Raw genomic sequence first — 110,854 nt, 5'->3', positions numbered from 1 at the left:
GCAGATGGGCCGCGTCGATGCGAAAGGACATTCGATGATCGCCTGCCAGCGCCGCTCTTTGATTGCCGTCACGGCTGGATTTGCGCTTGTGGCCTTGTCGATCGTCCCGCCCACCGCGACACGAGCCCAGCAGGTCGATCCGGTGCCTGAACCCGATGCCGTGGTCCCAGCGCTCCCTGCTCCCCCCGTGGTCGACGGCGCAGAACCCAAGACAGGTGTCGCGACGATGCCGCGGACGCCCGGCCCGTCGCCCTATAAGGGGCCGGAATCGGTCGCGGATCTGGCTGAAAAGCTGCTCGACGCGGTGGTGAACATCTCAACGTCGCAGAATGTCGATATGCCCGGCCGGGGCGTGCCGAAGCTTGAGGCGCCCGAGGGCTCGCCGCTGCAGGACTTCTTCGACGATCTCTTGAAGAAGGAAGACGGCGTTGGCGAGCGTCGCCTGCAATCGCTCGGTTCCGGCTTCGTTATCGATCCGAGCGGCATCGTCATCACCAACAACCACGTGATTGCCGACGCCGACAAGATCACTGTCAATTTTCCCGACGGCACGCAACTTGAGGCCGAACTGCTCGGGACCGATCCGAAGACCGATCTCGCGGTCTTGACGGTCCAGCCGGAGGCCCCGCTTACCGCAGTCCAGTTCGGCGACTCGGAAAGTCTGCGGATCGGCGACTGGGTGATGGCGATCGGCAACCCGTTCGGCCTTGGCGGCTCGGTTTCGGTCGGCATCGTCTCGGCCCGTGGCCGCAATATCAATGCTGGCCCGTACGACAATTTCATCCAGACGGACGCGGCTATCAATCGCGGCAATTCCGGCGGTCCTCTGTTCGACATGCACGGCAATGTCGTCGGCATCAACACCGCCATCATCTCGCCCACCGGTGGCTCGATCGGTATCGGCTTCTCCATTCCCTCCAAGCTCGCGGTCAATGTCATCGACCAGCTGCGGGAGTTCGGCGAGACGCGGCGCGGCTGGCTCGGAATCCGCCTGCAGGCGGTGACGGATGACATCGCGGACGGTCTCGGCATCGGCAAGGCGAGGGGCGCGGTGGTGATGGGGATCGTCCCGGGCGGCCCCTCGGACAATGGTTTGCTGAAAGTCGGCGACGTCATCGTCAGCTTCGACGGTCGCGAGATCGATACGTCCCGCGATCTGCCGCGGGTCGTCGCCGAGACGCCGGTCGGCAAAACGGTGCCGGTCGAGATTCTCCGCAAGGCCGACGCCGCCGATCCCGCCCAGCCTATGTCTGTCGAGGTCACCCTCGGCCGGCTGGAGGACGGCGAGAAGCTGATGGAAAAGGCCGACGAGTCATCGGGGAGTTCGACTGGGCCTCGCGGCGACAAGAACTCTGGCATGGCGAGCGTCGAAATACTCGGCATGACGCTTTCCGATCTGGATGGCCCGTTGCGCGAGCAATTTAGCCTTGCCGATGACGCAGAAGGCGTTGTGATCACCGTGGTCAAGCCGAATTCAAGCGCTGCGGAAAAGGGTATCGAAGCGGGCGCGACGATACGGGAAGTCGCTCAGGAAGAGGTGTCCAGCGCCAAGGAGGTCGAGAGCATGATCGCCAAGCTGAAAGAGGAAGGCCGTAAAAACGCCCTCTTGCTCCTGGCTTCGGCCAATGGCGATCTGCGCTTCGTGGTGGTGCCGATCGACTGAGGCGGTGCCGTGATCTATTGCCGAAACAAGTCCCGCCGGTAGCCCTGAGCGAACAGCAACGCCGTCAAATCGCCATGGTCGACGCGGTGGGGCGCACGCGCGGCGACCGCGGGCTTGGCGTGGAGCGCGATGCCGGTGCCGGCGCGCGCGATCATCCCGAGGTCGTTGGCCCCGTCGCCGACCGCGATCGCCTGCTCCGTCCCCACACCGCGTCCTGCGGCGATCGCTTCCAACGCCGTTACCTTCGCAAGCGCGCCAAGAATCGGCTCTTCGACGTGGCCGGTGAGCTGGCCCGCCTCGGCACACAGGCGGTTGGCGCGGTTTTCATGAAAGCCGAGGCGCGCGGCGATCGGCCCGGTGAAGACCGTAAAGCCGCCGGAAACAAGCGCTGTGTAGGCGCCGTTGGCCCGCATGGTCGCGACCAGCGTTGCGCCGCCGGGCGCGAGCGTGATGCGCTCGGCGATGACCTTGGCCACGACCGCCTCGGGCAAGCCGGCAAGCAGGGAGACGCGCTCCCTGAGGGCCGGTTCGAATTCGATCTCCCCGTTCATCGCCCGGGCAGTGATCGCGGCGACGCGATCCTTGATTCCGATCTCGGCGGCGAGTTCATCGATACATTCCTCGCCGATCATCGTCGAATCCATGTCGGCGATCAAAATCCGCTTGCGCCGCCCGGCGCGCTGCTGCACCACGCAGTCGAAACCGCCGGCCTCGGCAATTTGTGCGACGGCGCGCCGCTGCTCAGGCGCCGGTGCGACCTCGAAGGAGATGTCGGCCGCGAAATCGGGGTCGAGCCAGTCGGCTGCCTCAGGTCGAGCGCCGAGTTCGCGGCCGATGTCGGCAAGCGCGCGACCCGGCAGGCCGGCCCCGGTCGGTGCGGCGATGAGCGTTGCGACGAACATGATATGGCGACCCGAGATGGTGGAAAAACAGGCGATCCTGATAGCTGGGCCGACCGCCAGCGGCAAGTCGTGCCTGGCGCTCGAACTCGCCGAGCGACATGATGGGGTCATCGTCAATGCCGACTCGATGCAGGTCTACTCTCATCTCCAAATTCTGACGGCGCGACCGGCGCCGGCCGAGATCGAGCGGGTTCCGCATCGCCTTTACGGCCATGTGCCACCCCATAAGACCTACTCCGCGGGAAGGTATAGGGGCGAAGTGGCCGCCATTCTCGCGGATATCCGCGCAGCCGGGAAAGCGCCGATATTTTGTGGCGGAACCGGTCTTTATTTCAAGGCGTTGCTGGGGTCACTGGATGTCATGCCAGAGGTCTCGCCCGAGCTTCGCGAGACATGGCGACGGCGGCTGGCGGAAGAGGGCGCGCCGGCGTTGCATAGACTTCTTTCGCGGCGGGACCCTGTCGCGGCCGGCCGCATACAGCCGGCGGATGGACAGCGAATCGTGCGGGCGCTGGAGGTGGGCGAGGCGGGCGGAATGCCGCTCTCGGCGCTTCAATCAGGACGAGGCGAGGGGCTGCTCGACGGCGGCAAGTGCGTGAAAATCGTCCTTGCGCCGGAGCGAAGTCGACTGCGCGAGATGATCGCGCGACGGTTCGATGCGATGGTCGCCGCCGGCGCGCTCGACGAGGTCGCGGCGTTCCGCGCGTTTCCCGGAGCGCTGGCGGCGTCGGCGGGCAAAGCGATCGGTGTCGCCGAACTCGGTGCGGTGCTCGACGGCGGCATGTCTCTCGACGAGGCAACGGCTCGTGCGGTGACGCGCTCACGGCAATACGCAAAGCGCCAGGAAACCTGGTTTCGTCACCAGTTCGGTGCCGACTGGGCGCGGTTGGAGACGCCGGACGCCAAGCTGATCCCGAGCATTTGATCGACGGGGTTAAGCTGATGGTCAAGCTATTCAGCTAGTGATTCGCGGGAGAAAAAAAGCGGACCTTTCTTCTGCATGAAAATCAGCAAGTCGGAATTGTCGGTCGCAGTGTTTCTCTGCACGATTGGCGCTGCGGTAGCCGGCACCTATACGGTGCACAGTGTTGTTGCACCAGCGTTGGCGGAAGCCGGATTGCGCGAGCATCAGCAGATCGAAGCCATTCTTTTCGCAGCGACGTTTTCATCGCTGATCGTCGCGCTGCTGGCCGGCCTGTTCTGGATTCTGCCGATGGTCCGTCAGCAGGCCCGTGAGCAAGGCAAGCTGCATTCGCTGGCGAGACTGTTGCGGAAACGCTCGCAGGATTTCGAGCGGGCCGCGCTGACCGATCCGTTGACGGGGATGAACAACAGGCGCTTCTTCGACGAATCGCTGCGGCAATATCTGCTGGAGTTCGACCGAATCGGACGTCCGCTGGGGCTGATGCTGATTGATCTCGATCACTTCAAGGCGATCAACGATACCCACGGGCATGACGTCGGCGACCTGGTTCTGAAATCCGTGGCAGCCTGCCTGTTCGAGTGCACACGCTATCACGACATTGTCGCCAGGGTGGGCGGCGAAGAGTTCGCGGTCGTTGCCCCGAACATGGACGCGGTGGAGTTTCGACGATTTGCCAATCGGATCCGGGAGGCGATTTCGACATTGGCCATCGATGTCGGCAATGTGAGCTTGCGCATAACCACTTCGGTCGGCATGACCGTCTCGAAGCCGGGCGATGAGAACGCCGCGTTCCTCAAACGCGCCGACATCGCGCTTTACCGCGCCAAACAATCCGGCCGTAATCGGGTTTATGCCCATTCCGACGGCGTAATTGCGCCAGATCGGGAACTGAAGCGGGCCGTCTAGCGTATCGTCCTAGTGTAACAAGGCGAGGCTGATGGCAAACACCCGGGAATTGACTCACGATCACCGCGACTGGCTTCGGCACGCCGCAAGGGCCGGCTACGCGGCACGCGGTGCGGTGTTTTTGATCATCGGCTACTTCGCGTTTCGCGCCGCCTTCGCCTCCGGCGAGGCGATGGACAGCAAGGACGCGGTCGGACAGATTGCCGGCTCGGCGTTCGGGACCATTCTGCTTAGCGTGCTGGTCCTTGCACTGTCTTGCTTTGCCGCCTGGCGGATCATTCAGGTCGTCTTCGATGTCGACCACCATGGTACCGATACGAAAGGGCTGTTCGTGCGGGTTGGCCTGATCTTCAGTGCTTTGGCCTACGGGGCGCTTGCCTTCTATGCGGCCAGCCTGCTGATCGGCATGGCAAGGGGCGGTGGCGGAAACGGGTTTGTCGCCAAGGCCTATGAGGCGGGCTACGGCGTCTGGCTTACCTACCTGATCGCCGCCGGCATGGCCGCGGCGGGCGCCGCCCACGTCTTCAAGGGTGCCAAAGCCGGATTTGAAAAATACATGGATATTCCCGAGGGTGTCCGCAGCTGGTTGACCCCGGTCTGCCAGTTCGGGTTGATTGCCCGCGGTGTCACGTTCTTCATCCTGGCCGGTTTGCTGTTCACCGGTGCTGCCTCCTATGCCAGCGGCGATACGCCGGGCCTGGACACGGCGCTGTCGGCGATCGAAGGCTGGTCGTTCGGGTGGGCGTTGCTCTCGCTGACCGGGCTCGGCCTCATGGCCTTCGGCATCTACGCGTTGGCCGAGGCGTTGTATCGGCGCATCAATATCGAGGCGGTCGTTTGAGGCCGTCGATCGGCGCGGCGTGTCGAGATCACGATACCTAAGCTTGCGAGAGTGCGCGGCTCCTTGTGCAGCCGCGCACAATTGCGTTGACGGACCGTCCCGATGGGCTTAGCTTTATCGGCGATGAACACGAACAGCATTCTCGTAGTACGAAGGCGCACACGCGCGGCGGTCTGACGATCGCCCGGCGATAGCCACGTGTGCGCATCCAAAGGGCCCCAGCGGCCCTTTTTTATTGCGCCGATTTCCCACAAATATCCGGACAGGGAAACGGTGCCAGACGAATCCGGCAGGCAGCAGACGGAAGATCACGACGATGGAAGCGACAGCGGAAACGCGGGAAATGACGGGCGCCGAAATGGTTGTCCAGGCGCTCAAGGACAATGGCGTCACGGATATCTTCGGCTATCCCGGTGGCGCGGTACTCCCGATCTATGACGAAATCTTCCAGCAGGAGGAGGTTCGCCACATCCTGGTGCGGCACGAGCAGGGTGCTGGCCATGCGGCGGAAGGCTATGCCCGGTCGACCGGCCGCCCGGGGGTCATGCTGGTGACATCGGGCCCCGGGGCGACCAACGCGGTGACGGCCCTGCAGGACGCGCTGATGGATTCGATCCCGCTGGTGTGCATCACCGGCCAGGTGCCGACGACGTTGATTGGTTCCGACGCGTTTCAGGAATGCGATACGGTCGGGATCACGCGGCCCTGCACCAAGCACAACTGGCTGGTGAAGGACGTCAATGACCTGTCGCGGGTGCTGCACGAGGCGTTTCATGTCGCCACCACGGGCCGGCCCGGCCCGGTGGTCGTCGACGTGCCGAAGGATGTCCAGTTCGCCACCGGCATCTACTCGCCGCCGCCGCCGATCCGTCAGCACGAGAGCTACCGGCCGAAGCTTGACGGCGACCGCGACCGGATCGAGGCAGCGGTGGCGATGCTGGCCGCCGCCAAACGCCCGGTGATCTATTCGGGTGGCGGCGTCATCAATTCCGGACCGGAGGCGACGCGGCTGCTGCGGGAATTCGTCGCGAGCACCGGTTTTCCGATCACATCGACGCTGATGGGGCTCGGTGCGTATCCTGCATCCGGAAAGAACTGGCTGGGCATGCTCGGCATGCACGGCACCTACGAGGCGAATCTCGCCATGCACGGCTGCGACGTGATGCTGTGCATCGGCGCGCGCTTCGACGATCGCATTACCGGGCGTCTCGATGCGTTCTCGCCGCATTCGAAGAAGATCCACATCGACATCGACCCTTCGTCGATCAACAAGAACGTCCATGTCGACCTGCCCATCATCGGCGATGTCGGCCATGTGCTGAAGGATATGGTCGAGCTCTGGAAGGCGCGCGGTGCGGCGAACGAACCGGCGGCGCTGGCGAACTGGTGGGACCAGATCGAGACATGGCGGGCGCACGACTGCCTTGCCTACAAGCCGAGCAACGACGTCATCATGCCGCAATATGCCGTGCAGCGGCTTTACGCGGCGACCAAGCACCGCGAGACTTACGTGTCGACCGAGGTCGGCCAGCATCAGATGTGGGCGGCGCAGTTCTATGGGTTCGAGGCGCCGAACCATTGGCTCACCTCCGGCGGACTCGGAACGATGGGCTACGGCCTGCCGGCGGCGATCGGCGCGCAGATCGCCCATCCGGATGCCTTGTCGGTCTGCATCGCGGGCGATGCCTCTGTGCTGATGAACATGCAGGAGATGTCGACGGCCGTTCAGCATGGCGCCAACGTCAAGATCTTCATCCTCAACAACCAATATATGGGCATGGTCCGCCAGTGGCAGCAGCTCCTGCACGGCAACCGCCTGTCGCACTCCTACACCGAGGCGCTGCCCGACTTCGTCAAGCTCGCGGAAGCCTATGGCGGCCACGGCATCCGCTGCGAGAAGCCGGGCGATCTCGACGATGCGATCGAGGAGATGCTGGCGGTCGACAGTCCGGTGCTGTTCGATTGCCGCGTGGCCAATCTCGCCAATTGCTTTCCGATGATCCCGTCGGGCAAGGCGCATAACGAGATCCTGCTGCCGGACGAGGCGAGCGACGAGGCGGTGGCGAGCGCCATCGACGCCAAGGGCAAGGCGCTGGTGTAGACGCACCAGCGCTACGCCCGGGGGATTGTCTCGACGGCCTTCGCGCCTTGACGCGTTCGTACCGCCGCGGCCGACGCTTTTCTTTTTCGCGCGCGCCTCTATGGTGCCGCCACCTCCAGAGTCCCGAGTTCGACCATGAACAGACCCGTCCAGCCACCCGCTTCGGCCTATTTCATCACTCCCGAAAAGGAGGCGAACGAGGCGCGCACGCTGGCGATCATCGTCGACAACGAACCGGGGGTCCTGGCACGCGTGATCGGACTGTTCTCCGGCCGTGGCTATAACATCGAAAGCCTGACGGTCTCGGAAACCGAGCACGAAAAGCATCTGTCGCGCATCACGGTCGTCACGCGCGGCGCCCCGCATGTGATCGAGCAGTTGAAAAGCCAGCTCGACCGGATCGTGCCGGTGCATCGCGTCGTCGACCTCACCCGCGCGGCGGGGGAGGACGGCGAAACCGCGCCGATCGAGCGCGAACTGGCGATCGTCAAGGTCGCCGGCAAGGGCGAGGGCCGCGTCGAGGCGCTGCGGCTGGCCGACGTCTTCCGCGCCAAGGTCATCGACTCCTCGATCGAGCATTTCGTCTTCGAGATCACCGGCCGGCCGTCGAAGATCGACAAGTTCGTCGCGATCATGGAACCGCTCGGCCTCGTCGAAGTCTGCCGGACGGGTGTCGCGGCGCTGTCGCGCGGCAAGGCGGGGATGTAGGCGGGCGCCGCGGGCCAGACGGCGAGGGCCGATAGCCGGGACGCTGGAGTCGATTGCTTGCAATCGAGCGGTCGAATTGATAGGTCAACAATACTGACCTAAATCTACCGTGCTTCGAGCTGAATTCCATGAACCCCGACGTCTTTTTCGCGCTGCTGGCCTTTGCCTTCGTGGCCTCCATCACGCCGGGGCCGAACAATCTGATGCTGCTGGCGTCGGGCGTGAATTTCGGCTTTTGGCGGACCTTCCCGCACATGTGCGGCATTGCCGGCGGCTTCTGCCTGTTGCTGCTGGCGGTGGGGTTCGGGCTCGGCGCGTTGCTGGCAGCTTATCCGCCTCTCCATATCGCACTGAAGCTCGCGGGCGGTGTCTACCTCCTGTTTCTGGCCTGGAAGATCGCGACGACCCGCCAGATGAGCAAGGGGAAGGGCGGCGAGCGGCCGATGACCTTCGTCGAGGCGGCGGCGTTCCAGTGGGTTAATCCCAAGGCCTGGGTGATGGCGATCACCGCGATGGCGATCTACACCGATCCCGCGCGGCCTTTCCTCTCGGTCGTTCTCGTTGCCGCGGCCTTCACCTTGGTCAACTGGCCGAGCGTGTCGACCTGGGCGGGATTCGGGGTGGTGCTCAAGCGCTTCCTCGCCGATCCGGTGCGGCTGAAATGGTTCAACATCGCAATGGGCATTTTGCTGGCGCTGACGCTGGTGCCGATGCTCAGGTGATCCTTGCATGTTGCGACGCGAGGGCGGTGGAATTAGGCTGCGCTGATGAGCCATTCGCATGACGATCACGCCCATCATCATGGGCACGCCCACGACAATGATCTTGATCCGATGACGGCGCGTGTGAAAGCGCTGGAAACGATCCTGACCCGCAAGGGGCTGGTCGATCGCGGCGCGATCGACGCGATCATCGAAACCTACGAGACCAAGGTAGGGCCGCGCAACGGCGCGCGGGTGGTGGCGAAAGCCTGGTCCGATCCGGCGTTCGCGGCGTGGCTGCGCGAGGACGCGACGGCCGCGATTGCCTCGCTCGGCTTTACCGGCCGCCAGGGCGAACACATGCGCGCGGTGTTCAACACCCCGGCAACGCACAACCTTGTCGTCTGCACGCTCTGCTCCTGCTATCCGTGGGCGGTGCTGGGGCTGCCGCCGGTCTGGTACAAGTCGCCACCCTATCGCTCCCGCGCCGTCATCGATCCTCGTGGAGTGCTTGAGGAATTCGGCGTGAGTCTCTCGCCGGACGTCAAAATCCGGGTGTGGGATTCGACCGCCGAAATGCGCTATCTCGTCGTGCCGATGCGGCCGGCCGGGACGGAGGGACTCGACGAGAGCCAATTGGCCGATCTGGTCACGCGCGACTCGATGATCGGGACCGGGCTCGCGCTGGCGCCGGAATCGATCAGCGGTGCGGGCCAATGAACGGACCGCAGGATCTCGGCGGCCAGATGGGGTTCGGCCCGATCGCGCCGGAGACGAACGAGCCGCTGTTTCACGCCGATTGGGAAAAGCGCGCGCTCGGGCTAACCGTCGCGGCGGGAACGCTCGGCGCCTGGACGATCGATGAAAGCCGCCATGCGCGCGAAAGCCTGCATCCGGCGGACTACTACGGCTCGAGCTATTACGAGATCTGGACCAAGGCCCTCGAGAGTCTGCTGCAGCGCCACGGTTTCATCACGCGGGAAGAACTCGATCGTGGCGTACCGCTCGCCGAGGCGCCAAAGCCGAAGCGCGTGATCTCCGGCGCCGACATGCCGGCGGTGCTGGCCCAGGGCGCACCGGTCGAGCGGCCCGCGGCTACACCGGCCAGATTTGCCATGGGTGACAAGGTGCGCACCATCGAGATGCATCCCACGGGCCACACGCGGCTGCCGCGCTATACCCGTGGCCGCGTCGGGCGGGTCGAGATCGTCCACGGCGTCCATGTGTTTCCGGACACCAACGCGCACGGCAAGGGGGAGGCGCCGCAATGGCTCTATACTATCGCCTTCGACGGACCGGCGCTGTGGGGCAGGGACGGCGATCCCGGGCTGACCGTTTCGATCGATGCCTTCGAAAGCTATCTGGAACCGGTGCCGCACGATGGCGAATGAGGCTCCCGAGCGTTTCGCCGAGCCTTGGCAGGCCGAACTTCTCGGCCTGCAGGTCGCGCTCGTGGAGGCCGGCGTTTTCACCGCCGCCGAATGGGCCGAAGCACTCGGACGGACGCTGCACGCGCCGGACGCGGCCGAAGACGGGTCCGATTACTATCCGCGCTTTCTCGGTGCGCTCGAGGGCCTGCTGGCCGAAAAAGCGCTAACGGGCACGGCAGAGGTCGATGCGCTGACCGCCGCCTGGCGGCGCGCCGCGCAGGCGACCGCGCATGGCCAGCCGATCGTGCTGGCGAACGATCCTCAAACGGATGGCGTCGACAAGTAGCGGCAGGAGGCCTGCGCTGGGCGGTGGACCAAATTCGCCAGACGAGATTTATCGTTGCCGTTCCGCCCCGAATCCTGCCATTTGCCCCCATGAAGCTCTCACCCCAGCAGGACGACGCGCTCAAAGCCGTCGCGCAATGGTTGGAAGACGGCGACCAGCCGATCTTCCGCCTGTTCGGCTATGCCGGCACCGGCAAGACGACGCTGGCACGCCATTTCGCTGAAGGCATCGACGGGTCGGTGCAGTTCGCCGCCTTTACCGGCAAGGCCGCGCAGGTGCTGCGCTCGAAGGGTGCCAAAAGCGCCCGCACGCTGCATTCGCTGATCTACCGGCCGCGGGGCGAGGAAACCGTCGCCGATGAGGCAAGCGGGACGTCGCGGGTTTCGCCGACCTTTTCGCTCAACCGCCAGAGCCCGGTCGCCAAGGCCAAGCTGGTCATCGTCGACGAATGCTCGATGGTCGACGAGGCGCTCGGACGCGATCTGATGTCCTTCGGCACGCCGATCCTGGTGCTGGGCGATCCGGGCCAGCTTCCGCCGGTCTCGGGCGGCGGATTCTTTACCGAGGCCGAGCCTGATTTCCTGCTGTCGGAAATTCATCGCCAGGCGCGCGACAATCCGATCATCGAGCTGGCGCTGCATGTCCGCGAGGGCAAGGAGCTGATGCATGGCGACTGGGGCGCGGCCAAGATCATCGGCAAGCGCGACGTCGAAACCGACAAGGTGCTCGCCGCCGACCAGGTGCTGGTCGGCACCAACCGCACGCGGCGGCGCTACAATGCACGACTGCGCGAGTTGAAGGGCTTCGAGGGGCCGCTGCCGATGGCCGGCGACAAGCTGGTGTGTTTGCGAAACGATCCGCCGAAGGGGTTGCTCAACGGCTCGCTCTGGCAGGTGATGACGGCTGCCCGCGAGACGGCGAAGCCCGGCGTCAACCTGATCGTCAAGCCGGACGACGACGACATCGACCAGGGCGCCGCCAAGATCCGGCTTTTGAAGGCGGCCTTCGAGGACCCGGACGCCGACATTCCCTGGGCGACCAAGAAGCGCTTCGACGATTTCGATTACGGCTACGCTTTGACCGTCCACAAGGCGCAGGGCTCGCAGTGGAACGACGTCATCCTGTTCGACGAAAGCTGGGCCTTCAAGGAAACCCGCGAGCGCTGGCTTTACACGGCGATCACCCGCGCAGCCGAGACGCTGACCATCGTCAAGTGAACAAGCCGGTGGGCGTGGCAACAGTCACGGTGCCGCGCCTGCGAAAAGCCAAGTGACGTGAAAAAGGCCCATGATCTTGTGATCGCGGGCCTTTTCTGTGAATTGGCTGCTGCCGAGCCGGCTCAGCAACCCGCCGCCGAGAGGAAGGCGCTGCGGTCCTCGACCTTGTCGAGCGTCGCCGTGCAGCCGTCACCGAGATCGATCGCGCCGCCGGTTTCGACCTGCTGGCGTTCGCCGCCGATCACCTGGAGCGTCGCGCCCGATTCGCTGACCGCCGAGACGAAGACCTTCTTCTTGCCGAAGGTGGCGGTCTGGCCGGTCGTCAGGCCGGATGCCGGAGCACCGACCGCGTCGCCGTCTGCCGTAGGCGCCTGTTCACCAGCGGCCGATGCCGCCGCTTTGCCCGTCTTCGCGACCGGTACTGCCTCCGTACCGCTTCCCGCTCCATCGGTGGGCTGTTCTTCGGCGGTCGGGGCCACCGTTTCGGCGTCCGCCGCAGCGGCGGGTTGCACGCCATCGGTGGTGGCGGGAGCCGCCGCTTGGCCCTCGCTGGAGCCGCCACCCGCACAACCTTCGGCGGTCAACCGAACCTGACCGCCCTCGATACCGGCGAGGGTCACCATGCAGCCATTGCCGGCGTCGAGCGCCGACCCGGTCGCGACCGTCTGGCGGCCCTTGCCGGCGATGAAGAGCGAGGCGTCGGTCTCGCCGATCGCCGAGACGAAGATGCGCGTGTCGCCGAAGACGGCCGTGCCGCCCGTCGGCACGTTGGCTGAACTGCCGCTCCCATCTTGCTGGCCGCCAGCGGATTTGGCCGATTCGGCCGATTGCTGGCCTTCCGGCTGGGCTGCTGGAGTAGCGGGCGCCGCCGCGGCCTGTTGCGCCTCCGCCGGGGCTGCTGCCTGGTCCCCAGCCTCCGGAGCCGATTGTTCGCCACCCGCCGAAGCGGCTTGCTCGCCATCCGTCTGGGCCGTTCCGGTCGCGGCTTGTGCGGCTTGTGGAGCGTCGGCGGGAGCTTCCGGCGCGGCTGTCGCCTCGGATGTACTCTCGGCCGCCTGCTCACACCCTTGCGCGGCGAGGTAGGCCGCACCGGCGGCCACGCCGGCAACGCTGACCTCGCAGGCTTCCGCGATCTTGATCGCTTCGCCGCTTGCAATTTCCTGGCTCTCGCCATCGCCGACGGCCAGCGTCGCGCTGCCGTTTTCCGTGGAGATCGCCGACAGTCGCACCGTGCTGCCGCCGAAGATCGCTGCCTGACCGGGCAAGAGGATGGCGCCGGACGCGCCGATCTGCTCGGCCAGGGTCGCCGGATCGCTGCCGGGTGTTGCTGCCGCCGTGCCTGTCTCGGACGCTGACGGCTGCGGCGTGCCGCTCGCGATCCGCTCTTCGAGGCTTTTCAACTGGGCCGCGATGTCGTCGAGCCTGGCGGCCGCGCCGCCGGCGGCCTGGCCGGCCTGCTCCTGGACGGCCTGCGTGATCGCGTCGGTGCGACTTTGCAGTTCGCTGGTCAGTTGGTCGATGCGCGACCCTAGCGCGTTGACCGCTTCCGTCACGGTGCCATCGCCGGTGTCGGCAGCCGGCTCGGAGAGGCGGGTGCTCAACGCCTCCACATTGGTCTGGATCTGACCGATCGGGGCCTTCAGCTCCTCGATCCGTCCCGCCATGGTTTCGCTGGCCTCATCGATATCGGGTGCCGCCCACCAGCCGATCAACAGGCCGACAAGGCCCGCGATCAGGATCGGGACGAATCTCGAGCCGCCCATCATGTCCTCCCCCAGAACCGCCGGCAAAAATGCCGAGAATTCAGAATAGGATCGGGAGCCCCCAGCCTGTCAATGCGAACAGGTGCCGTAACTTCGACCTGGGCCCGAAACCGCCTGTGGTCGCTTGTATGCCCGCGCAGGCGAGGCGCAGCCCCGTCTGGCATCGGGAGAAGGCCGCCGGTAGGGACAGCCTTCCTCTTCTATGCTACCGAGCCGGCAATAGAGCGCCGTGCGTCCATCAGGACGCACAAAGGACGCTCTATCACTTTGGTTGAGCATCGGAATAACCCTAAAACCGGATTCTACTTTCGGTCCGATGCTCTAGCCGCCGAACGAGACCGCCATGCCGACCGAACTCTCCGTCAATCTCAATGCCGTCGCCATGCTGAGAAACCGGCGCGACCTGCCCTGGCCGAGCGTGACCGGGCTGGGCCGAATCGCGTTGCGGGCGGGCGCGCACGGGCTGACCGTGCATCCGCGCCCGGACCAGCGCCACATCCGCTTTTCCGACCTGCCGGACATCCGCCGGCTGATCGACACGGAATTCCCCGGCGCCGAGTTCAATATCGAGGGCTACCCGACGCCGGAGTTCCTGGAACTCGTACGCGCGGCACGGCCCGAACAGGTGACGCTGGTGCCCGACGATCCCTCCCAGCCGACCTCCGACCATGGCTGGGATTTCGTCGCCGAGGCGGCGTTTCTCAGGCCGATCGTCACGGCGTTGAAGGGCGAGGGGGCTCGCGTGTCGCTGTTCGCCGACCCTGAACCCGAAGCGATGACGGCTGCCGCCGCGACCGGTTGCGATCGCGTCGAACTCTACACCGGCCCTTATGGCGCGACCCATGGTGACGCGGACGCCGCGGCGCGCGAGATCGAGCGCCTCGGGCGGACCGCGGACGCCGCGCTGGCGACCGGCCTCGGCGTCAATGCCGGGCATGATCTCACGGTCGCCAACCTGCCGGCCCTGGTAGCGCGCATCCCCGATCTCGCCGAAGTCTCGATCGGCCACGGCCTGACCGCCGATGCGCTGGAATACGGCATGGCCGAGACCGTACGCCGGTTTTGCCGCGCCTGCGGGCAGGGCGGCTGACGCTCTCTGTCGGAGGGTGTCAGACTCTCACGGGGCTTTGCCGCAATCATATCAGCGGATGGCTTGATCCCTCCCAATATTGCCGCTAGAAGCCGTACCGTAACGTACGGTACGGCTGATGGGGCCAGCGAACCACAAGCAGGACGGGAAGCAGCACGGGTGGCACGGGCGCAGACGGTAGAAGAGCTCGACAGCGACACGATGACGGCGCGCCAGCGCGACGTCCTCGACGCGGCGCTCGGCCTTATCGTCGCGGCCCGGCGTCCCTTGACCATGGCGGCGGTCGCGCGGGCAGCCAGTTGCTCCAAGGAAACGCTCTACAAATGGTTCGGCGACCGGGACGGGCTGTTGACCGCGACCGTCCGCTGGCAGGCGGCCAAGGTGCGCGGCGTTCCGGCCCGAACCGGTCGGGACACGCACGAGCAACTTCGCTCCGACCTTACCCAATTCGCCCGCGACTGGCTGACGGTGATCTCCGGCCCGACCTCGGTCGCGCTCAACCGGCTGGCGGTCGCCGAGGCGGGCTCCAAGTCCGCCGATCTCGGGGCAATCGTCCTGAACAATGGGCCATTCGCGATGGCGCGGCGGCTGAAGCCGGCGCTGGCGGCAGGCCAGGCGGCCGGGTTCCTTGATTTCGACGACGTCGATGCCGCCTTCCGGACCTTCTTCGGGCTGGTCGTGCGCGACGTCCAGATCCGGCTTCTGCTCGGCGAACCGCTCGATTTGCGGCCGGCCGATATCGACCGCGACGCCCGGCGCGCCGCGGATCAGTTCTTCGCCCTTTACGGGGCGGACGAGAAACGGCCGATCATGGCCGCAGACATCAACTAGGAGGACACGACATGCGCGTCTATTACGATCGGGATGCCGATCTCAATCTCATCAAATCCCGCAAGGTTGCGATCATCGGCTATGGCAGTCAGGGCCGCGCCCATGCGCTCAATCTGAAGGATTCAGGTGCCAAGGACGTCGCCATCGCCCTGCGTCAGGGCTCGGCGACCGCCAAGAAGGCCGAGGCCGACGGCTTCAAGGTGATGACGGTGGCCGAGGCGGCCGGCTGGGCGGATTTGATGATGATGGCCGCGCCGGACGAGCTGCAGGCCGACATCTACAGGGACGAAATAGCGCCCAACATCAGGGATGGCGCCGCGATCGCCTTCGCCCACGGTCTCAACGTGCATTTCGGCCTGATCGAGCCGAAAGACACCGTCGATGTGGTCATGATCGCGCCAAAGGGCCCCGGCCACACGGTACGCGGCGAGTACCAGAAGGGCGGCGGCGTGCCTTGCCTCGTCGCGGTGCATCGCGACGCTTCCGGCAACGCCCTCGATCTGGCGCTGTCCTATGCCTGCGGCGTCGGCGGCGGCCGCTCCGGCATCATCGAGACCAATTTCAAGGAAGAGTGCGAGACCGATCTATTCGGCGAGCAGGTCGTGCTGTGCGGCGGCCTGGTCGAACTGATCCGCGCCGGTTTTGAAACTCTCGTGGAAGCCGGCTATGCGCCGGAAATGGCCTATTTCGAGTGCCTGCACGAGGTCAAGCTGATCGTCGACCTCATCTATGAGGGCGGCATCGCCAACATGAACTATTCGATCTCGAACACCGCCGAATGGGGCGAATACGTCTCCGGCCCGCGCATCATCACCGCCGAGACCAAGGCCGAGATGAAGCGTGTGCTACACGACATCCAGACCGGCAAGTTCACCTCGGACTGGATGCAGGAATACCGCTCGGGCGCAGCACGCTTCAAGGGCATCCGCCGGATGAACGATGCCCACCAGATCGAAGAAGTCGGCGAGAAGCTGCGTGGCATGATGCCGTGGATCAAGTCGGGCGCGCTGGTCGACAAGGCCCGCAACTAATCCGACCTCGGCTATCGCTTAGGTTCAGGGAATACCGCCGCCGGGCGCCAGAATTGCCCGGTCGCGGTCATTTTTTTCGCCGGTAAGGCCTCGGCATTGGCCCGGCGGCGAAGTGCCGCGATCGGCAAGGTCGAAATGTCGCGATCGGCTTCAGCATTTGCAAAGGACTGTTTGGGATAATTCCAGTTCAATCATATCCCGGAGGCCGTCATGGCAGCGCTTCCCAAACTCGAACCCGATGGATCGGAACGCCGCGTCGCCCAGCGCATGCGGACGCTCAAGCGCGCGAAAGTGATCTTCAACGACGGCTTCTCGACCTTCGATTGCATCGTGCGCAACATATCGGCGACCGGCGCTCTGTTGACCATCGACGAGGCCGCACATCTGCCGAAGGCATTCGGGATCCGCGTCGGAGAAGACCAGCAGGCCCGGCCGGCTCGCCTTATCTACCGGCGCGCAATGTTTGCTGGCATCCGCTTTCTCGATGTTCCGGACGAGCAGAACGAGGACAGAGGTGCGTCCGCAGGCCAGTCGGCGGCATCGGAAGGATCGAACACGACCCTGCGCGACGACGCCGCGCCGCATGGCATCCGCCGGGTCGAGTCCGAAAGCCTGCCCGCAGCGCTGACGCGCCTGTTCGCCTGGTCCAGGGTCGATCGCGCCTGATCTCGTCGCGACGGCCTTGTCCGCCGGGGCGCACGGCATCTCTCGAAAACCGTGGCAACCGGTCCACAAACAGGGTGGACAGGCTCTCGGGCGCTCTCTATATAGCCGCTACCGAACGCCTCGGCGTCGTGGGTGATTAGCTCAGTTGGTAGAGCAGCTGACTCTTAATCAGCGGGTCGTAGGTTCGAACCCTACATCACCCACCAAATCTTTCCGCATCAGTCTGTATGATGTCGTCCTGATAGGCGGCGTGAATTGGCCGGATATGGAGCAGCGGCGACATGACCAGCGACGACGTGCTTGCGATCTTTCGCGAGGCGGGGGCCTATCTCGAAGGCCATTTCATCCTGACGTCCGGCCTGCGCAGCCCGGTCTTCCTGCAGAAGGCCAGGGTGTTCATGCATCCGCCTTTGACCGAGCGCCTTTGCCGTGCCCTGGCCGAGCGGATTCGGGCGGACGTCCCTGGACGCATCGACTACGTCGTCGGGCCGGCGATCGGCGGGCTGATTCCGGCCTATGAGACGTCGCGCCATCTCAAGGTGCCGGCCGTCTGGGTCGAGCGGGAAGGCGGCGTGTTCAAGCTCCGCCGGTTCGACGTGCCGCGCGGCTCGCGTGTCGTGGTGGTGGAGGACATCGTTACCACCGGGCTGTCGATCCGCGAGACCATCGCGTGCCTGGAGGAACTGGGGATCGAGGTCGCGGCGGCTGCCTGTATCATCGATCGTTCCGCTGGTAAGGCTGATGTCGGTGTTCCGCTGATCGCGCTGGCCGAACACGCGGTCCCTGCCTATCCGGCCAATGCGCTGCCATCCGAACTCGCCGCAATTCCGCCAGTCAAGCCCGGTAGCCGGACGCCCTGAGTCACGACCTTTGGCCGGTGCTCGTCAGGTCGTTTACGGAATGTCGGCATCAGGTCCTATATAGATTGTGGACCATGGCCGGTGCGCCGGCGAGATGAGGAATGCGACGGGCATGCTGTTCGGGCGACGCCATCCGGAAAAGTTTGGATCGAAGCTCCGCACGCTGCTTTGGCCGCGGCGCTCGTTCTCGCGCTCTTTCCGTTACCTGCAGAAGCGGGTTCTGCGGCTGAATGCGACACCCCATGCCATCGCCGCCGGTTTTGCCGCGGGAGTATTTTCCTCCTTCACGCCGTTCATCGGCTTCCACTTTCTTCTCGCCTTCGCCGTCGCCTATCTGGTCGCCGGCAACATGGCGTCGGCGGCGCTCGGAACGGCGGTTGGCAACCCGCTGACCTTCCCCTTCATCTGGGGCGCGACCTATGAGCTCGGGCAGTTCTTCCTTACGTCCCGGACGATCGACGGAACGGCGCCGTCAGGGATCGGCCGCGCCTTGACGCATATGGATTTCGCTGCGATCTGGACGCCGATCGTCAAGCCGATGCTCGTCGGCGGAATTCCCTTGGGTACGGCTGCCGGGTTGCTGGCATACGGGTTGGTGTTCGCCGCGGCGCGCAGCTTTCAAAAACACCGCACCCGGCACATTCTAGAGAGGCGACCGCGCCCCAGATCGCTTCGAGTTACCGAGGGGGCCGATTCCGCGGCTGATGCAGAATACAAACGGAACAGGAAGGTTCGCGACGGCGATCTTCCGACTCAACGCTCCGTAACGGCGGCGGGACACATGCCGGCCTCGGACGAAGTTTAACAATTCGGTGCATTGCTCCGGTGAAAGCGAGCCGGTAGAAGGCGCCGAGCGGCGTTTTGCGGCGCGAAATCGCAACGAAGGGCAAGGCATGGTCGACGAGGCCGAACGGGCGGAACAAGGCGGCGGCTTCGGCGAAACCGTCAAGGTCATCGTGCAGGCGCTGCTTCTTGCGCTCGTCATTCGTACGTTTTTATTCCAGCCGTTCTCAATTCCGTCCGGATCGATGATGCCGACGCTATTGGTGGGCGACTACCTCTTCGTGTCCAAATGGAGCTACGGCTTCTCGAAATATTCGATCCCGTTCTCGCCGCCGCTGTTCGAGGGCCGGCTGCTTGGCTCCGCGCCGGATCGCGGCGACGTCGTCGTCTTCCGCAAGCCGCATGAGGAAGACACCGACTACATCAAGCGGCTGATCGGTCTGCCGGGCGATCGCATCCAGGTGCGCGAGGGCGTGCTCTCCATCAACGGCAAGCCGGTTCCGCGCGAAGCGGTGGGCGAGTTCGTCGCCGAGGACGGAACCGCCGTTCCGCAATATCGCGAGACGCTGCCCAATGGGGTCTCCTATCTGACGCTTGACCTCACTCCGAGCTCGGCCGGTGACAACACGCGGGAATTCGTGGTGCCGGATGGACATTATTTCATGATGGGTGACAATCGCGACAACTCGCTGGATAGCCGGTTCGACGTTGGCTACGTCCCGTTCGAGAATCTGGTCGGCAAGGCGCAGGTGATCTTCTTCTCGGTCCAAGACGATGTGTCGCCGCTCGAAATCTGGAAATGGCCGACGGATTTGCGTCCGGGCCGCATCCTGACATGGCTAAGCTGAAAGCCGACAAGTCGCTCGACGAGCTCGAACGCCGGATCGGCATTCGATTTCGCGAGCGCGCGCGGTTCGAGCGCGCGCTCACCCATTCGAGCCTGCGGCCTTCCGGTGGCAATGACCGCAGCTACGAACGGCTGGAATTTCTCGGCGATCGGGTGCTCGGCCTTGTGATCGCCGAAAAGCTGTTCGAAATGTTTCCCAAGGCCGACGAGGGCGAGCTGTCGTTGCGGCTGAATTCCCTGGTCAGTGCCGAGACCTGCGCCGAAATCGCCGATGAACTGGGGCTCTACGAATTCGTCCGCCATGGCGGCGATCTGAAGAAGCTGAAGGGCGAGCGGACGCGGAGCATTCGCGCCGATCTGGTCGAATCGTTGATCGCCGCGATCTATCTCGGCGAAGGTCTGGAGACGGTGCGCGGCTTCATCATCGCCCAGTGGGCGGGCCGTCTCGACGATGCCGGGAGCGCCCGGCGCGATCCGAAGACAGCGCTGCAGGAATGGGCGCACACCCGTGGGCCGGAGACACCGCGTTACGACATCGTGGAGCGGTCCGGCCCCGACCACGACCCGGTGTTCACCGTCCGCGTCACCATCCCCGGTGTCGGCCCGGCGGACGGGCAGGGGCGCTCGAAGCGAATTGCCGAACAAGAGGCCGCCACCGCGGTCCTTGTCCGCGAGGCCGTCTGGAAGGACGACAATTGACCGACCAAGACGACCAGACCCACGATCCCGCGGTCCCGGCCGTGGGGGCACTCGCGCCGACCCGCTCGGGCTTCGTGGCGCTGCTCGGCGCGCCCAATGCCGGCAAGTCGACGCTGGTCAATCAGCTCGTCGGTACCAAGGTTTCGATCGTCACCCACAAGGTGCAGACGACGCGGGCGCTGGTCCGCGGCATCGCCATCCGCGACCGCACCCAGATCGTCTTCGTTGACACGCCGGGCGTCTTCGCGCCGAAGCGGCGGCTCGACCGTGCGATGGTGCGCACCGCTTGGTCCGGTGCCAGGGACGCCGACATCGTGCTCGCCATCATCGATGCTGACCGGGGCATCAGCGAGGATGTCGAGACGATCCTCGAACGGCTGAAAACCGTCGATCAGCCGAAAGTGCTGCTGCTCAACAAGGTCGATCGCATGAAGCGCGATCGCCTGCTGGGGCTGACCAAGGAAATTTCGGAGCGCGGCGACTTCGCCAGGATCTTCATGATCTCGGCGCTGAACGGCTCGGGTTGCGACGATCTGATGAACTACCTGGCAGGCGCGCTGCCGGAAGGGCCGTGGTATTATCCCGAAGACCAGATCACCGATCTGCCGCTGCGCCAGCTTGCCGCCGAGATCACCCGCGAGAAGCTCTTCCTGCGGCTGCATCAGGAGTTGCCCTATTCGTCGCATGTCGAGACCGAGTTGTGGGAGGCCCGCAAGGATGGTTCGGTGCGCATCGAGCAGACGATCTATGTCGAGCGCGACAGCCAGAAACGCATCGTCATCGGTCACCATGGCGAGACCATCAAGGCGATCGGCCAGGCGGCGCGCAAGGAGATCATGGAGGCGGCCGACCAGACGGTTCACCTGTTCCTGTTCGTCAAGGTCCGCGAGAACTGGGGCGACGATCCGGAGCGCTATCGCGAGATGGGGCTGACTTTCGAGAAATAGCGCGCATTACCTTGCGCAGTCGAACGTCGATGCGTTTTGCTCGGTAGTCCTTAGGGGAATAATTCTCTCGGGGAGACACTCGATGGCCAGCAATACAGTGCCGGAAATGGATGTCCTGCAGGACGCGATGCGGCCGGAGACGACGGGCAATTTTCTCGTGGTGTTCAAGGATGACATCGATCTGAATGCGCGGACGCAGGCGGTCGACCGGGCTTACCGGGCCGCCGCGACGAACGGTGCACCTGCCATCATGATGATGTTCTCCCCATCGGATCGGGCGACCACCGCCGGCGAACAGACCTGCGCCCGGCTGTTCAGGCGCTTTGGTGTCGCGGTGGTCGAGCCGCTGGCGGACACGCATGTCGCCGCGATGCAGCAGGCCTTGAAAGAGGACCATGACGTTCTGGAGGTCCGGCCGGAATATTATCTTTTCGCCCTCGACCGGTTTGTCGACACATCCGCGTCGACCTGGGGCCTCAAGGCCACGGGTGCGGTCGACAGCCCCTTTACCGGAAGCGGAATCAAGGTCGCTGTCCTCGATACCGGGATCGACTTAGATCACCCGGACTTCCAGGGGCGCTCGATCACCTTGGAGAGCTTTGTTCCCGACGGAACCACGGACGATATCCAGGGTCATGGCACCCATTGCGCCGGGACCATCTTCGGGCCGCGCGCTCCCGGGCCCGGCTCCGTACCGGGATATGGCTGTGCCCCCGATGCGACGCTCTACGTCGGGAAGGTCCTCAACGATTCCGGTTTTGCCCCGGAAGGTGCTGTTTTCGAGGGGATGGAGTGGGCGCTGGATGCGGGCTGCGACATCGTTTCCATGTCCTTGGGGCGGGCTGTCCGGCGCGGAGAGCCGCCGTCCATGATCTATGAGCGGATCGCGGCCTCTGCCCTGGAGGAGGGCTGCCTCTTCGTTGCCGCCGCGGGAAACGACAGCGCTCGCGCGTCGGGACGGATCGCTCCGGTGTCGGAGCCCGCCAATTCCCCCTCGATCATGGCGGTCGCCGCGGTAGACGAGATTCTCGAGGTCGCCGATTTTTCCAACGGTGGCATCAATCGCAACGGTGGGGCTGTCGACATTGCCGCTCCTGGGGTCGGTGTCTTTTCCGCGTCACCACCACCCCGATTTTATATGGTCCTGCAAGGCACCAGCATGGCGTGTCCGCATGTCGCCGGGATCGCGGCGTTGTGGGCGGAATCGGACCCGACTCTACGGGGGCAGCCCCTGTGGGATGTTCTCGTGGCCAATGCGAAGGCGCTGTCGGCGTCGGAGCGGGACGTGGGAGCTGGGCTCGTTCGGGCGCCGGGTATCGCGAAAAGCGGGATGGTTTGATACCCCGCCCACTGGAAGGGCCGGGACGTTTGCTGATTATGCCGCCATCATCGCTTATCTATGGTATAAACGCATCCCAACAGCCGACCTCAGGTAGGCTGACATTTCATGGAGATGTCCATGTCGGGCATGAAGTTGACTGTCACGGTCGACGCGCAACATGTAAGCGTGACGGACGAAATCGCGGAGACCCTGTCGAGACGGGGATTCAAGGTCGAGCGGGTTTCCCGGCGCGGTGGCGCTATCTTCGGATCGGCGGAAGCGAGCGTCGCGCAGCAGCTTCGCGGTGTCGAGGGAGTGCAGGACGTGCGGCCCGAACGCGGCTACGAGATCCCTCCGATGAACGATCTGATCCCGCAATAACCAACGACCGGCAGAGTTCGACCATGGCTCGGGCCGCAGGCCGAAGCTGATGGAATGGCGTGAGGACGCGATCGTGTTGGGCGTGCGTCGGCACGGCGAAACCAGCGTCATCGCCGAGGTGATGACCCGCGAGCGCGGGCGTCATCTGGGCCTTGTGCGCGGTGGGCGCTCGCGCAAGCAGCAGCCGGTGCTCCAGCCCGGCAATTCCGTCGCTATCCATTGGCGTGCTCGCCTCGACGAGCATATGGGCACCTTCCTCGTCGAGCCGCTGGAACTGCGCGCGGCGCGGCTGATGGAAAACGGCATTGGCCTCAACGGTGTCCAGCTCGTCGCGGCGCATCTACGCCTGCTCCCCGAGCGCGATCCGCACGCCCGGCTCTATGACGGGCTGGCGGTGATCGTCGATCATCTGGACGAGCCCGACAAGGCAGCGGAACTGATGCTGCGCTTCGAGATCGCACTGTTAGAAGAACTCGGCTTTGGCCTCGATCTGGAACGCTGCGCGGCCACCGGCCGGCGCGACGATCTTGTCTATGTTTCGCCGAAGACCGGCCGCGCGGTCAGCCGGGACGCCGGCGCGCCTTGGCGCGACAAGATGTTACCGCTTCCCGCTTTCCTCATTGAAAGCGACACGACGTGCGACCCGCCAAGCCTCGTCGACGGATTTCGCATGACCGGCTATTTCCTCGCACGGCATGTGTTCGAGCCGCGCGGCCTCGCCGAACCGCTGTCGCGCGCCGGGTTCCTGGCCGCCATCGAGAAGATACGCGCCCGAGCAAGCGCCTGATCGAACGCCGCCTTATGCTGGCAGCAACTCCCGCTCCACCAGCGCCTCGCGGCTCCAGCCATGCTCTGCGAGCATCGGAATCTGGGAAAGCCGATCACCGAGCGCGGTTCCCGGCGAATTGGCCGCAAGTCGGTCTTGCAAGGTAATTACGTTGTGATAACTTTGCTCCCATGGAAATTCGTCTTGTTCAGATCGGAAACTCGCGCGGCCTGCGCCTTCCCAAGAGCGTGATCGATGCCGTCGGCCTGACCGACAGGGCCGATCTTGCGATCGAAGACGGTGCCTTGGTCATACGGCCGCGTTCCCAGTCTTCGCGGAACGGTTGGACAGGCGCCTTCGGGGAGCGGGGGGGCGACATTCCGGAAGAGGATGCGGCGTGGCTGGAAGCCGATCTCGAGGGGGACGATGCCGATTGAGCGCGGTTATCCACGCCGCGGAGAGGTCTGGCTCGTGACTCTCGATCCGACCGTTGGTTCCGAGATTCGCAAGACACGACCGGCCGTGGTGGTATCCCCAGATGAAATGAACGGCACGTTGTCGACGGCGATCGTCTGTCCGCTGACATCGCGGCTGCGGGGATGGCCGACGCGCATCGCCGTGACCTTCGATGGCCGTGACAGCGAAATCGCGGCGGACCAGATCCGGACCGTCGATCGTCGCCGGCTTGCCAAGCGTCTCGGCACGCTCAGCGAGACGGATGCGCGTTCACTCCAGGACCGACTCGTCCAAATGTTCGCTTTCGTTTGATTCGTCTCCATCACGGTTGGAACGCGGTCAAGCCTTCCACCGGAGGCGTCGGGTCGCTAAAAGGTGCGCGATAGCCGGGGAGGGGCGCTTGCAGTTGTTCGAACGGATCGCGCCGCTACGTGCCGCGCTCAAGGCGCACCGTCTCGCCGGCGAGACGATCGGCGTCGTGCCGACCATGGGCTATCTGCACGCCGGGCATCTGAAGCTGGTCGAACGGGCGGTGGCCGAGAGTGACCGGGTCGTCGTCACCATCTTCGTCAACCCGACCCAGTTCGGCCCGAACGAGGATCTCGACGCCTATCCCCGCGATCTCGAAAGCGATCTGAAGCAACTCGCAGATTTCCCGGTCGATTGTGTCTTCGCGCCGCCCGTCGACGAGATGTATGGTCGGCCGATGCAGGCCTTCGTGGATGTGAAGCCCCTCGGCGACATTTTGATCGGCGAAGTACGTCCGGGCCATTTCCGGGGCGTGGCGACCGTCGTCACCAAGCTGTTCAACATCGTCCAGCCGGACCGCGCCTATTTCGGCGAGAAGGACTACCAGCAGCTGACGATCATCCGGCGAATGGTCGCCGATCTGGAAATGCCGATCGAGATCGTCGCCGTGCCGACGGTGCGTGAAGCGGACGGCCTTGCGCTGTCGTCGCGCAATGTGCGCCTTTCGCCGAAGGACCGTGCCGCTTCGACGGTACTGTCGGCTGCTCTCGACGAGGGCGAGCGATTGGTGACAATGGGCGAGCGAGACCCCCATGTGGTTCTATCCACCATGCGGGCCCTGATCGAAGCCGAGCCTCGTGCCGGACTGCAATCCCTCGACCTTCGCGACGCAGCAACGCTCGACGCCATCGATCGGATCAGCGACCGACCGGTGGCCCTGCTGGTCACCGCGAATTTCGGAGAGGTTTTGCTGATCGATCAGCGTGTGGCCGCACGGAAGAGCCGATCCGCCCAAACGGGAGAATGCCCATGAGCTCGCCGATCCGCACGACGCGCCTGACGGCGCCGGAACTCCGTTCTCGCAAGGGCGCGACGCCCATTGTTGCCATCACCGCCTACAACACGATCATGGGGCGGCTCGTCGATCCGCATGTGGATTGCATCCTCGTCGGCGACAGCCTGGCGATGGTCGAGCACGGCATGGGGTCGACGCTCGGCGCCTCGCTCGATCTGATGATCGCCCACGGACGGGCTGTGATGGCCGGAACGTCCAAGGCGCTCGTCGTCGTCGACATGCCGTTCGGCAGTTATGAAGCGAGCCCGGCGGACGCGTTCCGCGCGGCCGCGCGATTGATGGCAGACACCGGCTGCGGGGCGGTGAAACTCGAAGGCGGCACCGGCATGGCCGAGACGATCGAATTTCTGGCCGAGCGCGGGATTCCGGTGATGGCCCATGTCGGGCTGACACCCCAGTCAGTAAACGCCCTCGGCGGCTTTCGCACGCAGGGGCATGACGAGGTCGGGCGCGAGCGGATTCTCGCCGACGCGCGGGCGGTCAGCGAGGCGGGGGCCTTCTCCGTCGTGCTGGAGGGCATCGTCGAGCCCTTGGCCGAGGCGATCACGCGGGACATTGCCGCGCCGACGATCGGTATTGGCGCGGCGGCGGCCTGCGACGGACAGATCCTCGTGCTGGAGGACATGCTGGGTCTCACCGAACGGACCCCGCGCTTCGTCAAGCGCTACGCGGCGCTCGGCGAGGCTGTTGGCCAGGCGGTATCGAACTATGCCGAGGAGGTTCGGTCGCGCGACTTTCCCGGGCCGGAGCATGTGTATCGGCCGCGGGGTTGAGACCCGTCTTATTCCCTGATCGCGTCGTTAAAGCGCCAGCGGCAGGACGAAGGGCGTGCCCGAGAAGGCGTCCTCGCCGCGGCCGATCGCATGGATCGCCGCGATCATGCGGCCGCCGCGTTGGAGCTTTTCGTCGGCCAGTGCGACGAGCCGCCGATTGGGCGTCGCGGACGGGGCGCGCCGCCGCAACTCCTGCGCCAGCGCGGCTTCCTTCAGGTCCGGATTGATCGCCAGCGCCAGGATGAAGGCGGCGGCGGTGGACCGGCTGATCCCGGCCCAGCAGTGGATCGCCAGCGGCTTTTCCCGGTCCCAGCGCCGGCCGAACACCAACAGTTCGTCGATATGGTCCAACGAGGGGGCGATCATGCCCTCGACCGGCTCGGCGATGTCGTCGAAGCCAAGAAAGAGATGCCGCTCGACAGCGACCCCATCCGGTCGCGGCACCACCGTATCGGCATTGATCAGCGTCACGAGATCGAGCGCGCCATGCTGAGCGACGGTGGCGGGCAGTTCGGCGAGGGAAGAGACGACGAGATAGGACATGCGCCGACATTATGTCCGGGCCGCGTGTCCTGTCACCCCCGTCTGGCCGCTTTGCCGACAGCTGCCGTTGGGGCCGCCACTGCGCCGTCAAGTTCCGCGAATCGCTTCAGGAAGGCCGCCTCTGTCGCCGCCGTCGCCACCGGCGTGAAATCCTCCGCGTCGAGGCGCGCTGCTCCGGGCTTGCCGAAGAAAGCCGCCGCTTCATGCGCTTCGAAGCCGGCGAGCAGTGTCGCCTCGAAATAGGCCGAGATCCGGTCGGCGGTCTTGATCGCCTTCTCGACCGGGGCGGGAAGCCTCGCCGGCAAGCCGAAACGCAGATGCACCGCCGCCTGGAGCCGCTTTTCGACCAGCTTGTAGTCGCCGCCCATGACGCTCTTGAAGGGCGAGATCATGTCGCCGATGACATATTCTGGCCCGTCATGGAGCAGAGCGGCTAGGCGCCAGCGCGGGTCGCTTTCACCCCGCGCCACGATCGCCTCGACGATCAACGAATGTTGGGCGACGGAAAAGGCATGGTCGCCGCGCGTCTGGCCGTTCCAGCGGGCGACGCGGGCAAGGCCATGGGCGATGTCCTCGATCTCGACGTCGAGCGGCGAGGGGTCGAGCAGATCGAGCCGGCGGCCCGACAGCATCCGTTGCCAGACCCGCTTCGGCTTGGGTCCGACCCGGCTCATTCGTCGGTCCCGGAAACGGCCTGGTTCGGCTCGGGCAGGGAAAAGCCCGCCCAGGGCGGAATCGTCGCGGTCAGCGGCACGCCGTCCGAAGACAGCGTTTCGCCCTTTGCCAGAGCGGCCGCCAGCCGGTCGATCCGCACGAAGCCGAATCCGTCCGCGCCGGTTGTCGCCAATACGGTCCCTATGGTCTTGCCGGCTGCCGCGATGTTGGCGCCGGGGGTCAGATGCCGCTCGCCGGACAAGAGCATCAGGCGGCGACGCGCCGTGCCGCGATGCTGCATCCGCGAAACCACCTCCTGGCCGACGAAGCAACCCTTCTTGAAGGAGACGCCGCCGTTCTGATCGAGCAGCACGTCGTGGGGAAAGACATCGGCGCCCGGATAGTCGGTCTCGGCCTCGGCGATGCCGGCTGCGACGCGTAGCGCGTGATAGTCGCGCGGGTCTGCCTCGTCGACCCCGGCGGGCGCTTCGCCATAGTGCCGCGCGACGTCGCCCTCCGGATATCGCCGGTCGACGAAGGAGCCGCTGAGGGCGGCGTTCGCCTCGCCCCACAGTCCGAACACGGGAGTCGCGTCTGGCTCGATCGCGACCTTGCTGCGCAAGCGATACAGTCTCAGGCGCTTGGTCAGGTCCGCCGCCGCGGCCAGGGCGCAGTCAATGCGATAGCCGCCCTCGATTCGTCCGATCAGGAAGTCGAACAGGATCTTGCCCTGCGGTGTCAAAAGCGCTGAGGGCCGCATCTCCGCCGCGCCGAGTTGGTCAAGGTCGGCGGTGACCAGCGTCTGAAGGAAATGATCGGCATCGTCACCGGTGACGGCGAGAACGGTCCGCTCCGGCAATTGGGCGTAGGGCATGGGCGGCTCGCTTGTGTGATCCAACTCAGTTACGTAAGCCGGACACGGCAGAGGGACAAGCACGGGGCAGCATCGATGGGTACCACCGCCACGACCTACCAGACGGTTCTCAAGGGCGGTACGGTCGTCAATCAGGACGGCGCCGGCATCCGCGATATCGGGATCATCGACGGACGGATCGCGGCGATCGGGACGATCGATCCGGCATCGGCCGGGAGTGTGATCGACTGTACCGGCCTGCACGTGCTGCCGGGTGTCATCGACAGCCAGGTGCATTTTCGCGAACCTGGCGCCGAGCATAAGGAAGACCTTGAAACCGGCTCACGCGCCGCCGTCCTCGGGGGCGTCACCTGCGTCTTCGAGATGCCGAACACCAATCCGCTGACCACGAGCGAGGCGGCGCTGGCCGACAAGCTGCGTCGCGGTCGCCACCGGATGCACTGCGACTTCGCCTTCTGGGTCGGCGGCACGCGCGAGAACGCGGCGGAGGTCGCCGAACTGGAGCGGCTGCCGGGCGCCGCCGGCATCAAGGTGTTCATGGGCTCATCGACCGGCTCGCTGCTGGTCGAGGACGACGACGGCGTCCGCGAAATCCTGAAACGCACGCGCCGGCGCGCCGCCTTCCACTCCGAGGACGAGTTCCGCCTGCGCGAGCGGGCGGCGCTCAGGGTCGAGAATGATCCCGCCTCGCATCCGGTCTGGCGCGACGAGATCGCCGCGCTCAAATGCACCGAGCGACTGGTGCGGATCGCCGAGGAGGAGGGCGCCTGCATCCATGTCCTGCACATCTCGACCGCCGAGGAGATCGCGTTTCTCGCCGGTCACAAACGCAACGTTACCTGCGAGGCGACGCCGCATCACCTGACGATGACGGCGGACGATTATGCCCGCCTCGGCACCAAGCTGCAGATGAACCCGCCGGTGCGCGAGGCGCGCCACCGCGACGGCATCTGGCGGGGCATCGCCGACGGCGTCGTCGACGTTCTCGGCTCGGACCACGCGCCACACACGCTGGAGGAAAAGGCCAAGCCCTATCCGCAGTCGCCCTCGGGCATGACCGGGGTCCAGACGCTGGTGCCGATCATGCTCGATCACGTGGCGAATAACCGGCTGTCGCTCGCGCGCTTCGTCGACCTCACCTCGGCCGGGCCGCAGCGCATCTTCGGCATCGCCGGGAAGGGCCGGATTGCGCTCGGCTACGATGCCGATTTTACCATCGTCGATCTGAAGCGTCAGGCGACGATCACCGATTCATGGATCGGCTCGCGCGCGCAATGGACGCCCTATGACGGCAAGCAGGTCACCGGCTGGCCCGTCGGCACGATGGTCCGTGGCCGCCGGGTCATGTGGGATGGTGAACTGGTCGAGAGCGCGACCGGCGAGCCGGTGGAATTTCTGGAGGCGCTGCCGGTCCGACGATAGGCGCGGGACGCTCTGTCATCTGCCTCAACATGCCACGGCGCGCTGGGGGCGGGGTGGAAACGGCCACCTCCAGAATGTTCAGTCGCCGGCGACGAAGAAGCTGAGTCGCCCGTCCGGCGAAATGCCGACGCGGTAGAAATTATAGGCGCCAAACTCCTTCATCGCCTTATAGTCCCCGGCGGTGACGAGCTCGAACAGTTCGACCCGCTGCGGCCGCGACAGGCTGTCGATGGCAACCTGGGTAAAATACGGCCAGACATAGATCTCGTTGTCGGCACCCGGTTCGACACGGACGTGGCCGGCCTGGAGAAGCTCCAGAAGAATCGCCAGAATTTCCAGGCCTTCGCCATCGCCGGAATTCTGTTTCAGGAATGCGATCGGATCGCCGCCGACATCGCCAAAGGATAGCACCGTCCCGTCGTCGCCGGGTTCGATATAGGGGCGCAATTTCTCGATCTCGCCGGCCTTGGCGATCGCGATGAGTATGGCGCGAAGGTCGCGCACCGGCGCGGGCAGTCCTTCGTCGCCATAGGCGATCTCGGTGGCGAGCGGGACGGCGAGCACGGTATTGGCGGCGGCGGAAGGGGGATGCGCTTCGTCGCCGATGCCGCGCGCGGGTTCCGCGGCGGGCGGCAATGGCGTTTCACCGTCGTCGGTCCGCCCGGGACCGGTGTCGTCCTGGCTGTCGCCTTCGACGGGCGCCGTGGGAGGAGCGCTCGCGTCAGTGTCCGCTGAGGGCAGCGGCGGTAAGGGAACGACAAGGATCCCTTCCTTGGAATCCGATTGTCGTCCCTCAGTCGGTTCGATCTGGGAGAAGGCCTGTGCGTTGGCCGCAACGAGCACTGCCATGCCGAATGCCGCAGTGCGGATGACAAGGTTCACGCGGCGCATCAACTCGGCAAAACTTTCACTGCCTTCGAACAAGCGCCGGGATGCCGGCACGACAAAACGATACTGCCCTGCGCGCCTACTGAATGGTGCGGTTCGGCCGGAACTCTCCAAACTCGATTCGCTGGCGCAACGCTTCGACCATTCCGAGGACATCGTCCTCGCCATGCAGCCGGACGAGTTCGGTCAGTGCGGTCGTGATGGCGGTCTCCGCCAGAATCTCGGCCTCGATCCCGTCCGAGATGCCGTCGGCCCAGGCTTCGTTGTGATATTCGAAAGCGACTTGCTTCTTTTCGGCCTGGATCATCTCGTCCAGTTCGGCACCCTGCAAATCGATCATTGCGATCCCCTCAATTCCAGCCTTTCGGCTTCACGTCCCGTTAACGTCCTAACACGATCTCGTTGCAAAAATCGAAGCTGTTTTCGAGGACCGTTAATCCGAGGTTAATTTCCGTACCTAGCGCCAATCTCGCGTGCGAGCGTCGCCCCCTCGCCCTGATAGCGATTGACCGCGACGCGAGCGGCCGGTGTGCAACTGCGGTAGGTCGATTCGAACGCGCGGTAGCCGCTGTTGAAACTCGCCACCAGATGTCTCCTGTCAGCTTCGTTCGGCGCTTGTGCCTCGATCAGCTCCCGCATTTTCTCCCGCCACACGGAGGCCTGAGGATCGTTGCAAAGCGTCCGCAGGAAATGCATCGACCCGAGAATCGAAGCGAGGCGGTTCAACGACTTCGTGTAGGGCGCGTCGATCGGCGCCACCGTCGCCGGCGCGGTCTCCCCGTCCACGGCGCTCTCTTCCTGCGTCGGCGTTTCGGCCGTCTGTGCGTGTAGGTCCGTGTCGGCGACAGAGCCCAGAAGGATCGCCGCAACGACGATGGCCGGTAAAGGAACACGCAGACGCATGGAAAATCTTTCAGCTCTCATTAACGGATTTGCAAGACTTGCCTTGGTTTGCCGGGCCTTATCCCGCGGCATGCGCCATTCTGGCAACAACCAAAGGCGCCGCCGAACGGCGACAATCCACCGAAATCGGCGTCGGGGCCTGCGCTCAGCGCTCCGCCAGATGCTCCACGGCGGCGCTCACGGCCTGCCAGAGACCCGGCGTCGTTCGGCCCTCGGCGTCGGCCGCAGCGATGTCCACCAAGCTCATCACATGCAGCGCAGCGGCGTCGCCCGCCGCTTGCATCGCCGCATCCTCGGGAATCCGTCCACAGAAAACAGCGATCACGGCGTGAAATGATGCGTCAATCGCCTCGTGCAGTCGCAGGAACACCAGCGGTCCGGCGATCACGCCGGTTTCCTCGGCCAGCTCGCGCCGCGCCGCGGTCTCGAGGCGCTCGCCCGACATCACCTTGCCGCCGGGCAGGCTCAGGCGGCCGGCGAAGGGCGACTGTCCCCGTTCGACCAGGAGAACGCGATCGCGACTCATCAGGCAGACAGAGACGCCGACAAGCGGGCGGGCAGGGGGGCTATCCATGGTGTCTCATTCCGATCGGCTTCCGTTGCCTGCGCACTTCTTGACTTCATGCCATCGCTCCGGCTCAACAGCGCCATGTGCGGACGCTTCACCCTGACGGCAACCCCGGAGACGATAGCCGAAATGCTGGCGCTGGCGGAGATCGAGTCGTTTCCCCCGCGCTACAACATCGCGCCCACCCAGCCCATCCTGATCGTCCTAGGCGGGCAGGCGGATCGGCCCGAAGCGAATTCGCCGAACCGGATGGCGGTTCTGGCGCGATGGGGGTTTATCCCGTCCTGGGTGAAGGACTGGCGGAGTTTTCCGTTGCTGTTCAACGCCCGAGCCGAGACGGCGGCCGAGAAGAATTCCTTTCGCGCGGCGATGCGATACCGCCGCTGCCTGATCCCCACCAGCGGTTTCTACGAATGGCGGCGGCGGGGGAAGGCGAAATCGGAGGCCTATTTCCTGCGGCCCGGCGACGGTGCTCCCTTCTGCTTCGCTGGCTTGGCGGAAACCTGGCTTGGCGCCGACGGCAGCGAGGTCGACACCGCCGCGATCCTCACGACGGCCGCCAATCGGCGGATTGCGCCGATCCACGAACGGATGCCGGTCGTCGTGAACCCGGCCGATTACGCGCGCTGGCTGAACTGCAGGGACAACGACCCGTCGTCGGTCGCCGATATTCTGCAGGCTGCCAACGACGATTTCTTCCACCCGGTGCACGTGTCGGACCGCGTCAACGCCGTGGCGAACACCGATCCGGACATCCAGCGCCCGATCGCCGAGGCCGAACCGCTGCCAACCGGCACCGACGCGGCGCTCGATGTTCAACGGAAACTGCTTTGACCGACGTCTTCCAAACGCGAACCCATCGACACGGACAGCCATGACGAACCTCCTGCCGGCGGCCTTTGGCGGCTTTGCCCTCGGACTCGGCCTGATCGTGGCGATCGGCGCCCAGAACGCCTTCGTTCTCGAACGCGGCCTGGTGCGTAATCACGTCCTCGCCGTCGTGCTGGTCTGCAGCCTGTCGGATGCCCTGCTGATCGCCGCCGGCGTCGCCGGCCTCGGCAGCCTGATCACCGGCGCGCCCAGTGTTGTCCGGTTCGTCACCTTCGCCGGCGCCGCGTTCTTGTACGTCTATGCCTTTCTGGCGCTGCGCCGCGCCTTCGACCACAACGCCATGGCGGTGCGGGGTGGCCGGCTCATGAGCCGACGCGCGACGCTCGCGACGGTGCTGGGGCTGACGTTCCTCAACCCGCATGTCTATCTGGATACGGTGGTTCTGCTGGGAAGCCTGTCGGCACGCTACGAAACGGGCGCGGAAAAAGCCGCCTATGCCGGCGGCGCGATGGCCGCCTCGGTCGTCTGGTTCATGGCGCTTGGCTACGGCGCGCGATTGTTGGCGCCGCTCTTTCGAAAACCCGCCGCGTGGCGGCTTCTGGACCTTCTGATCGCCGCGGTGATGGCGATGCTCGCAACCGGCCTGCTAGTCGGCGGCGGGTAGCGCACCCGACGACGCATTGTCAGCGTCCGTCTTTGCCTGCTTCTGCTTGCAGCAGCATTGGCTCGCCGCCGCGATCGCCGGGATGCCGATCTCGTGGTAGTTTCTTTCAAGATCGACGTCGCGATCGCGTTCGCTCCTGGAGCGGAATTGGATAGTTTCGGTTTTCATGACCTCGATCCGTGGCTCGTGTGAACAGCTACAGGGCACCCCGATCGTGCCATTTTCAAGGGCAATGGCTAAGTCGAACTTAACGCCCTAAGCCTTTGTCCTCCTTAACATTATGAAGTGGTAATCCCGCCACAAGCCTGTGGTTCCAAAGTGGCAAGAATTTTCCCGAATTCCCTGCGAAATCGGACGATTGTTGCGTGGAGGCTCACGGGCAATCACAGGGCATTTGTCGCTGTCAGACAAGTTGTTCGGCCGCGACGGGGCGAAGCGCGTTTGTCAGCCGCCGAAATTGGCGTTAGCGAGAGCGCTGCAATGACGAGCGCGGCGAGGACGACGCATGGATGACGGGTTTCGCGGGCTGAGGCTCTGGAACACGATGACGCGGACGAAGGAGGAGTTTCGGCCGCTCGACTGGCAGGATTCGGCAAGCGCCGAGTCGGACCGGCGCGTGCGTCTTTATGTCTGCGGCCCGACCGTCTACGACTACGCCCATATCGGCAACGCCCGGCCGGTTATCGTTTTCGACGTGCTCTACCGGCTGCTGCGCCATGTTTATGGCGCCGATCATGTCACCTATGTCCGCAACATTACCGACGTCGACGACAAGATCAACGCGCGGGCGGCGCGTGACTATCCCGACCTGCCGCTGAACGAAGCGATCGCGCGCGTGACCAAGGCGACGGCCGAGCAGTTCCACGCCGACGTCGCCGCTCTCGGCTGCCTTCCCCCGACGCACGAGCCGCGCGCGACCGAGTTCGTCACCGGCCGCGCCGACGGCCACGACATGGTGTCGATGATCCGGACGCTGATCGACAAGGGCAACGCCTACGAGGCCGACGGCGAGGTGCTGTTCGACGTCACCTCGATGCCGGACTACGGCAAGCTGTCAAACCGGCGTCTGGAGGACCAGCAGGCCGGGGCGCGGATCGCGGTCGACAGCCACAAGAAGCATCCCGGCGACTTCGTCCTGTGGAAGCTCTCGGCCGAGAACGAGCCGGGCTGGGAGGCGCCCTGGGGGCAAGAGGCGTGGACGGCCGCGGGCCGGACAGGGACACCGAAAGGCCGGCCCGGCTGGCACATCGAATGCTCGGCGATGGCCGAAGCCTATCTCGGCGAGACCTTCGACATCCACGGCGGCGGGCTCGACCTGATCTTTCCGCACCACGAGAACGAGATCGCCCAGTCGCGCTGCGCCCACGGCACCGACAAGATGGCGCAGGTCTGGATGCACAACGGCTATCTGCAGGTCGAGGGCCGCAAGATGAGCAAGTCGGAGGGCAACTTCGTTACGATCGCCGACGTCCTCCAACGCGAAATAATATGGTTGACCATGCTCTCGGACGATTCCGAGACGTGGTCTAAACGGCGTAGACAGTGGAACGGTCTTGCCGCCCGTCTTGCGATTCTACAGTCTCATTATCGCGCTCCGATAGACTGGACAGATAAGCGTCATATCGATGCGCGAGCCGAAATCTATGACTGGTATCTTCTGATCAAGAAGGGTTTTTCTTCAATTCGGACTCTCGTGTCCGACGTCGATGTGGTGACGTCCCTCAAGGACGACATGAATACCCCAGATGCCATTGCTGGTCTTCGCCGCCTCTATTCGGCACGCGATGCACTGGCGCTACGGGACGGTATGGAAATTCTGGGTCTGTATGACTCCGAACTCGCGGATAGCTTCGATACGACCGAGTTGGATCTCGACGCGGATACACGGATGAAGATTGACCAACGTCTCGCCCTCATCCGAGCCAAGAACTGGGCCGAGGCCGACCGGATTCGCGACGAGCTTTTGGCCAAGGGCATCCAGCTCAAGGACGGCAAGGACCCGGAGACCGGCGAGCGCGTCACCACCTGGGAGGTGAAGCGGTAGCGTCTGCCTTCGTCATCCCGACTTGAGGCGGCCCAGTCCAGCCGCACGAGCCGCGAGGCCGCGACGGCTGCCGCCGTCGGAGCGGGAATAATCGCGAAGCCGCCGCCCGGGTGGGCGATGGTTGATCGATTGTTAAGTCGCTGATTCTATCGTCGATCTCGGTAGGCGGAACCGGGCAACTCGTCTATCCTGACAGGCGGATCGCGGAGGACGAACGGTCTTGGTCGAAAGGCGGACAGGCAAGGCTGGACGAGGTTTGCGCGGGGTGCGAATCACCGCCGCCGCGATCGCCTGCGCCATCGCCCTGCCGGCCCCGACCGGTGCGCAGCCGGATGCGGTTCGCACCGAGGCCAAACTCCTCGAGTCCGCCATCGATTCGATGCAGGTCGCCTCGATCCAGTCCGCCCGCTCCGCCATCCTGGAAAAACAGCGCCGCAAGACCGCCGCCGATCTGGTGGCCGTTGCCAGTTCCATCGCGTTGTCGCGGGAGACGATCCGATCGCTCGACGCAGAGATCGCCGCACTGGCGAAGGACCGGGACCGGATTCGCCAGGCGATGATCGATGCCGCGGCCGCCCAGAAGGCGGTCAGCGAGGAATTGGCGGCGACCGAGGGGCGGGTCGACGAACTGGCCAGTGAAGAGGGGCTGATCAAGGCCTCGCTCAACGAGCAGCGCGGCGTCCTCGCCGAAGTTCTGGCGGCCTTGCAGCGCATGGGCCGCAAGCCGCCGCCGGCGCTGCTGGTCAAGCCGCGCGATGCGCTCGGCTCCGTCCGCAGCGCCATTCTTCTCGGCGCGGTCGTTCCCGCCATTCGCGAGGAAACCGACCGGCTCGTCGCCGATCTGGAACGCCTGGACACGGTTCGCGCCGCCATCGTCTCCGAGACGCGGCGCTTTGCCGGCCAGGTCGCCCGGCACCGCGAGGAGGAAGCGCGCCTCGCCCGGCTGTTCGCCGAGAAGGAGAAACTCGAAGCAACGAACCGCGAACGCCGGATGGCCGAAGCCGCACGGACGGCGGATCTCGCGGAAAAGGCGACAGACCTGAAAGATCTCATCGCCTCGTTGCAGAACGAGGTCGACAGCGCCAGGGCCGCCGAGGATGCGGCGCGCCTCGCACAGATGCGCCGCCAGACCGAGGAAAAGGCAAAGGCGGCCGAAGCCCGGCGCTTGGCGGAGGCCCGGCGCATGGAAGAGGAGCGCCTGACGCGCGAGGCGCGTGTCATCGCGCGGCGCGCGGAGGAGACAAGGCGGCTGGCCGAGGCGCGCGACGCGGAAGCGGCGCGGACGCGGGAGGCCCCAATCGAGGACGTTCCGGAGACGGTCGTCGCCACGGTCCAGCCACCGGCGGCAGAAGCATCGTCCGCGCCCGGCAATGGGGCGCGGGAGAGCGAGCCGGCCGGCGCGGGAACGGTCGAAACCGCCGCGTTGCAACCCGCCGACGCGCCGTCCGCGGACGCGACGCCCGAATACGACATCGCGTCACTTCGTCGTGAGGCGGCGCGGCTCGAACCGGCCGCCGCATTTTCGACAATGAAAGGCCGTTTGTCGAAACCGATAGCTGGCAAGCAGCTGATCGGATTCGGCGGGGCGGACGATATTGGGCGGGAGACGACGGGAGCATCCTTCGCTGCGCGGCCAGGTGACGCGGTTACGGCGCCGGCGGATGGCCGCGTTTTGTATTCCGGGCCGTTCCGGTCCTATGGTCAGCTCTTGATCCTGGACGCCGGCGACGGCTATCATGTCGTGCTCGCCGGTATGGAGCGGATCGACGTTGAGACCGGCCAATTCGTTTCGGCGGGCGAGCCCGTGGCGGTCATGGGCGCGCGGCGCCTTGCCAGTGTCGCGGTGGCGGAATTCGGTGCGACCCATCCCGCGCTTTATGTCGAGTTCCGCAAGGACGGAAAACCGGTTGATCCGTCTGCCTGGTGGATGGACGAACCCTCTGGAAGGACGACGAATGATTCGTAAGCTTTCGATACTCTTCGCCGGGGCGCTGATGGGGGCGACGGCGATGACCGTCGTTACTCAGAACGCCGGCACCGCCAACGCGGCGGGCTCCGATACCTATCGCCAGCTTGCGATCTTCGGCGATGTGTTCGAGCGAGTTCGCGCGCAATATGTCGACGAGCCGGATGATCAGAAACTGATCGAGACGGCCATCAACGGCATGCTGACCTCCCTCGATCCGCATTCGAGCTACATGAACGCCAAGGAAGCGGCGGACATGCGAACCGAGACCCGCGGTCAGTTCGGCGGCCTCGGCATCGAAGTCACCATGGAGGACGAACTCGTCAAGGTGGTCTCGCCCTTTGAAGGCACGCCCGCCGACAAGGCCGGCGTCATGGCCGGCGATCTGATCGCCGAGATCGACGGCGAGCAGGTGCGTGGCCTCACCCTCGGCGAGGCCGTCGAGAAGATGAAGGGCGACATCGGCACCAGCGTTAGCCTGACGATCATTCGCGAAGGCGCGACCAAGCCGGTGCGGCTGACCGTCACGCGCGACGAGATCAAGGTGCCGTCGGTCCGCCATTCGGTCGAGGGCGACATCGGCTATATCAAGCTCTTGAAGTTCAACGAGCAGACCACGATCGGCCTGGAAGCGGCGGTCGCCGACATCAAGGAACAGGTCGGTGAGGACAAGCTCAAGGGCTATATACTCGACCTTCGCCGCAATCCCGGCGGGCTTCTCGACGAGGCGGTGTCGGTCTCCGACGCCTTCCTCGACAATGGCGAGATCGTATCAACTCGCGGTCGCAACTCCGACGAGACGCGGCGCTACAATGCCCGGACTGGCGACGAGATCGACGGCAAGCCGCTCGTCGTCCTCGTCAATGGCGGCTCGGCCTCGGCGTCCGAGATCGTCGCCGGCGCGTTGCAGGATCAGCGGCGCGCGACCGTCGTCGGCTCGCGTTCCTTCGGCAAGGGCTCGGTGCAAACGATCATCCCGCTCGGCGCCAACGGCGCGCTGCGCCTGACGACCGCGCTCTACTACACGCCCTCCGGCCGCTCCATTCAGGGCCGCGGCATCGATCCGGACATCGGCGTCGAGCAGCCGCTGCCGAAGGAAATCCGCGAGCAGATGGGCCTCGATACCGGGGATGAGATCGTGCGTGGCGAGTCCTCGCTGCGCGGTCACATCACCGGCAACGAGGAAGACGACCAGGGTTCCGGCTCGCTCGACTATGTGCCGCCGGAGAAGAAGGACGATCTGCAGATGCAGTACGCGATCGACCTCCTGAACGGCGTCAAGACCAATGCCATGTTCCCTCCGAAGCAGGAAGCGAACGCCGCCAACTGATTCCTTTGCACGCGGCCGGCATATGGCTGGCGATGAACAACCAGGGCCCGGCCATCTTCGGATGACCGGGCCTGTTTCGTTAGGGATGCCAGCCTGCGGTGATCGGAACCCGAACCCATGCGACCGCGATCGCTCGCGAGCCACGATCCAGCTTCGCCGGATAGATGGGAAGAATGCACGGCGAACTCTATGAGCCCCTGGGTCTCGAGCTTGATAACGGCAAAGCCCGCCATCGACCACCCGCATCGGCCCTGGGCGGTCTGAGCCTGGCGGCGCTCGTCGTCGCCGGCTCGCTGGCGACCGCACTCCTCGGACAGCCGGAACGCCGAGTGACGGACTATTTCGCCGAAGAGGCAGCCGGGACGATCAGCGCCGATCAGGTCCCTGTAACGTTGACTGCGGCGCGTCCTGCGCCCGTGGCGAAGGCGTCGCTGCCGATCGTCATCTCCGGTCCGGACGATCCGGTGTTGCGCGAGGGCGGCGTCGGCTTCCGCGTCGAGGATCCGGTCTCCTATCGCCAGCGTCCCTCGGTGGCACATCTGCCCGATCCCGACCTCATCGAGGAGAGCGCTTACGGCCCGCTGCCGACGCGCGGAGCCGACGGCAGACGGCCGTTCGACGTCTATGCCGGGGCTTCGAGCGGCACGCCGGGTGCCCGGATCGCCATCGTCGTCGGCGGCCTCGGCATCAGCCAGACCGGGACGCTGAATGCGCTCAACGCTTTGCCGGCTGCCGTGACGCTTGGCTTCGCACCGGCGGGCAACAGTCTCGGCCGCTGGATGCAGGACGCCCGGCGGGGAGGGCACGAACTCTTGCTGCAGGTGCCGCTCGAGCCGACCGGCTATCCGCAGATCGACCCGGGCGCGAATACATTGACGGTCGCCGACGCCGTGGCCGGTCGCTTTAAGGCGCTTTACGCCTCGCTCGGCCGGATCAGCAACTATGTCGGCATCATGAATTACATGGGCGGGCGGTTTACCGGCGATCCGTCGGCGATGGAATCGTTGATCGCCGAGCTCGGCCAGCGTGGCCTGATGTATCTCGACGATTCCAGCTCCATGCGGTCGCTCGCCAAGGACACGGCGACGCTGCAAAACGTCCCGGTCGCGACCTCCGATGTGATGATCGATGCCACACAGGACGCGTCCGATATCCGCCGTCAGTTGGACACGCTGGAGCGCATCGCCCGCGCCGAGGGATCGGCGATCGGTGTCGCCTCGGCCTTCGACGTCTCGGTCGCTGTCATCACCGAGTGGATTGCCGAGGCCCGCGGGCGCGGCATCGAGATCGTGCCGGTCTCGGCGCTGGCAGTGGATACCGAGCGTCGCTGACGGCCAAGCGCCACCGATGCCCTTGCCCCGATCGCGGGGGGCGCGATAACACCCTGTGAAGGGGAGATCAGCGCCCCGCAAACCGGGGACGGCACAGCATGAAACCGATCGCGTTCGACAATCTTCCCTATCGCCCTTGCGTCGGAGTCATGGTGCTCAATCGCGACGGACTGGTCTGGGCCGGCCGCCGGCTGATGGAGGACAAGGGCGAGATGACCGGGGCGACCCAGCTTTGGCAGATGCCGCAGGGCGGCATCGACAAGGACGAGGACCCGCTGAAGGCGGCGCGCCGCGAACTCTACGAGGAAACCGGGATGCGCGCTGTCTCGTTGCTGGCCGAGGCGCCCGACTGGATCGACTACGATCTGCCGTCCGAACTCGTCGGCATCGCCCTCAAGGGCCGCTATCGGGGCCAGACCCAGCGCTGGTTCGCCTTCCGCTTCGAGGGCGACGACAGCGAGATCGCGATCGATCCTCCGCCGGGCGGACACAGCGCCGAGTTCGACGAATGGGCATGGATGCCGATGGACGTACTGCTCGACCTGATCGTGCCGTTCAAGCGTGGCGTCTATGAACAGGTGATTGCGGCGTTCCGGCATTTGGAGAATGCACCAGCGGACTGACCAGGGCATGCCGCCGAAACTATCAGGGCCGGGAAGCGGGCAACACGACGGATGGTCCAGGCTGAGCATAGCCCCGAAATGCAAAAAGGCCAGCGAAGCACCGGCCTTCCAGAATTCTCAATGACAGATGCGATGGCGGATTACATCCCGACGGCGACCCGCGCTTCGCGCAGCTGGTCGAGGGCGTGCTCTGCCCTGGCTTTGTCTTCCGGCGACTTGGCGTCGGTGACATCCTCCTCGGCGTCCTTGATCTGCTGGTCGAGCTCCGCCGGGTTCAGATCGTCGACGCGGGTGGCGCGTTCAGCGAGCAAGGTGAAGCCGTTCTGGTTCACATCGGCAAAGCCGCCGAGCACGAAGATCTTCTCTTCCGAACCACCTTCCAATGTCGCCACGACAACGCCCGGTTTCAGCGTCGTCATCAGCGGCGCGTGCTTGGCCATGACGGTGAAATAGCCTTCGGTGCCGGGCACGATGACCGCCGTCGCGGCTTCCGACAGGAGCAGCCGCTCGGGAGAGACGAGTTCGAACTGGAAGCTTTCAGCCATCGGTCGCTTGCCTGTCTGGTTCTCCTCCCGGCGAGGGGAGGCATACTGCTTGGGTGGAGGGAGGCGGGCCGGTCAGCCCGCCATCCAATCGTTCGGCGAAATCGTCTCAGGCGGCTTCAGCGGCGAGCTTCTGCGCCTTCTCGACTGCCATCTCGATCGAGCCGACCATGTAGAAGGCGGCTTCCGGCAAGTGATCGTACTCGCCGTCGACAAGGCCCTTGAACGACTTGATCGTGTCTTCGAGCGGCACCAGCTGTCCCGGCGCGCCGGTGAATACCTCGGCGACGAAGAAGGGCTGCGACAGGAAGCGCTCGATCTTGCGGGCGCGCGCCACCGTCAGCTTGTCCTCTTCCGACAGCTCGTCCATGCCGAGAATGGCGATGATGTCCTGCAGCGACTTGTACTTCTGCAAGACGACCTGGACACGCCGCGCCACGTCGTAATGCTCCTCGCCGATGATCATCGGCGACAGCATGCGCGAGTTGGAATCGAGCGGATCGACGGCCGGGTAGATGCCCTTTTCCGAGATCGCGCGGTTGAGCACCGTCGTCGCATCCAGATGGGCGAAGGAGGTCGCCGGCGCCGGATCGGTCAGATCGTCGGCCGGAACGTAGATCGCCTGGACCGAGGTGATCGAGCCCTTGGTGGTCGTGGTGATGCGCTCCTGCATCTGGCCCATGTCCGTTGCCAGAGTCGGCTGATAGCCCACCGCCGAGGGAATGCGGCCGAGCAGCGCCGACACTTCCGAGCCGGCCTGGGTGAAGCGGAAGATGTTGTCGACGAAGAACAGCACGTCCTGGCCCTGATCGCGGAAGTGCTCGGCGATGGTCAGTCCAGTCAGCGCGACGCGGGCGCGGGCGCCGGGAGGCTCGTTCATCTGGCCGTAGACGAGGGCGGCCTTGGAGCCTTCCGCCGAACCGTCGTTCTCGCGCGGATCCTTGTTGACGCCGGACTCGATCATCTCGTGATAGAGGTCGTTGCCCTCGCGGGTCCGCTCGCCGACGCCGGCAAAGACGGAATAACCGCCATGCGCCTTGGCGACATTGTTGATCAGTTCCTGGATCAGAACAGTCTTGCCGACCCCGGCGCCGCCGAACAGGCCGATCTTGCCGCCGCGGGCGTAAGGGGCGAGCAGGTCGATGACCTTGATGCCGGTCACCAGAATCTGCGACTCCGGCGACTGTTCGATATAGGGCGGTGCTTCTTGATGGATGCCGCGCTTGAATTCGTACTGGATCGGCCCGACCTCGTCGATCGGCTCGCCGATGACGTTCATGATTCGGCCAAGGGTGCCGTCACCGACCGGAACCTCGATCGGGCCGCCGGTGTCCTTTACTGGCTGGCCGCGGACCAGACCTTCGGTCAGATCCATGGCGATGGTGCGAACGGTGTTCTGTCCGAGGTGCTGAGCGACCTCGAGCACCAGGCGCATGCCATTGTTGTCGCATTCCAGCGCGTTCAGGATCGCCGGCAGATGGTCATCGAACTCGACGTCGACGACGGCGCCGATGACCTGGGCGACGCGGCCGGTCGCGCCGGAAGTGTTTACGTTGTCAGCCATCGGAGGCCTCCTCTCAGATACTCTAAAGCGCCTCGGCGCCCGAAATGATTTCGACCAGTTCCGTCGTGATCTGTGCCTGCCGCTGCCGGTTGTAGGAAATCGACAGGCGGTCGATCATGTCACCGGCGTTGCGGGTCGCGTTGTCCATCGCCGACATACGCGCGCCTTGCTCCGAAGCGGCATTTTCCAGCAGAGCATGCAGAACTTGCACCTTGATGTTGCGCGGGATGAGGTCCTCGAGGATCGCGCCTGGCTCCGGCTCGTACTCGTAGACGGTCGCTTCGCCGGCAAGATCCGCATCCTCTTCGGACAGTGCGACCGGAATCACCCGCTGCCGGGTCGGGGTCTGGGTGATGACGTTCTCGAACTCCGAATAGAAGATCGAGCAAACGTCGAATTCGCCCTTCTCGAACAGATCGATGATCGTCTGGCCGATCGCCTCGGCGTGTTCGAAGCCGACCTGCTTGGCCTCACGCAGATCGGTCCGCTCGACGACCTTCTGCGACAGGTCGCGGCGCATCAGATCCCAGCCCTTCTTGCCGACAACCACGAACTTCACCGTCTTGCCTTCGCCCTCCAGCTTGCGCTGGTGAATCCGGGCGAGCTTGACGATCGAAGCGTTGAAGCCGCCGCAAAGACCGCGATCGGCTGTGAAGACGACCAGAAGATGGACGTCGTCCTTACCGGTCCCGACCATCAGCGGTGGGCCGTCGCCTTCCATGGCGCCGGAAATGTTGGCGAGCACCGCGGCCATACGATCGGCATAGGGGCGCGCGGCTTGCGCGGCCTCTTCGGCACGGCGAAGCTTCGCCGCGGCGACCATTTGCATGGCCTTGGTGATCTTCTGCGTAGATTTGACCGACGCGATGCGGTTCCGCAGATCCTTCAGAGATGCCATGGCTTGGCGCTGTCTCCCGCTGGCTCGGCCACGCCCGGTGAGGGGCGCGGCTCATGCGCGTTGTCGTGACTCAGGCGAAGCTCTTGGCGAATGAATCGATCGCCGACTTCAAGTTTTCGCGGATTTCGTCCGAAAGCGCCTTTTCCTGCGCGATCCGGTCGAGCAGATCCTTGTGATCGCTCCGCAGCGCGTTGAGCAGACCCTGCTCGAAATCGCTGACCTGATCGACCCGCAGCTTGTCGAGATAGCCTTGCGTGCCGGCGAAGATCACCGCCACCTGCTCCTCGGTCTTCAGCGGCGAGAACTGCGGCTGCTTCAACAGCTCCGTCAGACGGGCACCGCGATTGAGCAGGCGCTGCGTCGCGGCGTCGAGATCGGAACCGAACTGGGCGAAAGCCGCCATCTCGCGATACTGCGCAAGCTCGCCCTTGATCGAGCCGGCGACCTGCTTCATCGCCTTGATCTGGGCGGCGGAGCCGACGCGGCTGACCGAGAGGCCGACGTTCACGGCGGGACGGATACCCTGGAAGAACAGGGTGGTCTCGAGGAAGATCTGGCCGTCAGTGATCGAGATCACGTTGGTCGGAATATAGGCCGAGACGTCACCGGCCTGGGTCTCGATGACTGGCAGTGCCGTCAGCGAACCGGCGCCGTGGGCTTCGCTCAGCTTGGCGGCGCGCTCGAGCAGCCGCGAATGCAGATAGAAGACGTCGCCCGGATAGGCTTCGCGGCCGGGCGGACGGCGCAGCAGCAGCGACATCTGGCGGTAGGAGACGGCCTGCTTTGAGAGATCGTCATAGGCGATCACGGCATGCATGCCATTATCGCGGAAATATTCGCCCATGGCGCAGCCGGTGAACGGCGCGATGTACTGCATCGGCGCCGGGTCCGACGCCGTGGCGGCGACGACGATGGAATATTCCATGGCGCCACGCTCTTCGAGCGTGCGAACGAACTGCGCGACGGTGGAACGCTTCTGCCCGACAGCGACGTAGATGCAGTAGAGCTTGTCGTTCTCGCGGTTCTCGTCGTGCGCCGGCTTCTGGTTGAGGAAGGTGTCGAGCAGGATCGCAGTCTTGCCGGTCTGGCGGTCGCCGATGACCAGCTCGCGCTGGCCGCGGCCGATCGGGATCAGCGCGTCGATAGCTTTCAGGCCGGTCGACATCGGCTCATGCACCGACTTGCGCGGGATGATGCCCGGCGCCTTGACGTCGACGCGGCGCTGCTCGGCGCCCTCGATCGGGCCCTTGCCGTCGATCGGGTTGCCGAGACCGTCGACGACGCGTCCCAAAAGGCCCTTGCCCGTCGGCACTTCGACGATGTTGCCGGTGCGCTTGACGGTGTCGCCTTCCTTGATCGCCCGGTCGGAGCCGAAGATCACGACGCCGACATTGTCTTCTTCCAGATTCAGGGCCATGCCCCGGACGCCGCCGGGGAATTCGACCATTTCGCCGGCCTGGCAATTGTCGAGCCCGTAGACGCGCGCGATGCCGTCCCCGACCGAAAGAACCTGGCCGACTTCCGAGACTTCCGCCTCCGAACCGAAGTTCTTGATCTGCTTCTTGAGGATTGCGGAAATTTCCGCGGCGCGGATGTCCATCAGCCGACCTCTTTCAGTGCAAGCTTAAGCGAATTGAGTTTGGTGCGAAGCGAGGTGTCGATCTGGCGCGATCCGATCTTGACGATCAGCCCGCCGAGGATCGTGGAATCGACAGTCTCGGTCATGGTTACGGTCTTGCCGGCAAAGGCGCCAAGGGCCTCGGCAAGTTCCTTGCGCTGGGCCGCCGACAGCTTGTGGGCGCTGGTCACGTCCGCCGCGACTTCGCCGCGGTGATCGGCGGCGTACTGGCGAAAGCCGCGAATGATTCCGGGCAGCACGAACAGGCGGCGATTTGCCGCGACGACGCGCAGGAAGTTGCCGGTCAGCTCGCTCGGTTTCACCTCGGCGACGATGGCGTCGATCGCCTTCACCTGATCATCGGAGGAGAAGACCGGGCTTTCGACCAGCCGGCGAAAATCCGCGTTGCTGTCGATCAGTTCCTGGAACGCCGCGAGCTCGGATTCGACCGTTTCGATCGCGCCGTCATCGCGAGCGAGATCGAAGAGCGATTGGGCGTAGCGGTCTGCGACCCCCGAAACGGGAGAGGATGATTGTGCCACGGACGACCGTTTCTCTTTCGCGTTTCGTTCAAGGCGTGCGTTGCGTCTCTGGAGCGAGAACGCCCCAAATCCTTGAAGCCGTTAGATGATTGACGGAGGGCTAGCGACCGGGCCACCAGAGCCTCTCCGAAGACTGGGGACCCTCTAGCATAGGGTATTCCCTGCGACAACACGCTTGGGCAACGGCTTTTGTCGTTCGATGACCCGAATCGAGTCCATTCGCCTTTAGCGCCGCAGGCCTGTTTCCACGCGGCTAATTCGTCACTAGGCCGAACACCGGAGCGAGCGCCGCCGTGGCGAGGGCAAGGGCCAGGAAGAACATCAGCCAGTTGTACGCGGTCGACCCATGGTCGGAGAGAATCGACACCAACCGGCCGAAGCTGGTGAACAGCCAGCCCGCGCCGAGCGTCATCTGGACGAAGGGCTGATTGTAAAGCAGCAAAGTGACAACGCCGACGCCGAGCCAGAACCCCGCAATGGTCGCGCGCGCTTCGGCGACCGCCTCTGGATGGCGCTCGCCGGTTTGCAGCCGCAACGCGCGCAAGGTGATTCGCGGCGCGAATAGGGCGACGAGACCGAACAGCGCCGTCAGGGCCGCCACGGCGAAGGGCAGCATATCGGCATTGGTCTGCGGCAGCGCGAAGTCCATCGGGATGTCCAAAAGATGTTATGAGTGGCGAGCGGCGACCAAGGGGCGCCAGGCGAGCAAATCGTTTGCGGACCTTATAGACATCGGGTCGGCGGCGGGAAAGCCGAGCGGAAAAATGGCACCGGCCGATGTCGGGCAATCCCCGGCCGGTGCCGCCCGATCGCCTGACGGTGGCAGCAGCGGTGTGCGCCCTGGGCGTCACGCGTTTTCGATCAATCCGCGCATTGGCCGGCGATCGACACCGATTCCTTCTTGTCGCCCCAAAACAGCGTCATCGAACCGGAATAGCGGGTGACGCCATTTTCCTGATGGGACTCGTCCAGCACGACATTGACGTTGATGCGTGGTTCGCCGGCCGAGCGCCAGACCGTCACCACCTGGCCATCCTTGTTGGGCGCGGTCTTGCCCTTTTCCAGTTCGCGCACCAGGCCATTGGCCAGCACGTAGCCGCGTTCGGGTCCGGCCGTCGTGCCGGTGCCGCTCTGGGTCATGGTCAGGAAGACGAAGGCCTGGCTCCCTTCCACGGCGGTGTCGGCGCGATCTGGATCGACGAAGGCGCATCGATTCGCCATCGGAGCCCAGTGCAGAACGCCGATGGAAAGGGCCGTCGGCGGCTCGTTGGCGGCGGTCGGCGGCGTCTGTCCGGGTGTGGCTGAGGCGAAGGGCGAGACCAGCGGGAATCCGGCCGCATTCGACTTGTCCTGGGCCGGCACCGGGCCGCTCGCCAGAACACCGAGGACCAACCCCATCACCACGGGCTTCCAGCGCATTGCGATCGACTTCCTCCTCTAACACCTTTTCCCCTCGCTGAGCATGTCTCACAGAAAGCTTTGCGGGTCCACGTCGATCTGCACCTGAACCGAGCCACGCGGGCGTGGTGCCGCCGCGACCATGGCGCGCAGAAACGCCTGGATCGGCGACCGGCGTGTCCCGTGAACCAAGAGCCGGAACCGGTGCCGGCCCCGCAGCACGGCGAGCGGCGCCTCGGCGGGGCCCAGCACCTCAATGTCGACGTCCTCGGCTGCGGCCCGCCGCCACGCGCGGGCATGCTCCTCCGCCTCCTTGCGGCTGTTCGCCGAGACGATGACACTGGCCAGCCGCCCGAATGGCGGCAGTTGGGTGCGCTCGCGCTCGGCGATCTCGCGCTCGTAGAAGCGGCTGGCGTCGCCCGACGCGATCGCCTGCATCACCGGGTGCTCCGGCTGGAAGGTCTGGATCAGCCCGCGGCTCGAACGCCCACCGCTGCGGCCCGCCCGCCCGGTCACCTGATGCAAGAGCTGAAAGGTCCGCTCGGCGGCGCGCGGGTCGCCATTGGCGAGCCCCAGATCGGCGTCGACCGCCCCGACCAGAGTCATCATCGGGAAATGGTGCCCCTTGGCGACCAGCTGCGTGCCGATGACGATGTCGGCCTCGCCCTCGGCGATGGCGTCGAGCTCACGCCTGAGCCGTCTCGCGCCGCCGGGAAGGTCGGAGGATAACAGAATCGTCCGCGCCTCGGGAAAATCCGTCAGCATCTCCTCGGCGATTCGTTCCACGCCGGGTCCGCAGGCGACGAGGTGATCGAGCATGCCGCATTCCGGACAGGCCTCGGGTCGCGGCATCGAAAAGCCGCAATGGTGGCACTGCAGCTGGCCGCGCAGCCGGTGGTCGACCAGCCAGGTCGAGCAGTCCGGGCACTGGAAGCGGTGGCCGCAGACCCGACAGAGCGTGAGTGGCGCGTAACCCCGCCGGTTAAGGAACAACAGCGCCTGTTCGCCCCGCGCGATCGTCTCGGCGATCGCCCGTCCGAGCACCGGCGACACAAACCGCCCGCGCGGCGGCGGAGCAGCGCGCATGTCGATCAACGACAGGTCCGGCATCGCCGCCTCGGCGAAGCGGCCGGCGAGCCGCACATGGCCGTAGCGCCCGGCCGCCGCGTTGACCCGCGTTTCCACCGACGGCGTCGCCGAGGCGAGGATCACCGGGAATTTCCCGATCGAGCCGCGCACCACCGCCATGTCGCGGGCATGATAGAAAGTGCGCTCCTCCTGCTTGTAGGCCGGGTCGTGCTCCTCGTCGACGACGATCAGGCCGAGATTCTGGAACGGCAGGAACAGCGCCGAGCGCGCCCCGGCCACCACCTTCACCCTTCCTTCCGCCACCTGCCGCCAGATCTTTTCGCGCTGGCGCGGCGCGACGTCGGAGTGCCATTCGGCCGGCGGCGCGCCGAAGCGGGCGTGGAACCGGTCGATGAAGCTCTGGGTCAGCGCGATCTCGGGCAACAGGATCAGCACCTGCCGGCCCGCGTCGAGGGCGCGCGCCACCGCCTCGAAATAGACCTCCGTCTTGCCCGAGCCGGTGACGCCCTCAAGCAGCGTCGTGGAAAAACCGCCCTTCGCCACGCTCGCGGCGAGGCTGTCCGCCCCTTCGCGCTGGTCGGGGTTGAGTTCGGCCCGGCCATAGCCCGTGTCTGGCGCGGCCACCGCCGGCGGCGGCGGCAGGCGGACGCCGCGAAAACTGCCCTGTCTGATCAGCCCGTCGACCACCGAGGGCGTCACGCCCACCGCATGGGCCAGGCCCGAGCGCGACCAGGCCGGCGCCTCCTGCGCGGCCGCAAGCACCCGCTCGCGCGCGCTCGTCATGCGGTCGGGGAGGGCGCCCGTCGCCTCGATCCCCTCGATCCAGGGCTCCGGGTCGAACGCCGCCGGCGCCCTCAGCGCCATGCGCACCACCAGCCCCGGCGGCGACAGCGTGTAATCGGCGACCCAGTCGACGAAGCGCCGCATCGTGGCGTCGAGCGGCGGGCAGTCGAAGACGCGGGTGATCGGCCGGAGCTTCTTGGCGTCGACCCGGTCGGTGGCCCCGTCCCAGACGACGCCCGCCACCTGCCGGGGGCCGAGCGGCACCTGCACGATCGACCCCGGCGCGACCTCCATCCCGTCCGGCACGGCATAGGAATAGGGCCGCTCCGCCGGCAGTGGCACGAGGACCGGCACGGTACGTGTCTCGAAGAGCTGGCCGGTCTGAGACAAGAGGGGCTCCGGGCGGAGGGCAGGGGAGGGATCTGGCGGCTTGCGACGAGCGAAACCGAATCGCACTCGGAACGGCAAGTCTACGAAGTCGGACGGATGGCGGAAAGCGATGCTGCGCTCTGGCGGCAGCCGCGGACCAGATTGCTCAGGTCCGCGGCCTTGGGGCAGCGATGATGCGCAGGTTCTCCGCCGCATGCCATCAGCGGTATTTCGCGCTCCGTTTACCGCAAATCGAGTGCGCTTCTGTCGTGGGCGCCGGGGAGGCCGTCGATTAGCATATGAAGCGGCAGTAACGATACTTGATATATCAGTGTGCCTTGTGTAGATATCGATTTACCTATCCGAGCCTCGGCAGAATGATTCATGATCACGGCCTCACAACTACGCGCCGCCCGGGCGCTTCTGGGCATCGATCAGAAGACATTGGCCGAACGCGCCGGCGTATCGGTGCCCACCATCCAGCGGATGGAGGCCAGCCAGGGCAATGTTCGCGGTGTCGTCGAGAGTCTGACGAAGGTCGTCGAGGCGCTCGACCGCGCCGGAATCGAGTTGATCGGCGAAAACGCACAGAGTGTTTCGTCGGGCCGGGGGGTTCGGCTGAAGGTGCCGAAACCGCGAAGCTGACACGAGCAATAAACGCGACGGCGACCGACGACTGATGCCGACGATCCCGCCGCCTTTTCCCAAGGCCGCCGGACATCATGGACATGAAACCCTCAATTCGGACCGCGACATCCAACCCGAGCTTTGTCGCGCTCTTCACGCCCAAACTCATCACCGTCCTGCGCGAGGGATACGGCCTTTCGCAGTTCCGATCCGACGCCATCGCCGGCCTGACGGTGGCGATCGTCGCGCTGCCATTATCGATGGCGATCGCCATCGCCTCGGGTGCGACGCCGGCGCAGGGGCTCTATACGGCGATCATCGGCGGCTTTCTGGTCTCGGCCCTCGGCGGCAGCCGCTTTCAGGTCGGCGGTCCCGCCGGGGCGTTCATCGTGCTGGTGGCGACGACCGTCCAACTGCATGGTATGGACGGGCTGCTCCTGGCCACGATCCTGTCCGGCGTGATGCTGATGGCGGTGGGCTTGCTGCGGTTCGGCACCTACATCAAGTTCATTCCGTATCCTGTCACTGTCGGCTTCACGGCCGGCATTGCCGTGATCATCTTCGCCAGCCAGATCAAGGAGCTTCTCGGTCTCACACTGGGCGACGAGCCCGGGCCGCTGCTGGAGAAACTGCCCGTCATCTGGGCCGGTCTGCCGAGCGTCAACGCCGCGGCGATCGCGCTGTCCGCCGCAACCATCGTCGTCATCACCGGCCTGAAACGCGCCCGCCCGCATTGGCCGGGGATGCTGATCGCGGTGAGCGCCGCCGCTGCCGCAACCGCTTTCTCGCATCTTCCGGTGTCGACGATCGGCACCGCCTTCGGAGGCATTCCCAGCACCCTACCACTGCCGTCATTGCCGGCATTCACGCTCGCCAAAATCCAGGCCGTGCTGCCGAGCGCCGTGGCGTTCACGCTCCTCGGCTCCATCGAGTCCTTGCTGTCGGCGGTCGTGGCGGACGGGATGACGGGTCGCCGTCATCGATCGAACTGCGAATTGGTCGCGCAAGGCGTGGCCAACGTCGCCTCGGGCATCTTCGGCGGCATTTGCGTCACCGGCACGATCGCCCGCACCGCCACCAATGTGCGCGCCGGCGCGCACGGACCTGTCGCGGGCATGCTGCATGCCGTCTTTCTTCTCCTCTTCGTTCTGGTTGCAGCGCCGCTCGCGAGCTACATTCCTCTGGCCAGCCTCGCCGGCGTTCTGGCTGTCGTGGCCTGGAACATGATCGAAAAACATGCCTTCGCGACGCTGCTGCGGGCCTCGCGCGGCGATGCCGCGGTTCTCCTGGCGACCTTCCTTTTGACGATCTTCCGCGATTTGACGGAAGCGATCGTCGTCGGCTTCGCGCTCGGTTCGGTCCTGTTCATTCACCGCATGTCGAAAACGACGGTGATCGCGACGCACGGAGCGTTTGTCGCCGAGGACCGGGCCGATGATGCCAATGACGGCCGCTCGCCTTACGACGAGACGGCGGCGATGGACCCCGACGTGGTCGTCTACCGGATCTCGGGGGCGTTCTTCTTCGGCGCGGCGGCATCGATCGGCTCGGTGCTGGACCGCATCGCCGACACGCATCGCGCCTTGATCATCGATTTCAAGGCGGTTCCCTTTCTCGATTCCACCGCCGCCAACACACTGGAGGGGCTGGCCCGCAAGGCCGCCCGGCGGGGTGTGAAAGTCGTGCTGACCGGCACCTCGCATGAAATTCGCAAGGAGCTCTTCCTGCACGGAATCAAGCCGCCGCTGGCGAGTTACGAGCCATCCATCGACAAAGCCGTGACGACGGTTCGCCGGGTCATCGGGTAATCCGGTTGGCCCGGAAGCGGGACGAGGACCGGCACGACACGCGTTTCGAAGAGCTGGCCGGTTTGGGACAAAAGAGGCTCCGGGCGAGGGCGGATCGGCGGCCGGCGAAGCGAATCGCCGAGGTTTGAGTGAGTTTACGGGAATCGGATGGGCGGCGCGAAAGCAGCGGCGCTTGCGATAGCGGTGAAGCGTAGCTACATTGTGGTCGTTCGCGGGGAGAATTGTCAGATGGCGACCGATAGTGTTGTTCGTGCCCGAATTGATGCAGCGACGAAGGCCGAGGCAACGGAAGCCTTGGCCGCGATGGGCCTGTCCGTCTCCGACGCGATCCGCCTGCTTTTGGTGCGCGTGGCCGCCGACAAGGAGTTTCCCTTCCAGGTGAAGGTGCCCAACGCGACCACGCGCAAGGCCATGACCGAGCTGGAACAGGGCGAGGGCAAGCGTTTCGCCTCCGCCGACGATCTGTTCGAGGACCTTGGCCTCTAAGGTGCTGACTCCGGTCCGCTCTAGCCAGTTTCGCCGTGACGTGAAGCGGGTCGACAAACGCGGCAAGGACCTTTTCAAGCTGCGTGATCTGTTGGGACTTTTGCTCGCCGGCAAGGATTTGCCCACGCGCTATCAGGATCATCCGCTGAAGGGCGAATGGAAAAGCTATCGAGACGCCCATCTCGAGGCCGACTGGCTGCTGATATACCGTGTTGTCGGCGACGAACTCCAACTGGCCCGCACGGGCACGCACGCCGATCTCTTCAATGAATGAGAGATGCGAACGCGGGCCTCTCGGCGGGTAGTAGGACGAGGACCGGCACGGCTTGAAGACCTCAGCAGCCTTGCTTGCCTCCTAAGCTGCCCGTGTTCTAACCATAGGTATTAAGGAGCATTAGAATGCAACGCCGAGCCGAATTTCGTCCCTTCAGTTGGCTTCACGACTTATGGAAGCGCGATCAGCTCGACTTGTCGCCTCCCTACCAGCGTAGGAGCGTGTGGCCAGAACGATTCCGTAGCGACTTCATAACAACGGTCCTTCTTAATTATCCATGCCCAGCCGTATTTCTTTACGAAGAGATCAAGCCAGACGGATCTTTTTTGTATAAAGTTGTTGATGGAAAGCAGCGCCTTACAACTTTGTTTGATTTCGTAAGTGACAAAATCATGGTCAGCGAAGAGCATCCCGGAATGGCTCTGCGTGGGCAATCATTTAGTGCTCTCGACGACAATGTTAAGCTAAATGTCTGGCGTTACGCCTTTTCTGTCGAATTCATCGAGCAGGAAAATGAGGCGGTTATCAATGATATATTTAACCGAATCAACAAGAACGTGGCGAAACTCACTCAGCAAGAGCTGCGTCATGCAATTTTTTCTGGTATTTTCATTAGTGAAACAGAAAGATTGGCAGGGGAAATTGAGGAAATACTTCCATCGCGATTCCCCAACATCGCACCGCAATCTATGCGACAGATGAAGGATGTCGAAAACGTCGCGGTGATGCTCCTGTTTATTGAGAACGGTGAGCGATCCTTATCGCAGGCCGACCTCGACAAAGCCTTTGGTGAACGGGAGGAGGAGTGGGCTGGTCAGGCTGCAACAGTTGCCGCTTTCCAAGCGGCAATCCGCTTCATCGCGCAGATCGTGGATGGGCCGGGCGCGAACGCGATTCTCACAAGCCGCCTGCGTAATCAAGCCGATTTTTATTCACTCTTTGCTGCGGTAGTTGAGCTGCAGCGGGAGGGGAATTGTCCGAGTCCGGCGGACGCTGCGGCGAATCTCACTGCTTGGTTAAACAATTTGCGCGGAGTGGAGCGCGGTGAAGCGGGGGCCGATCAGATCACCGACGAAAGCCGCTATCTGGACGCTGCCCGCGCTGCATCTAATGATTCTGGACCGCGCCGCACTCGTATCAATATCATTAAGGCGATTCTAACGGGGCTCTGAAGTGAAGACGCTTGAACAGGCCTTCGCTGAGCGACAGAGTACGCTCCATGCAGTGGAAACCGGCGCAAGGGTTATTCTCGAGGACTATTGTAAGCGACGTGGCTTCCTACTCGTAGGACGAGCCAAGATGATGGAATCGCTCCGTGATAAATTGGAAACCGGGCGGTATGCCGACCTCGATAGTATCGACGATGCCATCGCCTTCGCTGTGGTGATCGATACGCTCGGTCAAGAAGAGGATGTTCGTAGGTTCCTAAGAAAAGCCTTTGACGTTCTCTCGGTTAAGTCCGGGACAACGCTACAGGATGAACGCATCTTCGACTTCGACAGTACCCGGGTATATTGCCGACTCGAGGATAAGCTCGGGCTCGGAACCGGTATCGATCGGATCACCGTCGAAGTTCAGATCCGCACAATTTTGCAGCATGCGTGGTCGAAAATCACCCACCCACAGGTCTATAAGGCAGGCGTATATGACGCGCGGGCCGGTCGACTTGCCGCAGAGCTGATTGCTCAAATTGAATCAATTGATCGCAACCTATCACGATTTCGCACGAACTCACGCTCGGTAAAAGTCGTTAAACGCCGCGAGATGACCGCGAGTAGCAGCGTGACTGCCATGATCGATCAGCTGGTAAAAGACGGCGTTATTCCTGCTGAAATGCGTCCGAGTAACGGCAGGCGCCTGGGCGAGAACATCTACAGCGCAATTCGTCGCGACCTACGATCTCAATATGCAACGCCCGTGGACACGATCCGGCAGTTCATGGAAGCGCAAAAGGGCAAGTTTCCGCGCTCCGTTTCGCTGTTCCAGTTAGCTGTTGTGGCTCTCCACGACGCCAAAGCGCTTGACCGCGGGAGCGCTAAAAAGCCCCGCCGCTATTATGTCACTGACGAATTGATCTCTCTGTTTCCAAGCGCGGCCACCATCCCCAACCGCATCACGATCGAATGAGCGTCGGAAGATTGGTCCATCGTAACTTCGGCTTGGTACTTTCGAAAAGAGTCGAACAGCGTTGAAATAGCCCGTCCGTGCGATCTGCTCGAATATCGGCTGGACCATATTTTGCATTTCCGTCCGGAACATCTCCCATATAGCCTCCCCCACCAAACTCCTGCTAAGACGCGGCAGATTGCGAACCGAACCCAAAGAGGGCGCCATGAAATTCTTCGTCGACACCGCCGACATCACCGAGATTAAGGAACTGCAGGCGACCGGGCTACTCGACGGGGTGACCACCAACCCCTCGCTGATCATGAAGGCGAACCGGCCGATGAAGGAAGTGGTCGCCGAAATCTGCGCCGTCGTCGACGGCCCGGTCTCGGCCGAGGTCACCGCCACCGAGACCGACGCCATGATCCGCGAGGGCAAGATCCTCGCTGAAATCGCCGACAATGTCTGCATCAAGGTGCCGCTGACGCTGGATGGCCTGAAGGCCTGCAAGGCGCTGACCGGCGAGGGTTTTCTGGTCAATGTGACGCTGTGCTTCTCGGCGGTGCAGGCGCTGCTCGCCGCCAAGGCCGGGGCGACCTTCATCTCGCCCTTCATCGGCCGGCTCGACGACATCAATCTCGACGGCATGGCGCTGATCGCCGACATCCGCCGGATCTACGACAATTACGGCTTCGACACCGAGATCCTGGCGGCTTCGGTGCGCACCATGAACCATGTGCGCGAGGCGGCGCTGATCGGCGCGGACGTTGCCACCGTGCCGCCGGCGACGCTCAAGGGCCTGGTCAAGCATCCGTTGACCGACAAGGGTCTCGAGGCCTTTCTCGCCGACTGGAAGAAGACCGGCCAGACGATCGCGTAAGAGACGCTCGACACCCTATGGCGCAACGAAAAAGGCGACCCTCAGGGCCGCCTTTTTTCTTGTCCGGCGTTGCGCCAGCGGGCACCTTACGCTTGGAAGTGGCTCTCCAGGAAATACAGCGACTTGTCGAGGCCGCGTCCGACTTCGGTCAACAGATCCTCGGTCAGCGCGTCGCCGGCCTCGGACGCCTCCTCGATGCCCTTCTGCACCTCGTCGCTCCAATGGGCGTAGGAGTCGGCAAGCCGCTTCAGATGGTCCTCGGACTTCACCAGATCGAGCGGGTAGGGGGCGAGCACGGAATTTTCCGTCGCTGCCTGCACCGTGCCATGCGCTTGGCCGCCCAGACCTGTCAGCCGTTCGGCGATGTCATCGACATAGGCCTCGGTCACCTCGTGCAGCTCGTCGAACAGCTTGTGCACGGCGATGAAGTTCATGCCCTTGACGTTCCAGTGGGCCTGCTTGGTCTGGTAGGTCAGATCCACCGCCGTGCCGAGATGCTTCTGCAACAGTTGCACCATCGAACCGCGGATGTTTTCCGACAGCGGGTTCTTGCTCGTGTGCAGCCTGGTCTTGTCCTTCTTGGCCATGATCGTCTCCTTCGTGAGAGGGGTTGCACGGCATCCGGGCGCGTAAGCCCACTCTGATACCGAAAAGCGGTCGCCTGCATAATCGCCCCAGCCGTCAACGGTTCCGTTCGAAACCGATTTTCTGCGACGATTCGGGTGGCATCGCGTGGCCGCGCGAGATGTCCGGGCTTTCCTGAAGGCGGCCGCGATCCACATAAGGGTCCCGGTACGGCCGCATCCGGTACTGGCGCCCGCCTGAATTACGATCAAGGAGTATTCCATGAAGACCATGCTCATCACCGGCGCCTCGACCGGCATCGGCGCGGCCGCCGCTCGCCGCGCCGTCAAGGCTGGCTACCGCGTGGCGCTCACCGCCCGCTCAAAAGACAAGCTCGACGGGCTGGTCGCCGAACTCGGCGAGGACAAGGCGATCGGGCTTGCCTGCGACGTCCAGGATTTTGCCGCTCAAGAGGCGGTGGTCGCCGCCGTTCTCGACCGTTTCGGTGCGCTCGATGCCGTCTTCGCCAATGCCGGGCTCGGCGCCAAGGGCACCGGCACCGCGGGCGGCGACGTGGAGAACTGGCGCGAGATGGTGCTGACCAACGTTCTCGGCCTGATGTTCACGGTGAAGGCGACCCACGACGCCGTCGTCGCGGCCAAAGGGCATTATCTGCTGACCGGTTCGGTGGCCGGCCGCAAGGTGTTGCCCGGCTCGGTTTATGGCGCGACCAAATGGGCCGTCACCGGCTATGGCTACAATCTGCGCGAGGAAATGCGCGAGAAGGGCGTCAAGGTGACGCTCATTGAGCCCGGCATGGTCGACACGCCGTTCTTCGACGAGCCCAAGCCGAACGCGCTGACCCCGGACGATATTGCCGGGGCCGTGCTCTATGCGCTGTCGCAGCCGGACAACGTGATGGCCGGCGAGATCTGGATCGAGCCGCTCAACCGCTGACGGCGCGGCGCTATTCGGCGATCGCCGCGTCCGACAGCTTGTCGAGCGCCTTTTCCATCGCCTCCACCGGCTCGGCATCGTCGTCGATGTCGTAACGTTCGGCCAGTTCCTCCGGCTCGAGATAGCCGACCATGGTCTGACCATCCTCGTCCCAGACCAGCATCTTCTGCGGCAGGTCGAGGGCGATCCGTCGGTTCTCCTGCATCAGCGGCGTGCCGAGCTTCGGATTGCCGAAGATCACCACCGTCGTCGCCGGCAGCTCCATGCCGGCGGATTTCGCGTTGGCCTGGTGATCGAGGGTCAGGGCCACCTTGGCGCCGGCCTTCTCGATCGCCGCCGTCAGCGCCGCGACGGTATCAGCGACGGATTTGGGCGATTGCTTGGCGATCCAGTCGTCTTCGGCCTGGGCGAGAGTGGGGGCGAGAAAGAGGGCCGCGCCGAACAGTGGCGCCAGGGTCCTGAAGGTCATGATCGTCTCCCGTGTGAAGTCTGGAGTCCAACTGCCGGCGGCGCGGCGGGTTCCCTCCAAACCGTCCCGGCCGCCCCTCAGCTCATCGAATCCTTGATGCCCTCGAAGGCCTTGTCGCCCCAGACTTTGCGGATCGTCGCGTTGCGGCCGCAGGAGAAGCGATAGTACTTATATTTCAGCGGATTCTTCTGGTAGTAATCCTGGTGGTAGCCCTCCGCCGGCCAGAAGGTCGGGGCGGTGTTGATCGGCGTCACCACCGTGCCGAGGTCCTGCTTCACCGCGGCCTTGGAAGCCTTGGCCTTTTCGATCTGCTCGGAATCCGTGGCGAAGATCGCGGTGGTATAGGAATGGCCGCGATCGCAGAACTGGCCGCCGGCGTCGGTCGGATCGACCGAGTGCCAGAACACGGTGAGCAGTTCGTCGTAGGAGACCTTGGCGGGATCGTAGGTGATCTTCACCGCCTCGACGTGGCCGGGATGGTTCTCATAGGTCGGGTTCTGGTTGGTGCCGCCGATATAGCCCGACGTGGTCTCGACGACGCCGTCGACATGGTCGAAGTCGCTCTCGACGCACCAGAAGCAGCCGCCGGCGAAGATCGCCGTCGCGGTCGTCTGAGCCGCGATCGGGCCGGGCGCCAACGTGAACGCCATCAGGGCGCCGGCGGCCAGTGCGGCCAGTGCGAAGGGGTTGCGTCCCATCGTCATCTCCTCAGTCTCGTGCCGAATGGACGGTGTCGCCCCATCAAGGCCGGCGACGCGCGCCCGATCAACACAAGCTTTGGTGAAGCGGCGAAATGGTTTCAGATTTACCCGCCATCGGCCTGGAACCCGGCGGCCTCGATCCCGGCGATGGCGGCGATCTCGTCATTGTCGGAGGTGTCGCCGGTGATGCCGACGGCCCCGAGGATCGCCCCACCCTGGCCCTTGACCAGCACGCCGCCCGGCACCGGCACCAGCGAGCCCTTGGCGAGCGCGTTCATCGCCTGGACGAAAAAGGGCTGCTCCTCGGCCCGCTTGAAGATCGCCCGCGAGCCGATGCCAAGCGCGATGGCGCCGTTGGCCTTGCCGATGGCGACGTCCGGCCGCATCCGCGAGGAGCCGTCGGAGCGCTCCAGCGCGATCAGCGCGCCGCCGGAATCGAGCACGGCGACGGTCAGCGGCTTGCAGCCGTTCGCGGCGCCGGTCTTGAGCGCTTCGGCGATGATGATGCGGGCCTTGTCGAGGGTGATGGTCATTGTCGTCCTTGCCGTCTGAGATTTGCGGGATGTGGCGTGGCATCGCCTTTACCCGATCCGCCCGGCGGGACAAAGCCGTCGCCGGGCCCTTTCCAGCCGCCGGCCGAGCTTCCCTCACATCCACTTGATTGACGGCTTTCGATGCAACCTCCCGCCGAACCGCCCGTTGTTCGGCCAATCGCGAATGCTTCGTAAACCGGAGCGGCTTCGCGATCCCATCCACAAATGGAGGACACCCCATGAACAAGCTTCTGATGACGACCGCCGCGACGCTTCTGGCGCTCGGCTCGAGCGCATTCGCCGAGAACATGATCGACACCACCGGCGTCAAGGTCGAAGGCAAGACCGCGACCTTCGCCAAGGTGTCGTCGGACAATGGCGGCTATCTTGTTCTGCACGAGGTGAAGGACGGCGCGCCGGTGGTTCCGGGCTCGATCGGCCATGTGGCGATCCCGGCCGGCGAGAGCACCGACGTCGCGGTGGAGGCCGATATGGATCTGGCCGCGGACGGCCAGTACATGGTCATGCTGCATGACGAGACCAACGGCAACGACACCTATGATTTCGGCGAGGGCGCGACCGACGTGGACACACCGACCATGGCCGATGGCAAGCCCGTCGTGATGCCGTTCACCGCCACCATGGCGTCGATGAACGAGGAAAGCAGCGAGCGCGATCCCGACGGCTCGCTCGAGAAGATCGGCCCGGTCGACGGTGCCGGCACGACCACCGATGCGAGCGGCAATGCCAACGCCGCCGGAACGGTGGAAGAGAGCAGCGAGCGCGATCCCGACGGCTCGCTCGAAAAGATCGGCCCGGTCGACGGTGCCGGCACGACCACCGATGCGAGCGGCAACACCAGCCCCGCCGGGACGACGGAAGACAGCTCCGAGCGCGATCCCGACGGGTCGGGCGAGCAGACGACAAAATAAGGCTGCAATCGCGGCGCAATGAAAGGCCGTTCCGCCTCGCGGGGCGGCCTTTTGCATGGCTGCTCCCGCTGCCCTGGCCGAGCTCCCGGAGACCGTCATGCACCGCCTCGTCCCCGCCATCCTTCTCCTCGCGCTCGCCCTGGGTGCCTGCGCCGCGACGCCCGACGGCGTGAAGAGCGCCAGCTGGAGCCGCCAGGCCGAGATGATGGACGGCGCCGTGCCGCGCTGAAAGCCCTAGTCCAGCGTGACGATGCGCGGCTGGGCCGGACGCGGCGATGGCGCAAGCCCGATCCCGTCCGGCTCGGGCCGCGCGGTTCGCGAGGCGACGGTCTCAGGTTCTGGCGCCACCGGCTCGGCCAGTTCCTGTTGCGCGGCGCGCAGCATCGCTTCCTCCTGATGGGCCAGCGGACCGTCGCGGAACGCCGCGGGATCGCACAGCCGCGCCAGGGCGAAATGCAGCGAAATCCGCAGCACTTGCGGCAGCGCGGCGAAACAGGGCGGAAACCCGCCGGACGCCTTCTCGTCCGCCCGCGTCCCGTGGCGACAGGTGAAGGCGCGCCGGCATTCCGGCCGCCGGCAACGCGGGGTGATGCGCTGGGCGATGCCGGCGAGGATGCGGGCGTCGCTGTGTCCGGGCGCCTGTGACGCCGTGCCCGCCGCGATCGCCTGCCAGACGCTCCGCAGATTCTGGCGGCGCGGTCCCTGCCGCCAGCCGGCCCGCAGCAGCGCGCGGCGGACGATCTCCATGTGTTCGCGGGCCATTGCCTGGCTGGCGGCGATCTCCTCCGGCGTCGGCGGTTCGTCGGCCGGTGGGGCGGGGGCGGGGCGCTTCGGCATGGCTTTCCTCCAGACGTGCGACAACACTCCCGCGCCGCGTTTTTCGCGGCCGGGTGATGAAGGTCTTTGTCCCCTCCTTAAGCTTCGCCTTGCGGCTCGCTGAGGGGCCCCTGAGCCCCGCCAGTGGCTTTCCACTTAAGGGCGGGGCAAAACTCTCTGTCCCGTCCTTAAGCTTCGCCTTGCGGCTCGCTGAGGGGCCAGCGATTCTTTGTCCCGTCCTTAAGTTTCGCGGCTTCGCCGCTCACTGACGGGCCCCTGTTGCCGTCTCGTCTCGAACGAGACGAGCGGCGGGACGCCGGAGGCGAACCCTCCGACTGTTTTACGTCATACGGTCCGCCTCCGGCATCCCGCGCGGCGTTTGACCAACCCTTCGACACGGGCGCCCTTGCCTTGAGTGGGCTCCCATGCGCTGCCGGCTCTTCGGCCCTTGCGGGGCCTCAAGCGGACCGATCCGCAGACCCCTCATTAGTGGGGGACGGTCCGGCGGAGCAAAGGGTCGTCCGGGCCGGGCACTTCTCCGGAAGAAGTCCCGTCGCGGACACCGCCCGCTGGCCCCCGAACGATCCCGGTGATCATTCGTGCCCATCCGTGGGCCGGCGGTGATCAGAGTATGCGGGAGGCGGACAGGGTGGGGAGAATTTTTTTGGGGGGAGGGGTGCTACGATGTCCGCGTCGGAGACCGACCATGCAGACAAAGCAGTTGCAGATCACCGCTTCGAAACTCTGCTGGCCGATACCAGATTCGCCCTTTTAGAACCCGGAGCGAGTCTCCGGCAGTAAGCGGTGGGCGGATTATGCGGGCCGGTCAAGGCGAGCCCGGATACCGGGATAGAGAGTGTTCAACGTGTCGACCATCCGATTGACGAGACCGCCCATGTCATTCGTCGCTGAACGCATGTCCATGTACGGAGTATGCGGTACACGGTGAAATCGGTGGAGCGGGTTCAGGCAAGTATCGAAAACAACATGCCTTACAGCCAGCCAATTTCCATGTGAAAATGCACTCAAAACATCGTAGTGCTTATCGTATACATCTTTAACGCTCGAAGCAACCGCGATATCTCGAAGGGTTTTAGAACTCCAAGAACCTAAATCTATGTCTATAAATTCCTGCCAATAATCCTCGTTGGCAAAGAATTCTAACTTCTCAACATCGATAAAATCTGGTGTTTTATCCTCGTCAACGTTCTTTAGGAACGCGAGTTTTGCTTTCCCGATGCCATAATTTCGGAATTGCAGCCAAATCGTTTCGTTGTCTTCCTTTGAAAGATACGATAAGTTAATAAAACACTCTACAATAGTCCGAAGGGCAATTCGAGACGCAGAGAGTCGATGTATTGAGCTTGAGTTTATTTCAACGTATAGCGATGTCGCAAAAAGAACTAGGCCAAATGATGCCTCTAGGCGAGGATCTATACCCGTAGTTTTTATACACGAATGGTAATGATCCGATATCGATCCGTATAGAGAAATCGCACTCTTCACCGCTTTCGTATCTACGTCATGGTCCAATTTCCCCCTATCGCTCAAGATACAAGGAGTGCGTCGGAGGAAAAACACCCATGACGGTTCGGCATCGAAATCCCCGTCGACTGGATCTCCGCTGCCAGTTCTGTCGCCGAACATTATCTCCAGGGCACGGATTGAGGGTCGCGCGGCTGTCTGGTCATCAAAGTCTGGGTATTCGGTGATGCGTCTTACAGACTGCTCGCTGGGCAGGCGCAACTTGTCCGCTGCCAAGAAGGATACGACCTTGGCCCAGCGCACGTCGGTTGCTTCTTGGGAGTGGTGATCGAAGCATGTCCATACGGCTTGACCTAGCGCATTGAAATCATCGGCCTCCTCAGGATCTGTTTGCAAGAATCGACGCCAGTGCTCAAGATCAGGTAGGGTCTCGACAAGGAGTAGCGGACGAAGAGTATCTTTCAGGCTGACGTGAGTGAGGGGTTCCATGAGCCAACGAAATATATCGTAATCTAGAGAGGCGAGTCGCTGGTGTGTAACAAATACTTCGACCTTCCCATGGACCGAAAGCCGATGGAGGCGATCTGCAATTTGGTGACATAAGCAGACAAAAGAGCGCTGATTCAGTTTAGTTCGAATTAGGCATAGCCAAAGGCAGTTTAATAGGCGCTTATCTTTCCAGCTCGAATAGCTAAGCCCAGTCACCCCGCGAAGTTTGTTGAAAGGTGATTCGATCTTTTTCCCTTTGCGTTTTAGGTCGCGCAAAGGTGTGTGCTTCATTTTCGATTTCCCCATGTCCCAGCTCTTAAAATTTCGTGAATGCAACAATCGTAATGTGTAGAATGGGAGTCTGCCATCGAAAAGTATCGAACGCAGGGGCTCGTTTCCACTGAGGAACGGTGCATATTCTCTGGCAGAGCGGCGGCAACGGCTTGGCATGGATCCCCGGCCTGCGGCCTAGAATGACGCGGCGGAGGGGACGGCGCGCTGCCAGGCGGGGGGCGTGATCTACCGCCCCGGTTGGCGCTCGATTCACCCCCACCCCTCGCTTTGCCCGGACCTCCCCACAAGGGGGGAGGTAGGGGCCGAGCCCGTCAGGTCCGGCTTCGGCTTCTTCTGCGGCGGGGTTTCCCCTTGTCCCGGTCGCGCGCCGGCGCTCCACGCCTCTTGCCCAGCTGCTTTTCCGTGCGGCCGACGGTCAGCCCCGGAGCAAACGGTCGTACTCCGCGTGGCTGCCGATCCAGAACCAGATGCAGGCGTCACCCTCGACGACCGCCAAGGCGCGGTAGCGCAAGCCGACCCGCGCCGACCAGAACCGGCCGGCGGGCTTGAAACGCAGTGACGGATGCCGCGCGTCCCGCTTGAGGAGCGCGAAGTTGCGGTCCGCCAAGGCGCGCACCGGCTGCGGCAGGCCGTCATAGGCACTCCAGAAGGCCGGCGTCGCGTGATGGATCAAAGGCGGCGGGTCCGGCCGGCGCGGAAATCCTCCAGCGCGGCGTCGGCGAGGGCATCGAGCCGGCCGGCCTCGGCGTCCGCCGCGAGCGCCGCGTCGAAGCGCTCGGCGGCGTAGGCGTCGAACCAGTCGCGAAACCGGGCCAACTCGTCGGAGGACAGACCGGCGACGTCCTGTTCGATCTGTTCAAGTCGGGTCATGATCGCTCCCATGCCAGTTTGGTCTGAGAATAGGCGCGGTGGGACGGTTTTTCTACCACGGGCGTTGGTGGTTGGTGAGCGGACTTCTCCGCCTCGTCATCCTCGCGCTTGCGCGGGGATCCATGCCTCTGCGGGCGTCGGGTCCGCTTCGGTGGCGGAGGGGCTGTGTGCGTTTCCGGAGGCGGTTTGGCGGCGGTACCGGCTTGGCATGGATCCCCGGCCTGCGGCCGAGGATGACGAAGCGGCGGGATGGTGCGGCGTTCCGACGTTGGGCAGCGACCTGCGGCCGGGGATGACGACGCGGAGGGAGGGCGCGCTGCCGGGCGGAGACGTGGCCCGCGGGTATGGAGTCCGATCCGGTGACGGAGGGGCTGTGCGCGTTTCCGGAGGCGGTTTGGCGGGGGCACTGGCTTGGCATGGATCCCCGGCCTGCGGCCGAGGATGACGAAGCGGAGGGGATGGCGCGGCGTTCTGGACCGGTGCCGGTGCGATGCTACCACCACAGGCCGGGATAGAGTTCTGACCAGTCCGGGTTCATCGTCTCGATCAGCGCGACCTTTTTCGCGCGGGGCCATTTCTTCAGCGCCTTTTCCCGGGCGATGGCGTCGCGGATGTCGAAATGTTCCTCGTACCAGACCAGCCGCTTGCAGCCGTAGCGGCTGGTGAAGCCCTTAACCGCCTCGCTCTTGTGTTCATGGACGCGGCGGGAAAGATCGGACGTCACGCCGATGTAGAGCGTGCCGCTTTTCTGGCTCGCCATGATGTAGACGTGTCCGGCCATGGTGAAACGGTGCGGTGCGGCGGGGTGGGCGTCAAGGGCCGCCGTTGGCTCCGAAGAGACGCGTCGGTGCAGGAAAGGGTGTCGGCCTTCGACGCTTCGTCATCCTCGCGCTTGCGCGGGGATCCATGCCTCTGCGGGCGTCGGGTCCGCTTCGGTGGCGGAGGGGCTGTGTGCGTTTCCGGAGGCGGTTTGGCGGGGGCACCGGCTTGGCATGGATCCCCGGCCTGCGGCCGAGGATGACGAAGCGGAGGGGATGGCGCGCTGTTCTGGGACGTAGGAGTGTCCGCCGCCTACCGCCCCGGCCGGCCGGTCTTGCCGGGCCGGCGCTTGCGGCGTTTTTCCTCCGTCGGGTCCTCGTAGCTGCCGCGACCGATGCGCTCGCGCCGGATCGGGGCGGGGGAGTCGTCGGAGGTACCCCCGCCCCTCGCTTCGCTCGGACCTCCCCACAAGGGGGAGGTGGGGGCCGAGCCCGTCACGTCCGGCTTCGGCTTCTTCGGCGGCGGGGTTTTCTCTTGTCCCGGTCGCGCCTCCGGCGCTCCACGCCTCTTGCCCAGCGGCTTTTCGGTGCGGCCGACGGTCATTTCGTCGAGGCTGTTCTTGCGGAAGTAGCCTTCGCCACGGCGCTCCGGGCGGTCGGGCACGGCCGCGTCGGTACCGGGGCCCATGTCGTCCAGCGAGGGTTTCTGGAAGTAGGACGGTTGGCTCTCGCTCACGCCAGCGGCTTCGCCGCGGCTCCGCGGGGGCGTGCCATCAGGCACGACGCCCGGTCGGGCTTGCCTCGCTTCGCTCGGTTCGGTGCTCTTTTCCGAGGCGTCCCGAGCCAGCGGCGCCGGGCGTCGCGCCGAGGGGATTTCTCGCCCGGACCCGCTGATCGCGCTCGGCTGGCCTCGCGCGGCGTCCGGGTTGCCCCGGGGTTTGAGCGGTTCGCCGCGCGGGCCGAAGCGTTCGCCGCCGGCGGGCGCGCGGTCGCGCTTGGTCTTGCGGCCGTATTTGGAGCGGCCGGTGACCGGCGAGATGGACTCCTCCTCGAAGGCGGCGGCGGCGGCGAGGGTGTCGTCGGCGTCGACCCGATCCGAGGCGCCGCGTTTGCCGCCCCTCATCCCCCTGCCGGGACCTTCTCCCCCATGGGGAGAAGAAGCAGCGTCCGCGTCGGCGCCTTCGCCCGGCAGGCCGCCACGGCCCAGATCGGGTCCGAATTCCAGCTCCTTGGCCTGCAGGCGCTTGATCTCGTCGCGAAGCCGCGCGGCGGTTTCGAAGTCGAGATCGGCGGCGGCGTCGCGCATCTGCTTTTCCAGATGCTGGAGATGGCTCTTGAGGTTGTTGCCGACGAGGGCGCCTTCCTTGGCGCCCGGGCCGACATCGACGCGGACATGGTCCTTTTCGTAGTAGGAATCGAGAATGTCGGCGATATGCGCCTTCACCGATTCCGGCGTGATGCCGTTTTCGGTGTTGTAGGCCTCCTGCTTTTCGCGGCGGCGATTGGTCTCGGCGATCGCCCGCTCCATCGAGCCGGTGGTGCGGTCGGCATAGAGGATGACCTTGCCGTCGATATTGCGGGCGGCGCGGCCGATGGTCTGGATCAGCGAGGTCTCCGAGCGGAGAAACCCCTCCTTGTCGGCGTCGAGAATGGCGACCAGCCCGCATTCGGGAATGTCGAGGCCCTCGCGCAGCAGATTGATGCCGACCAGCACGTCGAAGGCGCCGAGGCGCAGATCGCGGATGATCTCGATGCGCTCCAGCGTGTCGATGTCGGAATGCATGTAGCGCACGCGAATGCCCTGCTCGTGCAGATATTCGGTGAGGTCCTCGGCCATGCGCTTGGTCAGGACGGTGCACAGCACCCGGTAGCCTTTGGCGACGACCTCGCGGATTTCGCCGATGAGGTCGTCGACCTGGGAGCGGGCCGGGCGGATCTCCACCGGCGGGTCGATCAGGCCGGTGGGGCGGATCACCTGCTCGGCGAAGACGCCGCCGGCCTCCTCCATTTCCCAGGAACCGGGGGTGGCCGAGACCGCGACGGTCTGCGGCCGCATGGCGTTCCATTCTTCAAATCTGAGAGGTCTGTTGTCCATGCAGGAGGGTAGCCGAAAACCGTATTCGGCCAGCGTCGCCTTGCGGCGGAAATCGCCGCGATACATGGCGCCGATCTGCGGCACGGTGACGTGGGATTCGTCGATGAAGACCAGCGCGTTGTCGGGCAGATATTCGAACAGGGTCGGCGGCGGGTGACCGGGCTGGCGGCCGGTGAGATAGCGCGAATAGTTCTCGATCCCCGGGCAGGAACCGGTGGCCTCGATCATCTCGATGTCGAAGCGGGTACGCTGTTCCAGCCGCTGGGCCTCGAGCAGGCGGCCGGCCTTTTCCAGCTCGACCAGGCGGTGGCGCAGCTCTTCCTTGATCGACTTCACCGCCTGGTTGAGGGTCGGGCGCGGCGTGACATAGTGGGAGTTGGCGTAGATCTTGACGGACTTGAGGTCGTCGGTCTTCTGGCCGGTGAGCGGGTCGAACTCCTGGATCGTCTCGATCTCGTCGCCGAACAGCGAAATGCGCCAGGCGCGGTCTTCCAGATGGGCGGGGAATATCTCGATCGTGTCGCCCCTGACCCGGAAGCTCCCGCGTTGAAAGTCCATGTCGCGGCGCTTGTATTGCTGGGCGACGAGGTCGGCGAGGAGCTGGCGCTGGTCGAGGCGGTCGCCGATGGCCATCTGGAAGGTCATCGCCGTATAGGTCTCGACCGAGCCGATACCGTAGATGCAGGACACCGAGGCGACGATGATGACGTCGTCGCGTTCCAGGAGGGCTCGCGTGGCGGCGTGGCGCATCCGGTCGATCTGCTCGTTGATCGACGATTCCTTCTCGATATAGGTGTCCGAGCGCGGCACATAGGCCTCGGGCTGGTAGTAGTCGTAATAGGAGACGAAATACTCCACGGCGTTGTCGGGGAAGAAGTTCTTGAACTCGCCGTAGAGCTGCGCCGCCAGGGTCTTGTTGGGGGCGAGCACCAGGGCCGGGCGCTGGGTCTTCTCGATGACGTTGGCGACGGTGAAGGTCTTGCCGGAGCCGGTGACGCCGAGCAACACCTGGGTCTGGTCGTGATCGGAAATGCCGGAGACGAGGTCGGCGATCGCCGTCGGCTGGTCGCCCTTCGGCACGTAATCCGAGGCGATGCGGAAATGGACGCCGCCCTCGGACTTGTCCGGCCGGGCCGGGCGGTGCGGCACCCAGATCTCGCCGTTCTTGAGCAGCGGGTTGCCCTCGGAGATCAGCTTGGTCAGCGCGTCGACGGTGGCGGTGACGCCGCCTTCGGGCAGCGACGCGGCGTCCTCCAGCGAGACATCGAGGCCGGCGACCGGATTGAGCCCGGCGGCGGCGCGCTGCCTGGGATCGCTTGTGGTCCCCATCGAGGTGCCGCGCGCGGTCTTGCCGGGCTTTGGCGGTTTGCTTTTCGCGTTCACGCCAGCGGGCTTGCGCCCATGGTCGGTTTTCTCGGTTCCCTGTCGCGCCTCCGGCGCTCCGCGCCGCTTGTCGGGCGCGACGTCGGCGTCCGCCTGGCGCTCGGCGTCAACGGTGGCGGCCTGCGCGATCTCGTCGGCCCAGCCGGAGAGCGGGCCGGCCGGTTCGCCCTCGAAGGAAGCCTGCGGGGCTTCCGCGAAGCCGGTCCGCCGCACGGGTTCGGCGGCGTCGGCGAAATCCTGCAGCGGTCCGCGCCGAGCCGGGGCGCCGGGATCGAAGGGCGGCTCGTCAGCGGGGTTAGCGGGCGGGCGCGGGCGGGTCGGTTTGGGTCGGGAAGCCATGGCGGAACATATAGAGACCATGACGGCGAGTTGAAAGCGGGCGACGCAAGGGATCGGCCGGCGAATGCACGGCAGCGGGATCGGCAGAGCCGGCGGGCCGGCGATGCTTCAGCTTGTCAGACGCCGAGGGCTCAACTCGTCGGTCGGGATTGCGCCTGCGACGCGGCTTCGTTGCGCGGCAGGCTGAACTCGACCGACAAAGCGGGGATGGAGAGGGAAAAGACCGGAAGGCGATCGTCGGCGGCGCCATCGTAGACGATTTCATCATCGATCGCGAAGACCGGTTCGCCCTGCTGCATCGTGATCGGCAGTCCGTCGCCGACGTCGGCCGTCGGCATGCTCACATAGCCCTCGTTCGCCAGCGCGGCGAGGATATAGGGTGGCGCGTAATAGGCCGCATTCTCGGGGGTGATCGGCCGGACACGCAGATGCGATCCGCTCTCGCAGGCCTCCGCGCTCGGCTGACCCGACTCCGTGATGGTGACGTAGCACCGCGTTGGGACGGCGGCGCATCCTGTGAGTGTCAGCACGAGCGCAAGACTAATAGCGGGACGGTAAAGCATGGTGAGCTCAATCTTGGAACGCATCAAATCCAATTTATGTTACGTATAGAAAACGCCAAAAATAGAAAAATAATTGCAAATATTTAAATGCTTGCCGGTATTAAATCGAATTTTTTCGATCGGGTGGTTAGTACTGTGATTCGGGATTGAAGACAATTTCATGCGCCGCTTTAACCCTAAATAAGTCATGACGAAGGCAAAGACCTGGAGTCCAGGGCCAGGGCCAGGGCCGACCGGAGGTACCTGCGGCGTGTGTCTGCGAGCCGAAATGTCCGCGAGCCAAGAGGGACGCGCGCATACCAGGCTGACGGGAGTCAGGATGGTCCGGATGAATGCGGGCGAGCGTGCGCGACCCTGACAGGCGGGTCAGCGGTGGCGTTCGACGCAGGTTCGAGCGATCAGGCAGAGACCCCGTCCGGATCGGGCAAAAGCTGCGATCCGCGCAGGGCGCAGAGGGAGGGTCCGCTACGAACGCGGTCACGCCCCGGTCTCGGTCGCCCTTTCGGCGCACAGGATGTGGTGAAGGCAGGCGGACGGAAAAGCCGAGGCCGCCGCTGTTACTGAATGGTGAAGGGAATCTGTCGGCTGGACCGGTCCCGCCGGCCGGGCGCCGGATGGCGATGCCCGCGCGGCTCGACCAGCACCGGCACGCCGTTGAGCACCACACGCCCGGGCGGCAGGCCCTGCAGAATGTAGTTGCGGCGGGGGCCGACGACGGCAATTCGCTCGCCGAGCATGTCGAAGGAATAGGAGCGGCCGTCGCAGAGCACAGGCGTGGCGAAAAGGCTGCGGCTGCTCGCGTCGAAGGCGTCGAGATCGACGGTGTCGCAGCGCCGGATCTTCGCAGTGCGCAGCGAGCCCGTCGAGCGGTCGAGGACGACCGCGTTCAGATCGTAGCCGTGCTTCTGCTCCACCAACTCGAAGTGGAGGCTGACTGCGGTTGTCGATCGCGGCGAGGCGGCTCGCACGGCGTAACCGAAGGGAATGGCGGGGCGAGCCTGTACTGCCGCGACACGGTCGTTCTTCAGTGACAGACGCGCCTGGGCGTCCGGCCTGGCGAACTGGCATGCGGCGACGAGCGGGATAAGGGCGGCCAACAACAGGATCGTCCCGCAGGAGCGTGCGCGCGCGGCACCTCGAATCCGTTCATCTGAAGATTCCGCTGGATTGAGAAGCGTTCTGATCATCGCACACCTGCCGATCTTGAGCGGATTGGAGAGGGAAAAACGAAAGCCTTCGGATTGGAATCAGGGAAATTGCCAGGCCGGCGGGGGAGCCGGCTCGACGACGGGCTCCTCATCTTCGACGAGCAGAGGAACGCCGTTCAGGATGACGTAGCCGGGCTCGACATCCCTTAGCGCATGATTGCGTTTGACGCCGCTGACGATGACGTGGCGACCCACCAGATCGAAGACATAGCGTTCATCGTCGCATGCCACGGGCTCGCCGAAGAGGGTTTCGCCGCCGACACCGATGTCGATCGTGGCACAGCTGTCGAGCGGGATCGTCCTGACATCTTCACTCACCCGGTCGCTGACGAGGGCGTTGAGATCGTAGCCGCCGTCGCTCTCCACAAACTCGAAGGCGATGCTCAGATCGGCAGTTATAGGCAGCGGATCGGCGTCGATATCCGGGGATGCGAAAGGTATCGCCAGTCCCGCCATGAGAGTCAGCAGCCCGATGGCCATCATTCATCTCCAACCGATGCGCGCGAAAGGAAAGGAAGGAGAGGAGGCCCGGGGGCTCCCTCTCCGAAACGTCAGCAGCCCTGCGAGACGAGCGTATAATGATCCTGCTCGAGCAATTTGCGGGTCTGGATGTAGACGGCCGGATTGCGTCGCTTGATGATCACGGCACCATCGGCGATGTTCCCGACCCAGCTGCGGCTTTCGCCGCTCACTTTCTTGCCCTTCGTGTTATAGATGTAGGTCGAAGGAATATACTCGACCAAATAGCACTTGTCGTTGTTTTCGACGACCTTTCGCGTGAACGTCTTCGCGTCGACGCTAGCCGACAACGCCAGCGTGCTGACCGCAGCGGCAACGGAAATCAGAAACATACGCATTTTTTACGCCTCCTGACATTTTGATATTGCGCGAGTTAAGTATTAAATCAAAGCCGACGGATATCAACAGATTTTTTCATTCTCGCATCGACAAAATACAAGATTGGCTATTGCGTCAACCGAAGTGTATCATCTTGATACAACCGCAAGCTTCCGTAGCTGTCAACGAAAAGAATCAGCCGCTCGTCGTTGCCGCGCCGCCGAATTCCTCTCGCTACTGCGAAGATACCCAAGCCGTGGTTCCGGGGCTCACGAAGGTCGCGGCGATCCCGTCGACTTTCCGCGAGCGGACGTCCGCCGACTGCGTGAACGGGTGGGCGGCGCCGGCTGGCGGGTCTGCTTCGTTGCGGCCCGGGTCCCAGCCCCGTGTTTCGTTGCGCCGCCGTTCGTTCATGTTCGGTTCAGAGCCGATGCGCGACTCTCGGGTCATGAAGGACGACTCGCTCCCCTCGATCCATTCGCGACACGCTGCCGGTTTCCCGGCCGGCCGGATCGTTTCCGGCGCACCGATGTGGCAGATCCGTGTGGTTGGCGAAGCGTCGCGAGACGCTCACGGAAATTCGGCGCCTGTGGCGCTCGGACTGCACCCCCGCAAAGCGGCGGTCGGGTGGCTGGCGGCAGCCCTTTTGTTCACTGGCGCGGCATCTCCGCCCGCCCGCGCCGCGCCGTTGCATCCGACCCGGGGCGCCGTGCCGCATACGTTGCCGGGCTGATCGCCCCGTCTGGCGGGAAGCGACATTTTCCGAATCCCGTTCATCCTTCGCTTACCAAACGCCGGTAGCTTTTCCTCGTCCCGCTCGAGTTTCGCGGAAGACGAAAGGCCATCGCATGGTATTGCGTAAAAGCGGATGGCGCAGGTCTGCGCTCGCCGCCGTTTGTTTCGCGGCGGCGAGCCTTTCCTCCGGCGCTTGGGCCCAAAGCGGAAGCGGCACCATGATCTGGGGCGGCCCTTTGCCGGCTGCCGGCGAGACGTATACGCCGAGCGTGCCCGGTATGGGCAGACAGGACGTTCCGAATTTCCAATCTCTATCGCCGGCGCCCGCTCAGATGGCGCAACCCGCCGACGACCGAGTGCTGCTCGACGATCTCCTAGGACGAAGCCCGCCCCGCGCCGCCGGTGCCGCATCCATCGCGCCCGCCACGCCCCAGACGCCTGCCGCCCCGGCCTATCCGGCCGCCCTGCCTCCGCTCGACGCACCGTCCGAGGTCGACGCCGATCCCGCGCGCTTCGGCGCGGTCGAATCCATCGAAGATCCCTGGCAAGGCCTCAAGCGCGTCGCGCCGGGCGCGATTCCTTCACCGGAGACGGCATCCCGGGACGCTCCTTCGCCGCAATTGGTACCGCATCGGGGCATCGTGGCCTCGCTTGGCGGCCAGCGGCAACCCGCGCGGCCGCAAGCGACGGTGCCGGAGCGTGGCCGCCTCGAACAGGAAACGCCGAGTGGCTACACCGCGATGCCGCGATCGGAGGCGATGTGCCGCAAGGCCTTGCGTCAGATGGGCGTCAAATTCGTCGACGTGGCGCCGGTCGGCAAAAGCGCCGGTTGCGGCATCCCCTATCCGGTCAAGGTGCTGGAGATCGCCAAGGGCGTGCGAATGCAGCCGGCGGCAACGCTGAACTGCCCGGCGGCGGCGCGCATCTCCCAATGGGTCGAGGACGAGGTCAAACCGGCCGCCCGCTGGCGGCTGTGGACCCGACCGACGGCCGTCCTCAACGCATCGTCCTACCGCTGCTCGCGCATCGCCGGCTCACGCACGATCAGCGAGCACGCCAGCGGCAACGCACTCGACGTGCGCGGCTTCAAATTCGCTGACGGCAGCACCTTCGACGTGGAGAAGAAGGGCTTCTTCTCGTTCCGCCAGAAGGGATTCCAGAAGAGCGTGCGGCAGTCGGGTTGCCGCTATTTCGGCACGGTGCTCGGCCCCGGCTACAACCGCGCCCATGCCGACCATCTGCACCTCGATGCCAAGAACCGGCGGCGCGGTGTGTGCAAATAGGGAAGGGGGACGGGCAAGGCGTGACCGTCGGATCAGTCGCGCCGTCGTTCCTCGGCTTCGTAAATGGTCTTGAACAACTGTCCGAGCGAGCCGAGGAACATGCCCGACGACCCGCCGACGAACATCCAGACAGCCACGGTATACCAGGCTTCGAACGCCTTGAAGAACAGGATGGAGCCAATGACGAACAGAAGATTGCCGGCAAGGCCGATGCCGAGATGGATGTAGAAATAATCGTTGACGAGCGTTCGCAGCATGATCCCTCGGATTCTCCGTTCGTGGTCGTCCGAGTGCAGGCTGGGTTCGACCATATCCGCAAGTGGCAAGCGACGTCGCGCCGGCCGTCGGGTCCGGCGGAAGAAAGGGCATCGCCACCATGCGTCAAGACGTCACGCCAATGGCGGGCAGGTTCCGTGTCAGCGGGTCGGACGATGCGTCCCGGCCCGTGCTCCGGGATGAAGGCTCCCGACTGCGGGCGCCGGAGGTAAAGGCGCATTGCCCCCTAGGTGGGAGGCGGACAAGGGCTTGGGGGTCGATCGCCGCACATCCATCATGACCTAGGGACATGTAAAAACGACGTTGCGTCTGCATTGACTAAACGATCTCCCGGCCGCACTATCCTTTTGTCCAACGAAGCAAGGAGCTGTCAGATGCCCGGTTTCAAGATTACGCGAAACATGAAGATCCCGAAAGATTTCAGTAGCGTGCGTGAACTGGATGATTCGCAGAAGAAAGAGATGCTGTCGTCCATGGGCGTGAAAGACGACGCCATCGCGCTGATGCTGGATATTGATGCCAAGGTAGCGAAGCTGAAGGATATGCCGGACGGCGGCGGGCCGGCCGAGGCCTGGGGTGCAGGCTGCGGCGGTGTGAACTGCTAGACCTGTTCTCCCAAGCATTCCGCTAAGTCCAGACGATTGGCTCCGGCCGCGTGGCCGGGGCGGGAGCATCGGACGACGATAGGAACGCAGTGCTGTTTTTCGGTTCGCCGCAGTGATCCACGCAGAGGGTGATCCACGCGGAGGGTACCGACGATCCTAGCAACGTTTCGGGCTAGCCGATGGATAATTCGACGGTCAGGGGATAGGAATCGGACCCTGGTCGCCGGAGAGCGGCGAACGGTGACCGGAGATACGGCTACGTATACGCGTTCGGCGAACGGCAGGCCTGAAGACCTGTTGATCGGCCTTTCTGTGCTATCCGGCGCGGGGCGATCGGCGGACCGGGGCTTCCAGGGCAGTTCGAGCGTCAGCACGGCGGCAGCGCCGCTACGATCCGTGCCGACGCCGTGACCATGACCGAAGACGATGACCGAAATTCCCTCGGGCGGACGCTCTTGAGATCGTCCGATTGTCAACTCATCGGTGGATCGCCATCGCCAAAGCGCGGAGAGGATCATGCCCAGTCAGTCCAGAACCGAGGCCTATCGCCGCTCGACGGTTCCCAAACTGCTGCGGTGGGACGTCAATTCGAAGTGCAACCTGGCCTGCGCGCACTGCTGCGTGGGCGAAAGTTTGCGCGACGACACCATCCGCGATCTGTCGACCGAGGAATTTCTCGCCAGCATCCGGGAAGCCGCGGCGCGCGGGGTCGAGTCCGTTCATTATCTCGGCGGCGAGCCGACGATCCGAAAGGACTTCCTCACAATCCTGCAGGTTTCCGCCGATGCCGGGCTCAATATTTCGTTCAATACGAACGGCATCCGGCAAGATCAAAAGTATATCGACAAGATATTCGAGACGGGAGTTCGCAAGGTCGTTGTCAGCCTGGACGGTCCCGACGTCTGGTCGCACGAATTGATGCGAGGCGCCGGGACCTTCGCCAAGACCTGCTCTTTCGTCGGAAAACTCGCAGCCGCGAAAAAGGAACGGAATCAGGAGTATCCGCTGATCCAGATCCAGGCGGTGATCACCTCGGCATGGGCCGACAGGGCCAGGGACATGGTCGATCTATGCCGTCGGATCGGCGCGGGCGGGCTGAAGGTCACCAATCTTTCCGCGACGGGCGATGCCCTGCAGAATTACGAAAGGCTGGCGGCTGACAACGTCGCGCAGTTTCGCGCGCTGGTGACCTTGCTGGACTGCGTCATCGACTATCCCGACATCCAGATCGACGTGCCGGCCAAGCCGAAGGTCTATCAGTTCCACCGCAAATACGCGGCCGAGAAACTCGCGCCGTTGCCCTTCGGCTGCCCTGCCGTCCACGACAACGTCCATGTCGGTCCCGATGGCGACATCAGCCCCTGTCAACTCGCGGCGTCGCAGGGCGTGGATACCCGGTTCGAACGGGTCAACATCAGGGAGGGCGCGCTCGACAGCCTGACCGCGAGCGAGCGCTTCAACGGCTTCCACGAAACGGTGCAAAAGCCCGACAACGCCGTACTCTACAAGCACCAGATTCCCTGCAATCGCTGTGAATTCAACGGCCTGTCCTGCAATCCCTGTCCGCTGCCCGGCAAGACCGGGTATCATCCGACAAATTACATGTGCCTGATCGCGGAGTGGCTGAACGACCATGTCGCGCCCGGCGAGCAGCCCGACTGGGAGGCGCTGGAGCCGCGGATGAAGGCGCTCGTCATGGCCAACCCGCCGCGCGCCGCCGACATACCATGATCAGGCATCTGGGCGTTCTGTTGACGGCCCGTTGCAACCTGAAATGCGCCCATTGCCTGCAACATCGGCACTTCAACCGGGATCTCGATCTGGCGCTCTGCAAGGAGCTGCTCGTCGAGGCCCGGTGCCTCGGCGTCGTCGGGGTCTCGTTTTCGGGTGGGGAGCCGACCCTTTACCCCCATCTCAACGCCGTCGTGGAGGAATGCGCGGCGCTGTCGCTGGCCTATTCGATCACCACCAACGGCACCTTGCTCGACCCGCTGCTGGAAGCCTGCAGCCGCCATATTCCGCACCATGTGACGTTGAGCTTCGACGGCGTCACGGCGCCCGCGCATGATGCGATCCGCGGGCCGGGAACCTTCGACCGGGTGATGACGACGGCGCGGTTGCTCTCCGGCCTTGGCGTCAGCACCTATGCGCAATTCACGATGACGGATCAGATGTCGCTCGACGCGGAGATGTACGACGCCTTGCGCGATCGCTCGGGCGCGGAGCGTATCCATTTCGTCCCTCTGATCCAGACCGCGGATACGGGTAAAGCCGGGATCGGCATGGACCCGCGCCGCCTGCATGAGATCAAGCGGTGGGTTCAACAGAACAGGGCGCGGGGGCGGCCATTCCATATTTCGCTTGGCGATGCGATCATCGGCCGTGGAGAACAGCGTGATGCCGCCCCGTGCGGGTATCTTGCCGGGCATAGCCTGTTCGTGGATTGGGACGGATCGGTCGCGCTCTGCTGCCAGACGGCCGGGGTCGCGGAGGTGAAAAATGCCATTGGAAGCCTGCGAAATGACGATCTGTCGCGGTTGCTTTCCCGGCGGAACGCCTGGGTGGAGAATTTGAAGCGGCAACGTGCCGCGCATTCCCGGGTGTTCGAATGCGATGCCTGCCATGCCTGCCTGCGAAGTCCCAGTGTCGAACGCGCCCACGCGGTGCAATGAACGCCGACGCCGACATGGCGGCGCTGACCGCGCTGTTCGGCCATGTCCATCGCTCCTACGTCCGCGAGACATGCGGTGGGGCGAGCGAGCGCTCCGGCATCACCCACGATCATCTGCCGTTCGAATGGTCGGTCAGTCTCGCCGGCGGACAGGTCGGCGCGGTCCGTTTCATCCACGATCTTGCGGCTACACAGTCCGTTGGCCAGTCCGGTCTGGCACTACAGGCCTTCATGCCCCTGCCGACGGCTTTTCGGGAGCTCGGCCGTATGGTCGATGGTCTGGACCGGCGAGCGTCGTTCCAGGGAAGTTTCACGCGCTGGATCGGCGCCGGGGCCGGCGCGTCCGGGAGGCAGCTGAAAATCTATCTGAATCCCTGGGCCTATTTCGAGACCTTGTCCGCCGCCACGGTCGGTGTTCTGGGAGCGATGTTGACGTCATCGACGCTCACCGCCGCCAGGGCGCTCATGGATCACTTCACCGGTGCCTGGCCAAGCATGATCGGCTGGAACGTCGACGCTGCCGGCGAGGCGCGTGCCAAATTGTACTTCCGGGTTCCGCGAACGTCGGTAGACGCGATCGCGGCCTTCCTGAACTCACGCGAGAGTGCGGCCATGGGATTTCTGTGGCAGGCGGTGGATGCCAAATGGTGCGGGGAGGCCCATCTCTATACCGATGCCGGCAAAGCGCCGGGGCTACCGTCCTGGAAGGTGAACCTCAACGTCGTGTCGGCAGACCGGTGCTGGCTGCGTCCGGACTTTCGAACCGTCGTGGCGACACTGCCGCAGATCGAGGCCGCCCTGTCGGCCACAGCGTCGGAGTTTCCTCCCGGTTCGCACGAAGTGACCTATGTCGCGTCAAACGGCCGCAAGCACGATATCTATTTCAAACCGAAAAGCGCCGATGGGTATCGCGTTGAGTCCAATCATCCATGAAGTCGCATCGCTTGTCGCCTTCAGCCTGTGGCCGGCGAAGGCGAAATTTCGTCACATCCGACAGTTTCGCAATCCTGCCGCCGACAGGCTCCTCTATATGGCCGGGACGATTCACAACGCACATTTCATCTCCCGCCAGTTTCCCATCTCAGACCTCGCGGGGCTGATCGACGGCTTTGATCCCGATTGTCTTCTACTGGAAATGCGGGAGGACTATCTCGCGCGGGACTGGCTGGCGGATGGGCCGGCCGATATGGCCTATTGTGCCCATCTGGCGGTCGAAAGGGGCATGCCGGTCCGCGGCATCGATGATTGGTGCGACCGTCATGTGGAACGCGAGGATCGCATGTTCCGCAACACGCTCGCGGCGATGGAACGGCAGGGCGGACAGCGGTTTCTGCTATTGACCGGATACTCGCATATCCACGAACTCGCGATCCGGCTGCCCGAGGCGGAGTATTCGGAAATGCCGGTGCCGGAGGACGCGATGAGAAGGATGATGGGGCGGGGGGCGTCGATGCGCGTGCCAGCCGGCTTGCCGGACGGCTTGCGTCGGGCCGCGGGACGGGCGGAGCGGGGCGAAACGCCCTTCAGTCGGGCCTGGGCCCGTTCCCGCAGGCGGCTGGCGGACAAGCTGGAGGCGGGCGCGGCACGCGTGGCCGTAGGCTCGACGTCATGACCCCCCAAATCGTGGCCACACAAGAGCAATCGCTGCTACGAGGACGAAGGCGATGCCGAGCAGCCGCCGATCGGCAGGCCCGGGGAGCTGCTGGAAAGCCCTGGCGTGCGAATTGGCCCTGTTCTTCCTCGGCCACCGGAGCGTCCGCCTTGTCCGTTCCGCCGTCAGACTTATGTTGCGGCTGCCATCGCCCTGCGCCGAAAGCGGCGCTCCGCCGAGATTGGAAGGCAGATCATGACCACAGAATCCACGCCCGTCTGGTTCATATCGGGATGCTCGACCGGTTTCGGCCGCGAACTCGCCGAAGCCGTTCTCAAGCGCGGCTGGCGGGCTGTCGTCACCTCGCGCGACAAGGCGCGCGTCGCCGATCTCGTGGATGGCGCGGAGGATCGCGCCCTGGCCGTTTCGCTCGACGTGACCAAGCCCGATGACATCGCCGCGGCGGTGACGGCCGCAAAGGAGCGCTTCGGACGGATCGATGTGCTCGTCAACAATGCCGGCTACGGCTACCAGGCCGCAATCGAGGAGGGCGTCGATAGCGAAATTCGCGACATGTTCGAGGCCAATGCCTTCGGCCTGTTCGCACTGACGCGCGCCGTACTGCCCGGTATGCGCGAACAGCGCGGCGGTCACATTCTCAACATCTCGTCGGTCGCCGGTTTCATCGGCTTCCCGGGCTCGGGCTATTATGCCGCTACCAAGCACGCGGTCGAAGGCTTCACCGACGCGCTGGCCGACGAAGTGGCGCCGCTCGGCATCAAGGTGGTCGCCATCGAGCCCGGGCCGTTCCGCACCGACTGGGCTGGCCGTTCGCTAAAGCAGACGCCGAACCAGATCGCCGACTACGCCGACACGGCGGGCAAACGCATGCAGGGCACCAGCGGGGGAAGTGGCGCCCAGCCCGGTGATCCGGTGCGCGCGGCGGAGGCGATGATCGCGCTGACCGAGCACGCCGCGCCACCGCGCCATCTCGTACTCGGCGCCTGGGGCGTCGACCAGGTTACCCAGCGGCTGAAGGCGCGGCTGGCGGAGATCGAGGAATGGCGCGCCACCGGCGAAGCGACCGACTTCCCAAAGGATTGAGACAGCCGGCTCCGGCAACGGCTCCGACGGCGGCATGCTCCTCCGAGCCCGGCGCGGGGGACCGCCGGAACAAGAGCCTCACTCAGCCAGTGTCTCCGCCGCGATCGCCACCGGGCGGCCGTTCTCGTCGATCGCCACCATGACGAAGGTGCCTTCGGTCACCTTCGTCCGCTCGTTCGAGGCGCGGGCCTTGGTCCAGGCCTCGATGGCCAGCGTGATCGAGGTGCGGCCGACCTTCTCGATCGAGGAATAGACGCAGAGCGTGTCGCCGATCTTCACCGGTTTCTTGAAGGTCAGCGCGTTGACGGCGATCGTCGCGACCCGGCCGCGAGCCCGCTCGGCGGCACGGATGCCGGCGGCCAGATCCATCTGCGACATCACCCAGCCGCCGAAGATGTCGCCATTGGCGTTGGCGTCGGCCGGCATGGCCGGAATGCGTACCGTAAGATCACCCCGCGGCATCACGTCGGTCTCGTCCATCATCGTCTCCCCGTCGTCACGTCCGCCTTGCATAGCAGAAGCCGGTAGGTTTGGCAGTTGGGTCAGACTGGCTCGCGCGCCGACGGCCGGGCGGGCCGATACATCGGCACCAGCTCGACCGCGAGAATCGCCGCGAAGATCAGCGCGCAGCCGAGAAGCCCGATCGCGGCGATCCGCTCGCCCAAAAGAATCACGCCGAAGAGGGCCGCGAACAGCGCTTCGGAGGAGAGGAAGATCGCCGCCTGGGGCGCGGTCGTATGGCGCTGGCCGATGGTCTGGAGCGTGAAGGCGAGCCCGGACGAGAACACGCCACCGTAGACGATCTCCGGCCAGGCGGCAAAGAGCGAGGCAAGGGGCGGGGCCTCGAGGATCAGCGCGCCCAGGCCGGCGAGGGCTGCCGTCACGGCGAATTGCACCGCCGACAGCGCGTAGGGCCGGCCGCTGGGGCCGGCGAAGATCCCGACGAGGAGGATCTGCAGCGCCCAGAACACGGCGCAGACGATCATCAGGAGATCGCCGGAATTCAGCGCCGAAACGCTGCCGCCGCCAAGCAGCATGATGCCGATGAAGGCCGCGATCGCCGAAGGCCAGACCACCCAATGGGCGCGATGGCGCAAGATGACGAGGGCGAGGAATGGCGTGAAGACGACATAAAGACCGGTGAGGAAGCCGGCATTGGTGACCGAGGTGGTGACGATGCCGATCTGCTGGAGGATCGAGGCGAGGAACAGCATGACGCCGATGACGACGAAGCCGACCGGGGCACCCCTCGGAAGCGGGGACCTGGCGCGGGCGGATTCGCGCAGGGCGAAGGGCAGGACGGCCATGGTGGCGAGGGCGAATTTCGCCGCGGTGAAGGTCCATGGGCCGACGTCTTCCATCGCCGTCGACTGCGCGACGAAGCCCATGCCCCAGACGGCACCGGCGAGCAGCAGCAACAGATTGGCGCGAAGGCGGGACATCGGCAAGGCGGGTCAGATTGCGGTTCGGTCGGGCTAGCGTCTGGAGGAAGCGAACGCAAGGGCCGGCCGGGGGTGCAAGGCGTCCGACGCAGCTGGATGGCGGGTAAGGCCCTACGCCGCGCCAGCTGCCCGCCATCGTCTGATGACGAGCGAAACAAGGGGCCAGACAAGAGCAGTCGCCGCGATCAGAATGAGGGCGATGCTGAGCGGCCGCTCGAAGAAAATTCCGTGTGAGCCCTGCGACATGATCAGGGAGCGCGCATAGTTCGATTCCACGATGGCGCCCAGCACCATTGCCAGAACAAGCGGCGCCATCGGGAATCGCAACTTCTTCAGCAAGTAGCCGACGATCCCGAAGAGGAGCGCCAGCCATACGTCGAACATCAGGTTGCGCAGGGCGTACGTGCCGACCAGTGAGAGCATGACGATGCCGACGGCAAGGACGGAATTCCGTAGGGCGAGGACCTTGCGCCAGAGAGGCATGGCCGCGGTCCCGAGCACAAACAGCATCGGGAAGGCGACCAGCATTCCCACGAACAGGCCGTAAACCACGTCCGGGTTCTCGGCGAAAAGTCTCGGACCGGGTTGCAGCCCGTGAATGATGAGCGCGCCGATCAGCACGGCGGTCGTGGGGCTGCCGGGAAGGCCCAGGGTGAGGAGGGGCATCAGCGCGCCACCAACAGAGGCACTGTTGGCTGCTTCCGGTGCCGCGACTCCCTTGATCTGGCCCTTGCCGAAGGTTTTCGGCTTGTCGGACCAGCGGCGTTCCTGATCATAGGCGAGCCAACCGGCGATGTTGGCTCCGGCGCCCGGGATCGCGCCAACGACAGTGCCGATCGCCGAGCCGCGCAGGAATGTCGGCAGCATCGAAGTTGCTCCACGCAATCCAAGCTTCTCGCCCGAGTCGCTGATGCGGGCTTCCTTGTGCGTGTCATCCCGTTCCGCCAGCGTAAAGGCTTCCGCCAGAGCGAAGACTCCGATGAGCACGACCAGAAAGGGAATGCCTTCATACAGTTCGAAAAAGGAACCCGTGTAGCGCGGTGTGCCCGAGATCGGGTCCACGCCGACCACGGCGAGCAAGAGGCCGATGATGCCTGCCGCCAAGCCTTTGAGAATGGTATCCCCGCTCAAACTCGCGATCAGCGTCAGGCCGAACAATCCCAACGCGAAGTATTCCGGCGGCCCGAATTGCAGCACAAAGACAACGAGCGGCTGGGAAAAGACGATCAGCGCGATCGCACCGACGATCCCGCCGAAGGTCGAGGCGGTAAGCGAGGTCTGTAGCGCCAAGGCGCCTCGGCCTTGCCGGTTCATCGGGTAGCCGTCCACTACGGTGGCGGTGGCCGCTGCCGTCCCTGGTGTTCCGATGAGGATCGCGGATATCGAACCTCCGTATTCCGCAGCGATATACAGTGAAACGAGCAGGTTGAAGCCGACGGAGGGCGACAGGCTGAACGTTGCCGGTATAAGAAGCGCGACACCGAGAGACGGACCGAGACCGGGCAGGGCTCCGACGACGATGCCGAGGGCGGTGCCTATGAAGATCGCCAACAGCCCTTGCCAGGTGAAGACGGCCTCGATGCCGAGCAGTAGATCCTGCATGATGTTCGATCCGGCCGACGGTTAGGGGAAGGGAACGTCGAGCAGCAGCCCGAAGAGTGTGTAGGCGGAGCCGGGAATGACGATTGCCGCTACGATCGCTCCGGTCCAGCCTGTGCCCAGCAGGCGCACCCCGAGCAGTGTCGCCGGGATAAAAAGCACCAAGAAATTCAGAAAGCTCCAGAGATAGATGCAGATCGCGGTGCCCGCGGCCAGGGCCAGCGCACGCGGCATGCCCTGAAGCGTCAGTTCGGGCTCACGCGGGCCGAGGAAGCTGCGCGCGATCAGCCCCCCCGAGAGCATCACGAGAAGGGTTCCGAAGATGATCGGCAGCCGCGCCGGTCCCGGTGCCCCCAACGTGGCGGGTTTCGGATAACTGCCCGCAACGACGATCATGGTGATCGCCACGACGATCAGGATCAGTGCGGTCCCGATTGTCCCATACAGCATCAGCGCCGGCCCGCGGCGCTGATGCTGTTCATAGGCTGGATCGCTCAATTGGCGAATCCGTTGTCCTTGAGGAAGGCGCGGCGGGATGCGACCTCCTTGCGCACCTGCATCTGCATTTCCTCCTGATCAAGGTCGAGGGAGGACTGCATGTTCTTCTCCATGAACTCCTGCCACTCCGTGGTTTCCTCAACGGCCGCGATCGCCTCGATCAGCCGCCCGGTCGCTTCCTGAGGCGTTCCTTCGCGCACCATCACACCGCGCCAGATCGATTCCACGACGTCATACCCCTGTTCCTTGAAGGTCGGAGTGTCGGGAAAATACCGGTCGCGACTCTCGGTGGAGATTCCGAGCAGCCGGAAGTCGCCGTTCGCAAGTTGGGCCTTGGCCGAACTCGGGGTCAGAACCGCAGCGTCGATATGCCCGCCGAGCAAGGCAATGGCGGCTTCGTTGCCGCCGTCGAAAGGCACCCATGCCGCCTCGAAATCGGCTTCCTGCTGGAGGCGATAGAAGACGAACTGGTGGAATCCGGCGGATGCGTAACCGCCAATCCGCAGGCCGTTGGGATTTTCCTGCAGGTATTTGACGAAGTCCTTCATGTCCCGCAGGTCGCTGTCGGCGCGCACCGCGACGGCCGACGGTTCTGCCTGCAAGGCCCGCAGCACGGTAAAGTCGTCTGGCGTGAACGGAATTTTGCCCTTGGCCATCGTGAACGTCATGCTCGCCGTCGTCGAGAGCACCGTGTAGCCGTCGGCAGGCTGGGTCATGACGTAAGACATGGCGACCGCGCCCGAGCCGCCTTTGCGGTTTTCGACCGGCACTTCGACGCCAAGCTCCTCGCTCAATTGACGGCCGAGCTGACGCATCATCGTGTCGAGCGGCGAGCCCGCGGATGACCAGACGACGAAGCGAATATCGTCTTCGGGATAGGCCTGGGCCTGGGCGGCAGGCGCCTGGACCAGCGCCATGGCCGACAGCGATGCGGCGGCGATCAGGGTTTTCATAGCTTGCATTTTCTCCTCCTCAGAATGCCTTCGACAATGCGGTGTTGCGCGGCCCTTCGTTCTCCGGCAGCGGCAGGTCGCGCTTGGGGAAAGGCTTGCCGGGCATCGAGCGAACCGCTTCCTCATTGACGTCGAGACCCAAGCCGGGTCCGTCCGGCAGGGTGATGTAACCGTCAACCGGCTTGAGCGGGTTGCTACAGAGCTTCGCACCGAGTTCCTCGAACGGAATGAAATATTCGGTGATAATGAAGTTCGGCATGCAGGCCGAGGCATGCACGGTGGCCGAAAGCGCCAGCGTCGTGGAATTGTAGTTATGTGGCGAACAGGCGATCATCTCCGTTTCCGCGGCGGCCGCGATGTACATCAATTCCAAGATCCCGCCGCAGTTGGCGACGTCGGGGTTGATGATATCGACGGCACGCTCGCGAAGTACCGGCCGGAAGCCAGCCCGACCGTAGAGCGCTTCGCCGGTCACAGTCGGGATCGGCGAACTGGCTCGCACTTCCGCTAGCGCCTGGATGTTCTCAGATTGGCAAGGCTCTTCAAACCAGTACGGTTCGAATTCAGCGAGGGCATTGGCCAGCTCGATGGCGTGCATCGGCGCGAGCCGACGATGAATGTCGAGCAGAATATCCACGTCGGGACCGACCGCATCGCGGATCCCGCGTATGATGTCCACCGACTGACGAATGTGCTGCCTCGGAATGAAGGTGCGCCATGGTCGAGGCAGCGGGTCGAGCTTCATCGCCGTGAAGCCGCTTTCGACCACCTTTTCGGCGGCACGGGCATAATCGGCCACCTCTCGCAGCTTGTAGCCCCAGCCGTTGGCGTAGACGCGGATGCGCTCGCGGGTCTTGCCGCCCAGCAGGTTGTAGACGGGTTGCTCCGTCGCCTTGCCGACGATGTCCCAGAGGGCCTGTTCGATGCCCGACACGGCGCAGTGGAACTCCAGCGAGGCGCGACGTTGGGCGTAATCGTCGAAGGCGACCTGGCAGATATGGCGGATCTGAAACGGGTCCCGACCGACCACATAGCGGCCGAGTTCTTCCACTTGGGCCGCTATGGCGCGGTCCCTGTCGTATTGACTATAGGCTTCTCCCCAGCCGACGATGCCCGCATCGGTCTCGACCCTCACGAAAATCAGGTTCTTGCGCCAACCCGGGTGGACAGTCAGACATTCGACTTTGGTTATCTTCATCGGTGATCAGGCTTTCTTCTTCGTTTTGGCCGGGTCGGCGGCGCGTGTGTCGGACTGCAGCACCAGCTTTCCTGTCGCGGACATGGCGTTCAGGAAGCGCTCCTTGCCGCTGCGGATGTGTTTTTCGAGATGGGCGCCGGCCATCTCGCAATCCCCCTGCTCGATGGCTGTCATGATCTCGCGATGCTCCTGATTGGAAACGGCGAGGCCGCCGCCGAAGGCGAGTCCATGGCGACGGTAGATGCGCAGCTCCTTGCCGAGCGCGCGGTCGAGTTCGGCAAGTCGCTCGTTGCGACTGACCTTGTAGAGGGCGTCGTGAAAATCGAGATTCAGCGCGACATAGCGCTCCGAGTCGCGCTCGAGGGCGACCTTGTCCATCTCCTGGATCAGTCCACGCAGACGGGAAAGACCTGCGGCGTCGATCAATAGGGCCGCCTGCCGCCCTGCCAGGCGGCCGAGGCTCGAGCGGATGTCAAAGATCTGGGTGATTTCCAGCAGGGTGAGGTCTTTGACGAAGGCCCCCTGATTGGGAACGATCCTGACGAGGCCCACCCGGACAAGGGCGTGGCATGCCTCGCGAATGGCGGCCCGACCGACGCCCAGCCGCGCCGACAACGCGAATTCGTTGATATGCGCGCCCAGAGCGAACTCACCGCTCATGATGAGTTCCTCGATCCTCTCGGCGGCAAGATCGGATTGTCTCGACAAGCCGAGCCCCCTATTTGTCAGCACTTACACGAAAATAGCGTTTAATGTGTCGCAATATTCGTATCATCTGGCAAAAATCGCTGTCAAGTCTTGCGTAATTCGGCGAAATTGTACGCAATCTTACCGCAGGAATCCGACCCAGCCCTCCAGCCCTCCAGCCGTTCGGCGTTGGCGCCGAGATCGCTTTTGCCGAGGAGCGAGCGCGAATAGAGCCGCAGCCGCGTGCCGCCATCGCCAGGAATGGCCTCGGCGTCTATCGTGTCGGGGAAACGCAGGATCGCGGTTCGTGCGACATAGCGGCGGTAGTCCGGCCGACCGCCGTCATCGACCCGGGTAACGTTGCGATCGGCGAGGACGGCCACGTCGAGGCGGGCGAGGAGGGCGGCCGGCATGTCCTCGTAAAACGGCAGGGCTTCAGAGAGCGGCGATTTTGCCGGGGGAACGATCGCAAGGCGCGTCCGTTGCAAGTCGAATGGACCGTCTTGCCAGCGGACGCAGCCGCGAGATGCGAGGGTGACCCGCAAGTCGTATTGTCAATCACACTTTCAGGGAGATACATCATGCGCTTTATCACCACGACCCTTGCAGTCGCGCTCCTCGCGGCGCCCGCCTTTGCTCAGGATTCATCAGGCACAGCGCCGATGACCGTCGAACTGAATGGCCCTGACGGCGCATCGCTCGGGACGGTCGAGGTTACTTCGACACCTCTTGGCATCCTGCTCAACGCGGAACTTTCGGGGCTGTCCGACGGCCAGCACGGCTTTCACATCCACGAGACAGGCGTTTGCGAAGGCGATTTCAAATCCGCAGGCGGGCACTACAATCCCGGCGAGGCGGATCACGGCTATCTCTCTGGAAATGGCCCTCATGCCGGCGACATGCCGAATTTCACCGTTACCGGCGGCGCCGCCAAGTTCGAGACATTCAACGCGATGGTGGCGGTCGAAGGCGGCGAGGCACCGCTTGCCGACGAGGAGGGCTCGGCGCTGATCGTTCACGGTGGCGCCGACGACTACATCTCGCAGCCATCGGGCGATGCGGGCGACCGGGTCGCCTGCGGTGTCATCGCGCCACCGAAATAAGCGCGAGGAAAGCTAGGAATAAAGCGGGCGTCGGAGGGCCGGCGGCCGCTTACTTTTTGCCAGCCGACCATTGAGGGCAAGACCGTGTTCGAGGCGTTCGCGCAGGAAAATAGATCCAGCGCGGGTCCCGCGACGGCGCCTGAGACCGTCGAGCAAGCGGTCGAAGTCGACCCTGCCTTCGCCCTCGGCGAGATCGAAGACTGGGTGCTCGGCTTCGAGAAGTTGCTGCCGAACATCGTCGTCGCGCTTATCCTGCTGGCATTGTTCTGGGGAATCGGCGGGCTGGTCGGCCGCGGCTTCAATGGCCGATGCCGGCGGATTCCTGACGGCCGTACCGGCCGCCAGCGTGCGTGGCACGAGACCAGTCATCCACGCTTGATTTTCCGTGCCTCAGTGGGGGGTGTCTGGTAGCATCAGCCTCGTGAAGCAGTCATCGGAGAATGAACGCCTTTGAGGGATGAGTTTCAAGCCGATATCGATTCGGTTGGTCGCATTGCTGCGGTCCCCACGATCCTTGATGTCATCTGCCGCACGACCGGTATGGGATTTGCCACGGTCGCCCGCGTCACTCGCGATCGGTGGATCAACTGTGCCGTGCTCGACCGGATCGACTTCGGTCTTCCGACCGGCGGCGAGTTGAAGGTCGAGACCACGATCTGCCGGGAGGTTGAGGAGAGCCGCGAACCGGTCGTCATCGACGACGTACCGCAGGACGAGGCCTATTGCGGGCATCCGACTCCGGCCATGTATGGTTTCCGCAGTTACATCTCGATGCCGATTGTCAGGGCCGACGGGGAGTTTTTCGGGACGCTCTGCGCGATCGATCCGCGTCCGGCGCGTCTGAAGAATCCAGAGACGATCGGCATGTTCAAGCTGTTCGCCGAGCTCATCGCCTTTCATCTGGATGCCGGCGAGCGCCTGGCCGCGAGCGAGGCCAGCTTGATGGGCGAACGCAAGATTTCCGAACTTCGGGAGCAGTTCATCGCGGTGCTCGGTCACGATTTGCGCAACCCGGTCGCCTCGATTGATGCCGGAACGAAGATGTTGCTGAAGACGTCGCTGGAGCCGAAGGCCCTCAACATCTTGAATCTGATTCAGGGCAGCGTTCTCAGAATGCAGGGCTTGATCGACAATCTCCTCGATTTCGCCCGCGGCCGCCTGGGGGGAGGACTGACCCTAGAGGTGGACGATTGCGGGCCTCTCGAGCCGGTTCTCATCCAGGTCGTGGAGGAACTGCGAGCGACCCATCCCGACACCCCGATCGAAACGGATGTCTCCTTTACCGGTCCTCTCCGGTGTGATCGCGCGCGCCTGTCCCAGCTGCTGTCGAACTTGCTGGGCAACGCGTTGACCCATGGGGCCGACGGTGGAGCGGTGCGGGTGGGAGCGTCGAGCGATGCGGATCACTTTCGGCTCTGGGTGTCGAATTCCGGCGAACCCATCCCGAAGGAGGCGCTTGCCGATCTGTTCCAGCCGTTCTTTCGGGCGGCAACCCGGCCTAGCCAGCAAGGCCTTGGTCTCGGTCTCTATATCGCGTCGGAGATCGCGCGGGCCCACGGCGGAACGTTGACGGCCTCATCCGATTCGGCGGAGACCCGATTTACCTTTCAAATGCCGCTGCGGTAGTCAGGCCGCGCCGCACCAGTGGGCTATCCCCAAGAGTGGGCTTTCCCCAAGAAAGGCGACGGCTGTTTGTTTCGCATGGCGCTTGACCGCCGGCTTGCGATGCAAAACGTCTGCGATTAGGGTCCGCGCGCTCCTGCGGGAGCCTTCCCTATGGTCTGACCGGAGTCCCGTTCCATGGCTTTCCTCGCCGCCGCCCTCGATCGCGTCAAGCCGTCCGCCACCATCGCGGTCTCTCAGAAGGCGCGTGAGCTGAAAGCCGCCGGCCGCGATGTCATCGGATTGGGGGCAGGGGAGCCGGACTTCGATACGCCGGACAACATCAAGCGGGCGGCGATCGAGGCGATCAACCGCGGCGAGACCAAATACACGCCGATTTCCGGCATTCCGGAGCTGCGACAGGCGATCGCCAACAAGTTCAAGCGCGAGAACAATCTCGACTACAAGCCGGAGCAGACGATCGTCGGCACCGGCGCCAAGCAAATCCTGTTCAACGCCTTCATGGCGACGCTGAACCCCGGCGACGAGGTGATCATCCCGGCGCCCTATTGGGTGAGCTATCCCGAGATGGTGGCGATCTGCGGCGGGACGCCCGTGTTCGTCGAGGCCGGCATCGAGACGCAATTCAAGCTGACGCCGGACGTTCTCGAAAAGGCGATCACGCCGAAGACCAAATGGTTTCTGTTCAACTCGCCGTCGAACCCGTCGGGCGCGGCCTATACGCGAAACGAACTGAAGGCCCTGACCGACGTGTTGATGCGCCATCCCCATGTCTGGGTGATGACCGACGACATGTATGAGCATCTCGTCTATGGCGATTTCACCTTCACGACGCCGGCCGAGGTCGAACCCGGCCTTTATGACCGCACGCTGACCATCAACGGCGTCTCCAAGGCCTATGCGATGACGGGCTGGCGCATCGGATATGCCGGCGGACCGGTGCAACTGATCAAGGCGATGGACATGATCCAGGGCCAGCAGACCTCCGGCGCCTGCTCGATCGCGCAATGGGCGGCAGTCGAGGCGCTGAACGGTCCGCAGGATTTCATCGCCACCAACCGCGCCGTCTTCGAGGGCCGTCGCGACCTCGTCGTGTCGATGCTCAACCAGGCGAACGGCATCGAATGTCCCTCGCCGGAGGGCGCCTTCTACGTGTATCCGTCCTGCAAGGGGCTGATCGGCAAGAAGACCGGGGCCGGCACGGTGATCACGAAGGACGAGGACTTCGTCACGGAGTTGCTGGAGGCGGAAGGCGTTGCGGTGGTTCACGGCGCGGCTTTCGGCCTCGGCCCGAACTTCCGGATTTCCTACGCGACATCGGAGGCGCTGCTCGAAGAGGCTTGTTCGCGCATCCAGCGGTTTTGTGCCAGCCTCGACGGCTGAGGCACTCGACAGGTGCCATCGATCTACGGGCGGTCTCGAAAAGGGAGCGCCCGTCTTGTTTTGGCGGCCGGCGCAAAAAAAAGCCGGGCTCGCGAGAACCCGGCCGAAAGAAGGATCTTCCATTGGAAAATCCTGGGAGGAAACAGTCGAAGCGGAGCGAAGGGAGGAGGTATCGCCCGCCAGCGACCTACTGGTTAAATAGCCGTTGTCAGATGCAAAACCAGAGATGTTTGGACATGCCAGCCATGTTTCGAGTGCATGGCTTGCCTATCCGGTTGGCGAAATGCCGGGAACTTTCTGCTCCGAGCCAGGAAAATTCGGACTTGGCCGACCGCCGAGCTATGCAAATGGGGCGGATCGCCCTGAGCGCCGCCTACTCGAACGCCTTGATCACCCGCAAGACGACAAGCGTCAGCACCACTGCGATGAAGGATAGAAGATACTCGCCCAGACCGGCACCCAGACCTATGGCGCCGGCCAGCCAGAGCGAGGCGCCGGTGGTCAGCCCATGCACGCGACCGCGCGCCTGGATGATCACGCCGGCCGCGAGAAATGCCACACCGCTGGTGATCGCCTCGACGACGCGCACCGGGTCGGCACGCACGTCGTCGCCCTCGAAGCGGCCGATCAGCAGCGTCATCAGCAGCGTGAACAGGCAGGCGCCGATGCCGACCAGCATGTGGGTCCGCAAGCCGGCGGGATGGTCCTTGCTCTCCCGCTCGAAGCCGATCACCCCGGCAAAGAGCGCGGCCATGATCAATCGCCCAGCTTGCTCGGCCGCCGTCCAGAATGCATCCGCCTCGAAGAACTGCTCCATCGATTCCCTCATCAACTGCAACGAAAAGCGCTGGACCGCGCAGTCGTTCCCCGCCATCCCATGGTCGTGGCAGAAAACCCTGATCGGGCGTCGCTGCTCAGGCCGCCACCGGAATGATGCGATCGAGCCAGTCCATGAAACCGGCGAGGGCGGGCTCGCGATAGGCGGGCAATTCATGCAGCGTTTCGTGCCGGGCGCCCTCGATGATCTCGACCGTGACGTCGCGGGAGCCGGCATGGCGCAGGTGCCCGGCCAGCCACCGAATGGCTTCGCCCTTGTCGGTCACCGGATCGGCGGTGCCGCCGAGGAGGTGCATCGGCAGCGCTGGTGGCAGCATGTCGAGCCCGGCCTGCGAACCGCCCTGGAAGATCAGCGTCATCACATCCTCCATCATCGACAAGGTCGGCGAAAAGCCGCAGAGCGGGTCGGCGATATAGGCATCGACCGCGGCGTCATCATGCGACAGCCAGTCGAACATGGTGCGGCGTGGCTCGATCGCCTTGCCCCAGGCGTCGAAGGTGGCGCGCTGGAGCAGCGCGCTCGGAACGTCCGAGCCCTTCAGCGCCTTTTCGGCCTTCAGCGCCAGCCGGCCGACGCGTTCCTGCAATCCGGTCTGGAAATTGGCGTTCCACACGGCGGTGCCGGCGAGGTCGCGGCCGTAGGTTTCAGCGTAGTTCAGGGCGATCAGCCCGCCCATCGAATGGCCGAAGACCACCACCGGCAGGCCGGCATAACGGCCAAGGGCATGGGTATGGACCGCCCGGCAGTCGGTGAGCACCCTGTCGGCGCCATGGCGACGGGCAAATGTGCGGAAGGGCGCGTCGGACGCGCTGGTCGAGCCGTGGCCACGGTGATCATGGGCGAAGACGTGAAAGCCGAGCCCGGCCAGTTCGGCGGCGAAGCGGCCGTAGCGGCCTGCATGTTCGGCAAGACCGTGGTGGATCAGGACGATGCCGCGCGCGTGTCCCTGTGCCTTGCGGCTGTAGACGTGAACCGCCGCGCCGGATCGGCTGTCGATGGTTTCCCGGTGATCGAACAACGTCGCATCCTCGTCTGTGGCGACCAACGGGATGGCCAGCCGGGTGACGTTCTTCCACGCTCACCGAGCATCGGTATAGCGCGAAGACGCATTGGCCCAAACCCCTTGAAACGGTCGTCGGTTCGCCCCGATTGCCCGGCGGTCTTTCGCCCGCCGCCGCTCTGACGTATCGAAAGCCCATGAATCGCTTTTGCCTGCTTGCCGCGCTCCTGCTCGCCGCCCCGTCCGCCTTTGCGCAGGTGCCGATGACCGGCCGCTTCGTCGCCGAGGCGCGCTGCCCGGCGCTGCAATCGATCCGCCAACAGACCAATCCTGGTGGCATCGCGACGGAGCCGGGCGTCGCATACGTCCTGATCGGCCGCAATTCGGAGGCGGCGACGCACTACTTTATCGAGATAGAGGACGCCGAGCCGCCGCGCCGCTGGGTCGCCGTGGGCTGTGGCCGCATCGAGGCCGCGGATGGCGTCTCGGCCGCCGCGCGCAAGAATCCGCCTGCCGAAACAGGCCGCGGCGCCGCCGCGCTGGCCGAGGCGCTGGGGCGTGTTCGCGTCGAAACGGCGTCGGACAGTGCTTCGCCGCCGCCCGCCGGCCGTCAGCGCTCGGGCGCGGGTCGTGCGGTTCTGGCCGCGAGTTGGCACGCTGCGTTCTGTGAGACTTCGCCGCGAGCACGCGATTGCCGGGACGGCGGCGAGGATGGCGGCTTCGTGCTGCACGGGCTCTGGCCACAACCCCGTGGGAACGAATATTGCGGCGTGGCGGCAGGTATCGTCGCCAGGGACCGGGCCAGCGACTGGAGCGCGTTACCGGAGCCGCAACTGAGTGGCGCGACGCGGCGGGCGCTTGATGCCGTCATGCCGGGGACCAAGGCCGATCTCGACCGCCACCAATGGATCAAGCACGGCAGCTGCTACGGGGCGGACGCCGAGAAATATTTCACCGACGCGGTCGCGCTGATCGGCAAGCTCAACGCGTCGCCCGTCGGCCGGCTGTTCGCGACAAACGTCGGCACATATCTCGACGCCCCGGCGATCCGCGCCATCTTCGACGCGGCTTTCGGCAAGGGCGCCGGCCGCCGCGTCCTGATCGCCTGCGCGCGTGATGGCGACAGGCGGATCGTCATGGAGCTGCGCATCAATCTGGCGGGCACGGTCACGCCCCGAAGCGATCTCGGCGAGTCGATCCGCGCGGCCGAGCCGGCGCGCGGCGGTTGCCGGGGTGGGGTAATCGACGCGGCCGGATGGCAATAGCGGAGCGGCCCAGAAATCGGGTCGTGGTCGTCGGCAGGACCTCATAGGGTCCGGCTTCGACACTTCCGGAGCCGATTTCATCATGCGCCGCCAGACCGATAGCTTAGCGCCCGCCGCGGCAATCCACCGCTCGATGACGCTGGGCGAGTGGGGCATGCTGCTCACTCTGTCGGTGCTGTGGGGCGGATCGTTCTTCTTCACCGAAGTCGCGGTGAAGGAGCTGCCGCCCTTCACCATCGTCGTCACGCGGGTGGGCCTCGCCAGCGTGATCCTGTTCGCCGCGCTGCGGCTGCTCGGCGTCAAGATGCCGAGGGAGCCGCGCGTCTGGGCCGCCTTCCTTGTCATGGGCTTCATCAACAATGCCGTGCCGTTCAGCCTGTTCGTCTGGGGCCAGACCCAGATCGCCGCGGGCCTCGCGGCCATCCTCAACGCCACGACGCCGCTGTTCACGGTGCTCGTGGCGCATGTCCTGACCGATGACGAGAAACTGACCGGCAAGCGCTTGGCCGGTGTCGTCGCCGGGCTCGGCGGTGTCGCGGTAATGATCGGGCCGGCGGCGTTGGAAGGTCTCGGCGCGGCGGTGCTGGCGCAATTGGCCTGTCTGGCGGCGGCTTTGTCCTATGCGGTCGCGGGAATCTTCGGCCGGCGGTTCAAGCGCATGGGCGTCGCGCCGCTGGCGACGGCCACAGGGCAGGTGACGGCTTCGACGCTCCTGCTCATCCCGCTGGCGCTCGTCGTGGATCGGCCGTGGACGCTGTCGATGCCGGGCCTGCCGACAATCGGCGGGATCCTCGGCGTTGCCGCACTGTCGACGGCGCTCGCCTACGTGATCTATTTCCGGATTCTGGCGACGGCGGGGGCGACCAATCTGCTGCTCGTCACCTTCCTGATTCCGGGCAGCGCTATCGTCCTCGGCGCCCTGGTGTTGGGCGAGCGGCTCGATTCCCGCCATTTTCTCGGCATGGGGCTGATCGGCCTCGGCCTCGTCGCCATCGACGGGCGGTTGCTCAAGTTTCTGCAATCGGCTCCGGCGATCACGGAGACCGCCGTTCCGAAACCGGCCCCTTCTGGGGACCGCGACGTATAGCGGACAGGCGCGCATCTGGATCGCGGCCGGAACCCGGGATCGAGCATCGCGACGATGATGATGCAATCCGCGCCCGTTGCCCCGGCGCGCCCGATGGATTAGGTACGGCGCAACTTCTCTTTTCCCAACATCATACGGAGCGGCAGCGCGCCATGGCACGCCAGTTCATCTATCACATGTCCGGACTTACCAAGGCCTACGGCAACAAGAAGGTCCTGGAAAACATTCATCTGTCCTTCTATCCCGATGCCAAGATCGGCATTCTCGGCCCGAACGGCTCGGGTAAATCGACGCTGCTGAAGATCATGGCGGGCCAGGACAAGGAGTTCACCGGCGAGGCCTGGGCGGCTGAAGGCGCCACCGTCGGCTATTTGCCGCAGGAGCCGCATCTCGACGAGACGAAGACCGTTTTCGAGAATGTCATGGAGGGCGTCGCCGACAAGAAGGCGGTTCTTGAGCGCTACAACGAACTGATGATGAACTACTCCGACGAAACGGCGGAGGAGGGGGCGAAGCTCCAGGACATCATCGACGCGCAGAACCTCTGGGATCTGGAAAATCAGGTCGAGATGGCGATGGACGCCCTGCGCTGCCCGCCGGGCGATGCCGAGATCGCGCCGCTGTCCGGCGGCGAGAAGCGCCGCGTGGCGCTCTGCCAGCTGCTCCTGTCGAAACCGGACATCCTGTTGCTCGACGAGCCGACCAACCATCTCGACGCCGAGACCATCCTCTGGCTCGAAAAGCACCTGCGCGAGTATGAGGGCTCGGTGCTCATGGTCACCCATGATCGCTACTTCCTCGACAACGTCACCGGCTGGATTCTCGAACTCGATCGCGGCCGCGGCATGCCCTACGAGGGCAACTACTCCAGCTATCTGGAGAAGAAGGCCAAGCGGATGAAGCAGGAGGGCCGGGAGGACGACGCCCGCATGCGGGCGCTGACGCGCGAGCGCGAATGGATCCAGCAGGGCGCCAAGGCGCGGCAGACGAAGTCGAAGGCGCGTATCAAGGCCTATAACGAACTGGTCGAGATCGCCGAGAAGCGCAAGCCGGCCGACGGCAGGATCGTCATTCCGACCGGCGAGCGGCTCGGCAACCGGGTGATCGAGGTCGAGAACCTGACCAAGAGCTATGGCGACCGGGTGCTGATCGAAAACCTTTCGTTCAAGCTGCCGGCCGGCGGCATCGTCGGCATCATCGGGCCGAACGGCGCCGGCAAGTCGACCCTGTTCAAGATGATCACCGGCCAGGAAGAGCCCGACAGCGGCAAAATCGATGTCGGCGAAACGGTCGATCTCGGCTATGTCGACCAGAGCCGCGACGATCTGGCCCCCAACAAGACGGTCTGGGAAGAGGTCTCGGGCGGCGTCGACATCATGAAGCTCGGCAAATACGAGATGAACTCGCGCGCCTATGTCGGCAACTTCAACTTCAAGGGGCCGGACCAGCAGCAGAAGGTCGGCACCCTCTCGGGCGGCCAGCGCAACCGGGTGCATCTTGCCAAGATGCTGAAGTCGGGCGCCAACGTCATCCTGCTCGACGAGCCGACCAACGATCTCGACACCGAGACGCTCACGGCATTGGAGGACGCGCTGGAGGAATATGCCGGCTGCGCCGTGGTGATCAGCCATGATCGCATGTTCCTCGACCGGCTGGCGACCCACATCCTCGCCTTCGAGGGCGACAGCCACGTCGAGTGGTTCGAGGGCAATTTCGAGGATTACGAGCAGGACAAGATCCGTCGCCTGGGCCCAGAATCGGTCAACCCGAAGCGTCCGACCTACAAGCGCCTGACGCGGTAGATCGCAAGGGAACGGCGGCCTGTTTCGGCCGTCGCGAGAGGCGCGCATTTGCTTGCGGGCCTCTCCCTGCGGCACGGGCCCCGTGCTAATCTCCAGCGATGCGGCCACATGACGGGGCCGGTTCGCTGGGAGGCGGTCCATGGTATCGAATAGGGCATTGAAGAGCGCGGGCGGCCTTGCGGCGCTCGCCTTCGTCGTTTTCGCTACGGGTGTCGAGGCCAAGCCGGCGAAGTGCTTCTCGACCGACGATGGGTATTACGCCTGCGATTTCGAGATGACGGATTCGGCCGGAAGCTTCACCATCGAGGGACCGGGGGTCACCTACATCCTCCTGGTCGACAGCCCCGGCTACGCCTCCGGCTTCGTCAATCTCGGCAATCGCAACATCCCGCTCGCCGGCACCTATGTGCGCGAGCGGGACGATCCCGCCTGCTGGGCGAACGCCGAGACGAACACGAAAATCTGCGCCTGGTAGGACCGCGCGACCCACCTCAGACCGCCCGCAACTCGTCGAGATAGGGGTTTTGCTCTTTGCTGGCCGTGAAGGCGCCGGGATCGATGTCGGCGATCAGCATCGCCGGTTCGCTGTCGCCGGCCTCGGCGAGGCGGCTGCCGTCGGGCGCGGCGATCGAGGACAGGCCCTGATAGGCGAAGCGCTCGTCCGCCCCGCACCAATCCGCATAGACGACGAAGACCTGGTTCTCGAAGGCCCGCACCGGGATCACGTTGCGGGCGATGAAGTGTGCCGCCGGGCTCCTCGGCAGTGCCGTCGGCACCAGCACGATCTCGGCGCCACGCTTGGCGAGATCGCGGACATGTTCGGGAAACTCGACGTCGAAACAGACCAGCAGGCCGGCCTTCATCCCGCCGATGTCGACGATGGGGGGAGGCATCTCGCCAGGGCGGAACAGGGCCTTTTCATAGTCGCTATAAAGCTGGCGCTTGGCGTAGACGACCGGTTCCTCGCCGGGACGCAAAAGTACCGCGGCGTTGACGATCGCGCCGTCGCGTTGGAGTGCGATGCCGGAGACGATGGCGACATCGCTCTGGGCGGCAAGACGGGCGAGGGCCGCCAAATCGTCGTCGCCACGCGCCCGCGCCTCGTCCTTGATCGCTTCGCCGGCGCCGTAGCCGGGCAGGGCGAGTTCAGGAAACACCGCGAGCGTTGCGCCCGCTTGTTTCGCCTCGGCGACATGGGCTTCGATCGCCGCGAGCCGGGCGGAAGAGGCCTCGCCGCTGGCGGCGAGCTGGAACGCCGCGACCCTCATGTCTCGTCGCCCGCGCTCCAGGCGCCGAGCAGGCGCGGCAGGTCGCCGAAGCGCGCGACGAGGCAGAAGACCGCCACCGCGACCCCGACGAACAGGATCGAGACGCTCGCCATGGTCGGCGTGTAGCCGTAGCGCAGCGCGTTGAAGATCTTGATCGGCACGGTCTCCATCGTGAAGCCGACGGTCATGTAGGCGACGATATATTCGTTCAGCGACAGGACGAAGGCGAAGGCGAAGCCGGAGACGATATAGGGCGCGATCATCGGCAGCACGATCGTCGTCAGGATGATGCGCTCGTCGGCGCCCATGGTGCGCGCCGCCTCGGTCACTTCCCGGTCAATGGTCGAAAAGCCCAGCGACAGCGTCACCAGCGGCAGGCTGGTGAAGAAGATCGCGTGGGAGATCACGACGCTGTACCAGGCGCCGTAGGAGCCGACCGTTGCCCAAAAGCTCAGCGCGCCGAGCGCAGTGATCACCGGTGGCAGCACGAAGGGCGAGATGCCGAGGGTCTGGATCAGCCGGCCGACGAGGCTGACGCGTTTCCACAGCGCATAGGCGATCGGCAGGGCGATGAGGACGGAGAGCGTCGCCGCGCCGAGGGCGATCAGGACCGATGTCGTCAGGGCGTCGCGCCAGCCATCATCGGTGAAGATCTGGGCGTACCAATCCAGCGAAAAGCCTTCGGGCGGAAAGGTCAGGCTGCGCTTTTCGTTGACCGACACGCCGGCGATGACGACCAGCGGGCCGGCGAGAAACAGCGCGACGAGGAAGAGGAAGAACCGGGTAAAAAGTCGCTCGCTCATGCCGGTTTCCCCTTGTGGCCGAGCACTGTGGTCAGCAGCACGAGCAGCAGGCTGGCGATGACGAGGAACACCGCCATTGCCGCCGCGAACGGCATGTTGGACTGGTAGATCGCCTGATCGGTGATCAGCACCGACAGGGTCCAGTGCTGCGGCCGGCCGAGCAGCTGCGGCAGCAGATAGGCGCCGAGGGCGAAGACGAAAACGATGATGAAGGTGGCGATCAGCGTCGTGCGCATCGCCGGCAGGATGACCGTCAGGAATGAGCGGATCGGCGAGGCGCCGAGGGTGCGCGCGGCTTCGGCGAGTGAGGGATCGAGGCGGGAGAAGGACGGGTAGAGCACCAGCACGGCATAGGGCAGCGCCTGATAGACCATGCCGGCAAGGACCGCGCCGAAACTCGGGCTCCAGGCTTCGGGACCATCCATCAATCCGATCGCCGCCAGAAGATTGGAAACTCCGGCCGTACGGCTGAGCAGCGTCGACCAGGCGAAACCGATGATCACCTCCGACAGCGACAGGACGGCGAGCATCGCCACCAGCCACGGCACCTGTCGGCGTCGGGATAGCCTGGTGAGAAGATAGGTGAAGGGGGCGCCGACGGTCAGGCAGATCGCCGAAACCATCGCCGACAGCCCGAGAGAAAACAGGAGAATTTCACCGAAGAACAGGCTGAGGAAGCGGGCATAGTTCGCGGTGGTGAAGACCGGTACGTAGAAGCCGCCCTGCACCCGCTCGAAGAACGACACCGCGATCATCAGCCCGAAGGGCACCACGAAGAAGGCGAACAGCATCAGCGCCGGAAAGACCAGCGGAAGTTGGTCGCGCGCACGTTTGCCTGCGGTCGCCGCCGCGCTCACGGGCGCCCGCCTTCGGGAAAGACGACGACGGATGCCGGATCGAGGCCGAGAGAGACTTTGTCGCCGACGGCGAGCCCGTCGCTGCCGGCGGGCCTTTGCGCGATGATCCGGCCGGCGGCGGTGGCAAGATAAACCTCCACCGCCGAGCCCATGTCGCGGACGAATTCGACGCTCGCCGCGATCGGCGCCTCGCCTTCGGGCCGCACCGAGACGTCCTCGGGCCGCACGGAGATTTCGGCCGCGTTCCGGCCGGCCGGCAGCGCGAGACCGGGGATCGCGGCGCCGGCGACATGCACCGTACCGGCCTCGGCCGAGGCGGTCAGAAGATTGGTCTGGCCGAGGAAGTCGGCGACGAAGGGATCGACCGGCCGGCGATAGATGTCGATCGGCCGGTCCATCTGCAGGATGCGTCCGCCCTTCATGACGACGATCTTGTCGGCCATCGTCATCGCCTCGCGCTGGTCGTGGGTGACGACGATGGTGGTCACGCCGAGGCGCTGCTGCAGCTGGCGCAGTTCCACTTGCATCGCCTCGCGCAGCTTGGCGTCGAGCGCCGACAAGGGCTCGTCGAGGAGGAACAGCTTCGGCGACACGGCGAGCGCGCGGGCGATCGCCACGCGCTGGCGCTGGCCGCCGGAGAGCTGCGACACCGCCCGGTCGGCGACGCCGGGGAGCCGCACCATGTCGAGCAGTTCGGCGACCCGCGCCTCGCGCTCCGCCTTGCCCCGGCTGCGGATCTTGAGGGGATAGGCGATGTTCTCGCCGACGGTCAGATGCGGAAACAGCGCCAGCGACTGGAACACCATTCCGAAGTCGCGCTTGTGCACGGGCCGGTCGCCGATCGCCTCGCCGTCGAAGCGCACGTCGCCGGCGCTCGGCGTTTCCAGTCCGGCGACGATCCGCATCAGCGTGGTCTTGCCGCAGCCGGACGGGCCGAGCAGACAGACGAAGCTGCCCGCCGGCACGTTCAGCACGGCGTCGTCGACCGCGAGAACCGAGCCGTAGCGCTTTGTGACGTTGACGAGTTCGAGGCCGCTCATCGCATGTGTCCGGTAACGGGGCCGGTCGCCGCCAAGGCGACCGGCCGATTTCGCGAGGGCGAGGCTCAGCCGACGATCAGCTCGGTCCATTTCTGGTTCAGCCAGTCGGCCTTGTCGACATAGAGATCATAGCGCGGCACGATCGGATCGATCTCGGAGGAGACCGCCGAAAATTCCTCGTCGGAAAGGTCGAGCAGTTCCCGCTTGATCACCGGGGCGGTGCCGACCTTGCGGGCGAGCAGCGCCTGGATCTCCGGCTGGGTCATGTAGTCGATGAACTCATGGGCGAGATCGAGCTTCTCCGACGCCTTGGTCACCGCCCAGCAGCCGGAATCGGAGATGCCGCCTTCCTTCGGGAAGGTGGAGCGGACCGGGAACCCGTCGGCGGCGGCAAGGCCGGTGACGTCGTGATAATATTGGCCCATGGGGATTTCGCCCGACTTCAGCGCCTGCTCGAATTGCGCCTCGTCGCGATACCAGAGCTGAACGTTTGGCTTCAGCTCGGCGAGCTTGTCCATGACCTTCAGGATGCCCTCCTCGGTGTCGAGGATGTCGGTGCCGCCGAAAAAGGTCTTCGCCGTCACTTCCAGCAGGAACGAGTTGGATACCAGGGCGAGCAGCCCGAGCTTTTCCTTGTTGGCCGGGTCCCAGAAAGCCTGCCAGCTCTCCGGCGCGTCAGGATAGGTGTCGGTGTTGGTAACGAGGGTGATGTACCAGGCCACGGCGCCGATGCCGGCGACGCGGCCGTCCGGATATTTGACCGTGAACGGCGGCAGCACGTCGCCGGCGCGGGTGATCTTCGCGGTATCGAGCGGCGCCCAGAGTTCGGTCGATAGCCCTTTTCGCATCGACACCTGCGACATCATCGAAACGTCGGCGGGCGCGGCGCCGGCGCGGGCAGCCTGTTCGAGCTGGACGAGCCAGGCTTCACCGGTCGGCTCGGCGATGCTTTCCACCGCGATGCCGGTTTTCTCGGTGAAGGCCGGGAAAATGTTTTCATCGAACGAATCTTTGAAGTAACCGCCGTAAACGCCGATCTTCAAAGACTTTTCCTGCGCCCGAAGGATGGAGGGCATGGCCAGACTCGCGCCGGCCATTGTCGCTCCGGCGAGGAGCGTGCGGCGATTGATCAGGATCGGGGATCGTGTCGTCATTTCCTGTCTCCGTTGTTGGGTCTGCCAGTGGGGGTGAGACGGAGCCGTCAGCGGCGTCCGGGGGTGAAGGGCACGAGGCTCAGAAGCTCGAACAGCATCTGCGCTCCGGCATGGGCGGTATTGGTGGTCGCGTCATATTGCGGCGCGACCTCGACCAGGTCGCCGCCGACCATGTTGATCCCGGCGAGACCACGCAGGATCGCCTGCGCCTCGCGGGTGGTCAGGCCGCCGATCTCCGGCGTTCCGGTTCCCGGCGCGAAGGCGGGGTCGAGGCTGTCGATGTCGAAGGACACATAGACCGGGCCGTCACCGGCGACCGCGCGCGCCTTGGCGATCACGGCATCGATGCCCATCGCCGGAATTTCCTCGGCGTGGATGACGGTCATGCCGGCCTCGAAGGAGAACTCCCACAGATATTCCGACGAGCCCCTGATGCCGATCTGGATGCAGCGCTGCGGGTCGAGCACGCCATCGAGAACGGCTTGGCGGAACGGGCCGCCATGATGGAACTTGCAGCCGTCGAACGGCCCCGAGGTGTCGCAATGGGCGTCGATATGGATCATGCCGACCGGCCGGTCGCGGCCGATGGCGCGCAGGATTGGCAGCGTGATCGAATGATCGCCGCCAACCGAGAGCGGGATAACTCCGGCGGAGACGATCGCGGCGATGGTGCGCTCGATGTCCTCGTGCGACGTCGCGAGATCGAAGCGGCTGCGAAACGGCACATCGCCGATGTCGGCGACCAGGAGGTCGGCGGCCGGCATCGTCTTGAGGACATGATTGTAGGGGCCGACCCGTTCCATTGCGCGGATCGCCCGCGGGCCGAAACGACTGCCATTGCGGTTCGTGACGCCGAGGTCCATCGGCATGCCGATCAACGCGACGTCGAGGCCGGCAAGATCCGGCGCCGACCAGTTGACGGTGCGGTGGGGAATGTCGAGCAGCGTCGGCAGGCCGGCATAGGGCGCGACGCGCGTCCCCCTGGGGTCGAACAGCTTGGCCGCGATGGCCGCGAAGCCGGCGTCGTAGATGGTCCGTTCATTGTCGCCGGCAAAGCGCTGGCGCAGTGCATCGAGTTTTTCGCTATCCATGGGCTGTCCTCGTTGCATGGGTTGGTCGTTCGCCCGAAAGCCGCCGGCAAGACCGAGCGCCAACCGGCGCGCCAGTTCGCGGATATGGTCCACCGGGACATTGGCGAAGGCAATCCGCAGGTTGTCTTCCTGGCCGGGGCCGAAGAAGCTGCCCGGCAGTACCAGCACGCCAAGCTCTCGCATCAGCGCCTCGGCGACCGACTCCGCCGACAGGCCGCGACAGGGATGCCGGACATAGGCGAAATAAGCGCCGATCTGGTCGAGCGCCCAGCCGTCGAGCCCGCCGAGTTCGGCCCGGAAGACATCGGCGCGTTTCGCGATCTCGTTGCGGTTTTTCTCCCGCCAGTCGGCCAGCGCCGGGATCGCCGAGGGCAGGGCGGCCTGCGCTGGGCGGGGCGCGCAGATCTGCACGCAGTCGATGATTTTCTCCATCTGCTCGATGAAGGCTGGCCCGGCGATCATCGCGCCGACCCGGTGGCCGGGGATCGCGTAGGATTTGGAGAAGGAATAGAGGCTCACGAGGTGTTCGCGCGCGGCAGCAGTGTCAAACAGGCGATGCGGTGCGCCGCTCTCGGGAGCCAGGAAGTCGCGATAGGTCTCGTCGAGCACGATCGTGAGCCCGCGACGGACGCAGACGTCCAACAGTTCGGTCAACAGCTCGGGCGGGTAGACGGCGCCGGTCGGATTGTTCGGCGAGACGAGCACGAGGGCGCGGCAGCGATCATCGATCAGCGCCTCGACCTCACGGGGGCAGGGCAGAAAGCCGGTTTCCGCTTGTAACGGCAGTGCTCGCGCCTCGATGCCGAGCATCTCCAGCGTCATCTTATGGTTGAAGTACCAGGGGGCGGGCAGGATTACCGCGTCGCCGGCCTTGGCGACGCCCAGCATCGCCGCGAAGAAGGCCTGGTTGCAACCGGCCGTGATGGCGATGCGGGATGCGGCAATCTCGCCGCCATAAAGGCCGGAGACGTGGGCGGCATAGGCTTCGCGCAACGCCCTGTCGCCGAGGATATCGCCGTAGCGCGCCGCCGCCGGTGAGGCTGCCGCCGCTGCGAGGCGCTCGGCGAATTCGGCCGGCGGGGCATGATCGGGAACGGCTTGGCTGCAATCGATCATTGCGCCGTGGGCACCGTTATAGGATTCGATCCAGCGGCCGGCGCGTGCGATCGGCGGCGCGGTGACCGCGCCAAGCAGCGGGTTCAAGCGTGGCGGGGTGTCACCGCCTTCGTGCTCAGCCAGCGTCAAATCCTCCCGGAATTGCCCAAAGTTTCCCCAACAAGATGCTTCGCCTTCTCGCTAAGCATTTGAAGGGGGCTAGACGCGCCATGACATACCGCACTATCAATCCTAACATTGGCAAACATCAATGTGAGGCGGGCGGTCGTGCGTGTTTCTGGGAGTGACCTGCGATTGCTCAAGGTCTTCGACGCGGTCGTCCGCAACGGCGGTTTCGCCGCTGCCGAGACCGAGCTGAATATCAGCCAGTCGACGATCAGCAATCACATGACGGCGCTCGAGCAGCGGCTTGGCTTCACGCTCTGCCAACGCGGCCGTGGCGGCTTTCGCCTGACGGAAAAGGGGCGTGCGGCCTATGAATCGGCGCGCCAGCTCGAAAAGGCCTTGCAGGATTTCACCGCCGACGTCGCCTCGGTCCGGGGCGAGTTGAAGGGCGAGTTGCGGATCGGCATCCTCGACGCCATCGCCAGCGATCCGGCCAATCGGCTGGCCGACGTGGTCGCCGAATTCGGCCAGATCGCCCCTCAGGTGAAGCTCGTGCTGGTGCAGGAACGACCGCAGGACATGCAACAGAAGGTGGCGGATGGGCTCTATCACTGCGCCATCGGCAGCTATCGCAACCGCATCGAGGGGATCGAATACGATCGCCTCTACGAGGAGCGGCACAGCCTCTACTGCGGCCGCAATCACCCGGATTTCCTCACGCCGGACGCCGAACTGACCGATGTGCGGCTCGCCGCTCTGCCTTTCGTGCATCGCGGCTATTGGCGGGACGAGGATTCACTGCGCCAGATCGACTGGCGGGTGGAGGCGACGGTGTACCAGATCGAGCCGCAGCTGATCCTCATCCGCTCCGGCCGCTTCATCGGCCTGTTGCCGGATCACTATGCCCGTCAGGAGGTCGAGGCGGGCGAACTGCGCGCCATCCGACCGGCCGAGATCGGCTATATCTGCGCGTTCGAGCTGCTCTCGCCGAGGAACCGGCGAACCAGCGACATCACCCAGGCCTTCATCGACACCGTCCGCGCCGTTTGGCAGCGCGAACGGCCGGCGCTTCGCCTCGTCAGCGATAGATCAGCGTCGGCAGCCACATGGTCAGGGCCGGCACGAAGGTGATCAGGATCAGAACCAAGAACAGGGGCACCAGGAAGGGCGCGGTCGCGGTCACACAGCGTTCGAACGGAACCCCGGAAACCCTTGATAGAACATAGAGAACCATTCCGATCGGTGGCGTCAAAAGCCCGATCATCAGGTTCAGCACCATGATCACCCCAAAATGCACCGGGTCGATTCCCATCTTGATGGCGATTGGCAACAGCACCGGCGTCAGGATGGTGATCGCCGCCACGGTTTCGAGAAAGCAGCCGACGACCAGCAGGATCAGGTTGATCAGCAGCAGCACGATCCACGGGTTATCGGAGATCGTCAGGATGAGTGCGGCGAATTGCTCCGGCGCCCGATTCGAGGTCAGGATCCAGGCGAAGATCGAGGCGGCGGCGACGATGAACAAGACGACCGACGTCGTCTCGATCGTGTCGAAGGAGACCCGCAGGAACCGCTTCAGCGTCAGCGTCCGGTAGACGAACAGACCGAGGATCATCGCCCAGGCGCAAGCCGCGATCGCAGCTTCCGTCGGCGTGAAGGCGCCCGAGAGGATGCCGCCGACGATGATGAGTGGCGTCAGCAGCGACAGGAAGGCGCGCTTGAAGGTGGAGCCGAGGATCGCGAACCGGAAGGGCTGGTCGATCGGATATTTCCGCCAGCGGGCGTAGAGCGCGATCATCACCATCAGCGATACGGCCATCAGCAAGCCGGGCACGAAGCCGGCGGCGAAAAGCTGACCGATCGAGGCACCGGCGACGACGCCGTAGATGACCATCGGCAGCGAGGGCGGGATGATCGGCCCGATGGTCGAGGAGGCGGCGGTGATGCCGACGGCAAAGCCGGGGTCGTAATTGGCGTCGCGCATCGCCTTGATCTCGATCGCGCCGAGGCCGCCGGCGTCGGCCACCGCCGCGCCGGACATGCCGGCGAAGATCACCGAAGCGCCGACATTGACGTGGCCCAGGCCGCCGCGCATCCAGCCGAAGATCGACTTGGCGAAATCGAAGATCCGCTCGGTGATGCCGGCGGTGTTCATCAGATTGCCGGCAAGGATGAAGAAGGGGATGGCCAGCAGCGGAAAGGAATCCACGCCGTTGATCATGCGGTGGATCACCACCACGTCGGGCACCCGGCCCTCGATCAGGATGAACATCGCCGAGGAGCCGGCGAGCGCGATCGCCACGGGCACACCCACCATGATCAGGACCAGCACGAGGACGAAGAGGGAGATCAGCAGCATCGGGACCGGCCAGATTCAGGACAAGCGACCGAAATCCGCCGGGAAGCGCCGGCCGCGGTCGCGGAAAGGATGACGAGAGTGGGTGCGTTCGGCACCAGCGTCAAAGGCCCGCTGTCGTCGGCGCGAAACGCTCCGGGTCGATCAGCCGGCTGGTGCCGGTCTTGAGATGCCCCACCAGCGCCACGAGGGCGTAGATCGCCATGAAACCGAAGCAGATGGCGACGCCCCAATAAACCAGCGATTTCGGCACGTCGATCGAGACCATCATCTGCTGCGTGCGCTGGGCGAGCTGCGTACAGAACCAGCCCATGGCCACATAGAAGGCGAGGCTGACGCCATCGACGAAGATCTGCAGCGCGAACCGGACGGGACGCGGCAGATAGCGATAGATGAGCTCGACGGCGATGTGGCTTTGTTTGCGCGCCGCCATGACCGAGCCGATGAAGGTTACGGCGATCAGCAGGAACCGGGCGATCTCCTCGGTCCAGCCGAGGGAATCGTTGAGTACGTAGCGGGTGAAGAACTGCAGAAAAACGACGAACGCCAACAGCCAGAAAACGAACAGGATCAGTCCGTCGCTCCAGCGAAGGTCCGACAGGTCGATCGGTTGATCGGTGAGCGGGCTCGGCGCTTCGGCCCGGACCGTCGGGCTCGGGTCGTTATCTGTGGGCATGGATGCCATGACGGTCTCCGGGAATCACACGTAAGGCCGGGCGGCATCCCATGCCGCCCGGGAAGTGCTGCCTGAATGCCAGGACTTACTTGATCGCCTGGAGCCGGTCGTAGGTCTCCTGGTCCCAGGTCGCGTCGGGGCCGTTGTGAAGCTTCATGGTGGCTTCGCGGAACGGCGTGATGTCGACCTTGTTGACGGTCACACCCTGCTCCTCGAACCATGCCGCGAGTTCGGCTTCCTTCTCGCGCACCTGCGAGGTCGCGCAGTCGGCCGTTTCGGTAAGGACCTCGGTGAGAGCGGTCCGATCGGCTTCCTCCATCTGGTCCCAGGTGGGGCCGCCGACGATCGTCAACAGCGCATCGTTGATGTGCGCGGTTAGGTTGATGTTGGACTGGACCTCATAGAACTTCTTGGCCTGGATGGTCGGCAGCGGGTTTTCCTGCCCGTCCACCGTACCTTGCTGCAGAGCGAGATAGACTTCGGCGAAGGCGATCGGCGTCGGATTGGCGCCGACGGCCTTGGGGAACATCATGTAGAGCGGGGCATTCGGCACCCGGATCTTCATGCCGGCCATGTCTTCCGGCTTCAGGATCGGCTTGTTCGAGGTGACGTGCCGCTGGCCGTAATAGGTCGTGGCGACGATGTGGTTGCCGGTCGCCTCCCGGTAGCCCTCGGCCAGTTCCTTGAAGAGGTCGGAATTGCGATACTTGTCCCAGTGATCATAGTCGCGGAACATGTACGGCGCGCCGCCGATGGCGATCGGCCCGTAGGCGCGACCGGCGAAGAGCTGGCCAGTATAGATGATGTCGACGGTGCCCAGCCCGAGGCCTTCGTTGATGTCGACTTCCTTGCCGAGCGACGACGCCGGGAAAACCTCGATCGAGTAGCGATCCTCGGTCGCGTCCTTCAGCTTGTCGGACGCAGCGACGGCGCAGGTGTGATACGGCTCGCTCTCTTCATAGACATGCGCGAATTTCAGCACCGTTTCGGCCGCCGCCGCCTGCGCGGACAAAGCGACGCCCATTGCCGCCGACACGGCCAGGCACTGCTTTAGATATTTCATATTATTCCTCCCTAATGTATACGCTGTCTCCCGGCGGCATCATATTCACTGCGCCTCGTTGTGCAATGGCCGGGGCGTCATTCTTTGCGATAGAGTGATCGTGCCGCGCGCTTTGCCGCCATCGACGAAATTTCAACCGCGACGGGTCGCCACGCTCGAAGGCGTCGGCGACCTCGGTTTCAGGGACAGCCAGACAATGTCGACCAATACGGTTCGCCTCGACCCCTCCGACAATGTGGTGACGGCGCTGCGGGCGCTGGAAACCGGCGCGCAGGTGGAGGACGTCCGGACACTGACGATGATTCCGCGCGGCCATAAGATCGCGACGCGGGCGATCCCGGAAGGTCAGCCGATCCTAAAGTATGCGCAGGTGATCGGCTATGCCGGCGAGGCGATCGAGGCGGGCGCCCATGTCCACACCCAGAATGTCGAATTCCGCGGCACCGCGCACGATTACGAATTTTCAACCGATCTGCGTCCCGTCACCCCGGTCCCCGCGGAGAACCGCGACAGCTTCATGGGCTATCGCCGCACGGACGGGCGGGTGGGCACGCGCAACACTATCGCGATCCTGACGTCGGTCAACTGCTCGGCGACGGCGGCCCGCAAGATCGCCGAGGCGTTCGGGCCGGCGGAGCTCGCCGCCTATCCGAATGTCGACGGCGTCACCGCCTTCGTTCACGGCACTGGCTGCGGCATGGGCGGTGACGGCGAAGGTTTCGACGCGCTGCAGCGGGTGATGTGGGGTTACGCCCGTCATCCCAACATTGCCGGGGTGCTGATGGTCGGGCTCGGCTGCGAAATGAACCAGATCGATTGGCTGCTCGAAGCCTATGGCATCGAAAAGGGGCCGATGTTCCAGGCGATGAACATCCAGGACGTCGCCGGCTTGCGGCGCACCGTCGAGGTCGGTGTTGAGAAGGTTCGCGCGATGCTGCCGATCGCCGATCAAGTCCGCCGCGAGCCATGCCCTGCCTCGGAACTGACCGTTGCGCTGCAATGTGGCGGCTCGGACGCCTGGTCCGGCATCACCGCCAATCCGGCACTCGGCTACGCATGCGACTTGCTTGTCGCCCAGGGCGGCACGGGGGTTCTCGCCGAAACTCCGGAGATCTACGGCGCCGAGCACCTTTTGACGCGCCGCGCGAAGGACGTGAAGACCGGCGAGAAACTCGTCAAGCTGATCGAATGGTGGGAGGACTACACCGCCCGCAACAAGGGCTCGATGGACAACAATCCGAGCCCCGGCAACAAGAAGGGCGGGCTGACGACGATCCTGGAAAAGTCGCTGGGCGCCGCCGCCAAGGGCGGGACCACGCCGCTCAACGGCGTCTACAAATACGGCGAGCCGATCCGCGAGCGCGGTTTCGTCTTCATGGATTCGCCCGGCTACGATCCCGCCTCGGTCACCGGACAGATCGCCTCGGGCTGCAACCTCGTCGCCTTCACGACGGGGCGCGGCTCGGCGGCCGGCTTCAAGCCGTCACCCTCGATCAAGATTGCGACCAACACCGAGATGTATCGGCGGATGACCGAGGACATGGACGTCGATGCTGGCCGGATCGTGTCGGAAGGCCGGTCGATCGAAGAACTCGGTCGTGAGATCTACGACATGTTGTTGCGGGTCGCCTCCGGCGAGATGTCGAAATCCGAGGCGCAGGGGCTGGGCGACTACGAATTCGTGCCGTGGCAGATCGGCGCGACGATGTAGGGGCGGGAGCGCGATTCTGATTACCGGACGGGACCCGTCCGCTTCATCACCGTCTCCACAAGCGCAAGGACCTCGGCAACGACGTCGTCCAGGCTGGGCGAGATGTCGATCACGTGAACGTCTTGCTCCATTGGCGTCGGTGGTTCCAGATCGAGGATTTGGCTATCGAGCAACGCGGCGGGGGCGAAATGGTCGCGGCGCGTCAGCATCCGGTCGTGGACCAGATCGCGCGCGCCGGTCAGGTGAATCACGCATAGCGCGCCGATCTCACGGCGCAGGAAATCCCGATTGCTCTTCCTCAAGGCGGAGCAGGCGAGGATGACCGGCCGTCGATACTCTACGCGGGTTCGCTCCACGGCACCGCAAACGCGACGCAGCCAGCCCTTCCGGATGAAGTCATCGATCGGGATGCCGCAGGACATGCCGTCGATATGCTTGGCGAGGTGATAGTCATTGGCGTCGAGAAAGGTGCCATTGACGCGATGGGCAAGCGCTTCTCCGACCGTACTCTTGCCAACCCCGGATACCCCCATGAGCAGGAAGACGGGATCTGATGGTGTCACGGCGTCGTCCTCCCGGTCGGTCTGGAGCAATTTGCACCCACGAGGCGGGTTCCTGACATCGAAGGGTTGATACCGATATTATCGCCCGTCGGTTTCATTTTTCTTAGAGGGTCAGCTTGTAACCTGCGCCAGGTCGACGTGGTTTCAACCGGCAGAAATTAGCGTGCAAGCGAGTTCGTCCTCCTGAAGCGGCAAGGCTTGCCGCTGCGCAGCCGTATGATGCCACGCAAATGGACAGTGATAGATCGATCGGCTACGCAAGGCCGACAGGCGATTGGGCGAGCTTTGGGAGGCGTTGGCGGCGTGCAGGATCATCCTCTGGTTCCGATCATCATGGCCGGCGGGGCGGGCACACGCCTCTGGCCGGTATCGCGCGATTCCATGCCGAAGCAGTTCGTCGCATTGCTCGATGAAGGGATGTCGACCTTCCAGGCCACCCTTCTGCGCTTCAAGGGCGAGGCATTCGGCGAGCCGATCGTCGTCACCAACCATGGATTTCGGTTTATCGTGGCCGAGCAGATGGCGTCCCTCGGCATTGCCGGAGAGATCGTCCTGGAGCCGGAACGCCGCGATTCCGCCGCTGCCGTCGCCGTCGGGGCGGTGCTCGCGGCCGATCGCGCGCCGGACAGCATCTGCATTGTCGTCGCCGCCGATCATGCCATCGAGAACGCGGACTCCTTCGCGAACGACTGCCTGCTGGCCGCGACGATCGCCGCCGGCGGGCCGATCATGACCATTGGCATCGAGCCCGATTGCCCGTCCACGGCCTATGGCTACATCGAGCGGTCGGACGACGTTCTTGGAGAGCGGGCGCACGGGCTGGCCCGATTCGTGGAAAAACCGGTGCGCGAAGTGGCGGAGCGCTACCTCGCCGAGGGCTATCTGTGGAACAGCGGCAATTTCATCTTCGCCATCGGTACGATTCTGGAAGAGATGGAGCGTCATTGCCCAGAGGTCCTGGGCGCGGCGCGCAATGCCGTTGCTAAGGCGGTGCGCGATCTCGATTTTCTTCGCCTTGACGCGGATGAATTCGCCAAGGCGCCGAAAATCTCGATCGATCACGCGCTCATGGAGAAGACCGAGCGGGCAGGGGTGCTCGCGGCATCCTTCGACTGGTCGGACATCGGCGCCTGGGACGCGATCCACGATCTCAAAGCCAAGGACGACAACGG

117 protein-coding genes, 1 tRNA gene and 2 pseudogenes (1 of these 120 only partly in view) are annotated in these 110,854 nt (G+C 64.5%); 64 read left to right on the top strand and 56 right to left on the bottom strand.

Annotation, left to right across the window (positions count from 1 at the left end):
* Window positions 1-34: 34 nt before the first annotated feature.
* The gene (locus tag ING15_RS03570; RefSeq protein ID WP_206453404.1) at window positions 35-1,663 is read left to right on the top strand and encodes a Do family serine endopeptidase; all 1,629 of its coding nucleotides are present in this window, start codon (window positions 35-37) and stop codon (window positions 1,661-1,663) included.
* Between the two features lie 14 nt (window positions 1,664-1,677).
* Here ING15_RS03570 and serB read toward each other — a convergent pair whose 3' ends face one another.
* Window positions 1,678-2,565: a phosphoserine phosphatase SerB gene (serB, locus tag ING15_RS03565; RefSeq protein ID WP_232845542.1), complete on the bottom strand. Its 888-nt coding sequence runs from the start codon at window positions 2,563-2,565 to the stop codon at window positions 1,678-1,680.
* Between the two features lie 16 nt (window positions 2,566-2,581).
* Between serB and miaA the strand changes: the two genes are divergently transcribed.
* The 10 genes from miaA to ING15_RS03515 all read left to right on the top strand — a co-directional run bounded on the left by miaA (window position 2,582) and on the right by ING15_RS03515 (window position 11,680).
* Window positions 2,582-3,490, top strand: coding sequence for a tRNA (adenosine(37)-N6)-dimethylallyltransferase MiaA (miaA, locus tag ING15_RS03560; RefSeq protein ID WP_206453402.1), 909 nt, complete (start codon window positions 2,582-2,584; stop codon window positions 3,488-3,490).
* Between the two features lie 75 nt (window positions 3,491-3,565).
* Window positions 3,566-4,396, top strand: coding sequence for a GGDEF domain-containing protein (locus ING15_RS03555; protein WP_206453401.1), 831 nt, complete (start codon window positions 3,566-3,568; stop codon window positions 4,394-4,396).
* Window positions 4,397-4,427: 31 nt separating this feature from the next.
* Entirely contained in the window at window positions 4,428-5,237 is an 810-nt protein-coding gene (locus ING15_RS03550) for a DUF1206 domain-containing protein (RefSeq protein WP_206453400.1), read from the top strand.
* A gap of 316 nt (window positions 5,238-5,553) precedes the next feature.
* Window positions 5,554-7,338 carry an acetolactate synthase 3 large subunit gene (locus ING15_RS03545; protein ID WP_206453399.1) on the top strand — a complete coding sequence of 595 codons (1,785 nt, stop codon included), beginning with the start codon at window positions 5,554-5,556 and terminating at the stop codon, window positions 7,336-7,338.
* A gap of 135 nt (window positions 7,339-7,473) precedes the next feature.
* Window positions 7,474-8,046, top strand: a complete 573-nt coding sequence (gene ilvN, locus ING15_RS03540) for an acetolactate synthase small subunit (RefSeq protein WP_206453398.1) — start codon at window positions 7,474-7,476, stop codon at window positions 8,044-8,046.
* 128 nt (window positions 8,047-8,174) lie between these two features.
* Entirely contained in the window at window positions 8,175-8,768 is a 594-nt protein-coding gene (locus ING15_RS03535) for a LysE family translocator (protein WP_206453397.1), read from the top strand.
* Window positions 8,769-8,813: 45 nt separating this feature from the next.
* On the top strand, window positions 8,814-9,467 hold the full coding sequence (nthA, locus tag ING15_RS03530; RefSeq protein ID WP_206453396.1) for a nitrile hydratase subunit alpha: 654 nt from the start codon (window positions 8,814-8,816) through the stop codon (window positions 9,465-9,467).
* Entirely contained in the window at window positions 9,464-10,138 is a 675-nt protein-coding gene (gene nthB, locus ING15_RS03525) for a nitrile hydratase subunit beta (protein WP_206453395.1), read from the top strand. Before nthA ends, nthB begins: the two co-directional genes overlap by 4 nt.
* Window positions 10,128-10,463 (top strand): nitrile hydratase accessory protein, encoded by a 336-nt coding sequence (locus ING15_RS03520; RefSeq protein WP_206453394.1) that lies wholly within the window; start codon window positions 10,128-10,130, stop codon window positions 10,461-10,463. The genes nthB and ING15_RS03520 overlap by 11 nt, the downstream gene beginning before the upstream one ends.
* An 89-nt stretch (window positions 10,464-10,552) precedes the next feature.
* A complete protein-coding gene (locus tag ING15_RS03515; RefSeq protein WP_206453393.1) occupies window positions 10,553-11,680 on the top strand; it encodes an ATP-dependent DNA helicase in 1,128 nt (375 codons plus the stop codon).
* Between the two features lie 122 nt (window positions 11,681-11,802).
* On the opposite strand, the gene ING15_RS03510 is transcribed toward ING15_RS03515, so the two are convergent.
* A complete protein-coding gene (locus ING15_RS03510; RefSeq protein WP_206453392.1) occupies window positions 11,803-13,443 on the bottom strand; it encodes a hypothetical protein in 1,641 nt (546 codons plus the stop codon).
* 343 nt (window positions 13,444-13,786) lie between these two features.
* Between ING15_RS03510 and ING15_RS03505 the strand changes: the two genes are divergently transcribed.
* The 3 genes from ING15_RS03505 (at window position 13,787) to ilvC (ending at window position 16,395) form a co-directional block, all read left to right on the top strand.
* A complete protein-coding gene (locus tag ING15_RS03505; protein ID WP_206453391.1) occupies window positions 13,787-14,533 on the top strand; it encodes a pyridoxine 5'-phosphate synthase in 747 nt (248 codons plus the stop codon).
* Window positions 14,534-14,734: 201 nt separating this feature from the next.
* Complete coding sequence (locus tag ING15_RS03500) at window positions 14,735-15,364, top strand: TetR/AcrR family transcriptional regulator C-terminal domain-containing protein (protein ID WP_206453566.1); 630 nt, start codon at window positions 14,735-14,737, stop codon at window positions 15,362-15,364.
* A gap of 11 nt (window positions 15,365-15,375) precedes the next feature.
* A complete protein-coding gene (gene ilvC / locus ING15_RS03495) occupies window positions 15,376-16,395 on the top strand; it encodes a ketol-acid reductoisomerase (RefSeq protein WP_206453390.1) in 1,020 nt (339 codons plus the stop codon).
* Window positions 16,396-16,406: 11 nt separating this feature from the next.
* Here the strand turns inward: ilvC and ING15_RS03490 are convergent, their stop codons facing one another.
* A complete protein-coding gene (locus tag ING15_RS03490) occupies window positions 16,407-16,586 on the bottom strand; it encodes a hypothetical protein (protein WP_206453389.1) in 180 nt (59 codons plus the stop codon).
* A 19-nt stretch (window positions 16,587-16,605) separates the two neighbouring features.
* Between ING15_RS03490 and ING15_RS03485 the strand changes: the two genes are divergently transcribed.
* From ING15_RS03485 to recO, 10 genes and pseudogenes are all read left to right on the top strand, one after another.
* Window positions 16,606-17,061 carry a PilZ domain-containing protein gene (locus ING15_RS03485; RefSeq protein ID WP_206453388.1) on the top strand — a complete coding sequence of 152 codons (456 nt, stop codon included), beginning with the start codon at window positions 16,606-16,608 and terminating at the stop codon, window positions 17,059-17,061.
* Window positions 17,062-17,191: 130 nt separating this feature from the next.
* Window positions 17,192-17,267: transfer RNA gene (locus ING15_RS03480), tRNA-Lys, on the top strand.
* A 75-nt stretch (window positions 17,268-17,342) separates the two neighbouring features.
* Complete coding sequence (pyrE, locus tag ING15_RS03475; RefSeq protein ID WP_206453387.1) at window positions 17,343-17,921, top strand: orotate phosphoribosyltransferase; 579 nt, start codon at window positions 17,343-17,345, stop codon at window positions 17,919-17,921.
* Between the two features lie 112 nt (window positions 17,922-18,033).
* Window positions 18,034-18,573: pseudogene (locus ING15_RS03470) on the top strand (DUF2062 domain-containing protein); the annotation flags it as partial.
* Between the two features lie 241 nt (window positions 18,574-18,814).
* Window positions 18,815-19,552, top strand: a complete 738-nt coding sequence (gene lepB, locus ING15_RS03465; RefSeq protein WP_206453386.1) for a signal peptidase I — start codon at window positions 18,815-18,817, stop codon at window positions 19,550-19,552.
* A complete protein-coding gene (gene rnc, locus ING15_RS03460; protein ID WP_206453385.1) occupies window positions 19,540-20,250 on the top strand; it encodes a ribonuclease III in 711 nt (236 codons plus the stop codon). The genes lepB and rnc overlap by 13 nt, the downstream gene beginning before the upstream one ends.
* On the top strand, window positions 20,247-21,197 hold the full coding sequence (gene era / locus ING15_RS03455) for a GTPase Era (RefSeq protein WP_210348782.1): 951 nt from the start codon (window positions 20,247-20,249) through the stop codon (window positions 21,195-21,197). The genes rnc and era overlap by 4 nt, the downstream gene beginning before the upstream one ends.
* 82 nt (window positions 21,198-21,279) lie before the next feature.
* The gene (locus tag ING15_RS03450) at window positions 21,280-22,536 is read left to right on the top strand and encodes a S8 family peptidase (protein ID WP_232845540.1); all 1,257 of its coding nucleotides are present in this window, start codon (window positions 21,280-21,282) and stop codon (window positions 22,534-22,536) included.
* Window positions 22,537-22,656: 120 nt separating this feature from the next.
* Window positions 22,657-22,899, top strand: coding sequence for a hypothetical protein (locus ING15_RS03445; RefSeq protein ID WP_206453384.1), 243 nt, complete (start codon window positions 22,657-22,659; stop codon window positions 22,897-22,899).
* 49 nt (window positions 22,900-22,948) lie between these two features.
* Window positions 22,949-23,686: a DNA repair protein RecO gene (gene recO / locus ING15_RS03440; protein ID WP_206453383.1), complete on the top strand. Its 738-nt coding sequence runs from the start codon at window positions 22,949-22,951 to the stop codon at window positions 23,684-23,686.
* 12 nt (window positions 23,687-23,698) lie between these two features.
* On the opposite strand, the gene ING15_RS19695 is transcribed toward recO, so the two are convergent.
* A complete protein-coding gene (locus ING15_RS19695) occupies window positions 23,699-23,827 on the bottom strand; it encodes a hypothetical protein (protein ID WP_269812726.1) in 129 nt (42 codons plus the stop codon).
* A gap of 29 nt (window positions 23,828-23,856) precedes the next feature.
* On the opposite strand from ING15_RS19695, the gene ING15_RS03435 reads away from it, so the two are divergent.
* The 4 genes from ING15_RS03435 (at window position 23,857) to panB (ending at window position 26,218) form a co-directional block, all read left to right on the top strand.
* Entirely contained in the window at window positions 23,857-24,102 is a 246-nt protein-coding gene (locus ING15_RS03435; RefSeq protein ID WP_206453382.1) for an AbrB/MazE/SpoVT family DNA-binding domain-containing protein, read from the top strand.
* Window positions 24,092-24,433: a type II toxin-antitoxin system PemK/MazF family toxin gene (locus tag ING15_RS03430; protein WP_206453381.1), complete on the top strand. Its 342-nt coding sequence runs from the start codon at window positions 24,092-24,094 to the stop codon at window positions 24,431-24,433. The genes ING15_RS03435 and ING15_RS03430 overlap by 11 nt, the downstream gene beginning before the upstream one ends.
* 88 nt (window positions 24,434-24,521) lie before the next feature.
* Window positions 24,522-25,403 (top strand): pantoate--beta-alanine ligase, encoded by an 882-nt coding sequence (gene panC, locus ING15_RS03425; RefSeq protein ID WP_232845539.1) that lies wholly within the window; start codon window positions 24,522-24,524, stop codon window positions 25,401-25,403.
* The gene (gene panB, locus ING15_RS03420; protein ID WP_206453379.1) at window positions 25,400-26,218 is read left to right on the top strand and encodes a 3-methyl-2-oxobutanoate hydroxymethyltransferase; all 819 of its coding nucleotides are present in this window, start codon (window positions 25,400-25,402) and stop codon (window positions 26,216-26,218) included. The genes panC and panB overlap by 4 nt, the downstream gene beginning before the upstream one ends.
* Before the next feature lie 27 nt (window positions 26,219-26,245).
* Here the strand turns inward: panB and ING15_RS03415 are convergent, their stop codons facing one another.
* The 3 genes from ING15_RS03415 to ygfZ are packed head-to-tail and all read right to left on the bottom strand — an operon-like array spanning window position 26,246 to window position 28,289.
* Window positions 26,246-26,761: a tyrosine phosphatase family protein gene (locus tag ING15_RS03415; protein WP_206453378.1), complete on the bottom strand. Its 516-nt coding sequence runs from the start codon at window positions 26,759-26,761 to the stop codon at window positions 26,246-26,248.
* A 32-nt stretch (window positions 26,762-26,793) separates the two neighbouring features.
* Window positions 26,794-27,435: an HD domain-containing protein gene (locus ING15_RS03410; protein ID WP_206453377.1), complete on the bottom strand. Its 642-nt coding sequence runs from the start codon at window positions 27,433-27,435 to the stop codon at window positions 26,794-26,796.
* The gene (gene ygfZ / locus ING15_RS03405) at window positions 27,432-28,289 is read right to left on the bottom strand and encodes a CAF17-like 4Fe-4S cluster assembly/insertion protein YgfZ (RefSeq protein WP_206453376.1); all 858 of its coding nucleotides are present in this window, start codon (window positions 28,287-28,289) and stop codon (window positions 27,432-27,434) included. Before ygfZ ends, ING15_RS03410 begins: the two co-directional genes overlap by 4 nt.
* 75 nt (window positions 28,290-28,364) lie before the next feature.
* Here ygfZ and ING15_RS03400 point away from each other — a divergent pair, with 75 nt between their 5' ends.
* Window positions 28,365-29,711, top strand: a complete 1,347-nt coding sequence (locus ING15_RS03400) for a dihydroorotase (protein ID WP_232845538.1) — start codon at window positions 28,365-28,367, stop codon at window positions 29,709-29,711.
* A 78-nt stretch (window positions 29,712-29,789) separates the two neighbouring features.
* Here the strand turns inward: ING15_RS03400 and ING15_RS03395 are convergent, their stop codons facing one another.
* From ING15_RS03395 to ING15_RS03380, 4 genes are all read right to left on the bottom strand, one after another.
* Complete coding sequence (locus ING15_RS03395) at window positions 29,790-30,635, bottom strand: hypothetical protein (RefSeq protein ID WP_206453374.1); 846 nt, start codon at window positions 30,633-30,635, stop codon at window positions 29,790-29,792.
* Between the two features lie 43 nt (window positions 30,636-30,678).
* Window positions 30,679-30,939 carry a hypothetical protein gene (locus tag ING15_RS03390; protein WP_206453373.1) on the bottom strand — a complete coding sequence of 87 codons (261 nt, stop codon included), beginning with the start codon at window positions 30,937-30,939 and terminating at the stop codon, window positions 30,679-30,681.
* A 104-nt stretch (window positions 30,940-31,043) separates the two neighbouring features.
* The gene (locus ING15_RS03385) at window positions 31,044-31,502 is read right to left on the bottom strand and encodes a TIGR02301 family protein (protein ID WP_206453372.1); all 459 of its coding nucleotides are present in this window, start codon (window positions 31,500-31,502) and stop codon (window positions 31,044-31,046) included.
* Between the two features lie 145 nt (window positions 31,503-31,647).
* Window positions 31,648-32,076 (bottom strand): NUDIX domain-containing protein, encoded by a 429-nt coding sequence (locus ING15_RS03380; protein WP_206453371.1) that lies wholly within the window; start codon window positions 32,074-32,076, stop codon window positions 31,648-31,650.
* A 48-nt stretch (window positions 32,077-32,124) separates the two neighbouring features.
* On the opposite strand from ING15_RS03380, the gene ING15_RS03375 reads away from it, so the two are divergent.
* A complete protein-coding gene (locus ING15_RS03375; protein ID WP_332873759.1) occupies window positions 32,125-32,904 on the top strand; it encodes an SOS response-associated peptidase in 780 nt (259 codons plus the stop codon).
* Window positions 32,905-32,944: 40 nt separating this feature from the next.
* Entirely contained in the window at window positions 32,945-33,565 is a 621-nt protein-coding gene (locus ING15_RS03370; RefSeq protein ID WP_206453370.1) for a LysE/ArgO family amino acid transporter, read from the top strand.
* Here ING15_RS03370 and ING15_RS03365 read toward each other — a convergent pair.
* The gene (locus ING15_RS03365; RefSeq protein WP_206453369.1) at window positions 33,548-33,733 is read right to left on the bottom strand and encodes a hypothetical protein; all 186 of its coding nucleotides are present in this window, start codon (window positions 33,731-33,733) and stop codon (window positions 33,548-33,550) included. The two genes, ING15_RS03370 and ING15_RS03365, sit on opposite strands and share 18 nt — an antisense overlap.
* Before the next feature lie 337 nt (window positions 33,734-34,070).
* Between ING15_RS03365 and cysS the strand changes: the two genes are divergently transcribed.
* The 5 genes from cysS to ING15_RS03340 all read left to right on the top strand — a co-directional run bounded on the left by cysS (window position 34,071) and on the right by ING15_RS03340 (window position 40,859).
* Complete coding sequence (gene cysS, locus ING15_RS03360) at window positions 34,071-35,609, top strand: cysteine--tRNA ligase (RefSeq protein ID WP_206453368.1); 1,539 nt, start codon at window positions 34,071-34,073, stop codon at window positions 35,607-35,609.
* Window positions 35,610-35,874: 265 nt separating this feature from the next.
* A complete protein-coding gene (locus tag ING15_RS19815) occupies window positions 35,875-37,575 on the top strand; it encodes a murein hydrolase activator EnvC family protein (RefSeq protein ID WP_206453367.1) in 1,701 nt (566 codons plus the stop codon).
* Window positions 37,565-38,905: a S41 family peptidase gene (locus ING15_RS03350; RefSeq protein ID WP_206453366.1), complete on the top strand. Its 1,341-nt coding sequence runs from the start codon at window positions 37,565-37,567 to the stop codon at window positions 38,903-38,905. Before ING15_RS19815 ends, ING15_RS03350 begins: the two co-directional genes overlap by 11 nt.
* A 173-nt stretch (window positions 38,906-39,078) precedes the next feature.
* A complete protein-coding gene (locus ING15_RS03345; protein WP_232845537.1) occupies window positions 39,079-40,236 on the top strand; it encodes a divergent polysaccharide deacetylase family protein in 1,158 nt (385 codons plus the stop codon).
* A 98-nt stretch (window positions 40,237-40,334) separates the two neighbouring features.
* Entirely contained in the window at window positions 40,335-40,859 is a 525-nt protein-coding gene (locus ING15_RS03340; RefSeq protein ID WP_206453364.1) for an RNA pyrophosphohydrolase, read from the top strand.
* Between the two features lie 140 nt (window positions 40,860-40,999).
* Here ING15_RS03340 and ING15_RS03335 read toward each other — a convergent pair whose 3' ends face one another.
* From ING15_RS03335 to ING15_RS03300, 8 genes are all read right to left on the bottom strand, one after another.
* Window positions 41,000-41,404 (bottom strand): F0F1 ATP synthase subunit epsilon, encoded by a 405-nt coding sequence (locus tag ING15_RS03335; protein WP_206453363.1) that lies wholly within the window; start codon window positions 41,402-41,404, stop codon window positions 41,000-41,002.
* 106 nt (window positions 41,405-41,510) lie between these two features.
* Window positions 41,511-42,965, bottom strand: coding sequence for a F0F1 ATP synthase subunit beta (gene atpD / locus ING15_RS03330; RefSeq protein ID WP_206453362.1), 1,455 nt, complete (start codon window positions 42,963-42,965; stop codon window positions 41,511-41,513).
* A 22-nt stretch (window positions 42,966-42,987) separates the two neighbouring features.
* Window positions 42,988-43,863, bottom strand: a complete 876-nt coding sequence (locus tag ING15_RS03325) for a F0F1 ATP synthase subunit gamma (protein WP_206453361.1) — start codon at window positions 43,861-43,863, stop codon at window positions 42,988-42,990.
* 70 nt (window positions 43,864-43,933) lie between these two features.
* Window positions 43,934-45,463: a F0F1 ATP synthase subunit alpha gene (gene atpA / locus ING15_RS03320; RefSeq protein WP_206453360.1), complete on the bottom strand. Its 1,530-nt coding sequence runs from the start codon at window positions 45,461-45,463 to the stop codon at window positions 43,934-43,936.
* A complete protein-coding gene (locus ING15_RS03315; RefSeq protein WP_206453359.1) occupies window positions 45,463-46,023 on the bottom strand; it encodes a F0F1 ATP synthase subunit delta in 561 nt (186 codons plus the stop codon). The genes atpA and ING15_RS03315 overlap by 1 nt, the downstream gene beginning before the upstream one ends.
* 253 nt (window positions 46,024-46,276) lie before the next feature.
* Window positions 46,277-46,672, bottom strand: a complete 396-nt coding sequence (locus tag ING15_RS03310; protein ID WP_206453358.1) for an AGROH133_08824 family phage infection protein — start codon at window positions 46,670-46,672, stop codon at window positions 46,277-46,279.
* A 212-nt stretch (window positions 46,673-46,884) separates the two neighbouring features.
* On the bottom strand, window positions 46,885-47,442 hold the full coding sequence (locus ING15_RS03305) for a hypothetical protein (protein ID WP_206453357.1): 558 nt from the start codon (window positions 47,440-47,442) through the stop codon (window positions 46,885-46,887).
* 48 nt (window positions 47,443-47,490) lie between these two features.
* Window positions 47,491-49,683: a primosomal protein N' gene (locus ING15_RS03300; RefSeq protein WP_206453356.1), complete on the bottom strand. Its 2,193-nt coding sequence runs from the start codon at window positions 49,681-49,683 to the stop codon at window positions 47,491-47,493.
* A 363-nt stretch (window positions 49,684-50,046) separates the two neighbouring features.
* On the opposite strand from ING15_RS03300, the gene ING15_RS03295 reads away from it, so the two are divergent.
* The 7 genes from ING15_RS03295 to fsa all read left to right on the top strand — a co-directional run bounded on the left by ING15_RS03295 (window position 50,047) and on the right by fsa (window position 55,843).
* The gene (locus ING15_RS03295) at window positions 50,047-50,307 is read left to right on the top strand and encodes a helix-turn-helix domain-containing protein (RefSeq protein WP_206453355.1); all 261 of its coding nucleotides are present in this window, start codon (window positions 50,047-50,049) and stop codon (window positions 50,305-50,307) included.
* Between the two features lie 83 nt (window positions 50,308-50,390).
* Window positions 50,391-52,097 carry a SulP family inorganic anion transporter gene (locus tag ING15_RS03290; protein ID WP_206453354.1) on the top strand — a complete coding sequence of 569 codons (1,707 nt, stop codon included), beginning with the start codon at window positions 50,391-50,393 and terminating at the stop codon, window positions 52,095-52,097.
* Window positions 52,098-52,325: 228 nt separating this feature from the next.
* Complete coding sequence (locus ING15_RS03285; RefSeq protein WP_206453353.1) at window positions 52,326-52,583, top strand: type II toxin-antitoxin system RelB/DinJ family antitoxin; 258 nt, start codon at window positions 52,326-52,328, stop codon at window positions 52,581-52,583.
* 1 nt (window position 52,584) lies between these two features.
* A complete protein-coding gene (locus ING15_RS03280; RefSeq protein WP_206453352.1) occupies window positions 52,585-52,857 on the top strand; it encodes a type II toxin-antitoxin system YafQ family toxin in 273 nt (90 codons plus the stop codon).
* A 125-nt stretch (window positions 52,858-52,982) separates the two neighbouring features.
* Window positions 52,983-54,029 carry a DUF262 domain-containing protein gene (locus ING15_RS03275; protein ID WP_206453351.1) on the top strand — a complete coding sequence of 349 codons (1,047 nt, stop codon included), beginning with the start codon at window positions 52,983-52,985 and terminating at the stop codon, window positions 54,027-54,029.
* A gap of 127 nt (window positions 54,030-54,156) precedes the next feature.
* Window positions 54,157-54,984: a nucleotidyltransferase family protein gene (locus tag ING15_RS03270; protein ID WP_206453350.1), complete on the top strand. Its 828-nt coding sequence runs from the start codon at window positions 54,157-54,159 to the stop codon at window positions 54,982-54,984.
* 205 nt (window positions 54,985-55,189) lie between these two features.
* Window positions 55,190-55,843: a fructose-6-phosphate aldolase gene (gene fsa / locus ING15_RS03265; RefSeq protein WP_206453349.1), complete on the top strand. Its 654-nt coding sequence runs from the start codon at window positions 55,190-55,192 to the stop codon at window positions 55,841-55,843.
* 86 nt (window positions 55,844-55,929) lie between these two features.
* On the opposite strand, the gene dps is transcribed toward fsa, so the two are convergent.
* The gene (gene dps, locus ING15_RS03260; RefSeq protein ID WP_206453348.1) at window positions 55,930-56,430 is read right to left on the bottom strand and encodes a DNA starvation/stationary phase protection protein Dps; all 501 of its coding nucleotides are present in this window, start codon (window positions 56,428-56,430) and stop codon (window positions 55,930-55,932) included.
* A gap of 259 nt (window positions 56,431-56,689) precedes the next feature.
* Between dps and ING15_RS03255 the strand changes: the two genes are divergently transcribed.
* Entirely contained in the window at window positions 56,690-57,364 is a 675-nt protein-coding gene (locus tag ING15_RS03255) for an SDR family oxidoreductase (protein ID WP_206453347.1), read from the top strand.
* A gap of 10 nt (window positions 57,365-57,374) precedes the next feature.
* Here the strand turns inward: ING15_RS03255 and ING15_RS03250 are convergent, their stop codons facing one another.
* The 3 genes from ING15_RS03250 to ING15_RS03240 all read right to left on the bottom strand — a co-directional run bounded on the left by ING15_RS03250 (window position 57,375) and on the right by ING15_RS03240 (window position 59,067).
* Window positions 57,375-57,833, bottom strand: coding sequence for a DUF302 domain-containing protein (locus tag ING15_RS03250; RefSeq protein ID WP_206453346.1), 459 nt, complete (start codon window positions 57,831-57,833; stop codon window positions 57,375-57,377).
* Window positions 57,834-57,910: 77 nt separating this feature from the next.
* On the bottom strand, window positions 57,911-58,531 hold the full coding sequence (gene msrA / locus ING15_RS03245; RefSeq protein WP_206453345.1) for a peptide-methionine (S)-S-oxide reductase MsrA: 621 nt from the start codon (window positions 58,529-58,531) through the stop codon (window positions 57,911-57,913).
* Window positions 58,532-58,638: 107 nt separating this feature from the next.
* Window positions 58,639-59,067, bottom strand: a complete 429-nt coding sequence (locus ING15_RS03240) for a GlcG/HbpS family heme-binding protein (protein WP_206453344.1) — start codon at window positions 59,065-59,067, stop codon at window positions 58,639-58,641.
* A 239-nt stretch (window positions 59,068-59,306) separates the two neighbouring features.
* On the opposite strand from ING15_RS03240, the gene ING15_RS03235 reads away from it, so the two are divergent.
* Both ING15_RS03235 and ING15_RS19690 read left to right on the top strand, forming a co-directional pair.
* Window positions 59,307-59,999: a DUF7282 domain-containing protein gene (locus ING15_RS03235; protein WP_206453343.1), complete on the top strand. Its 693-nt coding sequence runs from the start codon at window positions 59,307-59,309 to the stop codon at window positions 59,997-59,999.
* A gap of 97 nt (window positions 60,000-60,096) precedes the next feature.
* Window positions 60,097-60,228: a hypothetical protein gene (locus ING15_RS19690; RefSeq protein WP_269812725.1), complete on the top strand. Its 132-nt coding sequence runs from the start codon at window positions 60,097-60,099 to the stop codon at window positions 60,226-60,228.
* Between the two features lie 5 nt (window positions 60,229-60,233).
* On the opposite strand, the gene ING15_RS03230 is transcribed toward ING15_RS19690, so the two are convergent.
* The 10 genes from ING15_RS03230 to ING15_RS03185 all read right to left on the bottom strand — a co-directional run bounded on the left by ING15_RS03230 (window position 60,234) and on the right by ING15_RS03185 (window position 71,156).
* Entirely contained in the window at window positions 60,234-60,836 is a 603-nt protein-coding gene (locus tag ING15_RS03230) for a hypothetical protein (RefSeq protein ID WP_206453342.1), read from the bottom strand.
* 792 nt (window positions 60,837-61,628) lie between these two features.
* Window positions 61,629-63,095: a DUF5677 domain-containing protein gene (locus tag ING15_RS03225; RefSeq protein ID WP_206453341.1), complete on the bottom strand. Its 1,467-nt coding sequence runs from the start codon at window positions 63,093-63,095 to the stop codon at window positions 61,629-61,631.
* Window positions 63,096-63,498: 403 nt separating this feature from the next.
* Window positions 63,499-63,756 (bottom strand): ParE family toxin-like protein, encoded by a 258-nt coding sequence (locus tag ING15_RS03220; RefSeq protein WP_206453340.1) that lies wholly within the window; start codon window positions 63,754-63,756, stop codon window positions 63,499-63,501.
* The gene (locus ING15_RS03215; protein WP_206453339.1) at window positions 63,753-63,953 is read right to left on the bottom strand and encodes a hypothetical protein; all 201 of its coding nucleotides are present in this window, start codon (window positions 63,951-63,953) and stop codon (window positions 63,753-63,755) included. Before ING15_RS03215 ends, ING15_RS03220 begins: the two co-directional genes overlap by 4 nt.
* A 493-nt stretch (window positions 63,954-64,446) precedes the next feature.
* Window positions 64,447-64,734, bottom strand: coding sequence for a GIY-YIG nuclease family protein (locus ING15_RS03210; RefSeq protein ID WP_206453338.1), 288 nt, complete (start codon window positions 64,732-64,734; stop codon window positions 64,447-64,449).
* A gap of 290 nt (window positions 64,735-65,024) precedes the next feature.
* The gene (gene uvrB / locus ING15_RS03205) at window positions 65,025-68,528 is read right to left on the bottom strand and encodes an excinuclease ABC subunit UvrB (RefSeq protein WP_206453337.1); all 3,504 of its coding nucleotides are present in this window, start codon (window positions 68,526-68,528) and stop codon (window positions 65,025-65,027) included.
* A 131-nt stretch (window positions 68,529-68,659) separates the two neighbouring features.
* Window positions 68,660-69,115, bottom strand: coding sequence for a hypothetical protein (locus ING15_RS03200; protein WP_206453336.1), 456 nt, complete (start codon window positions 69,113-69,115; stop codon window positions 68,660-68,662).
* A 533-nt stretch (window positions 69,116-69,648) separates the two neighbouring features.
* Window positions 69,649-70,191 (bottom strand): hypothetical protein, encoded by a 543-nt coding sequence (locus ING15_RS03195; protein ID WP_206453335.1) that lies wholly within the window; start codon window positions 70,189-70,191, stop codon window positions 69,649-69,651.
* Between the two features lie 147 nt (window positions 70,192-70,338).
* Window positions 70,339-70,779, bottom strand: coding sequence for a hypothetical protein (locus tag ING15_RS03190; protein WP_206453334.1), 441 nt, complete (start codon window positions 70,777-70,779; stop codon window positions 70,339-70,341).
* Between the two features lie 71 nt (window positions 70,780-70,850).
* Entirely contained in the window at window positions 70,851-71,156 is a 306-nt protein-coding gene (locus tag ING15_RS03185; RefSeq protein WP_206453333.1) for a hypothetical protein, read from the bottom strand.
* A 1,047-nt stretch (window positions 71,157-72,203) separates the two neighbouring features.
* On the opposite strand from ING15_RS03185, the gene ING15_RS03180 reads away from it, so the two are divergent.
* Window positions 72,204-73,154 carry an extensin-like domain-containing protein gene (locus ING15_RS03180; RefSeq protein WP_206453332.1) on the top strand — a complete coding sequence of 317 codons (951 nt, stop codon included), beginning with the start codon at window positions 72,204-72,206 and terminating at the stop codon, window positions 73,152-73,154.
* 32 nt (window positions 73,155-73,186) lie between these two features.
* Here the strand turns inward: ING15_RS03180 and ING15_RS03175 are convergent, their stop codons facing one another.
* A complete protein-coding gene (locus tag ING15_RS03175) occupies window positions 73,187-73,411 on the bottom strand; it encodes a YrhK family protein (RefSeq protein WP_206453331.1) in 225 nt (74 codons plus the stop codon).
* 393 nt (window positions 73,412-73,804) lie between these two features.
* Here ING15_RS03175 and ING15_RS03170 point away from each other — a divergent pair, with 393 nt between their 5' ends.
* The 6 genes from ING15_RS03170 (at window position 73,805) to ING15_RS03145 (ending at window position 79,401) form a co-directional block, all read left to right on the top strand.
* Complete coding sequence (locus ING15_RS03170; protein WP_206453330.1) at window positions 73,805-74,035, top strand: hypothetical protein; 231 nt, start codon at window positions 73,805-73,807, stop codon at window positions 74,033-74,035.
* Between the two features lie 516 nt (window positions 74,036-74,551).
* Window positions 74,552-75,766, top strand: coding sequence for a radical SAM protein (locus tag ING15_RS03165; protein ID WP_206453329.1), 1,215 nt, complete (start codon window positions 74,552-74,554; stop codon window positions 75,764-75,766).
* Window positions 75,763-76,707, top strand: a complete 945-nt coding sequence (locus ING15_RS03160; protein WP_206453328.1) for a radical SAM protein — start codon at window positions 75,763-75,765, stop codon at window positions 76,705-76,707. Before ING15_RS03165 ends, ING15_RS03160 begins: the two co-directional genes overlap by 4 nt.
* A complete protein-coding gene (locus tag ING15_RS03155; RefSeq protein ID WP_206453327.1) occupies window positions 76,704-77,639 on the top strand; it encodes a hypothetical protein in 936 nt (311 codons plus the stop codon). Before ING15_RS03160 ends, ING15_RS03155 begins: the two co-directional genes overlap by 4 nt.
* Window positions 77,608-78,318 carry a hypothetical protein gene (locus ING15_RS03150; RefSeq protein WP_206453326.1) on the top strand — a complete coding sequence of 237 codons (711 nt, stop codon included), beginning with the start codon at window positions 77,608-77,610 and terminating at the stop codon, window positions 78,316-78,318. Before ING15_RS03155 ends, ING15_RS03150 begins: the two co-directional genes overlap by 32 nt.
* 234 nt (window positions 78,319-78,552) lie before the next feature.
* On the top strand, window positions 78,553-79,401 hold the full coding sequence (locus ING15_RS03145; RefSeq protein ID WP_206453325.1) for an oxidoreductase: 849 nt from the start codon (window positions 78,553-78,555) through the stop codon (window positions 79,399-79,401).
* Window positions 79,402-79,479: 78 nt separating this feature from the next.
* Here ING15_RS03145 and ING15_RS03140 read toward each other — a convergent pair whose 3' ends face one another.
* The 8 genes from ING15_RS03140 to ING15_RS03105 form a co-directional block, all read right to left on the bottom strand.
* Window positions 79,480-79,884, bottom strand: a complete 405-nt coding sequence (locus ING15_RS03140; protein ID WP_408628670.1) for an acyl-CoA thioesterase — start codon at window positions 79,882-79,884, stop codon at window positions 79,480-79,482.
* A 59-nt stretch (window positions 79,885-79,943) separates the two neighbouring features.
* Window positions 79,944-80,843 (bottom strand): DMT family transporter, encoded by a 900-nt coding sequence (locus ING15_RS03135; RefSeq protein WP_206453323.1) that lies wholly within the window; start codon window positions 80,841-80,843, stop codon window positions 79,944-79,946.
* Between the two features lie 111 nt (window positions 80,844-80,954).
* Window positions 80,955-82,445, bottom strand: a complete 1,491-nt coding sequence (locus tag ING15_RS03130) for a tripartite tricarboxylate transporter permease (RefSeq protein WP_206453322.1) — start codon at window positions 82,443-82,445, stop codon at window positions 80,955-80,957.
* Between the two features lie 21 nt (window positions 82,446-82,466).
* The gene (locus ING15_RS03125; protein WP_206453321.1) at window positions 82,467-82,940 is read right to left on the bottom strand and encodes a tripartite tricarboxylate transporter TctB family protein; all 474 of its coding nucleotides are present in this window, start codon (window positions 82,938-82,940) and stop codon (window positions 82,467-82,469) included.
* Window positions 82,937-83,902, bottom strand: coding sequence for a tripartite tricarboxylate transporter substrate binding protein (locus tag ING15_RS03120; protein WP_206453320.1), 966 nt, complete (start codon window positions 83,900-83,902; stop codon window positions 82,937-82,939). The genes ING15_RS03125 and ING15_RS03120 overlap by 4 nt, the downstream gene beginning before the upstream one ends.
* A 10-nt stretch (window positions 83,903-83,912) precedes the next feature.
* Entirely contained in the window at window positions 83,913-85,091 is a 1,179-nt protein-coding gene (locus tag ING15_RS03115; RefSeq protein WP_206453319.1) for a mandelate racemase/muconate lactonizing enzyme family protein, read from the bottom strand.
* 6 nt (window positions 85,092-85,097) lie between these two features.
* Complete coding sequence (locus ING15_RS03110; protein ID WP_332873758.1) at window positions 85,098-85,823, bottom strand: GntR family transcriptional regulator; 726 nt, start codon at window positions 85,821-85,823, stop codon at window positions 85,098-85,100.
* A 59-nt stretch (window positions 85,824-85,882) separates the two neighbouring features.
* Window positions 85,883-86,266 carry a DUF1499 domain-containing protein gene (locus ING15_RS03105; protein ID WP_269812723.1) on the bottom strand — a complete coding sequence of 128 codons (384 nt, stop codon included), beginning with the start codon at window positions 86,264-86,266 and terminating at the stop codon, window positions 85,883-85,885.
* A 93-nt stretch (window positions 86,267-86,359) separates the two neighbouring features.
* On the opposite strand from ING15_RS03105, the gene ING15_RS03100 reads away from it, so the two are divergent.
* The 4 genes from ING15_RS03100 (at window position 86,360) to ING15_RS03085 (ending at window position 89,887) form a co-directional block, all read left to right on the top strand.
* Complete coding sequence (locus ING15_RS03100; protein ID WP_206453316.1) at window positions 86,360-86,881, top strand: superoxide dismutase family protein; 522 nt, start codon at window positions 86,360-86,362, stop codon at window positions 86,879-86,881.
* An 84-nt stretch (window positions 86,882-86,965) separates the two neighbouring features.
* A complete protein-coding gene (locus ING15_RS03095) occupies window positions 86,966-87,292 on the top strand; it encodes a hypothetical protein (RefSeq protein ID WP_206453315.1) in 327 nt (108 codons plus the stop codon).
* A gap of 39 nt (window positions 87,293-87,331) precedes the next feature.
* Window positions 87,332-88,507 (top strand): GAF domain-containing sensor histidine kinase, encoded by a 1,176-nt coding sequence (locus tag ING15_RS03090; RefSeq protein ID WP_206453314.1) that lies wholly within the window; start codon window positions 87,332-87,334, stop codon window positions 88,505-88,507.
* A gap of 174 nt (window positions 88,508-88,681) precedes the next feature.
* Entirely contained in the window at window positions 88,682-89,887 is a 1,206-nt protein-coding gene (locus ING15_RS03085; RefSeq protein WP_206453313.1) for a pyridoxal phosphate-dependent aminotransferase, read from the top strand.
* 373 nt (window positions 89,888-90,260) lie between these two features.
* On the opposite strand, the gene ING15_RS03080 is transcribed toward ING15_RS03085, so the two are convergent.
* Entirely contained in the window at window positions 90,261-90,761 is a 501-nt protein-coding gene (locus tag ING15_RS03080; RefSeq protein ID WP_232845536.1) for an MgtC/SapB family protein, read from the bottom strand.
* Between the two features lie 40 nt (window positions 90,762-90,801).
* A complete protein-coding gene (locus ING15_RS03075; protein WP_206453312.1) occupies window positions 90,802-91,743 on the bottom strand; it encodes an alpha/beta fold hydrolase in 942 nt (313 codons plus the stop codon).
* Window positions 91,744-91,922: 179 nt separating this feature from the next.
* Between ING15_RS03075 and ING15_RS03070 the strand changes: the two genes are divergently transcribed.
* From ING15_RS03070 to ING15_RS03055, 4 genes are all read left to right on the top strand, one after another.
* Window positions 91,923-92,990 carry a ribonuclease T2 family protein gene (locus ING15_RS03070; RefSeq protein ID WP_206453311.1) on the top strand — a complete coding sequence of 356 codons (1,068 nt, stop codon included), beginning with the start codon at window positions 91,923-91,925 and terminating at the stop codon, window positions 92,988-92,990.
* An 82-nt stretch (window positions 92,991-93,072) separates the two neighbouring features.
* On the top strand, window positions 93,073-94,077 hold the full coding sequence (locus ING15_RS03065; RefSeq protein WP_408628669.1) for a DMT family transporter: 1,005 nt from the start codon (window positions 93,073-93,075) through the stop codon (window positions 94,075-94,077).
* Between the two features lie 152 nt (window positions 94,078-94,229).
* Window positions 94,230-95,879 carry an energy-dependent translational throttle protein EttA gene (gene ettA / locus ING15_RS03060; RefSeq protein ID WP_206453310.1) on the top strand — a complete coding sequence of 550 codons (1,650 nt, stop codon included), beginning with the start codon at window positions 94,230-94,232 and terminating at the stop codon, window positions 95,877-95,879.
* Window positions 95,880-96,018: 139 nt separating this feature from the next.
* Window positions 96,019-96,354, top strand: coding sequence for a hypothetical protein (locus ING15_RS03055; protein WP_206453309.1), 336 nt, complete (start codon window positions 96,019-96,021; stop codon window positions 96,352-96,354).
* Window positions 96,355-96,370: 16 nt separating this feature from the next.
* Here ING15_RS03055 and ING15_RS03050 read toward each other — a convergent pair whose 3' ends face one another.
* From ING15_RS03050 to ING15_RS19360, 7 genes and pseudogenes are all read right to left on the bottom strand, one after another.
* Window positions 96,371-97,147 (bottom strand): nitrilase-related carbon-nitrogen hydrolase, encoded by a 777-nt coding sequence (locus ING15_RS03050; protein WP_206453308.1) that lies wholly within the window; start codon window positions 97,145-97,147, stop codon window positions 96,371-96,373.
* Window positions 97,144-97,950, bottom strand: coding sequence for an ABC transporter permease (locus tag ING15_RS03045; RefSeq protein WP_206453307.1), 807 nt, complete (start codon window positions 97,948-97,950; stop codon window positions 97,144-97,146). The genes ING15_RS03050 and ING15_RS03045 overlap by 4 nt, the downstream gene beginning before the upstream one ends.
* Window positions 97,947-98,741 carry an ABC transporter permease gene (locus ING15_RS03040; protein WP_206453559.1) on the bottom strand — a complete coding sequence of 265 codons (795 nt, stop codon included), beginning with the start codon at window positions 98,739-98,741 and terminating at the stop codon, window positions 97,947-97,949. The genes ING15_RS03045 and ING15_RS03040 overlap by 4 nt, the downstream gene beginning before the upstream one ends.
* 62 nt (window positions 98,742-98,803) lie before the next feature.
* Window positions 98,804-99,847, bottom strand: coding sequence for an ABC transporter ATP-binding protein (locus ING15_RS03035; RefSeq protein ID WP_206453306.1), 1,044 nt, complete (start codon window positions 99,845-99,847; stop codon window positions 98,804-98,806).
* A 65-nt stretch (window positions 99,848-99,912) separates the two neighbouring features.
* On the bottom strand, window positions 99,913-101,001 hold the full coding sequence (locus tag ING15_RS03030; RefSeq protein ID WP_210348781.1) for an ABC transporter substrate-binding protein: 1,089 nt from the start codon (window positions 100,999-101,001) through the stop codon (window positions 99,913-99,915).
* Between the two features lie 47 nt (window positions 101,002-101,048).
* Window positions 101,049-102,092: an agmatinase gene (speB, locus tag ING15_RS19365; protein ID WP_232845553.1), complete on the bottom strand. Its 1,044-nt coding sequence runs from the start codon at window positions 102,090-102,092 to the stop codon at window positions 101,049-101,051.
* A 69-nt stretch (window positions 102,093-102,161) separates the two neighbouring features.
* Window positions 102,162-103,295, bottom strand: a pseudogene (locus ING15_RS19360) (aminotransferase); the annotation flags it as partial.
* A gap of 207 nt (window positions 103,296-103,502) precedes the next feature.
* On the opposite strand from ING15_RS19360, the gene ING15_RS03020 reads away from it, so the two are divergent.
* Window positions 103,503-104,444 (top strand): LysR family transcriptional regulator, encoded by a 942-nt coding sequence (locus tag ING15_RS03020; protein ID WP_232845535.1) that lies wholly within the window; start codon window positions 103,503-103,505, stop codon window positions 104,442-104,444.
* Here the strand turns inward: ING15_RS03020 and ING15_RS03015 are convergent.
* From ING15_RS03015 to ING15_RS03005, 3 genes are all read right to left on the bottom strand, one after another.
* On the bottom strand, window positions 104,392-105,672 hold the full coding sequence (locus ING15_RS03015) for a TRAP transporter large permease (RefSeq protein ID WP_206453304.1): 1,281 nt from the start codon (window positions 105,670-105,672) through the stop codon (window positions 104,392-104,394). The two genes, ING15_RS03020 and ING15_RS03015, sit on opposite strands and share 53 nt — an antisense overlap.
* Window positions 105,673-105,772: 100 nt before the next feature.
* The gene (locus ING15_RS03010; protein WP_206453303.1) at window positions 105,773-106,354 is read right to left on the bottom strand and encodes a TRAP transporter small permease; all 582 of its coding nucleotides are present in this window, start codon (window positions 106,352-106,354) and stop codon (window positions 105,773-105,775) included.
* Window positions 106,355-106,430: 76 nt separating this feature from the next.
* Complete coding sequence (locus ING15_RS03005) at window positions 106,431-107,408, bottom strand: sialic acid TRAP transporter substrate-binding protein SiaP (protein ID WP_206453302.1); 978 nt, start codon at window positions 107,406-107,408, stop codon at window positions 106,431-106,433.
* 196 nt (window positions 107,409-107,604) lie between these two features.
* Here ING15_RS03005 and ING15_RS03000 point away from each other — a divergent pair, with 196 nt between their 5' ends.
* A complete protein-coding gene (locus ING15_RS03000; RefSeq protein WP_206453301.1) occupies window positions 107,605-109,119 on the top strand; it encodes a UxaA family hydrolase in 1,515 nt (504 codons plus the stop codon).
* Between the two features lie 20 nt (window positions 109,120-109,139).
* Here ING15_RS03000 and ING15_RS02995 read toward each other — a convergent pair whose 3' ends face one another.
* A complete protein-coding gene (locus ING15_RS02995) occupies window positions 109,140-109,682 on the bottom strand; it encodes a gluconokinase (protein WP_206453300.1) in 543 nt (180 codons plus the stop codon).
* 303 nt (window positions 109,683-109,985) lie between these two features.
* Between ING15_RS02995 and ING15_RS02990 the strand changes: the two genes are divergently transcribed.
* Window positions 109,986-110,854, top strand: partial view of a mannose-1-phosphate guanylyltransferase/mannose-6-phosphate isomerase gene (locus ING15_RS02990; RefSeq protein WP_332873757.1) — the 5' portion only. 562 nt of this gene lie beyond the right edge of the window; the window shows 869 of its 1,431 coding nt (coding positions 1-869); its start codon is at window positions 109,986-109,988; its stop codon lies beyond the right edge, outside the window.

The organism is Aurantimonas marina, from assembly GCF_017183135.1.
Lineage (GTDB): Bacteria > Pseudomonadota > Alphaproteobacteria > Rhizobiales > Rhizobiaceae > Aurantimonas > Aurantimonas marina.
This window is presented reverse-complemented; position numbering and strand designations above follow the sequence as displayed.

Excerpts from the sequence above, each read along its gene's own strand:
- ING15_RS03570 (WP_206453404.1), top strand. The coding sequence starts at position 35 with ATGATCGCCTGCCAGCGCCGCTCTTTGATTGCCGTCACGGCTGGATTT.
- serB (WP_232845542.1), bottom strand. The coding sequence starts at position 2,565 with ATGTTCGTCGCAACGCTCATCGCCGCACCGACCGGGGCCGGCCTGCCG.
- miaA (WP_206453402.1), top strand. The coding sequence starts at position 2,582 with ATGGTGGAAAAACAGGCGATCCTGATAGCTGGGCCGACCGCCAGCGGC.
- ING15_RS03555 (WP_206453401.1), top strand. The coding sequence starts at position 3,566 with ATGAAAATCAGCAAGTCGGAATTGTCGGTCGCAGTGTTTCTCTGCACG.
- ING15_RS03550 (WP_206453400.1), top strand. The coding sequence starts at position 4,428 with ATGGCAAACACCCGGGAATTGACTCACGATCACCGCGACTGGCTTCGG.
- ING15_RS03545 (WP_206453399.1), top strand. The coding sequence starts at position 5,554 with ATGGAAGCGACAGCGGAAACGCGGGAAATGACGGGCGCCGAAATGGTT.
- ilvN (WP_206453398.1), top strand. The coding sequence starts at position 7,474 with ATGAACAGACCCGTCCAGCCACCCGCTTCGGCCTATTTCATCACTCCC.
- ING15_RS03535 (WP_206453397.1), top strand. The coding sequence starts at position 8,175 with ATGAACCCCGACGTCTTTTTCGCGCTGCTGGCCTTTGCCTTCGTGGCC.
- nthA (WP_206453396.1), top strand. The coding sequence starts at position 8,814 with ATGAGCCATTCGCATGACGATCACGCCCATCATCATGGGCACGCCCAC.
- nthB (WP_206453395.1), top strand. The coding sequence starts at position 9,464 with ATGAACGGACCGCAGGATCTCGGCGGCCAGATGGGGTTCGGCCCGATC.
- ING15_RS03520 (WP_206453394.1), top strand. The coding sequence starts at position 10,128 with ATGGCGAATGAGGCTCCCGAGCGTTTCGCCGAGCCTTGGCAGGCCGAA.
- ING15_RS03515 (WP_206453393.1), top strand. The coding sequence starts at position 10,553 with ATGAAGCTCTCACCCCAGCAGGACGACGCGCTCAAAGCCGTCGCGCAA.
- ING15_RS03510 (WP_206453392.1), bottom strand. The coding sequence starts at position 13,443 with ATGGGCGGCTCGAGATTCGTCCCGATCCTGATCGCGGGCCTTGTCGGC.
- ING15_RS03505 (WP_206453391.1), top strand. The coding sequence starts at position 13,787 with ATGCCGACCGAACTCTCCGTCAATCTCAATGCCGTCGCCATGCTGAGA.
- ING15_RS03500 (WP_206453566.1), top strand. The coding sequence starts at position 14,735 with ATGACGGCGCGCCAGCGCGACGTCCTCGACGCGGCGCTCGGCCTTATC.
- ilvC (WP_206453390.1), top strand. The coding sequence starts at position 15,376 with ATGCGCGTCTATTACGATCGGGATGCCGATCTCAATCTCATCAAATCC.
- ING15_RS03485 (WP_206453388.1), top strand. The coding sequence starts at position 16,606 with ATGGCAGCGCTTCCCAAACTCGAACCCGATGGATCGGAACGCCGCGTC.
- pyrE (WP_206453387.1), top strand. The coding sequence starts at position 17,343 with ATGACCAGCGACGACGTGCTTGCGATCTTTCGCGAGGCGGGGGCCTAT.
- lepB (WP_206453386.1), top strand. The coding sequence starts at position 18,815 with ATGGTCGACGAGGCCGAACGGGCGGAACAAGGCGGCGGCTTCGGCGAA.
- rnc (WP_206453385.1), top strand. The coding sequence starts at position 19,540 with ATGGCTAAGCTGAAAGCCGACAAGTCGCTCGACGAGCTCGAACGCCGG.
- ING15_RS03450 (WP_232845540.1), top strand. The coding sequence starts at position 21,280 with ATGGCCAGCAATACAGTGCCGGAAATGGATGTCCTGCAGGACGCGATG.
- ING15_RS03445 (WP_206453384.1), top strand. The coding sequence starts at position 22,657 with ATGTCGGGCATGAAGTTGACTGTCACGGTCGACGCGCAACATGTAAGC.
- recO (WP_206453383.1), top strand. The coding sequence starts at position 22,949 with ATGGAATGGCGTGAGGACGCGATCGTGTTGGGCGTGCGTCGGCACGGC.
- ING15_RS03435 (WP_206453382.1), top strand. The coding sequence starts at position 23,857 with ATGGAAATTCGTCTTGTTCAGATCGGAAACTCGCGCGGCCTGCGCCTT.
- ING15_RS03430 (WP_206453381.1), top strand. The coding sequence starts at position 24,092 with ATGCCGATTGAGCGCGGTTATCCACGCCGCGGAGAGGTCTGGCTCGTG.
- panB (WP_206453379.1), top strand. The coding sequence starts at position 25,400 with ATGAGCTCGCCGATCCGCACGACGCGCCTGACGGCGCCGGAACTCCGT.
- ING15_RS03415 (WP_206453378.1), bottom strand. The coding sequence starts at position 26,761 with ATGTCCTATCTCGTCGTCTCTTCCCTCGCCGAACTGCCCGCCACCGTC.
- ING15_RS03410 (WP_206453377.1), bottom strand. The coding sequence starts at position 27,435 with ATGAGCCGGGTCGGACCCAAGCCGAAGCGGGTCTGGCAACGGATGCTG.
- ygfZ (WP_206453376.1), bottom strand. The coding sequence starts at position 28,289 with ATGCCCTACGCCCAATTGCCGGAGCGGACCGTTCTCGCCGTCACCGGT.
- ING15_RS03400 (WP_232845538.1), top strand. The coding sequence starts at position 28,365 with ATGGGTACCACCGCCACGACCTACCAGACGGTTCTCAAGGGCGGTACG.
- ING15_RS03390 (WP_206453373.1), bottom strand. The coding sequence starts at position 30,939 with ATGATCGATTTGCAGGGTGCCGAACTGGACGAGATGATCCAGGCCGAA.
- ING15_RS03385 (WP_206453372.1), bottom strand. The coding sequence starts at position 31,502 with ATGCGTCTGCGTGTTCCTTTACCGGCCATCGTCGTTGCGGCGATCCTT.
- ING15_RS03380 (WP_206453371.1), bottom strand. The coding sequence starts at position 32,076 with ATGGATAGCCCCCCTGCCCGCCCGCTTGTCGGCGTCTCTGTCTGCCTG.
- ING15_RS03375 (WP_332873759.1), top strand. The coding sequence starts at position 32,125 with ATGCCATCGCTCCGGCTCAACAGCGCCATGTGCGGACGCTTCACCCTG.
- ING15_RS03370 (WP_206453370.1), top strand. The coding sequence starts at position 32,945 with ATGACGAACCTCCTGCCGGCGGCCTTTGGCGGCTTTGCCCTCGGACTC.
- ING15_RS03365 (WP_206453369.1), bottom strand. The coding sequence starts at position 33,733 with ATGAAAACCGAAACTATCCAATTCCGCTCCAGGAGCGAACGCGATCGC.
- cysS (WP_206453368.1), top strand. The coding sequence starts at position 34,071 with ATGGATGACGGGTTTCGCGGGCTGAGGCTCTGGAACACGATGACGCGG.
- ING15_RS03350 (WP_206453366.1), top strand. The coding sequence starts at position 37,565 with ATGATTCGTAAGCTTTCGATACTCTTCGCCGGGGCGCTGATGGGGGCG.
- ING15_RS03345 (WP_232845537.1), top strand. The coding sequence starts at position 39,079 with ATGCACGGCGAACTCTATGAGCCCCTGGGTCTCGAGCTTGATAACGGC.
- ING15_RS03340 (WP_206453364.1), top strand. The coding sequence starts at position 40,335 with ATGAAACCGATCGCGTTCGACAATCTTCCCTATCGCCCTTGCGTCGGA.
- ING15_RS03335 (WP_206453363.1), bottom strand. The coding sequence starts at position 41,404 with ATGGCTGAAAGCTTCCAGTTCGAACTCGTCTCTCCCGAGCGGCTGCTC.
- atpD (WP_206453362.1), bottom strand. The coding sequence starts at position 42,965 with ATGGCTGACAACGTAAACACTTCCGGCGCGACCGGCCGCGTCGCCCAG.
- ING15_RS03325 (WP_206453361.1), bottom strand. The coding sequence starts at position 43,863 with ATGGCATCTCTGAAGGATCTGCGGAACCGCATCGCGTCGGTCAAATCT.
- atpA (WP_206453360.1), bottom strand. The coding sequence starts at position 45,463 with ATGGACATCCGCGCCGCGGAAATTTCCGCAATCCTCAAGAAGCAGATC.
- ING15_RS03310 (WP_206453358.1), bottom strand. The coding sequence starts at position 46,672 with ATGGACTTCGCGCTGCCGCAGACCAATGCCGATATGCTGCCCTTCGCC.
- ING15_RS03305 (WP_206453357.1), bottom strand. The coding sequence starts at position 47,442 with ATGCGCTGGAAGCCCGTGGTGATGGGGTTGGTCCTCGGTGTTCTGGCG.
- ING15_RS03295 (WP_206453355.1), top strand. The coding sequence starts at position 50,047 with ATGATCACGGCCTCACAACTACGCGCCGCCCGGGCGCTTCTGGGCATC.
- ING15_RS03290 (WP_206453354.1), top strand. The coding sequence starts at position 50,391 with ATGAAACCCTCAATTCGGACCGCGACATCCAACCCGAGCTTTGTCGCG.
- ING15_RS03285 (WP_206453353.1), top strand. The coding sequence starts at position 52,326 with ATGGCGACCGATAGTGTTGTTCGTGCCCGAATTGATGCAGCGACGAAG.
- ING15_RS03275 (WP_206453351.1), top strand. The coding sequence starts at position 52,983 with ATGCAACGCCGAGCCGAATTTCGTCCCTTCAGTTGGCTTCACGACTTA.
- ING15_RS03270 (WP_206453350.1), top strand. The coding sequence starts at position 54,157 with ATGATGGAATCGCTCCGTGATAAATTGGAAACCGGGCGGTATGCCGAC.
- fsa (WP_206453349.1), top strand. The coding sequence starts at position 55,190 with ATGAAATTCTTCGTCGACACCGCCGACATCACCGAGATTAAGGAACTG.
- dps (WP_206453348.1), bottom strand. The coding sequence starts at position 56,430 with ATGGCCAAGAAGGACAAGACCAGGCTGCACACGAGCAAGAACCCGCTG.
- ING15_RS03255 (WP_206453347.1), top strand. The coding sequence starts at position 56,690 with ATGAAGACCATGCTCATCACCGGCGCCTCGACCGGCATCGGCGCGGCC.
- ING15_RS03250 (WP_206453346.1), bottom strand. The coding sequence starts at position 57,833 with ATGACCTTCAGGACCCTGGCGCCACTGTTCGGCGCGGCCCTCTTTCTC.
- msrA (WP_206453345.1), bottom strand. The coding sequence starts at position 58,531 with ATGGGACGCAACCCCTTCGCACTGGCCGCACTGGCCGCCGGCGCCCTG.
- ING15_RS03240 (WP_206453344.1), bottom strand. The coding sequence starts at position 59,067 with ATGACCATCACCCTCGACAAGGCCCGCATCATCATCGCCGAAGCGCTC.
- ING15_RS03235 (WP_206453343.1), top strand. The coding sequence starts at position 59,307 with ATGAACAAGCTTCTGATGACGACCGCCGCGACGCTTCTGGCGCTCGGC.
- ING15_RS19690 (WP_269812725.1), top strand. The coding sequence starts at position 60,097 with ATGCACCGCCTCGTCCCCGCCATCCTTCTCCTCGCGCTCGCCCTGGGT.
- ING15_RS03230 (WP_206453342.1), bottom strand. The coding sequence starts at position 60,836 with ATGCCGAAGCGCCCCGCCCCCGCCCCACCGGCCGACGAACCGCCGACG.
- ING15_RS03225 (WP_206453341.1), bottom strand. The coding sequence starts at position 63,095 with ATGGGGAAATCGAAAATGAAGCACACACCTTTGCGCGACCTAAAACGC.
- ING15_RS03215 (WP_206453339.1), bottom strand. The coding sequence starts at position 63,953 with ATGACCCGACTTGAACAGATCGAACAGGACGTCGCCGGTCTGTCCTCC.
- ING15_RS03210 (WP_206453338.1), bottom strand. The coding sequence starts at position 64,734 with ATGGCCGGACACGTCTACATCATGGCGAGCCAGAAAAGCGGCACGCTC.
- uvrB (WP_206453337.1), bottom strand. The coding sequence starts at position 68,528 with ATGGCTTCCCGACCCAAACCGACCCGCCCGCGCCCGCCCGCTAACCCC.
- ING15_RS03200 (WP_206453336.1), bottom strand. The coding sequence starts at position 69,115 with ATGCGTTCCAAGATTGAGCTCACCATGCTTTACCGTCCCGCTATTAGT.
- ING15_RS03190 (WP_206453334.1), bottom strand. The coding sequence starts at position 70,779 with ATGGCCATCGGGCTGCTGACTCTCATGGCGGGACTGGCGATACCTTTC.
- ING15_RS03185 (WP_206453333.1), bottom strand. The coding sequence starts at position 71,156 with ATGCGTATGTTTCTGATTTCCGTTGCCGCTGCGGTCAGCACGCTGGCG.
- ING15_RS03180 (WP_206453332.1), top strand. The coding sequence starts at position 72,204 with ATGGCGCAACCCGCCGACGACCGAGTGCTGCTCGACGATCTCCTAGGA.
- ING15_RS03175 (WP_206453331.1), bottom strand. The coding sequence starts at position 73,411 with ATGCTGCGAACGCTCGTCAACGATTATTTCTACATCCATCTCGGCATC.
- ING15_RS03170 (WP_206453330.1), top strand. The coding sequence starts at position 73,805 with ATGCCCGGTTTCAAGATTACGCGAAACATGAAGATCCCGAAAGATTTC.
- ING15_RS03165 (WP_206453329.1), top strand. The coding sequence starts at position 74,552 with ATGCCCAGTCAGTCCAGAACCGAGGCCTATCGCCGCTCGACGGTTCCC.
- ING15_RS03160 (WP_206453328.1), top strand. The coding sequence starts at position 75,763 with ATGATCAGGCATCTGGGCGTTCTGTTGACGGCCCGTTGCAACCTGAAA.
- ING15_RS03155 (WP_206453327.1), top strand. The coding sequence starts at position 76,704 with ATGAACGCCGACGCCGACATGGCGGCGCTGACCGCGCTGTTCGGCCAT.
- ING15_RS03150 (WP_206453326.1), top strand. The coding sequence starts at position 77,608 with ATGGGTATCGCGTTGAGTCCAATCATCCATGAAGTCGCATCGCTTGTC.
- ING15_RS03145 (WP_206453325.1), top strand. The coding sequence starts at position 78,553 with ATGACCACAGAATCCACGCCCGTCTGGTTCATATCGGGATGCTCGACC.
- ING15_RS03140 (WP_408628670.1), bottom strand. The coding sequence starts at position 79,884 with ATGATGGACGAGACCGACGTGATGCCGCGGGGTGATCTTACGGTACGC.
- ING15_RS03135 (WP_206453323.1), bottom strand. The coding sequence starts at position 80,843 with ATGTCCCGCCTTCGCGCCAATCTGTTGCTGCTGCTCGCCGGTGCCGTC.
- ING15_RS03130 (WP_206453322.1), bottom strand. The coding sequence starts at position 82,445 with ATGCAGGATCTACTGCTCGGCATCGAGGCCGTCTTCACCTGGCAAGGG.
- ING15_RS03120 (WP_206453320.1), bottom strand. The coding sequence starts at position 83,902 with ATGCAAGCTATGAAAACCCTGATCGCCGCCGCATCGCTGTCGGCCATG.
- ING15_RS03115 (WP_206453319.1), bottom strand. The coding sequence starts at position 85,091 with ATGAAGATAACCAAAGTCGAATGTCTGACTGTCCACCCGGGTTGGCGC.
- ING15_RS03100 (WP_206453316.1), top strand. The coding sequence starts at position 86,360 with ATGCGCTTTATCACCACGACCCTTGCAGTCGCGCTCCTCGCGGCGCCC.
- ING15_RS03085 (WP_206453313.1), top strand. The coding sequence starts at position 88,682 with ATGGCTTTCCTCGCCGCCGCCCTCGATCGCGTCAAGCCGTCCGCCACC.
- ING15_RS03080 (WP_232845536.1), bottom strand. The coding sequence starts at position 90,761 with ATGGCGGGGAACGACTGCGCGGTCCAGCGCTTTTCGTTGCAGTTGATG.
- ING15_RS03070 (WP_206453311.1), top strand. The coding sequence starts at position 91,923 with ATGAATCGCTTTTGCCTGCTTGCCGCGCTCCTGCTCGCCGCCCCGTCC.
- ING15_RS03065 (WP_408628669.1), top strand. The coding sequence starts at position 93,073 with ATGCGCCGCCAGACCGATAGCTTAGCGCCCGCCGCGGCAATCCACCGC.
- ettA (WP_206453310.1), top strand. The coding sequence starts at position 94,230 with ATGGCACGCCAGTTCATCTATCACATGTCCGGACTTACCAAGGCCTAC.
- ING15_RS03055 (WP_206453309.1), top strand. The coding sequence starts at position 96,019 with ATGGTATCGAATAGGGCATTGAAGAGCGCGGGCGGCCTTGCGGCGCTC.
- ING15_RS03050 (WP_206453308.1), bottom strand. The coding sequence starts at position 97,147 with ATGAGGGTCGCGGCGTTCCAGCTCGCCGCCAGCGGCGAGGCCTCTTCC.
- ING15_RS03045 (WP_206453307.1), bottom strand. The coding sequence starts at position 97,950 with ATGAGCGAGCGACTTTTTACCCGGTTCTTCCTCTTCCTCGTCGCGCTG.
- ING15_RS03040 (WP_206453559.1), bottom strand. The coding sequence starts at position 98,741 with ATGCTGTTCGCCTTCTTCGTGGTGCCCTTCGGGCTGATGATCGCGGTG.
- ING15_RS03035 (WP_206453306.1), bottom strand. The coding sequence starts at position 99,847 with ATGAGCGGCCTCGAACTCGTCAACGTCACAAAGCGCTACGGCTCGGTT.
- ING15_RS03030 (WP_210348781.1), bottom strand. The coding sequence starts at position 101,001 with ATGACGACACGATCCCCGATCCTGATCAATCGCCGCACGCTCCTCGCC.
- speB (WP_232845553.1), bottom strand. The coding sequence starts at position 102,092 with ATGGATAGCGAAAAACTCGATGCACTGCGCCAGCGCTTTGCCGGCGAC.
- ING15_RS03015 (WP_206453304.1), bottom strand. The coding sequence starts at position 105,672 with ATGCTGCTGATCTCCCTCTTCGTCCTCGTGCTGGTCCTGATCATGGTG.
- ING15_RS03010 (WP_206453303.1), bottom strand. The coding sequence starts at position 106,354 with ATGGCATCCATGCCCACAGATAACGACCCGAGCCCGACGGTCCGGGCC.
- ING15_RS03005 (WP_206453302.1), bottom strand. The coding sequence starts at position 107,408 with ATGAAATATCTAAAGCAGTGCCTGGCCGTGTCGGCGGCAATGGGCGTC.
- ING15_RS03000 (WP_206453301.1), top strand. The coding sequence starts at position 107,605 with ATGTCGACCAATACGGTTCGCCTCGACCCCTCCGACAATGTGGTGACG.